Source organism: Anatilimnocola floriformis (genome assembly GCF_024256385.1).
GTDB lineage: Bacteria > Planctomycetota > Planctomycetia > Pirellulales > Pirellulaceae > Anatilimnocola > Anatilimnocola floriformis.
In genome coordinates, this window is sequence record NZ_JAMLFW010000001.1 from 5,874,410 (window position 1) to 5,989,752 (window position 115,343).

The following is a 115,343-nucleotide window of genomic DNA, read 5'->3' on the forward strand; positions in this document are numbered from 1 at the left end:
GCAGTAATGGCAATCGCGCCGAGCAACCCGGCGAGAAAACGAAACACGCCGCGCTGCCAATAAAAACTAATCCACAGCGGCAGCAAAAAGATCGGGTAATAAACAACGCCGACGCTGAGCCCGACGAAGATCCCCGCAATCGCAGGCCGCCGATAAAACACGACAGCCCAGAGCATGAGTGCGCTGGGCAACACGTGATCGACGTGGCCGGTCATTTGCGCGGTGTACGGCAGCATCAGATACATCGCCGCGGCGCCGATGCCGAGCTTGATGTTGTCGAAATGCCAGAGCCCGACAATCACCAGGGCAATCACCACCGCTAGATGCGAGATAATCGCCATCGTCTTTGCTGCCGGCGCAAACGCCAGACGCGGATCACTCTTGGCAATGCCGCCAGCGGGCAACGTGGGAATCGACGGTAGCAAATGCAGGAAATAGTAACCCGGGCCAAGATAGGTGTACTTGGTCGTGCCATCGTCGCGCTTCTGCATGAGCGCTGCGGCACCTTGCGGGCCACTTAAATCATCGGTGCTGACTTCTGAGGCGAGGACATTGGCCATCAGGAAGACCAACAGCGCACAGCCGATGAAGAGCAATCCGCCGTTGGAAAGATTCGGTTCCAAAAGCGGCCGGCGAACCATCGTGGGATCACACAGCAGGCGAATGAGGAGCAGCAGTGAAACGCTGAGCAACCAGACATAGCCGAAATTCATCACGCTGACGGCTTTCTCGGGCGAAAGCTTCGGCATGCTGGCAAGAAGTTCCTCGCGAGGTGGCTGCAGGTTGGTATTCGCGACGGGAATCGGTTTTACTTTAGGTTCTTCCGGCTTGGCTGGCTCGGTGATCGGCGCGCCATCAGGAGTGGCAGCCGTGGACGGATTGTCGGCTGGCACTTGCACATTGCCATCGGTGGCCGAACTGTCGTTGACCGGCGGCACAGGTTCGATGGCTGGTTCTGCCGGAGTAACCGCTGGTGCTGCCGCAGCCACTGCGGGTTTGCGTGACAGTTGCTCGCCGTAATAGACAAACAGCAGACCAGGCGCCAGCAGAATGACCAGGCAGAGATCCAAGTTCCGCACGCTCCAGAAGCGGTTGAACTTGAAGTACAGCCCGATGATCAGCAACGACGCCAGGTATGCCCAGGTCGTCGGCGCGACTTTCTGATATTGAAAGAGGATTTCACTCATTCCGGCTGATTGCAATTCAAGTGTGTGACGCCATCCGCCGGCTGCGCTGCAACCTTACCGAGGGCGTCTCGAACGTGCCAATGCCTGCGTGCTCGCGGTGCGATCTTCGCAGGCCGCCAGTAGAGAGGAGGTCTACTTAGCGGGAAATTGACGGCCGCTAACCTGCGCATTCCCGCGAAAGTAAATGTCTAGCGTAAGTATTTTCAGTTTCATTGCAAGGTCTAATCGGGCGATTGGCTGCGGATTGCCAGCCGCCAGTCGAAGTCGTAAGCTCTTATAGGCTTATTCTTTACATCGTCGATCGCGGTGATATCGACAGCCGCCCCACCGCCAGAAAGAGCGTTCCCGATGGCCGACTCCGTTTTTTCGCGAATTTGCACCCTGCTCGATGGCCGGCAGATCACTTACGGCGTGCTGCGACACGCTCCGGTATTCACCAGCGAAGAAGCTGCGGCCATCCGCGGCGTGCCGCTGGCCAGCGGCGCGAAGGCGCTGGTCTGCAAAATCGACGAGTGGTTTGTCCTCATCGTCCTTCCCGCCGACCGCAAACTGGCGAGCAAGGAAGCCAAGAAATCGCTCGGCGGAAAATCGCTACGCTTTGCGACCAAAGAAGAAGTGCTGGAAATAATCGGCCTCACGCCCGGCTCCATCCCACCGTTCGGCAGTTTGTTCAACCTGCCAACCTGCTGCGATCGCGGGCTGGCCGAGCAGCCGCAGATCAACTTCAACGCCGGCGATCATGGCATTTCGGTTTCGATGACCTTCGCCGCGTACGAGCAGGTAGAGCAGCCGACGCTAGGAAGTTTTGCGGAATAGCGGGCTGCGGATGCTATGCTTGAGTTACTTCAGGGGCTGCAGCTGGCATTGTGAATCGTCGTGAAACTACTCTTCTATTTTGCTGCCGCAATGCTCTTCTTATCTGCGGCTCGTTTATGGGCCGCCGACCCCAGCGAAGATTTGAATTCACTCGATCGCCACTTCGCTCGCGAGCTTGAGATTCTAGCGATCAGGTGCGATACGCTCGGCCTGACCGAACAAGCCAAGATCACGCGCGAATGGCAAACTCGACGGACGAAGGGGCGCACGCTGCTGTTTCTGCCGCCAGTGGTTCGCGGCAATGACCTGCCAAAGGAAGCTTCCGATCTCGTGCAGAAGTGGCACGTCAAGTTCCACGCACTCCGGCAGGAGCAAGCCAGTGGTTTGACGAAGCTCGCCGTCTCACTCGCCAGTGCCAAGGAGGCCGATCCCGCCACGGCCTATCGCTTGTTGCACGAAGCCCTCCGCGAAGATCCCGACAATCGCGCCGCGCGCAACGCGCTCGGTCATCGCCGCAACGCAACCGACAACGCCTGGGAAGCGTATTCACCGCCACCGACCATTTCGGCTGGCAAAACGCCGCATCCCAAGACGGGCTGGCAACAAGGGAAATACTGGCGCGTCGATTCGAAGCATTGGCGAATCGCGACCAATCAATCGGGCGCGGCGGGTGTGGAACTCGCGAAGAAGCTCGAGGACTTTCATTGGTTGTGGAAGCAAACCTTCTTCGAGTTCTGGTCGAGCCGGGCCGAACTCGAGCAAGGAATTACCAATCAACGCCCTCTGCCCGAACCGGGCATTCAACTGAATGTGCTCCTGTTTCGCACTCGCGACGAGTACGTGAAATATCTCAGCAGTCAGCCGAACATCGGCCTGACGCAGGGCTTTTATTCCGACGCGCAGCAGACGTCGATCTTCTTCGTCGGCGACGAAACGGTTCAGCCGACCTGGTTTCACGAAGCGGCTCATCAACTCTTTCAGCAATGGCGAGGCACGCCGCAGGGAGTCGGCGAAAAGCAAAACTTTTGGATGGTCGAGGGAGCGGCCATGCATGTGGAGTCGTTGCAGAACCACGGCAGCCACTGGACCGTCGGAGGTTGGCAAGCCGATCGTTTGCAGATCCCGCGTTACAGAGTGCTGAATGGTGACAAGGGCCTGCCGCTGCAACAACTCGTCGCGCTCGGCCGCGATCAGGTGCAAAGCAGCGCTGACATTCGCAAGATTTATTCGCAGTCAGCTGCAACGGCTCATTTTCTGTTCGATCACGAAAGCCCGATGTACCGCTCGGCCGGCGGCACGCTGCTGCGCGAGATCTATCGCCAGAACGACCAACGGACGTCGCTCGCGCAACTGACCGGCGCGAGTTTTGAAGAGCTCGATGCCGGCTACCTGAAGTCGCTGCAAGTCACCGACGACGATCTGCTCACCACGCCCGGCCTGGCCAGGTTGCGAAATCTCGCGCTCGGCCGCACGCAGGTCACTGCGAAAGGCCTCGCAGCACTCACCGTTTGCAGCGAACTTCGTTGGCTGGAACTGAGCGGCCTGCCAGTGGACGACGCAGCGTTCGCGAATTTCAAAAACTGCACGAAGCTCGATCAGCTATTTCTCGATGGCACGCAGCTTACCGACAAATCGTTGCCGCTGATTGCCACCTTCACCAATCTGGAAGAGCTTGATCTTTCGAACACTAAGCTCACTGACGAAGCCGTTCCGGCGCTCAGCAAACTTCGCAAATTGAAGACGCTGCACGTGACCGGCAGCGGCATAACCGCGGCTGGCGTGCAGAAATTGAAAGCCGCGATTCTCAAGCTAGAAATTCAGAACTGACTCATTGTCGACTTTCGCTCCGCGAAAGTTGCCGCCGAAAGAGCGCCGCGATTTTCGGCCGTTTGGCGAGCATTCGTGATTGCGGATATGATGCCTCCAGGCAATTCTCCAACGATATCTCATTTAGCAAAGACGCGTGCTGTCACGAAGTGAAAGCCGACAAACAATGCGCCACTACGTTCTCGCCGAAACCAACTACGCCTACACCAAAGCCAATCCATACGAAGTGGCCGTGCTGCCGCTCGGCGCGACCGAGCCACATAACTTGCACCTGCCGTATGGCACCGATCTGTTCGAAGGGACGATCGTCGGCGAACACATCTGCGCCGCGGCTCATGCCAAGGGAGCGAAGGTCGCGTTGCTGCCAACGATTCCGTATGGCACCGAGACGAACATGGCCAAGTTGCCACTGGCCATCAATGTCGATCCCTCGACGCTGTTTCGTTTCGTCACCGATATCGTCAAGTCGTGCATCGCCAGCGGCGTGCGAAAGGTCGTGCTCCTCAACAGCCACGGCGGCAACGAAATGAAGCCGCTCCTGCGCGAGCTAGCCGACAAAATCGACGGCCATCTGTTTCTCTGCAATTGGTATCACGCGCTGGGCGAGGAATATCAAAAGATTTTCGAGCACAAAGAAGACCACGCCGGCGAAATGGAAACGTCCTTCGGCCTCGCGTATTTCCCCACGCTCGTTGCTCGCACCGCCGACGGCAAACTAACCGGCGACGACGGCCAAACGCGAAAGAGCCGCTTCGAAGCTCTCAATCGCGGCTGGGTCAGCATCACCCGCCCGTGGCATCTCCTCACTACCAACACCGGCAGCGGCTATCCCCACGCAGCAACTGCCGAAAAAGGCCAGCAGATGATGCGCGTGCTCGAAGATCGCCTCGGCACGTTTTTGCTGGAACTGTCGAACGCCAAGCTGGATGAGAAATTTCCGTTTGCGGTGGAATAACCGTGCGGTAAGCCGTTGCGGCTGCGGTGCAAATTGCTCTGGGGCGAATTGCCGGTAACCAACTAAAATGGCCTGACTTATTCTTCGCCGCTGCAAGGAAGCCACAACATGACCACGCACGAAACCATCAACCGCCGCTACGCCGAAATTCAAACTTTGCTGCGAGACACCTTCGGCGCCGAAGGTCGCGGCGTGGGCGAGATGGTCCGCAGCGTCGAAAGCAGTTTGCCCACGACGCTCGCTTGGGAAATCCGAGCCATCGCTCACATCCGCAACAAGGTGGTTCACGAAGGCCTGTCGGAAATTCCGCGTTACTTCGAGCCATTGTGCATCGAAGCCGTCGCCGGCATGAAGCGACTCAAACCAAAGAAAGCCGCGAAGTCGAACCCGCAGCCACCAGCACAGCCCGCCAAGGCCCAAATGCCGCTGTTCGCCATCCCACAGCCACCCAAGGCGCCGGCGGCCGCCGCCACCACAGCTGCAAACAGGTTCCCGCCGCCCAAGCCACTCTTCTCGCTGCCGGCGAAACCGGCGGTCATTCCGCCCGCGCCAGTTGCCGTGACGACCGTCGCGCAGCCATCTGCAAAGGCCCCCGCCGCTCCAAAGAAGGTCAAAGCGGTAAAGCCCAAAGCCGCACCGAAGAAGGTAGCCAAGAAGACTTCGAAGCCAATCGCGCTGAAGCGATCGGCGAAGAAGAAATCGGGAAAGTGATTGTTCGTGAGAGTCTCCGACGGCAACAAAAGTGGCCTCGGCCGCTATGCGCGATCCAGGCTTACCTTGGGCTGCCTCTTGTCGCCGCTGTTGTTGTTGCTGATGGTCTTGCTGGTAGCGGCAATTGGCTGCTGGATGCACTTACGGCGTAGTCACAATGAACTCGTCCAAGAAATCGCGAGCGTGCGCGAAACAGGCCGCCCGCTGACAACGATTGATCTGGAACTGCTTTACAAGCCGGAGCCTGGGCTGCCCGATGTCACCGCTGAACTCGAGAGAGTTTTGCGAATTTTAGATGACAAAGAGGTTGAGGATTCTCTCGCGCGGGTGCGCAAATTGGGTGACGCGCTAAGGACGACGCCCAACCGCGAGCCTACGCCTGAACTGGCGGAGATCGAGCGCCTGCTGGCTCGCTTTGAGCAGCTACTCGCGTTCGCGCCGTCGCTGCTCGATCGTGAGTTCACCACGAGATTTTCTTACGATCTCACGCTCGGGTTCGCATCCTCCACACCGCATGCTTTTCGCATGCTGCAAGGGACGCAAGTTCTCGGTTTGCAACTGCGTGTCGACTTGTATTGCGGGCGAACCAGCGAGGCTGTGAATCGCCTACTACAGCAGCTGGCGATGGCTGACACGTTAGGCAATGATCCAAACGCCATTCCGCAAATTGTGCGGCTTGTGATAATTCGCACCGCGGTCACAAGTCTCGAACTTCTCCTCGGCCAGCAGGAAGTCGAGGAGCAAGATCTCACTCGCTTGCAGAGTGCCTTTCAAAAGCTAGACCTCCGGCGATCGCTCCAATTTACAATCCGGGCCGAGCGGGCGATGGAATACACCTGCTGCACGTGGCCAGTCGAGTCTTTGGCTGAGAGCGACGGCGATGAGAAGACGCGCAACCGCGATTTCATCGAGCAAAACTTAGCCCGCGGGCCACGCTACCCGTGGGACGCAGCCGTGGTGCTTAAGAGTTTTCGCCGCTTGGACGAAGCGGCAGAGTCATCGGTGCATGCCGTCGTGCGCGAGTGGAACGCCGTCTCAGACGAATGCAGAACTCGCATCAAGAGGGCAGGACGTACATATCCCTATTCCTCGGTCCTCCTGCCGCCGTTTTCTATAACTATCAAGCAGTTCGCGATGGCTGATGCCCAAGGTGGAGCAGCAATTGCCGCTATCGCGGCAGCGCGGTTCCGGAAAAGGACTCAGCGCTGGCCCGCAACCTGGCAGGAATTGGTTCCTGAGTATCTGCCGGTCATTCCGCTCGATCCTTTTTCGGGGCAAGAAATGCTTCTGCGACTGAGCTCCGAGTCGCTGAAGATCTATAGCGTTGGCGAGAACAAACAAGATGAAAGTGGCAGCTGGCAAGAAGGCGAGTTCGCTGATGTGGGTGTTGCGATTGAAGTCGGGAAGCCCGAATGAATACGGGTATTGTTTCGGACGTGCTTAAGCGGGTTGTCATTCGACTGTTGACAGTCTCTCCGCCCGAACGTACTGTTAGATAGTCGCTTGCTTCCCCGCTCTTTGATTCTCAATGTCGACCAATCGTTACAATCCGAACATCGCACTGCACAGCAATGGCTGGGGCACAGCTGGGATTATTACGGGTCGAATTATTGAGGGACGAGCATAGGGCGGCACGCGGCTAGATTGAACCTTTCAAGCCCTGACGCCCACTGGTGTCAGGGCTTTTTTTGTTGGTACGGGCGAACGAATACGTTTCTGAAAGAGTCTGCCATGCGAACGATCCAGATCTACGACACGACTTTGCGCGACGGGACGCAAGGCGAAGGGGTCAGCCTGTCGCTGGAGGATAAACTGCAGATTACGCAACGCCTCGATGAGTTGGGCGTCGACTTTATCGAGGGTGGCTTTCCGCTTTCGAACCCAAAGGACATCGAATACTTTCAGCGCGTGCGCGAGCTGCCGCTGAAGCATGCCAAGGTCTGCGCGTTTGGCATGACTCGGCGGCGCGGAGTGGCCGCGAAAGATGATCCCGGGATGCGAGCCCTCGTCGATTCGCAAGCGCCGGTAGTGACCGTCGTCGGTAAGACTTCGGACTTTCACGTGACGGAAATCTTGCGAATCTCGCTCGAGGAAAACCTCGACATGATCCGCGACTCGCTCTCGTATTTGAAGTCGGAAGGACGCACGGTGTTTTACGACGCCGAGCATTTTTTCGACGGCTTTGCGGCCAATCCGCAGTACGCGCTGTCGACCATTCGCACCGCGGCCGAAGCCGGCGCGAGCATGGTCATTCTGTGCGATACCAATGGCGGCACGATGCCGGAGCGAGTCGCTGAACGGGCAAAGCAAGCCCTCGAAGTTCTCACGCCGCTGGGCGTCGCGGTCGGCATCCACTGTCACAATGATTGTGAGCTGGCCGTCGCCAACTCGCTGGCTGCCGTCGATGCCGGCGCCTCGCAAGTGCAAGGGACGATGAACGGCTTTGGCGAGCGCTGCGGCAATGCCGACCTGATCTCGGTGATGGCCAATCTGGGTTTGAAGAAGGGCTATCGTGTACTGCAAGGCGAAGGGCTCGATCATCTGACCGAGCTTTCGCGGTTCGTCTACGAAACAGCGAATCAGAATCATCGCAACAATCAGCCCTTCGTCGGCCAGAGCGCGTTTGCTCACAAGGGCGGCATGCACGTGCATGCGATCGCTCGCGCGACGAGTTCTTATGAGCACATCGATCCCGCGCTCGTCGGCAACGAGCGGCGGATTCTCGTCAGCGAGCTTTCGGGCCGTTCAAACATTGCGGCCCTCACGGCGAAGCACAATTTGAACGACGATCGCAAACTGATGGACGCGATCCTGCAGCAAGTGTGCGATCTAGAAGCCAAGGGTTATCAGTTCGAAGCAGCCGAAGCGAGTTTTGATTTGCTCGTCCGCAAAGTGGCTGGCACGTTCAAGCCGCATTTCGAGCGCCTGAAGTATCACATCGCCGTGAGCGCGGGCGCCGATGGCAGCGAACCACAGACTGAAGCGACGGTGAAGATCCGCCTGAATAATCAGGATGGCGATCAGCCGCGGTTCGAAAGCGCCGAAGGCGACGGCCCGGTCAACGCGCTCGACGGCGCGCTGCGAAAGGCCCTCAACGGCACGTTCCCCGGCCTCGGCGACATGCGGCTGATCGACTACAAGGTCCGCGTCGTCAACGGCGAAGCGGGCACGGCGGCGAAAATTCGCGTCATCATTGAATCGACCGATGGTGAGGACACCTGGGGCACGATCGGTGTGAGCGAAAATATCATCGAAGCCAGCTGGCTGGCGCTCGTCGACGCGGTTGAGTACAAGCTGGTTAAGGATGAACAGCAGTAACGATTCAGTTGCTACCCCGCGTTCTGGGGTAACCGGGCGGGAGCTACATCCTCGCAGCCGATCGTTTCCAGTTATACTTGCAGCATGAAGCAACGCAGGAAGCCGCGTGGACCGGAGAAAAAGGAGCCGTCGCGCGCTGCTGACCAATCCGTCGACGAAAAGCCGACCGGCATTCTCGCCGGCGACGAAGCTCGTCCGGCAGAAATGCGGAACTTCGTCATTCTGGTCATCTACCAGGCACTGATGCGGACCGGTTGGATTTTCAAAACCGAAAGCGTCATCATGCCGGCAGTGCTCGAGTCGCTGGCCGCGTCGCCCTGGATGATGGGTTGCCTGCCGCTGCTCAATCGCTTCGGCCAGAGCATTCCGCCGTTGCTCGTCGCTCGCCGCATCAAGGTCACGCCGTTTAAGAGTCGAGCCTTCATCGGCACGACAACATCGATGACGCTGATGTTCGCCGGCATCACCAGTTTGTGGCTGTTGCATCTCGATAAGTTGCCGCACCTCGCGGCTTGGATTTATCTATTGCTGTACGGGCTGTTCTTCACCGCGATTGGCATCAATCAGCTGGCTTACAACACGCTGCAAGGCAAACTGATCCGACCGACGCGGCGCGGCCGGTTGCTGATGATTGCCGACGTGATCGGAGTAACTTCGGCCGTCGCTTGCGCGGTGATGCTCTTGCCGCGATGGTTGCACGAAGGGGCAGCCGATTTCGAATGGATCTTTGGATTTTCCACGGCGTTGTTCGGGGCAGCTTCGCTGATGGCGTGGCAGATTGTGGAATTGCCCGACAATCACGACGAACCTCCCAAGCCGCTGCGCCGACTGTTCGAAGGAGCCTGGCGAACGCTGAAGGAAGATGCCAACTTCCGTCGCCTGGCGATCGTCTCCGCGCTGTTCACAACTTCGCTGCTCCTCTTTCCCTTCTACCAATCGGTTGCACGCAACAAGCTGGGCTTGGGTTTTCCGATGCTGGTGTGGTGGGTCGTCGCGCAGAATTGCGGCACGGGACTGTTCAGCGTTCTCACCGGCCCGATCGCCGATCGATTTGGCAATCGCCGGGCACTGAGCATCGTCACGCTGCTGATCTGCGCGGCGCCACTCGTGGCGGCGATTTTGATTTCGCAAACAGAACTCGGCAAGAATTCGTTCTCGCTCGTCTTTGTACTGATTGGTTTGACGCCCGTCGCGCAGAAGACGTTCAACAACTACACGCTGGAGATCGCGCCGCCGAGCGAACATCCGCGCTACCTGAGCACGCAGAACTTGTGCATGGCAGCGCCGCTGTTCCTGTCGCCGCTCGCCGGTTACCTTGTCGGCGTTGTCGGCTTTTACACTGTCTCGCTGTGCATCACCGGCCTGCTCTTCCTCGGCTGGCTCCTAAGTTTCACCCTCGTCGAACCAAGACATCATCAGCCGGGTGCTTATGTGGCGCCGGGGGATGACAGTTTGTAGTAGTTTTGAGTTGGGGAGGCGAGGGACGAGAGGCGGGAGACGAGGGAGAATACAATACAATCCTGAATCGAACTTCTGTTCCCCCGCCTCCAGTCCCTCGCCTCCCGCATGTTCGAACACCTTCGCCACAAACCGCCGACTGCTCTGGAACGCCCGCGCGAGATGATCTTGGTTTGCGCGCCGCTGCGAAGCAATATCAACCTCTCGAACATGCTGCGGACGGCTGGTTGCTGCGGCATTGGCCGAGTGATTGCTTGTGGCAATCCGAGCATTCACAAGTCGATCGCGCGCGACGGCGGCGAACAGGTCGAACTGGAAGTTCATCGCACGCTGCTGCCGGTGCTAAAGCAGGTGAAGGAAGAGGGGTTCACGCTGATCGGCCTCGAGCAAACGACCGGCGCGCAGAACATGCATCACTATCAGTTCCCGCGCAAGACCGCGCTCGTGCTGGGCAACGAACGTCTTGGCTTGACCGAGGAGCAGCTCCGCTGGATGGATGTGTGCGTGGAGATTCCTGTGTACGGTTTGCCCTACAGCTACAACGTGGCAACCTCGGCAGCGCTCGCCATGTACGAGTATTGCCGGCAGTATCCGACGGGCTGATCTCCTATCTCGGGCTTGCTGCCCGCACAATCGTTATAGCCGTGCGCAGTTCTCGCGAAACGTCGGTGGTTGCGAGATTGCCTCACACGATTCCTGACCTAGGTTTTCCCGGACCGGTATCGAACGCACGGCTTACCGTGTTGTCGTGTTCAGTTTCGTCGGCACAGGTCGGCGAAACAGCATGATTGATACAGGAATAATGTTTTCGCAAACGGTCAAGAAAACTACAGAAACGATTGACGACTTGTCGCGAATTCGATCTAAAGAATTCCCGCCAGATCGCCGCACGATGGCTTGCCTCCTCAGAGAGCAGCCGACGTGAACGTCCGGGAGATTGCCGCCGATGACTGCACCTTTTAACCTGGCTCGCCTGATTCGCAACTTGTTGGCCGCGCTCACCGCGCTGGCTTGCGGAGCCGCTCCGGCCTTCGCTCAAAACGTCATTCGCGGCACCACGCCGGGCTGGCCGGGCAACTCGGCGTATTACGCACCGCAAACGGCTTATCAGTTTGCGTCGGCGCCTGTGGTGCAAGCGCAATATGCTCCGCAAGCGGGCAACACGGCTTACTACGCTCCGGCTTCCGCAGCCCGCATTGCTTACGCAGTGCCGGCGACCGGCGCCTATCAAATCACTTACGCCGGGGCCAATCAGCCCGGCCTGGCGACGGCTGCTTACTACGGCGGCTATGCCGCTCCGGTGCAGCGCGTCGTCTACATGCAGCCGCAACAGCAGCAAGTTTATTACGCACCGCAAGCTGTCTCGGCTCCGGTGACTTACTATCGCGTTTATCAACCGGGCGTGGTCGCTGCTCCGCAGACTTGCGGTTATGCAGCCACTTGCCAAGCAGCTCCGGTGCAACAGTCTTGCGGAAGTAGCTGTGGTAGCAGTTGCGGCAGCGGCTGCTCACTTTGGCGGCCGTTCGCTTGGATGTGGCGTGGCAGCAGCAGCAGTTGCTGCAGCAAACCGACAACTTGCAACTACGGCGGCTGTGGTTCGCCATGCGGGGCCGCTGCCCCTTATTATCAGGTTCCCGTTGCTCCTGTCGTTCCGGTCGTTCCCGCTCCCTCGGGCATCCGCCCTCCGCTCGGTGGCACGACCATTCCCTCGCCTGGCACGCGCGGTCCGGGCGTGATCAATTCCGCTCCAGCCGACATGCGTCCCTCGCTGCCGTTCGGCAGCAGTGCGCCGCCCGCCGGTGTGCCGCTCAATAACAATCCGAATTTCAACAACAACAATCCAAACTTCAACACGCCGCTGCCGGGCAACAATCCGGGTGGTGGCATTCCCGGTGGTGGTTTTCCGCCGGCTCCGGGTGCGTTCCGTCCAATTACCGAAGATCCTTACACACAGCCGCTCAACAGCGCTCCGGCTGGCAACGTGCCGCCGATGCTCGCTCCGCCAGCTCCGAGCGGTTCGCAATTCATGGGCAGCGGTTATTCGAGCGATCGCACGCAGTTGAATCAAGAAATTCGTTCGAACACGATCAGCGAACCGGGAATGCCGCCGGCCAGCGTGCAGCCGTTGCGTGATCCGCATGGCAACGACCGGATCGAACCGAACAACAATCGTGCCCCGCAGTTGATCACCCCGGGCGACCGGACGGCGAGCAACGGCAACCGTTGGGCTGTGATTCCGGCAGTGTGGCCGGTGAAGAATGCCGAAGTTCGGCCCGTGGCGAAGTTCGAACAACGGCCTATCGCGCCGGTTGTTGCTCCCACGCAAATCGACGATGGCGGTTGGAAGTCTGCTCGCTAAGCTTCGCGAACTGACAAACTAGAAGTGACGGGCCATTGGTAACAATGGCCCATTTTGCTGCGCACTTAGTGCATCGCCGCCGCGCGTGATGGCCAGAGTCCTGGCGACGACGGAGCCGGCGTCTTCTTGTGTGCTTCGCCCAGCGTGAGGAAGCTGAGGATCTGCGGAGCACTCTCCAAGCGAGAGTCAGCGCTCAATCGTTCTTGACAGCGTGGGCAGCAAGCACCGGCGGCGGGGGTTTCAACGGCCCGACAATGGGCATCGCAAGACCAACAGTAATAAACGCTTCCGTCAAACATCAGTCAAACTCACTCGGCCCTCGAACTGTCGATAAGAAAGATCTATCGGCAATCGGCGCAACCGGCATGAGGCGAAAAACACGGAAAATCACGACAATCGGGCATACTTGGTGTAGGCCGAACCTCACATCGCAGGCATCACTCAGCGGGTTGTGAGGGAGGGATCGAATATAAGCAACTCAAATGCCGAACTCCGCTTGATCTCTCAATTGAATCGCAGCGGACGGCTGATTAGGCTGAAATTCAGCCCAAATTACCGCGAAAAGTGCAGCTGGCAGAGTTGCGCATTCGCGAAGGTTACTTTTCTTCACTTCCAAGGTCGGCCTGCATGCAGCTTATTATTCTGGCTGCTTTGCTGGCCACCTTGGCACATTCTGAGGCAGCGCCCGCATCGGCCACGGCCCCGCTAGCGGCGCAGTTCTTTAGCGAACAAGGCCGGTTAATCGGTTTGTTGCTGACTATGCTCGCCGCACCGTTTGCTACGGCTTGCGACGGCGGCTGGTTCATCGCCCGCTTGCGTCGCAATCCCCTCACCACCTGCCAGCAGTGGAGTCAGGCCGCTCAGCGTTACGAGCGACTACAACTCGCCGCGGGTTGGCTGTGGTTGAGTGCGTCATTGGCGGTGATCTATCTGTGGGATTGGCCGGCGTTGGTGCGGATTACTTGGGGCTGGAACGCCTGGCCGCTTGTCGATGACCTGCTTGTCCTCGCGCCGGTAGTCGGTTCGCTCGTGCTAGTTTGGATTACGTTTTATTACGTCGAACAAACTGCCCAGAAAATGCGTGAAGCAACCGAGCCGCGACAGTCGCTCATCGCTTATCTCGCCTGGCAATGTCGCCACTACCTGGCCATGGCGCTCGTTCCCGCCCTCGTTGTGCTCGGCGTTCAAGACTTCGGCGCCTACTTCGGTCAGCAAGAGTTGCTCACTGCGACATCGGCCAAGTTGAGCTGGCTCGGCATTCCCGTTCTCGCCTCGCTGGTCATCGCGCTGCCGTTGTTGCTGCGGCGACTGTGGCCCACGAGCAGTCTTCCGACCAGCGATTTGCGCACCGAGCTAGAAGCGATCAGCCAGCGCGCAAAGACACCACTGACACAGATTCTGGTGTGGGAAACCAACGGCCGACTGTCGAATGCAGCCGTCGCGGGCTTGTCGCGCTATTGCCGCTATTTGTTTTTGACAGATGCTCTGCTCGCCCAACTCGCGCCCACCGAGATCGCCGCCGTGGTGCGTCATGAACTGGCTCACCTGCAACGGCGACATTTGATTTTGCGATTGCTGCTCCTCACGCTCCCTGGCCTCGCGTGGTTTGCGTTCAGGCCATTGCTGGGCGATGAGTTTGCCTGGCTCAAAGATGCTTCGCCAAATTCGCTGCTCGTCGCGGGAATTTATCTGGGCTACGCTGCCGTAGTCGTTGGTTATTATTCGAAGCTGCTTGAATACGACGCCGACCTGGCAGCTGTCTTTGATGACGACGGCAGCGTGAATGCCGATTGCGCTCGCGATTTGATTCATGCCCTCGCGGTGCTGCAAGGCCCGCATGGCGACAGCAGTTTCTCCTGGCTCCATCCGCCAACTTCGCGGCGAATCGCCTGGCTTCGCCGAGTGCTGATGAAGCCCAGCGAGGGAATCTCTTATCGGCGCAAGCTCGATCGCGTCGCACAAATCATCGTTGCAGTTACTGCCGGGCTGATTGGGATGATCGCGATCGCCAGCCTGCTCGTTTAATCGCTATTGATTCGCCAGCAGAGCAACAAGCGTTACTGCCAGAATAATGATCAGGATGATGGCCATGACCATCACCACAATCAGCGGTAGCAGCACTGCGAACACAGCGCGCCCCATCGGCACTTCGTGCGCGAGATGAACCGCATAGACGCGGACCGCGAGCGACCATACGCCAACCAGCAGCGCACCGCCGGGAATCCACATGAGCCACGTGAGCGACGAGTGGCCATAACAGGCAATGCGAATGCTCGTGCTGAACGGCTGCCGACTCCCGCCGCACAGGATGAGGCAGAAGTGCAAGACAGCGCCACCAATCACGCAACCGAGCGTGGCCATCAGAGGCACTTCGACAAACAGTCGCGCGAGGGCGATGAAACCCAGACTGACAACCTGTTGCTGCAGAAACGACCGCTCGAAGCCTAGCAACTGCCCGCCGAAGTACACCAGCAGCAGATGCCACAACTCCATTCCCGCCACGCCGATGAACTGACCGATCGCGGCATAGAGCATGGCTTCGCCGAGCCGGCCGCGTTGTTTCATCTGGCTGAAGGCGGTCTTCGGCGCAAAGGCCACCAGCCGCGCGGTGGCGATGAACTTCCCCAACGATTTACCCGATTGTTCCCACGGCAAACCGGGCCGGCGATCGGCAGTCGAAACTTCGCCGAGAGGAATTCGCAGCAGCGTCTGGCACTGTGGGCAGCGGGCGTTCTTGCCGGTGCTATCGGCCGGCACGCGCAAATGTTGCCGGCAAGTGGCGCAGCGAAATTCGATGGTCATGCAGCACGGGCGCGAAGGGGGATCCACAGAACGTTGTACCCGCAACGTTGTAACCCACGACTCGCTCACTCTTCAAGCATCGGGCCTCGTGTTCCAGCGAAGGTCGAGGCTCTACTACCTACGAAACGTCTGCCGCACATCCGGCCGATTTAAACAGATCAATGACCAGATCGCAGCGGGCATTCCCATCGGACTGGCGCAGGGAAACAGGGCAATCCACGCGCCGATTTGAGCCATTTGCAATCCCCGTCGCTGCAGTTGCTGGATCGAACCAAAAATAATCGCACCCTGCATCGCCAGAAACAGCAGCGTGATGACGCCCCAAATTAAATTGTGCGTCAGCGCAGCCATCACGATGTTGCGAAAGATTTGGGCCGTGGTGGCCAGCATCATCGCGGCCCGCAACCCGCTGTAAGCACACTGCAAAAAATAAAGCAAATAGAACAAGGCAAACGGGGCCGTCACAACCAATTGAATGATCGCAGGAATGTGGATGGCCGTGGTGACGCTCGTCGCATTGGCGCCGGCACTCGTTGCATGGGCAGGCTGCGAGAAACCTCCCTTCGATTCTCCGAACGGAGTTGGGCTGAAACCGCCGCCGCCAAACAAATCGCCACCACCAACGGCGCCGCCCAAGGGCGCCAAAGGTGCGAGCGGGGTCAGCGGAGTAAGACCCGCTGGCGCTGCCGCAGCGCTGGCAGGCACTGGCGTGTCGCCGAATAAATTACCACCTCCGACTGGCGCAGCTCCGAGCGGAGTGAGTGGCGTGAGCGGAGTAAGTGCTTGAATCGGCGCTAACTGCGCCAGTGGTGCGACTTCGTCGGGCATCACTTCACAAAGCACAGGCTCTTCGACCGCGGGCTGTGGCGCAACTACCGGAGCCGGTATCGGCTTTGGCTTTGGAATCGATTGCGGCATTGCCGCTGGCTGAGGCACCGCGGTTGGTTGTGGAGTTGTCGTTGGTTGTGGTGGCGCAGCCGGTTTCGGTTTCGGCTTCGGTGGCAGTAAATCGGCCGCCGTCGGCTTGGGCTTCTTAGGAGGAGTCGCGGTTGGCGCGACCGCCAACGATTCCATTCCCGGCGCTACACCTCGCTGCAAATCGCCGAACGGATCGCCACCGTCGCTGAAAAGCGCCGCCGCTGGTGCGACAGCCGGTTTCTCGGCAACCGACTTGAGCGGGTTTGCCAGCGGGATCAGCACGATCTCGGTGCAGTGCGGGCATCTCCCTTTCTTCCCTGCCGTCGCCCGGGGCGTGCGCACCACTTGGCCGCAGAAGTTGCAAAAGAACTCAATCGGCCCGGCATCACCCTCAGCCGCAACGGGTTTGGGCGCAACTGCTTTCGCCGCTGCGGACGGAGCGGTGGGGGCGGCCGGAATCACCACCACAGCCTGGCAGCTGGGACATTTTCCCTTTTTGCCAGCCGCAGCATCGGGGGTGCGAACCACTTGGCTGCACTGCGGGCACGGAAATTCGATCGTCATTTGCCGCCGCTACCGCCGTGATAATTCGTCAGGAAAAACGTACCACCATCCTAATTGCCAATCCCCCCGCCAGGTAGCGCTTTCAGAAGCCGGAGGACTGAATACCGATTCCTGACCGCGGCTCTTCCCGCTTCCTTCACTTCCCGCCGAACTACGCTAGAATGCAACCTGCGGATCACTGGTCTAAGCGGCCGGAGTAACGTCCGCAGCTTCGGGGGCGAACTGGATTCGACCGGGTCGCTAGAAGCGTCAGTGGCGTGTCGTGGTTGATCTGTTGGCCACGTTAAAAGCAGATCACACTTTACTTGCCGAGAGCAATCTCAGCCTTGCAGCCTAGTTAAATAGTCTGCACGGATTGCGGGTCTTCGCCGGAGAGACCCAAAAATCCGTTGCCAATTCCGGTTCGCCGCGGGTCATGCTCGAAACGCCCGCGGTTCAATAAGTCTCGAGCTGGTCAAACGGGTAGTGCGCAGTCAGACGCCCCGGGCGACGACAATTAAATTGATTGCTACACACGTAGAAGCTGCCGTGGAAAGATCGCGGGACGCGGGTTCAATTCCCGCCGCCTCCACTCAGGCACCTCTGTGACAGGGGGTGCCTTTTTTTGTTCCTGGGTGTCAGAAGGTGCAACGTGAGAAGGGTTTAGGTCCGGAGCATCATCAGCGTTTTTCGGTGTTTCCGTGACTGGCCCCGCCTCGGATTGACTCGACGGGACAACTGAACTGATGACTATTTGCTGACAGGGATTCGGCAGAACAGCTACCGCTCTCGCCTGATCCTCGATTCCAATGTGGGTGTATTTCATCGTCATCCGAACATCTGAATGACGAGCCAACTCGCGAGCTTCCGGCAGCGACGCTCCGTTGCGGAGCAACTCGGTGATATAGGTGTGGCGTCCTGCGGCGTGAAAATCGGCAACGCCTTCCGCAGTACGATACTCTATGCCGACACGCTCTAGGTCCTTTTTGACCATCAACCAGGTTTTTCGTCCTTTCAACTTTGGGAAAAGAGCGACACCCGGACCAAACTCCTTTAGCCAAATAATGAGCCGACTCACGAGAGCAGGATGTATCGGCAAGCGGTCGGTTTTGCGATGCTTCGAATCGGCGGCTTGGACCGTCACGAGCGGAGGGGAGGCCTCTAACTTGAAGCTCTCGGGCGTCAGGCTCGCGAGTTCGCCTCTCCGAAGACCGGTCATGTATGCGACCAGATAGAGACGGTAACGAGTCTCGCCATCGTAGCATTGGATGGTTTCTGAACTGGTCCTCGCTGATTCGAGCAATTTCACGATCTCCACCGAAGAAAGGGCTCGCCGTTTGTGCCGAACATCTACTTCGTTATTGAGTCGAGGGAGACGAATGACTGGATTCGAAGCGACACGTCCATTCTCGTAGAGCCATCTGCAGAATTGCTGAAATGCTTGTGCATAGTGGTTCGAAGTTCGATGTCCACACTTCGTTTCGTCCCGGTGATCGGCAAGGAACCGTTCGACCGCAGTTCTCGTGATGCTGCCGATCTGTTGGAACTTACAGCCTTGCACGATGCACCGCACTCTGGACATGACCAGCTTTACGTGCTTCGCACTCTTTTTGCGGCGAGTGAGACTCTGCTCAAACTCCACGAGGTGCGGCTCGACTGCTGACTGCCTTAGTTTGGCTAGTTCCTCTTGGTGCGAATCGATTTGGCCTGACCTCCGCAGACCCGCCTCTAGTTCCATCCTGTCCAAGAGTCGCTGGGTTTCGCCCTTGTCGGTGTAACCTTTCTTCATTCGACGCCTGCCCGTATGGTCTGTGTAGTTGAAGTAATACGGTGCGTGCTTATCGTTTTTGTTTTTCTTCCTCTTAAATGGCTTTGACATGACCTAGCTCCCTTCCTGCCCAAGAGTGCCAGGAAAACGACGCTTGACCCAAGCATTGACATCTGCTCGCAGCCACTTCGAACTCCTTCCTATATGTCCAGGCCCCGGAAACTCCCTTCTGCTTATGAGACGCCTGACCGTTCTACTAGAAATCCCGAGTATTAGAGCAACCTCCTGAATTGAAATCAGAAGTGATTCATCGCCATTGCGAGGCCCTTCGGCGGAAAAGTCAGTCATGGTACTGTAGAATCTCCTGTGAGTGAGAATTTGTGACGGCGGCGGAGCCAGTAGCAAACCAACACACCAAGTGGCGGGCTATCGCTACTGATCAGGATCGAGCATCCTGCATCGCTCAATGACAATTGAACGGCTCCAAACGTGACGTTGCCGCTGCTCACTCGAATTGATGCGACAATTCAAGGACTGCCTAGTGACAGCTTGTTGAACCGGTGTTGAACTCCCAGAATTAGGCCACGCGAGCAGCCAGTGGGAGTGCATAGCCCTGTGGCCCTTTTTCCAACAAGCCCCTCGCGATGAGTTTCGGAAGATAAAGTCGGACGGTCTGGTCTGGGTACCCCGACCGCTTCGCGATGTTCTTAGCGGAAGTTGGAATCCTCGTTACCGCGTCGAGGATTTCTCGTTGGGCTGTCGTCAGGTTGCGAAGACTTGCTTCCAAGGCTAAATCCAAGTTCTCGCAACTAAGGCTCCACTTTTGTTCGTAGTCTAATTCCCATATCTTTGCTCCGACTTTTGGGTTTACCGGAACAGCAACGGGAATGCTTGGCATAGATTGCAACTGCTTCAATTCCCTCTCGGCCAAACTCCGGAGTTCTACATACCCTACTGAGTCGAGGATGCCTGGTAATCCACACATAGCCTCGGGTGGGTTGAGGCAGAACATCAGAGCCTGGTGGGCATTAACTGCATGAAAAGGACCGCGACGTTCGGGCACTGCCGAGACAGCGTAGAACAAGCGTTCGTCGTAGACTGAGGCAAGAGAGGGGGCGATTGCATCGTAGGAATCCTCGAAGTCAAGGTCCCACAAATCTTCGTTCTGCAGAGAGAGATGGTATCTTTCGACAATGAATTTTTCAGTCCGTCGAACTTGGTCCCAATAACACCCAAAGTACTTGGCTTGGCTCGGAGTCATGCTACAATCCTGTTAACTCATAGTAGTGGTCCCGCTACAAATGTAGTAGGAAGCGGCCGACTGAGGCAGCTCATGGTGATTGTAGTAGCACTTTTAGATTCGGAGCCTTTTGGACTTTGACGCCATCTTGCGGAACGGGATTTATACAGACAGCCTGTGGGAGTTTTAATCCGAAATGGCCCCGAAAAACCTTCCTGCGGATGCCCGCTTGACAGGTTTTTTTCGGGCTGTTGTTTTTTCGGGATTTCAGGCATCCACTCAATCTGGTTTGTCAGGAGCAAGTCTCTGCAAGCTCTTCAGGAACTGCTTGAGAGATACCATGAGGGTCTCGCCATCTTTTAGCACCTGCGTTATCGCGGGCTGAGGTTTCGGCTGTTGTTGAGGTTTGGGTGGGACTGCCACTTGCTTTGAGATCTCAAATCCCGGGAACTTGAAACCATGGCGAACGCGGTAGGCTTGGCGTGATTCGTCGTAGTACCACGGAACTCCCGCCATCGAGAGCGTCTGGAGTAGGCGATGGACTGTTCGTCGCGAGCATTCGAGTTCGCCCGCCAAGGACTCGGCATCCCAACGACCTGGCCCCATGATGAGGTGGAGAACTCGCAGGAGCCGGCTCAACCGCTCGCATTGGCGTGCTCTTCGTTCGGCATCGGTCCGACTCTTGGTCATCGGCGGTTGTGGAAAATGAAGCGGTCAGGAGTGAAGGAATGTCTCTTCGTATGAAGGTTAAGAATTTGCCCGGCAACAGTGGGTCATCGCATTTTGAAAATGACCCACAGTTGGCATCGATAGCGGCGACGATTGGCAGCCATCTGAGGATTTGCCCGCTATTCGGTTGCTTTTCTATGAATCCGATTGATCCGAACTTAGGCCTTCATCAGTTGTGCAAGGCGTTCCAGAAGACGTATCAGCAGGCCCAGGCCGATGCCGTGTGTCTCAACCTGGACCGACTGATTGAAAATACGATCCGGCTCGCTCCAGTTCGGCGAGAGCCGTATCCGTTGCGAAGATCTCTAGGCCGAATCGTCCAGGGGCCTGAGTCGCTGATTGAAGAAGCAATGTGGCGACACTGGCATCCACGCGAGGGCTGCCAGTCGGTTCCGGGAGCGTGGCATCGCATCGTTTCGTATCAGGTCATGTTGCGAGACACGAACCTCGATCAATCATGGGGTGAGATTGACCTGCTCGGCGTATCACCCCAGGCCATGCCCGTGGTCATTGAAATCAAGCAGGGCAAAAACCCCGAGACACCGCTCCGCATGGTGGTCGAAGCGGCTGCATACGGAGTTGCGATGATGAAAGCCTGGAGCGTCTTTGGGCCTCAATGGGCAAAGGTCGTGCATGAAAAGTACGGACTAGACTTGGAACCATCGCCTCAACTTAAGTGCTGTCCGCTTGTTTGTGCCGCTCCCGAAACCTATTGGGCTGAATGGCTCGGAAATAATCCACGAGCGGCGACTGTCACACCTGGGGCCTGGGTCGCCGTCAGAAAACTAATCGCGGCCTTGGCAGAACGAGGGCTTCCGGCGACGTTCTGGGCACTGGAGTTGATTCCGTCAACTGACGAAGCGAGTAACCTGCCTCTGATCGGCCGCGTGCGAGGCCTTGATCCGCTCGGCCTGTGATTCATCCCTTCGCATTTAGTTGATGCCTTTCACCGTCCCGGAGAAGGGTCAGAGGATGCCCCAGTCTCGCGAAGTCATGGCCGGCGAAAGTGTGGATTGGCACAACAGACCTTGGGCGGAGTTCGTCCAAGAACGTCTGGATATCGTCGGCATAAATGTGCCCGCTGGTATGGGCCTGAACCAGTTCACCGCCTGACTTGTGCAGAACGTCTTGTACCAACTTCCACTCTTCCCTTTCCAAGTAGCCGTTCCAAGACGAGAAGATGCAACGCGTGCTCGGTGGCAAACTGCTGCTGAAGTCGCTCGCCAACATGCTGGGCCGGAAGAGCATGACATACTTCGCAGGGTTCGATCGGATTTCGTCCATCCTGATATTGGCCGGCGACAACAAAGTAAAAACAGTTTTCAGCCGTTTTCTCTCGTAGCTTTCCTCGAAATACTTCGGGAAGAAAACTTTGATCCACTCGGTTGATTCGGGGGCAGGGACAGGAATCTCGTTTCGCATTAAGTGCAAGATGTAGCCCGCATAGGCATCGACGACCAATGTTCGTCCGGTCTTCCGTGTGGAACGCAAGAACGCCACGAAGCGATCGATGTGCTGTGGGGAAAAAGAGGCCAGCACCAATCCCGGATTCGATTCGATGTGCCTGGTGATTTCAGCTTCGAGCTCGAATTCGTTTGGACCTCGATGTCCGGCGTGTTCGATGTGGGTTCCTTCCATGAGCAGGAGGTCGACTGGAACTCTTGCCACAGAATCGATCAATGCTCTCGCCATGCCTGGTTTTCGACCGTGCAATCGGAGATCCCCCGAGTAGAGAATTCGCGTCCCGTTCACCTCGATCAGGAACGCCAATGCCCCGTAGATGGAATGGTCCACGGAGAAACCTGTCACCGTGAACTCGCCGACTTCGAATGGAACCGTTGGCAGGACTTCATGAAATCGTTGTCGGGGTAGGTACGGCTGACCTGCAAACTTTGCTCCGGCAGCCATCATCTTGCTGGTGCCACGCGTCGTGTAAATCGGAATCTCGGGATGCGAATGATGGAGCAGCCCGGTATGGTCCTGATGGGCATGGGACAGGAGGATTGCCGTAGGCCGACCCCCGTCGCCGAATAACCCTGGAACCGTGGGGAGAATTCCGGCGGCTTCCAGTTCATCCTTGGACTTTCGCTGAAGTGCTCGCGAATCGTGGGGCTCTCGATCTGCCCTGAACAACGGCATGCCTGCATCCAAGATCAACCGCGATCGCTCTCCCTCAATTTCAATGCAGTTTCCACCGATCTCGTGAGCCCCTCGATGCACCGTCAGGTAGATCGGCATCCGCTAAAATCTCCAACCGCCGTATATCTTGCGGTTCCACAGGAAGGCCAGAAGGGCGAAGACGAAAATGCCGAAACTCCAGCCGATGTAAGCCGGATTCGTGGTTCCTCGTAGGAACCCGTCCCAAAGCTCGCCCAAACGGAAAGCCCAATACGCAGCAATGCTCCAGACGACATGGAACATCAGGTAGACGTAGAGCCTGACATCCTCTCGCAGTCCACTTTCAACCTGACGAACAAGCCGATCCGTCGGTCGCTCTTGGTCATCGTTCGATCTCATGGTTGATGCAGTCCTAGTTCAAGTAAAAGCGGCTCCGGAGAGTCGTGGTTTTCAACAGCTTCACGTCGGCCGTTATCCTTGCGAGGTTGGTCCAGCCCTGCTTAGCGAGTTCAATTAGGAACTGCGGCAGGTGGCCAACGGGATGGTACCGACTCGCCTCCCCTTCGCGGGGCCTGCGTCTCTCCGGAGACCGCGATCTCATGAGAACACGCGTCGCTGACAGGGGTGGGACAGCGATCGAGCCATTGCATTGGAATCGATTACTCAAATCGTTCAGCGATGTACCATTTCGCTTCCGCCGCATTCCAGGTGACTCGATAGGTGGAGATTTTCTCGACCGGAGTTCCGGCTTTAGACTTGAATTCAACGCCCACGTTCACTCGGTAGGCAGGCCAGTCTTTCCAGTCCGGAGGAAGGTCTTTGGCACTGTCGAACGCCAGCGGGTCGGGGGAGTCTTTCACGATGCTGCGAATGTTGTAGCTGATCGGAGCAAGTGCATTCTTCAGCCTCGATTCCATCGTGGAGACTTGATTTTTCTCACCGGCCATCCATTTCTGAAACTCGTCTTGAAAGTGCTGTCTGGCAGCTGCTTCGCTGCCCGCCGTGGTGGGCGGGGCGACGTTCGCCTGGCAGCCAAGGCAGGTGAGGACAAGGATCAGTCCGACAAGGCAGTTCAGTCGTGGCAGGTTCATTCAGTTGCTCCAAAAAGTGTGTCAGTCATCAAGTGTTCATTGCCAGCCCGGCTTGAAGCTGGGCGTTCACGCGATTACGAAGGTCCATTGGCTGCAGAATGCGGCAACGACCGGTCCAGGAGAGAACCCAGTTTGCAATCTCTTCCAGACCGTCCACCAGGAAAGAGAGAATCACGCTCCCGTCCCGCTGGAAATCTGCCTTCTGAGAGTGGTGCCACGTCGTCTCGGTGACAATTCGAGCGGTGGGATTGGGGAAGTGAAGTTTGACGTCGTATTTCACCTCGCCGCGATAAACTCCCCAGGCATTGCCCAGGTAGCTGCGAAGACTGAAGTCTTCAGGAACGACTGCAGCTTCACCGAGCGTTCGCAGGGTTTTGAAGCGGGCAACACGATAGGTCCGCGGACTGACTTCATCGTGCGGGCGGGCCACCAAATACCAGGCGTTTTTGATCAGGGTCAGGCGAAAGGGATGGAGCTTGAGTTTGAGGGGACGCGGCTCATAGGGAGTGTCGTAGGTACCCGATAGTTGTCTTCGTTCCAAAAGTGAAATCTGAACGGTCTTGATTGCCTCGTGGTGACGACTGTGATCGACAAGCTTGAGATCCAGTACCGAAACCAGGGCCTCGGCATCCGCCAGGATTTGCTTGGCTTGTGTCGAAGAGGCTGCAGCGATCTTCCTGGTTGTTGGTGCAGCTCCGGCGTTCACATCCAGTCCCGGTGAATTCGTGGCGGCGGTTGCTAAGGCCTGGCCAAGTAGTTCATCGTCGGTAAGACCAAGCACGGGAAACTTGTAGTCGGGACGCACTCGGTAACATTGGCCTTCGTCATCGAAGTACCAAGGAACTCCCGAGAATTCCAGAACCTCTAGGTCCCTGTAGATGGTCCGTTCCGAGCAATTCAGTTCCTCGGCAATGCTTTTTGCATTCCACCTTCCTCGACTTTGAATGAGGTTCAAAACTCCCAGGACTCTAGCCATTCTCGCATTCTGTCGAACTCGTCGGTCACGATCTGGCCGCGGGACTTTGTTTGCAGAAGGACGGTTGCCGGTGTTCGCATTCGACTTTGATTTGCTCATGCCTTACCTGCCTCTGCCGACTGTAGAGGTAGTAAGTCGGCGTGCCGATCCGAACGATGTAGGTCGAGATACGCTGATCGATAGGAGGTGATCGCGTTTGCCAAGTGATGAGCAAAGCACACTGAATAGCTGGAAGCTGCTTCTAGCTCCTCGGTGACTTCCAGGGCTTTGGTTTCGGAGAATCCCCGGACGCTCATTGCATTAATGGTCGCTTGGCGGATAACGGAATCGGTATTTCCTCGGGCTGCGGTTTGAACGAAGCGGTAAGTGTCCTCCCATAGGATTCCCGAATTTTTTCGCAATGCCGACATGACCTGCTCTTGAAACAGGATGGGACCGCGAGGGAGAAGGCGGCGTCGCGTTGATTCCACTTCCCGTCGCCTCGTCGAATTTTGCAGGTAGCCATCGACAATATCCTGGTGCGTGGTCGAAATCTCGGTCAGTGCGGTGATCGTGGCCAGGTCTCGCAGTCGTTGGGGCTGGATCTGGCGAGCAATTTCCCGTGAGTCTTCAGATTCAAAGCCAAAGATGGCATCCGTGGTCTTGCCGCAGAAGCTGCGATAGACGTCATGATCGCGGTAATGCGATGCCAGGAAGCGGGCATGATACTTCCACGCTGCAGCTTCAACCTGCGTCATAGTGTGAAGGTGTACGTGAACCGGCACGTCGGAGCCGGCATGTTCTGATCCAGCGGTCGAAAGCTGAAACGTCGGTACCTGCTGACTAGCAGTGACCCAAAATCGCTGCCAGTGAACGCGATACTTCACAGGATTAACGTCGGAGAGGCTTAGAAGGTAGTTGATGACTGAGGAGCAGCCGCTTCCGATCAGGCGGGACGGATTCCCTCGACCGCGAAGGCTCTTGGTAAGCTCCTCGACAGCAACGACCGCATGGTGCCATCCTCGCTGTGAGATGTAGGTCAACTCACTTTCGAGCAAGGGGCTCGCTTGATTCTTTTCACCGCCAGGATACTTAGCCGGGATCGCGTCTCGACAACGGTCAGCGAAGAGGTCGAATTCCGTTGTCATCGCGGGGCCTAGTTTGTGGAATGGTCAGAACACTTTGGCATTGTGCCGACATGGCCGACAACAGTGGGTCATAGTGGTAAAAAAACTACCCTGCCTGCTGAAAGATCCAGGTGTGAGCCAGGTCAACGACCTTGGCAAGTAACGGCAGATCGTCACGACCGAAGCTCTCCGTCTGCTTCCACTGCTCGCCGTCCTTATAGAGGCGGCAAACGGTTACGTTGTGCCGGGTGCCGACGTTCGTTTCGTTTTCCCAGATGGCTGCCTTGATCGCCCCGAGGCGAACTTCATGAACCGGTTGCTGCTTGGCCTTCGACATTGCATGTACTCCAGAAGAAAGAGGTGACATGCTCTCTACCCGAACAAGCACCGTTTCAAGAGTGACCGTGCCCGTTGGAGGCGGGAAGTTGTGCAAGCTTGAATTTCAGGTAATCGGTCAGTTGCTCCGCCAGTACCCGCTCCGCACGTTCCAGCCAACGACGGTTACTGGTCAGGATTGCGGTCAAGTCTCGATATCCGAGTTCGCCGATGAAAGGGAGACGAGGCAGGTCCCGAAGCTGGTCGCCTTGAGGAATCGATGCCCGCAGTTCATCGGAATCACGATACTTCGTGACGAGCGGATTACCGGTCGTTGGTGTGAAGAGAATCAAAACGAAGTCACGCGTGATGGCGTCAAAGAGTAGGTCTTCCTTGAACCAGCCATTCTCTCTTAGGCCCACGCGAGCATTACGGATCAGTTGATCGGCAGGATAACCTGCTGAGCCGTTGTTGTTGCTGGTTTTCGCAGAGAGAGGGGAGCCGTATTTCATTTCAATGAAGACAGTTGTTGACGGATTCTCCCAGGTGATCACTACGTCCACTTCAGTCTTGCCTTCGTCCCAAGGGAGGTGCTGCCGGGGATAGGCTCGTTGCTTCTGCCACGTTCCGATTCGAAGCTTCCGATACACTTGGCGGCGAAACCGCTCTGCCCCAAGTGCCAGGTTGAGCAAATCCGGCAGCCACCATCGTGGATTGATCGCCTTAAGCGTTCCGAAGATATGGCCGGTGACGACATCCTCACTTGTGGGTCGAACAATTAGCGGGCAACGGAGTTCTCCCTTTCGTGCCGGTTCGCAGAGACAGCCACCCTTCCCATTTAGTTCGGTGAGCATGCGAGTTCCTCGATTGCTGCTACTTCCTGCCGGACAGCCTCGACCTGTTCGACCGGCTTACCCCAGCCACGGCAATGTTCACGAAAGGAACACGATGCACAGTTCATGGGACTCTCAACCGGGTAGAAGATGCCAACGTCAATGGCCCGGTCGATGGCTTGAACAACGTCTCCCAGTCGGCCGAAGTCGCTGAGGTATCGAGTCGTCGTCAGCCGTTGGACCTTTGGCGTCTTTGTCTTAACAAGTATCACGTAGTCGACGATAGGTTCCTGGCCGAAGTGTTCATGCACCGCATGGGCATAGCAGGTCGGCTGCAGCGACGTTGACACGTCTGATTCAGAATAGGCTCGCCCGCTGGTTTTGAACTCATTCACCTTCAGGATGTCGTTCTCATCCTTCGTGATCAGGTCAGTCACTGCGATGAGCGGAGTTTCCAGGTACTCGCCTCGGCTGTTATAAAGCGGTACCAAAAACTCTCGTTCGATTTCCACGATTCGTTCCGGCGGGGGCTCTCTGAGGTATGTCTCAAGTAGATGCACGCCTTTGTTCAGGCAGTCGTCACGCGTGTCACCTTCCCGATAAACGACCACTTCGGACGCCTCGCGTTCTTTCCAAGCAGAACAGAACCGGTCGGTAATCGAAGAAGGTGAGTCGAACTCACTCGTCTGCAACGCCAGGTGATAGCTGGCTAGTGCTTCGTGGACGGCGGAACCCAGGATCAAGTCGCTGCTGGCCGACTTTGTGGGCAGACCCAGCACTCGCTGAAAATAGTACTGAAGCGGACATCGAAGGTATTGGCTGATGGAGCTGTAACTCCAGTGCGGGCGACTCCGCATATTACTCACCGTCTCTGTTGGAGGACGAATCGGACTTCGCAGTCTGTACCCGCTTCAGGCACATCAGGCAGCCGAACGTAGCCATGGCTTGATTCCAAGCCGCGTCGGACGGTCGCCCTGTGACGACTGGGGGAAATCCACCTCGACGCAACCAGTCAGACAAGTTTCGTGCGGTGACTTCGGCTTGCCCCCAGTTTTTGCTGCTGAGAGCATCGATCATTTCGTCCCAAGTAGTTTGAGGGTCCACAGGATTCCCTCACCGTCCAACCCGACTGCGAGAGTGGCCAGCACCATTGCCGGTGGGAGCCGCTTGGCTCAAGGCGTCGATCACATCCCCAGCTTCCCGCTTACTGAGTTCGTAGACGCCGACTTTCTTCCCGGTCAGTTGTTCGATTCGACTTTCCAGTTGCTTGGTCGTCAGGCCCTGACGCTTGCCGAGATTGAGCAGATACTGAACTTGCTTGTTCGTGGCGACCTCGCCGTTGTGACCGTTTGCTTGATGGCCGTTCGCCGCCGATCGCTCGGGTGGATGACCGTTGTCGTTCGTCTGCCGAGTAGTATTCGATGGAGGAGTGCCCTCGTCCCGGCTGGCAATCGCGGAATCGCTCCGATGCCGTTCGATTTCGCGGTCCAGTGCCTCTTCGGCGAGATCGTAGAGTTGTTTGACCTCTTCAATCACGGCTTCCGGATCGGAAACCGTGGACGTGATTTCGCCATCGAGATTGATGGAAAATCCCGTCGAGTTATAGTCCTTCGAGACTTTGCGGCTGAGACCTACGTTGACGCGAAGCATGGCAACCTCCCAAGTGATTCCAGAAAAGCCTTCTGACGATCTATACTCCGCTAAGATTTCGTAGACGCAGCTTCGATTTACCTGGAGTCCCGATGAGCGACATTCCCGAAGATGAAGAAGTGGCTAGACTCTTCGGCCGCGGCACTATTCATTCCGTGGTCGATCCATTTCTACGGCGTTATGGACGACGCTATCTGCCGCAGGATCTACCTACAAAGTACGCAGGCGGAAAATTTGGCGTGTGTTACGCGAATTCTTACCGACTGGCTTCCGAACATGCCGTTACTTATGTCGAGGGATATGCCATCAGCACTCGAACAGCGAGCCCTCATTTGCACGCTTGGTGCGTGGACGAGAAAGGACTTGTCCTCGATCCAACGTGGCGATCCGGTACCTTCTACTTTGGAATCCCGTTTCGGTTGGAGTTCCTAAAGAAGGCAATCGCCGAACGCACAGAACGCGGTGACTGCTACTACGGGTGGCTCGATGACTGGCGACCAGGGTGGCCACTCATCAATGAACTTGGGGAGCAGCCCGAACTGTGGTTGGAACCGAGTTATTTCAGCCGGAAGTTCGAGACGTAACGCTTTGCTGACAACGCCGCAGCTGCGTACTATCCGGCCATCGCGAGTGTCAGAGCTTCGTTCCAAGCCTTGGCTTTCACCTTGGCCCCACTCCCGAACCAAGACGAATCAAGTCGCCGACTTGCCCGGTCAAGTGCGTTCTTCGAACGGGTGGGGCGGTGGTGGTCAACCCATTCAGTGACTGCGTTGTAGGCTGCCCAAGTCGTTCCCCTGATGTCGGGCATGTCGAGCCCAATGCCCGATTCGAAAAGCCGTGTCAGATTCTCTCGAACTTTTCGAGCCCGTGAATTATCTGCATCAGCCGGGTCGGGATAGATGGATTCGAAGTAGGACTGCAATTGATCGGCCGTCGGACTATGTTCTGCGAGGATCTCGATTTTGGCCTGGGCGTCGTCGTAGAATCGTTCTGCCAGCCCCAGCACTCGTTGAGCTTCCTGAATCTTGGTGTGCAGGTCGCCCTTGTGCATGATCGCAATGCCTTGCCCAATTCCCCGCCCTTCAGCCAGGTTCAAGGTGTTCTGGCAGACGACACGAATCGGGGTGAAGTAGACGCGAAGAGCGGTCGTACCGTCGTGCGTGTTGCTGAGCAACAGGAACTTGTCCACGACATCATCGCCACCCTTCACTCGGATCTGGCTCGGCAGCTTGGCTAGAAGCCAGATTCGCTCACCCTTCCCCAGGGCTCCCGCCGTGTGATACCGTAGGCCGCACTCGGCAACCACAGCGTCAAGAAATCCAAATGCCTGGTAGTTCTGCACCGGCACGTAGCTATTGCCCACGACGCCAAGAACGTCGCCGGTATCAGCCCGAACCACACCCTTCCGTTGTGGAACTGAAGTGCCTTCGGTTGTTGCCAGGGGCTTCAGGTCAACACGGTAATTCAGTCCTGCTGCTTCGATCGCTTCCCGAGCTGTTGCAGGCTGGTCGAGTTTCGTTCCCAAGCGATGCCAGGGCACCTCGCCCGTATACATCATTGCCGAATTGCCGTTCGTGGTAGCGAGATTGTGGGCCATCGCGGGTCTCCTTGGGTTGCTGTTTATGAACAGCCCAAGTACCCGAACGAAGGCACTGATTCCATACTGCTGCGTTTCTCCAGCAATGCTGCTACTCAGTCTGCTAGGTCACCAAGGGCCGGATCCCCGCTTTCGTTCGTATACCTGATATCGCGGGCAAGTTTATTTAGCTTCGCCTGCACGCCGCCAAACTCAGTAGCGTGATAAGGCTCTTTACGACCGTCGACAAAAACGAAGTCAAAAATGGGAATCACACCGCCGGGCATACCTTCGCCCGCCTGAATCGCACTCAGTAGCTGCCAGCCATGGGGGGAAGTCATCTTAAATATACTGCGAAGATGGCCACACCTACCTTTAGCCTTGATCTGACGGGCCGGAAAGACAAAGTTACAAGGGGGAAGCGGAATACTGGTCACGGCGTCCACGTGGGTAGAAAAGTAACACACTCCATCAAACTCGTGTTCTTTGGTTATCCACTGCAGGATTGTCTGAGGAAAAATGTACTCTGGTTTGTAAGGGGAATCTCGATGCTTCACAACAAGAGAACACATTGCGAGCAATGGCCATAGAACTACATGGTTGGCGACTAGCCTCCGAATGTGGGCGTCGAGTGGGGGATTTCCATCGGGATCAAGGTAGAGCAGCACTCGGGCCGGCCGATTGCTGAGATTAAGAATTTTGACTTTGGCAGATTTTTTGAGCCAGTATGCAGCCGCGTGCAGTTCATGGAATGGTGGTCTGCCCATTTCCGCCCAACAGGTGTAGAGCGAGCCTGCCAAGTAGAGACACGGAAGTCCTGGAATGCTGTAACGCTGGGTTGCTACCAAATGTCGCTTCTCAAAAGGTATATGGAACATCTCCTCTCTTGTTAGCGATGGCGACGATTGCCTTCGCACGCGGTACAAGCAACCTAGATCCCCAGGAACCGCCGACAGAGTGTGTTCGTCAATGCAGTCCATAAGCGGTGTGACTGCTGTTATGAAATGGCTATAGGCATCATGGGGATGACCAGCAAGCGTGGCTTTAATCACTTCCTTCGCAGCGTTACAAAAGCCCTCAATATCCGTTAAACGGGCTTTGATCATCGCAGCAATATCGGCAGGATCACTCAGGCCCTTCACCAAAGCAAGGTATTGATCAAGCTTGGTCTCTACGAAAGCCTGAAAGTCATCCGAGTCTCGCGTGATCGGAAGCTTGATTTCGGCGTGAGAAAGAAAGTCCTTGAGTTTCATTGATGCGGTTCACTCGGTTATAGGCTTCGGGTGTAGTTTATGGAGAGTACTGGCGTCGTCGTGCAATACGCAACGTGAAAACTTAAAGCAGTTCGCCGATAGAGAGCCTTAGAATGCCGTGTTGACGGAGCGTCTCGTCCGCATTCGCATGCAGGTCTCCAGGTGGGAAACACGCATGCCGTTGTCCTTCCCTGGTTAGCCAGAATAGTGGCTGGGCAATTAACTTCCCCCGTTCATCAAAGATCGGCTCCTGCGTGATGCCGAACTCGTTCCACAGCGATAGGAGCCATTTGCGGTGTTCCGAACCAATTCGCTCCAAAAGTTCCAAAAAGTCATCCTGCTTACTACTTGTTAGATCGACTGCAGCAGGAGTGCTCAACGTCTCGACGCACGACTCGATTGCGTCATTGAGACGCGAAACGGCTGAATCATTGCTGTTCAATGAGTAGATCCCCAGCCAAGACCTCGCTCGGGTCATTGCGACATAGAGATTCGCGGCCAGGACTTGGCCATCTTGCGTCGTGTACTGGTCTGAACAGGGGATCAAAACGACCTCCGCGTCATAGCCTTTGTACGAGTGAGAAGTCGTGACAAGCAAGGTGTTCGGTTGACGCTCAAAAGGCCGGTTGGTCTGGACGGATAGCTCGATACCGATTTTCGATAATCTTGGAGCGAGCTTTGTTTCAAGTAGCCGAATCACGGACTTCCCGTTATAGATCAGGCAAATGTCCGCAGCAGCAACCCCTTCTTTGGTGACGAGGTGAGCAATGTGGTTCCCGAGTGCTGCCATTTCCAGGTCGCGGTTATCAAATCGTCTGAATATAGGCTTGGGACCGTGTACTTGGTTGAACCGAACTTGCAGCCATTCCTGACCGTTACGCTGTGTCCGTTCGATCAGACCAAGTGAGACAAGTTCGTTATGGTCGTGCAAATCAACGTCCGGAGTAAGTCGATGGAGGAGGTTTACTGCCAGTTCCGTAATCGGATTCGTTGAGCGGAAGCTCTCCTTCAGGATGGTCGAACGGCCACGCATGTCGAGCCCGAACTCGGACCATTTGGGTGTCTTCCTTCCATAGATATTCTGAGCATTGTCGAAAAAGATGTGAGCGGAGCGACTGTTCCTATCGTCTGCGTCCGTCTGCTCAACTAGCGACAACAAGAGGCGGAGTGTATTCGGCCCCATGTCTTGTGCTTCATCGATAAAGAGAGCTTGGCAACGGGGGAGCATCGTAGCCTCTTCCTGCCGGTTCAGGAATTCCTCGGCGGCTCGATCGTATTCAAACTCGAAGTTATCCATCGATAAGGAGACACTCGGAAGAATGCCGGCTAGTACGTCCTTCACGTGTAGCAGCGACACTTTTTCCCAGGGAAACATGACGTTATTTCCACTGCCTTGCCATGCCGCCTCAATGGACTCACGCAGCAATTTGTGGAGGGAACGATTGGCATAAACGGCCCAAATCCGAACATCCTGTTCCTTGGCCAGGCGTTTAGCCGTCTTCGCGAGCCAGTTCGAGAGGACCAGGGTTTTGCCGCTTCCGGCAACGCCTCTCACTAGTCGTGGCTTGCCATCAAGTTCGAGATTGCTGAGCCGCTGTTGTTCATGCGAAAGAACCGGCTGCATCGACTGGCGTTTGGCAATCTGTCCGCCCAGGTTGTTGGGAGAGTCCGGCGATGTAGTCGCCTTCGCCTTCGGACGAGCAGTACTTACCGTTTCCCATTGGTCTTGGCCCCCTCGTCTGGAAAGTACTCTTGGCGACATTGAGGCTAGCAGTGGCCGCAAATGGGGCTCTTCCATTTCATTGCGACTAGCGAGAAGGATGACCGCCTCTTTCGCTCGGCTCAAGCCAACATTGATGAGCCGCTTCCATTCATCAGGTGGCCAATTACAGCTACCGGCATTCACCGTATCGAAGACGACTATGTCTGCTTCCGATCCTTGTTGACTATGTACCGTCGAAGCTTCCCAAGAACTGATTCCTTCGGCAGCCAGCCACTTCGAAACTGCATTGGCCTGTGCTTTGTAGGGCGAGATGAACAGACCCTGCGACTGTCGCATCACCGGATCATGGAATAGCTTGGACAGGATGCCCAAGGTCACGCCGCGTACCCAGCTTCGATTTCCCGGCCCCCTCTCTGCACGGATGGATGCCAGGTCCGTATCTTCTTCATCGAGCACATACCAGATTGCCCGTGAATCCTTGGCCAACAGCCGGGGAAGCTTCGATTCGCGACGACTCGTTTCCAGTGCCGTAGTCAGCACTCCACCGTATTGAAAATCGGAGACCACTTTGCAGACGTCGGGGTGCATCCGATGCTGTTCTGAAAGTACATGAACGGCAGTGGGCGTGGCCTCGATATTGTTGAGATGGCTGACGCCGCTATTCGCTAACCATGTCTCCTGGCGAGTAGGCAGAATTCGTGAGATGCGGCTGATTGGGGCAAGTTGCTTTGAGTCTCCAACAAGGACAATGCGGCGGCTGGCGAGCAACGAGAGAGCAGCAACTGCAGCACGTGAAATCAGACCAGCTTCATCGATGAAGATGGTCGTGAAGGGAGCTTCACCCTCTTCGATCATCTTGCGAATCAGATCATGATCCAGGTAGCTCGTGGCTTTGAATGCAGTAGCTACAACCACCCGCACTGCTGGGTCAACGAAGATGCGTTTGCTTTGATCGTTACCGTTAGTTCTCAATTCTGTGATCTGTTTCCGCGTGAGAGCCTTGTCTTCCCAGGCATCGAAGAGAGGAAGTTGCTGGGCTAATCCGTCGATTTGCGAAAGGATTTCGGTTTCGGTGCCTCGTAGCATTGGCTCCAGCGAAGCATCGCGAAAGGCCTGGAATGATGCTCCCTTCCCAATCCGAAGAAGTTCGCCTGCTTCCAGAGCGGCGTTGGACTCCACACGAGCGGCCCTTCCAATTGACAACGCAACAGCGTCGGTTGCCCTATTCGTGGTCGATACCACGAGCACCCTCTCGTGTTTGTCGAGCAAGACGCCAGCGATCTGCTGACCTGTCGTATACGTCTTGCCAGTTCCCGGTGGACCCCAAAGAACACTCCAAGAGTGCTGCCACCAGTCTCGAAGCTTCGGTAGGCCTACCATTTCAGCCTGTGCTACAGGTGGGTGAATGCCTCCTGCTGTAGCTGCCAGTCTGCGTCGAAGCTCCTCATGAATCAGTTCAAAGCGTGGCTCGTGATAGATCGCGTCTAGGACGCCCAGAAAATCAAACGGGCGGACAAAGAAGGAACCCACGGTAGGCGGGTTCTCAGGATTGGTGAGGCTGATAAATAGACAGCCGCTCCGTTCATCAACTTCCAGGACTTCGCCTGACCACAATGATGATTCCTCTACCGGCGAATCCTCAAAGTCGGCCATGTCGACTCGACCATCGCCGTCATCGGGAACGGCTTGCGGCCGAAACGCCGTGGCTCCCTCCCAAGTCCAGTCGAACTCCACGGAACTGCCGACATGGAGGGCGTAGATGGTGCCTCGCCCCTTCTCGGCAATGATGCTTACCTTCCGGCACCGCAACCGCTTCCATTTCGAGCAGTCACGGAACTCCTGTCGAACCGCTGATTTGGCGTCAGAGAGGAGAGATTCTTCAGCTGGTGGAAGGCCAAGCTCAACGACGAATCGGGCTGGTTTGAAACCGGCGTCGATCCCCGATGGCCCTGCCGCTTGAGCAATAGAGACTTGATCATCAACCATCGTATCTCGACCCAGTCAAACTTCCTCTACCCCTAGACCCTTGTAGGGATAGGCGGACAATCCAGCCATTATACGACTGTAACGCTCGCCTGGGCTCCGATGTGAGAATATTGCTGCCAGCGGGATTAGGCTACCCCAGCAGATGCTGGTTACTGATTAGCACAATTGACCTTTAGCTGGGGAAGAAACCGGAGCGATGCTTGCCCGTCTTATCACCTGAAAAATGTGTGTAAGTAATCTTGGAGATCACGTCCTCCGGTGGATCTTCATTCTCAAAAATAATGACCTGCGTTTCTCGGACTGGCTTTGCTAACGACCGGTAGAAGTTCTCCTTGACATTCGCTGTCTTGACGGTTTTCTGCGAATCTGGCTCTCGGTAGGCCACAAGTGGTGAGTCCAGTACCACAATTCCCGAGTGACTACGTTTTTTCTTTCGACAGAATCGAAGTAGCCCAACCACAAATGCGGAATAGCTCAAGGCTCTGATCCCCTTGCCATGACTGGCTCGATCTTTGCCATTGATGACGATGTCCTGCTTTGTTTCGCTGAACGTAACTCGTCCGGTTTCGGGGAACTTCCACTCTCCGAGCAATTTCTCGACGACCTTGCAGAATTCATCTGTTTCGCTGGTACTCGCGGCGGTTTGTGATCCTTCCGTTGTCTCTCGTTTTCGACTCGCAGGCGGAGCGGCACTTCTGATCTCTTCAAGTTGTGCTTTGAGTCGACTCACCTGCTCAGCCAGTGCAGTCGCTTGTTCAAGCCGAACTTGCTTCTCCAGAAGTTGAGATATTTCCTCTTTAGTAACTTCTTCAGCGGGAAGCAATGTCTTCTCAATTTCTTGTGAAATTGTGTCATAGCTTCGCTTCGAGCGTACTATGCCTCGATTCAGAGTTTCGACCTGGCCCTCAATGTCAGATACAGTACTCTCTAGGTCACTCCGCAACATTTCGATCCGCTGGATTTCCGCGGCACATGCACGTTGCACTTGGCCAATATCTTCATTCTCGCCCCAAGCGTCCTCCGTGCCACATACCGGGCACTCAACAAGTGGAAGCTGCGACAAGTATTCGCCAGCTTCGGCCATGGCTTTTAGCCGTCGTGAGTCACTTTTGTAATGTTCGTCGAGCAGGGCAAACCGATTGACTAACCTATTGAGTAATTCAGTGCGTGCAGTGGATGCTTCAATATCAGCCCACAGATCCCGCCTTCGCACCTGCTCTTGTCTGAGGCGATCTCTGTCTACAGCGATCGACGTGGTTGTTTGATCGATAGTGACTCGAAGTTTTTCGAGTTGCGACGAGACTTCTGCTGGGGCGTCAACTAGCTCGTTAAGTGCATCTTCAGTGGACTCAATTATTTGCTGGATCGCTTCTGCTCGTGCCTGGCGATACGGTTCCGTCTCCTCCTCGTCCTTGCTGCTAATCACGCTGCTATCGTCGATCCCTGTGAGCAGATATCGAAAGAAAGATTCCTCGCGAGTTTTAGAGACGAACTGTCCAGTAGCTCGTACCGGAGAGCCTTCAGTGTAGATCCGCTCTTCGTTGATGATCGAGAGATGGGCGAAGTCACGAAAACTGCCCGAATGTACTTCGCCTTTTGCATTGATCCTAAGCCGAAGACCTTCGGCACCAATCAACTCCAGGAGAAATTGCGATATTGTTCGCTTCTTTCCAGTGGACCGAGACTCTTTGAGTTCCTCGACATCGGCCGCCGGATCGACCTCGTTGATTTTGCACTTGTGCAGTCGAAAGTCTTTGCCCCGAAGTGATCGCTCCAACGTAAAGGTCTCACCCGACCATGTTTCGATCTCAAGCCAAAGTGTCTCGTAACCACTGCTCTCAGGAATCGCCTTTGGTGGCTCCTTCGCACCCGTCATGAAATTCAGGCAGTGCACCAGGTACGACTTTCCTGTGTCCGAGGCCCCACTGATTACGTTGAGGCCTGTTCCGAAATCCAACGACGCCACCTTCACGTCACGGCCATGTGCCTCCAGCCGAACGAAGTGGAAACCTTTTGAAGGCATAGTTATTCCTCTCCACTCCAGTCGCCTAGAGACTCAAATTCAGCACCCCAGCGGTCCAGATGACGAGTAAAAAAGTCGTTCAGCTCGCCTTCTTCGGTGTCGCCGAAAGTCGCCACCACCCACTTTGCTCTCAGCTTCAACTGTTCGGTGTATTCTTCAGTTAGACATGCAACAAACGCCCCAGCAGACTCCGTAGCCAAAAAGCGAATTCCAGTGTCACTGAACTCTGGTGCGACGAGTCCTCGCTCCATTAGGAGGCGAAGCCCCTGATCAACAAGTCTCCTTCGCACAACCCACTCATTTGAACGGAACGGCGTCGCCGGGTGCAGGCTCTGAGGTCCTTCCTCGATGTCGCCAGAATGGACTGTCAGATAATCAAAGAAAACCATCCGCTGAGTGTCGAAGCCTTCAGGAAATGCTTCGTAGAGCAGGCACAAGGCTCTCAGGCCGCTCTCTACTGGTGAGTTAAATGGCCCTCGAGAAGCCGTTAATTGCCCTGCAGTCGTAGATGAACTGAAGTCGTTACTCATCTGAATTCACCCATTTCAGTTGCCCTGAATTAGCAAGTTGATGGCAGATGCCTCTGCGATCTGGCGGGGTTAGCACCGGAAGAAGGGCGTGGTCTGTGATCTGCATATCAATTGCCGCCTTCGTGACTGCTCGTACTTTCTGATATCCGTCGGCATGGCTGTCGAGGTAAGTCTCTTGAACTCCATTATGGATCTCGCCTTGCAAACGCTCGAATTCCTTCTCAGGAAGGTGATCGCGGGAAAAGGCCCTGAGCGACTCCGCAGAATAGAACGAAGCACGGCTCAGTTTGAAATGTGTTTCTAAAGTCGGCCACTTTGCGATCAATGCGTGTTCTACGGTCTCGCCAAGATTTTCGGAATACGCCAGCAGCAGGGCCGCTACGTATGGAATCTCCAGTGCGGTGCAGCTGTCAGGCGGCGTTTGTGGGGTGGGTCTCTGCGGAAGACCTCCTCCGAAGCGATAGACATACCAAGGCGTGGCACGGTGCTCTTCAATCAACTTCAACACTGGCACAAACGAGACTATTTCAAAGGGAAAGCGTTCAACGTATTGCTTCATTTTCCCAGTGAACTTTATTTCGGAGCCACAGATCCTAGTGCGGCAATGATTGTCCCAGTTCTCGATCACGCCTGCCTTTAGCTTGTCGGGGTTTTCTAGGAGTCGAGCCAGCGTGGTTCCGACGTCGTAAGGACAGACAAAGGAGTATTGGCGGGGAATGGTGAACTCGCCAATGAAGGTGTAGTAGATCAGCTTTCCAAGCTCGACCCAGACATCTCCGGGCTGTAGAGCATGGTCGTAGTGCTTGCACTGATAATTGTCCCAGGGCTTTTTGCCTGAAAGTTTGCCTGTGTGCCCGACAACATCACGCCCCATGTCACCGGCTCCGCTACATCGCATGACCGTGTGATACTTGGACTTCAGGGAGTGTGCCCATTCTTGAATGAACTGCTCCCACTCGGCGGGCGAAAACAATTTCACACGCTGTAAAGGCGGGATCGACAGCCCTGAAGACACCTGGTCAGCACGAACCGGGGTTGGCCGCGATGGTTCAAGCATTGGGACGAGCTTTGCCTTGCTCGATTGCGGCTCTTGCGATTTGGGAGATGACTTCTTTGCGGATTTCTTCTTCATGCCGCATCTCCGGTGAAGACCTGAGCAATGATCGTGGGCAACAGTGATTCACGTTCCTCGATCGCGTGAGTTTGAAGAGTCTTGACTTCCTGGACCTTGTCAAAAAGCTCTCCGAACCACACCTGTCTCGGGTACTTGGGTAACGGCACTGGAATCTCCAATAACCCCTTAGCACTCGTGGTTCGATTTCGATCTGCACTGCCGGGAGACACTTCACTCACCTGTTGTAGGCCATCGGCCGTGAGTAGATAAAAACACAGGAAGCGAGGCGTGACGATTCCGACCTGTGGAACATAGGTCAGGTATCGATGTGACCCAAAGCGACCGTCATCACCAGGTCCGGCAACGGCAATAGCCCCTTCCCATGCCTTGATATTGCTAATGAGCAAATCTCCCCGTCTCACAAGGTGCGGCTTCTCCCAGGTGATTTCGCTTCCTAGAACTGGTGCTGTGTGAAAGGTTCCCTTACCAAAAGAACGCACAGACACACCAGGATATTCTGCAAAAGGGTCAACGAGCATCGGTCTTCTGACGAGTGGAGCGATGTCCCCCAACCGGCTTCGCGGCATTCCTTCTGTAATCTGTAGGAATGCAGAAAGCAGTAGCTTGTTCGACTCATGCTGTACCACCGTCGTCTCGGCTTTCGCCTCCTCGCACTTGGCAGTCAGTGCGTCGAGATATTCAATCAGTCTTTGCTGCTCTTTCAGCGGCGGCAGCGGAATGGTCATCTTTAGTAGTTGTTCCGGCTGAATTCTTCGTCGGCGGTCTCCCATCCCAGTTGAAAGTTTCGCTGCCTGCTCCCAAGCCTTCTGCCATTTGAAGTAGGTAGCAAGGAATGCTGGAGTGATGCGTTTCGGGTCACTGTCGAAGTGCGGATATTCGTTCGAGATGAAACATCCATCGAACTCTTCACCAACCAAGCCGTAGGCTCCTTCAAAAGCGAAAAGACGGCTGTAAATGAACTGGCCTGCTCGAACTTGATACAGGTTGCTTGCACTCGTTGTCGTCCCGGAAATCGGCGACTTTGCAAACAGCCCTCGGCCGAAGGAGTAGATTCCAAAGTTGGCGTAATCTCTGTCTGCTTGGACCTTCGTCGCGGTCGTAACTTGCGTGAGGACTTCTCCCAGTGGGACCATTGGCCATTTCGTCATGGCTTCCTCCCCAAGAGTTCTTTGATTTCCCGCATGATGTCGGCGATCCGGAGTTCCTTCTTCAGGATGTCATCAGCCAATTGTTCCGGAGGCAGGTGTTCGAAGTCCGTCGTCGCAGTTGGGTTCTTAATGTCCAGGTTGCAGTTGTTTTCAAGTATGTCCTTCGCTGGGACTTTCCAAGCCCGCTCCGATTCCTTTCGTTTGCTCCACCACCTCAAACACTCGGTGAACTCTTCGTACTGGATGGGCAGCGTCTTCGTGTATTGGCGGCGTCCTTCCGGCAGGGGCTGTTCGTAGAACCAGACTTGCTTGGTGGGGCCAGTGCGATCAAAGAACAATAGGTTCGTCGGAATGTTGGTGTACGGTGCGAAGACGCCATTGGGCAAACGGATGATGGTGTGCAGGTTGAACTTCGTCAGTAGCTCCTGCTTGATCCGGCCACACACACCATCCCCAAAGAGAACTCCGTTCGGGACGACCACCGCAGCCCGACCTGGCTTCGGGGTGGCTCGCAGCTTCCGCATGATCAGCTGCATGAACAGCAGGGCGGTCTCAGCCGTCTGCTTATCCTCCGCGAAGTTCCCCTGAATGCCTCGTTCCTCCTCGCCGCCAAAGGGAGGATTGGTGAGGATCACATCCACGCGGTCGCGTTCAGTGATGTCCGTAAGTTTCTGCGAGAGGCTGTTTCCCTTGATAATCTGTGGTGATTCCAATCCGTGCAGCAACAGATTCATCTGGCACAGCATATACGGAAGTGTCTTGGCCTCATTCCCGAAGATGCTTCGTTCCTGAAGCGTTCTTCGGTCTTCGACCGTCAGGCATTGCTGCTCCAAGTGTCGGAATGCTTCGACCAGAAAGCCACCAGTCCCGCAGGCGGGATCTAGGACTGCCTCGCCCAGCTTCGGATTCATGAGCTCGACCATCAATCGAACTACGGAACGGGGAGTGTAGAACTCTCCGGAGTCGCCGGCTGCATCCCGCATCTCTTTGAGCATGCTCTCGTAGAGATGCCCCAAGGTGTGAATTTCCTCAGTCGAGTCAAAATGGATGGCCCCAATCTTGTTTATCACGTCCCTCAACAGGTAGCCGCTATCCATGCGGTTCGTGACCCCCGAGAAGACGGAAGCTACGACATCTCGACGGTCGTCACCTTTGCCCCCCTGCAGACCTCTGAGATATGCAATGAGCCCCGGTCCCTTGGTTCCATCAGGCCGCGTAGCTTCATCATTGTTGATGAACGATCGGAGAGCCTCACCACTGATGCCGTCTTCTTTTGCAGCCCAGTCTCGCCACCGATACGGTGATTCGATAACCGGCCGAAACTTCTGACGCTTCAGCTTGGCTCGTTCCTCCTCGATCTTCTCCTGGTCGTCGAGAAACTTGAGAAACATCACCCACGTCAACATGGGCAGTCGGTCCAAGTCGCCGTTGAGTCCCTTGTCCTTCCGCATGATGTCGCGGGCAGATTTGACGAGGCTCCCGAGCCGCTGGGCGGTTGTCAGGGGTTGAGCGACCTTCTTTGCAGCCGTCTTGGCCATTTCAAACAATTCCCTTCGCGTACTCCACGATGATCTCTTTCGCAACGACCGCAGCGTCCTCAATGGCATTTGGAGGGAGTGCCGCCACTGCAGTGGGGTCTTTAGGTGGATGCCTAAGGTCTAACTGGCCGTCATTTGCGATTTTCGTGATTTTCTCCAATTTTGAAGGCGTCATGTGTGCTTTCAGTGCTGCTTTGCCACCGGCCCATTGGTGTGCGATCGTTTCATAGACGGAATAGAACTCCGCCAATGCATACTGACGATTAACCACACCCTTCACGAAGTGCTCCACCGCAAGCAAGATCGCTGCGTTTCCTTGAAGCTTGGTGGCTTGTAACGCGTTACCAGTCGCCAAATGAGACTTGATCACGTGGTCTCGGATCTGCTGCAAGAGGTCAAAATGAGTGTAGGGTTCCAGTCCAACTCGCGGATTCTCCGGGTTGAACTCAATTCGATCTTCCAGATGGATCTCGACTACTTGCTGCCCTTGTTCATTGACTAATGTTCTGTTGCCTCCCAAAGCTGGTTCAAATAGAACGGCGACCTGCTGTTCCCACACTAGATCCCAGGCAAGCTGCTCAAGCTTTTCCATGAACACACTTGAACGGAACTCCTGCAATGCACTCGCTTCGCTAGAAGATGCTTCAACTGTCGCGTCATCAATTGAGGTCAAACTAAATTGACCTACAGTTCTGGATACAAGGCCTAAGGCAGTGTGAGGCAAGACTTGAATTTGACTGACAAACTTACCAACCGCATGAGTCATATATGGTCCGGAATCTTATATTAGCCAAGCTATGGACTTTCACTCCTGAAGCCGTCATCAATCGGCCGGCCGTATCAAGCTCCATGACGCTGGCGTGTTTTTAAGAAGTGGCGGCGGTTTACCAAAGTCGAGCCAAGGGGGATTAGTTGGCATCTCGGGTATCTGGATCCTTCCGTCCCTTTCAGCGTCTGGGTCGGCCTTCAGCATCTGGGTATATCTCTCGCTCGCCGTGATGTAATTATCCATTTGCGACTGATATGCGGCAATGGTGTCGATGTAATCCTTTAAGTCGTCGAGGTACCAAAACCATTCCTTGTTTGCTTGATACCTATAATGCCGGAAGTAGCTGTGATGCTGTGACTCATTACCGAAGGCCACCCCAGTCAAAACAGTCGCAAGACGCAAGGGTACAGGGCACACTCGACAGACCTGGCTGATGCGTTTGTTTACATTTGCCCAGACCTTGTTGCCCTTGCGATACCACAGATTAGTACCGCCAATCTTTACCAAGCAAAGTGCATCAGAAACAAGGAAGTACACGTAGCCACGACGCTTCCCGTTCATAAGTTGTGACATGTACTGGGGAAGCCCGGTTGTGTCATGCTTGTTTCTCATTCCTCTCATTACAATTCCGCCCCTTACTAGGTCTATGCTGCGTAAAGAAGTTGTTGTAGCAAATTGACTGCTTGAATCAGCCGGTCAGATCCACCGAACTTCCTCCCAATCTCGACTACGTTCCCGTGGGTGGAGATCGGGGGAACTTCCAGGACATCTGGAACTGAGAATTGGCTGGTTCCGTGTTCGGCGTACTTGTCCAGAAGTTCGTTCAGAATGGCCTTGGCTTCAGGTCCGAACTGATCGAAGAAATCGACCTTCTCCTTGCGGAGTTTCTCGGCCCTCTGTTTTCGGGTCAATAATGGGGCGTTGAAGGCCAGATGGCAGAGGAGGTCGAACGGGTCAGCGTCTGGGTGGCCAGTTTGGGCACAAAGTTCCCGGAAGTCGATCCCACGATCTTCCAGCTTCTCTACTGCAGCCGACCGTTGCTCGAAATCGGACCACTGTTTCCTCAGGTCTTCCGGGCTGGTGTAAAGCGTCTTAACCGTATCGGCGACGTACTGCGTGATCTGAACCGTCCGGAGTTTCGAACCATCAGCATCCAGGTCGAATGTTACTTCGGTGTCGATCCCTCCCGAGCCACCGTGAGCATAGTACTTTCGTGGTTCCGCGGTTTCATCGTCGAAGTTTGGTTTAGCTGGTCCTTCATCCTTGGGTGGTTTTTCTTCTTCCTCCACCACTTCAGAACCTTCAATCGTTTCCCCTTCGTCGTCGATCTTCTCAGTTGTCGCGAGGGAGGGTTCCCCATCGAAGTCCGGATCTGCGAAAAGCCGGGTTGCTGATCCGGTGTAATCCAGGATGTTGAAAAACAGTTTGCCTTTTTCTTCGCGGACCCGAGTTCCCCGCCCTATGATCTGCTTGAACTCGGTCATCGCTCCGATGGTTCGTACTAGGACGACGTTCTGGCAGGTGGGAGCATCGACACCCGTCGTCAGCATTTGCGACGTGGTGAGGATGACGGGGTAAGGTTCTTCGGGGTCTTGGAACTTGCTGAGGAAACCCCTGCCAATCGACCCTTCGTCCGAAGTGACTCGGGCCACATACTCTTCACCCGGAGATAGGTTCTGGACGATGTCGGCATTCAGGTTGTTCAGGATCCTTCGCATCTGGTCGGCATGCTCTTGGTCCACACAGAAAACAATGGTCTTGGATTTCCGGTCTGTCTTTTTTAGGAATTCCGTCAGATGACGAGCAATGGCCTCCGTACGGGCCTGAAGGGAGACGACTCGCTCGAAGTCCTTGGTCTGGTACTCGCCGTCAGGGATTGTCCGACCGTACTTGTCGAGTTGTCCTTTGTTGGGCCTCCAGCCGGTCGCATCGAACGTCGTCAGGACCCGATGAACTCGGTAGGGAGAGAGAAAGCCGTCTTCGATCCCTTGCTTCAAACTGTAGGTGTAGAGAGGATTGCCGAAGTAGTTGTAGGTATCACGGTTGTCTTCCCGAAGTGGAGTGGCAGTCATTCCGAGTTGATAGGCCGACTCGAAGTATTCCAGAATCTCCCGCCAGTTGCTTTCGTCCTTGGCACTTCCCCGGTGGCATTCATCCACCACGATCAGGTCGAAGAAATCGGGAGCATATTCTCGGTAGAGGCCTGGCCGTCGCTCATCCTTGGCAATGGCTTGGTAGATGGCGAAGTACATCTCCCGACTCTTAATCGCCTCCCCTTCGATCTTCATCCGGGCTTCCCCGAAGGGAGCGAAGTCCTTGTCTTTGGGGTCATCGACCAGAACATTCCGGTCAGCCAGAAATAGGATGCGGGGTTTCCTGGTGGTATCTTTTGAAGCGTTCCAGCCGGCCGACCATAGCTTCCAGCAGATTTGAAACGCGACCGTCGTTTTTCCGGTTCCGGTGGCCAGAGTCAGCAGGCACCGCTTTTGGCCTTTTAGGATGGCCTCGATGGATCGATCAATGGCAATTCGTTGGTAATACCGGGCGATCTTCTTTGGATTGTAGAAGTCCGGAACCAGCCGGGCGTTGGCGATTGCACCCGTAAGGCCCTGTCCCTGTTGGTAGCGAAACCAGAGTTCGTCAGGAGTGGGAAACCGTTCGACTTCTTTCTCCTCGGCAGTGAAGAAGTCGTATTCGAGGATGTCGATGCCATTCGTGGCATAGGCAAACTTCAGGCCCAGAATTGTGGCGTAGTCTTTTGCCTGCTGGAGACCGTCACCGGCGGGACGTTTGTCGGACTTGGCCTCCACCACTGCCAAAGTGATGTCGCGGGTATACCGGAGCAGGAAATCGGAGAACTTCTTCTTTAGCCTCCGTGGCTTTCCGCCAGGAACGACGATCCGACCATCTGTGAACGAAGTCTGTTCGTTGTAGAAATGCTTGTCGCCATCCCAACCAGAAGATTCCAGTTTGGGACGTACCAGCATTCGACAGGTATCGGCTTCGTTCATCGCCCTCGTCCGCTTACTTCGACCGGGGCAAACCTTCCTCGCTTTCGCCCTCAGGTGGGCCGACAGAATCTCGGTGCTTTCACTCGGCAGAAGTCCCTTGGTTGTATTGCTTTCACCCGCCAGTAGCAAGGCTGACTGGGCTTCAAAAAATGCCGGACGTTTAACCTGGTTCGCTCTCGCAGATTTGCATCACCGCCTTCCACTTGGCCTCGGCCATTTGTGAGGGGCCAGGTAGCGGCCATTGATGAAGAGCAGCCCAGTGAAGCAGGCTGCCCGATTGAAGAACCGGAATGTCTTGTTGCTGAATTCAGTTTCCGCTACCCAGTCACGAACATTACGAGTGGCACTTCGGCCGAAGGCGTATCGAGACTGATCGAACCAAGACGATTGGCACCTTCGCACCATTCGAAAAAAGTTGCCATCGGGACGATCGGCGAAGATCGATGCCTGGGGATTAAGGTAAACGCAGCCAGGCCTGAAGGCGTATTCGACGAGCCGAGCCGCGACGTCCTCCGCAAGCAACTGGAAATCGGGAGTATGTCTCACGATCATTACTGTGGAATTCAGTTGGGCGTCGTCTAAAGTAGAGGAGCTTGTAATCATGACTGTTAGTAAAGTGCGTTGTGGCACGGAGTTTTGCGGCGACGAAATGCCGGTTACGGCTGTTATTATCGTGGAGTTGCGTCATCGTTCTTAAAAGCTTGCCCCTCCTTGAGGAGTCGCACGATGTAATCGCTAAAACGAAGTCCGGACAGATGGGCCTGTGCCTTCGCCCAATTGAATGTCTGTTCCGGTACGTACACGTACAGGGCACGACATCCTGGGGGCAATCGGCCACGGCCTTTGTTTGCCTCGGTCTGGTGCGGTAGCACCGATGTTGTTTGGATTGACAATTGATCGCTCCTTGGACTGACTGTGGCCGGCTTCCATCGGAATACCGACCACAGTCAGAGCTTGCAAGTTCGTTGTGACTTCCACCTCGTTAATCAATAACTATTTACCTAGTATTCCTGTCCTGTCCTTTGTTCCTGCTCCAGATTTGAATCTGTTTCAGTTGTTCGTTCTTTTTCTCGTCCTGTGTTTTGTTTTTTTGCTTTTTCTTTTGCTTCTACTTTTGCTTCAGCTTTTTTCTTTGGCTTCTGCTTTTTGAAGTTTGTGGTCAGCTTGGATGGCCTGTCCGAACCGAACACGCACGGTATCTATTGATACCGGTACCCAGTTCATCGTGATGGGTTTCGCAATCCGTTGATGTCGTGATTACCGCGAAGTCACTTGATTCTCTGGTTCAGAACTCGGAAACTTCACTGCGGCAGGTGGCATGTCGTGAAGTTGGCGATCTTCGCCGGTGGCAAGCTCACAAACTCAGTCGTCCAGGTCGAATGTGTGTTCCTCGACCATTGCGAGCGTCAGCAGTTTGCTTCGCTTTTTGTGAGCCTTGTTAATAACTTGCAGGGCCATTCCCACTACTTGGTGAGATCGCTCGGCTAGGCGTTCAAGGGTCTTCTTTGGAGTTTCCACTTGAATCCCCCACTCATGGCATCGCTCGGCAAGCCAGACAATCAACTCTCCTAAGTCTGGCTTGGTGGTCGTGATCCGAAAACTGAAGCGGTTTTGAAACATCTTCTCTAATGACGCTGCCTCATGATTGTTCGATTCTCCGTCCCGGTCGTCCCGTTTGACGTAGGCGGAAGAGGCAATCCAAATTGCTGGAAAGTCTTCCAGCGGCTTGAGTAGTTTGTCATCCATTGACCGCCTAGCCAGCCAGTGAACTTCGTCCAGGTAGACAACCCGTAGATTTTCGTCTTTGACTCTGAGCTTAAGCAGGATCTGCTCCAATTCAGATTCGGAGAACCGCGAGCAGTCAAGAGGCAGGTAGTGATAGCGGACAGGAGTTGGAGCATCCCTCTCGTTTTCAAAATCAACGACATTCTCCCAACCCTCGTTACCGTAGAGATGATGGTTGAGCGTGCAGCACTTGCACTTGCCGCATGGGTTCATCGTCTCAAAGTCGAAGTTCAGACAGCCGAGACATTTGATTCCGAATGTGATCATGGACGTTTTTCCCGTCCGGGACGGTCCAGTCGTAAGGAGATTAAAACCACTCCGGTGTCCCTCCTTTCGGACGCACCAGATCAAGTCGTAGAAGTACACTTTAAGCTCCTGGTTCCCAAGGAATTGATCCCAGCGATCAGGAATCCAGCGTTCAATGTCTTTCATGACTGACCTCCGTTTATTGATGTTGATTCGAGTCGAGAAAACAGTTCAGTTTCATCGTCGGCATCGACGTGGTGACCTAATGGCTTGGGATGATGCGATTTGTCGACCGACGGTCCCTGTGGCGGTGTTTCGTGATCGTCGCCGTTGGCAGACGTCGTACGCGTGAGTTTCACAAACCGGACGCCGCTTCCGCGACGACCGATTTTGGTCGTGATGCCGGCGACCAAGAGCAGGTCCGCGAGATCGCTGATGCGGCGGCTAAGCTGAGGTACACCCTTCGGCCACAAGTGGTCTCGCATATCGAGGCCAATCGCCCTCGCCACTTTGTTCAGTGCGGCACGCAGTGCGGTGCATGACTTATCGAAAACTGCGTTCTGATGCATAAACACCAAGAGTGCATCAAGTAGCGGGTCCTGTTCTATCGCTTCTGCAAGTGCGATGTTTGTTCGCTGATCGCCGTAAGCTCGACCGATTAGCACCATGACGACCCGTTCAATTTCTCGCTCGGCGAGGACTACTTTTAGTCGGTCCCAAATGAACGCGGCAATCCATGAACTAACTCGCTCGGACCGAAGAGGCCACAGGCTTGTCTCCGAATTGCCCGAGGTCGGGAGGGCAATCATCGCCTGACCGGCCAGATTGACGAAAAGTTCCAGACGGCGGTCCAGAATCAACTGAAGAGCAGTCCCGACTCGGTCTGTCGCGATCGCGGAGTCTCCTCCAGTGCATTCATTGTTCATTGCCGAGCCCCTCGTCGGAGACTGAAGGAGCACGAACACATGAAACCAGCACCGTTCGAACCGCAAGCGGTAGGTGCGGCCAAGCGGCGACTATTTCAACGAGTTCCGTACTTCCGAGTGAAGGTGTCTCGGCGTTGAAATGGCAGTACGAAGGTTGGAGGCACAATGCCTCCACTAGTTTTCGAACATAAGGCGGCAGTCGATCCCAGACCCGACTGACGCGTTCGAGAGAAGAGCCAGGAGTTGTCAGCAAGTGCCCGTCTGTGCTGCTGATCTGCTGACCATTTGCTGACAGCGGAGGAGCCGGAGTCGTAAGTGGTTGATCCGACAACTCGTTACGAGAGGCGTCCCTCTCATTCAATTCCCGCCGCCTCCATCATGTCACCCTGTGCCACGGGGTGACTGGACACGACGCAACCCTCGTCTATGACGGGGGTTGTTTCGTTTTCAGATTGCGTCTTTGTGACAGGCGGTGACTCCGAAAGACTGCCAGGGACGGCTGAACTGCAGCGCATTTGCAGCGCGGGAAGATTGCCCACCGCCTTGGCTTGATCCTCCATCCCGATGTGCGTGTACTTCATCGTCATCTTGATGTCGGTGTGACGGGCGAGCTTCTGAGCCTCGGGAAGACTGGCACCAGAACGAACGAGCCCGGTGATATGTGAGTGACGGCCGGCAGCGTGGAAGTCAGCGATTCCGTCCTCGTTTTCGTACGGAATTCCCACCCGCTCCAGATCCTTCTTCACCATTAGCCAGGTCCGGCGTTTTGCCAGCTTAGGGAACAGTACGTCACTGGGTTTCAGTTCCGCAATCCAGCTGCGCACCAAAGTGACTAGCTCGGGGTGCATCGGGAGCACGTCAAGCCGACGGTGCTTCGAGCATGCAGCCTCCACGGTGACCGTGGGCGGGTAGGCGTTCAGGTCGAAGCTGCGGGGCTTCAGGCTTGCGATTTCCTTGCGGCGAAGCCCGGTCATGTAACTGAGAATGTACAGTCGAGCTCGGTGTTCACCTGAGAAACATTGGATGTCTTCACCACTGTCGCGAGCTGATTGCACGAGCCTTTCTAGATCGCCGGCGTTCAATGCTCGACGCTTGTGGCGAACATCAACAGCTGTGTTAAGTCTCTCCAAGCCACGGAGTGGACTAGCCAGAAGCCGATCATTCTCGACACACCAGTAGCAGAATGACTCGATGGCCTGGGCATAGTGGTTGTAGGTCTTGTGACCAATTTCCTCATCGTCGAGCATTTCGGTGAGACTACATTCGACAGCCAGTTTCGAGATATCGAACAACGTCTCAAAATTGCAATCTTTGACGATCCGCCGGACGCGGCTCATTGTGAGCTTCCAGTGCTTCTCCGAGTTCTTCTTGAGGCTTTTCTCGAATGCTTCAAGATGCTCGGTGAGCGCCGTGCGCCGTTGCCCGGCGATTTTTTCCTGTTCCGGGTCGATTAGCCCCAGGCGGCGAAGCCTGGCCTCTTCCTCCTTCTTCGCCGCGGCCTGCTCGGTTAGTCCTCGATCCGTGAATCCTTTCGATGTCCGCCGCTTACCCAGATGGTCGTACCATTGGAACCAATATGGCGATCCTTTCTTCTTGCTCCGCTTGAAAATTGATGCCATCAGATGTTCTCCGTGCTTAATAACTAAGTAAGCGTTACTCGCCTGACAGTGGAGGGCACCCCGCGGCCATCCAGCGAGTGATTTCCGCCTCGCGCCAACGTGTGGCCCCGCCCACTTTGATCGGCAACACGATCTTTCTTGCGCTCACTAGCCTCCAAACCGATCGTGTCGAGACGGCGAGTTTTCCGGCGACGTACTCGACTGTGACAAGCCGGTCGTTAGGGTGTGAATTATGCGACTCAAGTGCAACTGTCGACATTGTTGCGATTCCTTAAACTCGGTTGCTTCCGAGTATCGCCACGATGCAACGCGTACGGTCGCTCGGCGCCTCCGCTTGGATGCCTGCCTTGGTTTGCGACTCGCGTAGACTGAACTCGCGACGTAAGAAGTGAGGGAATGGCCTTGTAGCCGAGAAGATGTGGAACACACTACCTCCGCGGATTGGGAGCCTCATTCCGTCATGGACGAGGTCGATCCAGAAGTGCCGCCCGCCTCGTGGGACAGCGTGGACGCGATAGACAAGTGTAGTACACTCTTGTAGAATCGTATACGATTGAGATCTTACTTGCAAGCCAGGGAGGTGCGGGCATGGCGAAAAAGCGGCCTAAAAAGGAACCGATCGAGGCCATTCAGTTTCGGCCGGGTGGAAAGCTTGGAGAATTGATTAACGAGTTTGCGGGGATTTGGAGAATATCTCGTGGGGAGGCAGCGAAACGCTTAACCGCATTGGCGGCGCATAAACTCGACCTGGAGTTTGCTGCCTCTGTCCAGGATCTGGCGGGATGCCTCTATGGAGCCGAGAATTTTGTCGACGCTTGTCAAATGGTTTGCGTCATGTTGAACGAGGTTGAATCGACGCCTCAAAGTCAGCAGGTTCAAATCGTGCGTCGTAACGTCGATTTGTACAAGTCGCTAAAGGGCATCCAGAAAGAAGTCGCTGAGAACCGCGTTTCTGTGAAACTGTACCGCACTTGATAGGTTGTCAGTGAACATCCCCACGGTCAGAGTCAGCTTTAAAGTATCCATTGAGCCATGCAAATCATTTGACGGTTGTTGGTAACGATCATATCGGTAATTAAGAACCGAGTTGACTCGCAGCAAAGGTTAGAACATGTCTCGACGCGGTAGTCCTGCTGAACTTCGGCTCAATCGTAGCGGAAACACTTTGAGCGCTGACGCCGGAGTGCATCTATTCGCATCGCGCATGCAGACGGATCAGTTAGTTTTCAATCCTCGTTTGCAACAGGTCGTCTCGCAGACTGAGTCGTTGATTCCCGTTGACGGTCTCCAGAGAGCGAATGCGGGGCTTGAGATGGCGATTCGATTCATCGGGGTTCTGAGCGGCTTCGTGGTGAGCACGCAAGAATTCGGTGCTGGGCGTGCAACGCTTTCTGAACCGGCTTGTGAAATACGTCCCACCGTTCCTCCGATAGATCGTGCGCTAGTGGATTTCGTCTATCGAAATGAGCTCGGCCTCGTGAGGGTCGGAAATGGCGTGGATGCTGCATGCCTAGTCGCGCAGCTAGTTCGAGCAGTCAGCGAAGCGACGTTCGTGATCATAGTCGGGACTCACGCAGAGAAGCGAATGTGGAGAAGACGACTTCGTTCTCTCGAAATATCCTTCAAAGCTCAGGCAATCGACTGTTTGGGGCAATCCGTAAAGCAGGTCGTCGTGGCTACGCCGGCTGGTGCTGCGGAAGATGAAGTTAGTTTCCACTCTCGCCATATCGCGATCTTCCCGAATGCAATCGCTTCCGTTGGTGAACGATTTCAGGACATGCTTCTTTGTGCGGACGCAAGGGCCAGGCTTATCGGATTTGTACGCACCGATGTGAAAGAGTCGCCTCGCGAGGAAGACCTGCTCCGCGCGCAGTTTGGATTTGCCGAACTGACGATCCCAGCACATGGTCGAGTTCTCACCGACATTCGAACAGTACGTGTGCTCTTTAGAACGAAGCCGCTGCCTCACAACTGGAATGGACGGCAACTTCGCCAAAAAGGCATTTGGTGTCACCCCGTCCGCAATCGTTGGATTGCACGGCTTGCGAAGATCATCTGCCATCAAGACTGGTGCGCCTTCAGAGAATGGCAGCCGATCTTAGCCGAGCAACTGATTGACCAAATTTCACCAAATGTGATCGTCATGGCTGAATCGGTTCCACAGGCAATTGCGATCGCAAGGCGTATGGAGGAGGCACCTTTAGTTATTGACTCGCAGTTCAATCCCGATCTGCTCGAAGCATCGGATCGTGAGCTGATGCAGCGGCGTCCGATCGGTTGGAATATTGACGGACCGCTTATTGCTACGCCGGTCGGCCTAACGAGGATATCGCCGCGCCGAGCGCAGACCATCATCTGGGCAGGGTCGGGACCTTACGCACCTCCCCTCCCAGTTGAGTATCTGTCGGGACGAAACACTGATCAGCACCGAGTAACGCTAATTGACTTCGACGATCAACACCATGCCGTGCTGCGTAGACAAAGCCAACTGCGAGGAGCTGCGTATCGAAACGCTGGCTGGTGTGCGCCTGCAGCCGATCCTGAGGCTGCGAGAATTCGCCAGTTCTTAGCATCACGCCCAATGAGGAGCCGACGATGAGCGGGTACGGTAGGCGAAGTGCTCTTATTAATGCCAACGTACGTCGGGAGGAAGCGCGAATCAATTCGACTTCGTGTCCCCACGTTTTCGCATCGGGGCAAGAACTGCGTGTCCGCGATGCGCTGCGTCTTACGTTTGAGCATGTGCTAGAGCCAGAATACCTGCTCGGACTATTTCAGGAACTGAAACAAAATTCGGGACCCGCTCCCGGCGTCGATGGCTTCAGCTACGCGGACTATTCGATCACCGAGATCGCAGCTGTGTTAAGGGAAGTTTGTTGGCTTGCTCACGCTGGTAGATACGTTCCTTCACCGAGCCTAGTTGTCCCAATCCCAAGGCCAGATAGAGCACTTCGTGAACTTCGGCTTCGGACGATCGTAGACCGAATCATCTCGACTGCTGTTAATCGGATCCTTTCGAAAGCAGCGGAGCGCATACTTCAGTCGTGTTGCCTCGCGTACCGGCCAGGCATCAGCACTTGGGATATGCTGGTAGCAATTGAGTTCGCCGTGTTGCACCGGGAAAGCTATTTCTTCCAGCAGGACGATATCCGCAGGGCATTCGACAACGTGCCACTCGCGCTGGCGATTGCTGCCTGTCAGTCACTAATGTCTGATGTTCGGCTGCGTCAGTTGATCGAGGCGGTGCTGCGCGGTCACGACACTTGCCGAAATATCGGCATTGAGCAGGGCGATCCGTTGAGCCCACTCGCACTCAATCTTGTAATGCACTCTGTTCTGGACTTGCCGCTAACAGCGGCCGCCCAGAACGGTTTTCCACTGTACCTCAGATACGCCGACAACCTCGTCGTATTGGGGCGCAGTGCGCTCGACGTAGCCGAAAGCCTCGGCCTAGCCCGTCGAAGGTTGGCGGAGCACGGAATGACCTTGAAGGGAGAAGACGGGGGCCTAACGCATCTACGCAGACCAGGAGCGTCGGTAAAGGTCTTAGGTAGCAAAATCCACTACAGGCGGCGTTTTCAAGTAATTGCTCACTGGCAAATTTGCGATGAAAAGATCTTGGTTCAAGGTCGGAAACGCTTTGTACAGTTGCCTTTGCGATCCGACAGCAGTGGTGATGAGCACACTTTGAGTTGCTCACGCGTAAATAGACTGCGGCATAGAAATCCTCGGATGAGGGGGTGAGTACGGGCGGCGGCGTCGGCGCTGTCCGGTTGTTCCGTACGCGCGACGCTCGACCGTATGTGGACCGTGCGCGTGTAACAATACCGGCCATTCGTTTTAAACCGTGGTCCGGGACACCCGCAACCGTGGCCCTTGGAACAAGTGCTTCACCACTATTTGACTTCTCAGCTAGCGGAGGCGGATACTTAAAGAAAACACCCCGCCGCGCGCCCCATGGGAGCGGCGCGTAGAGGGTTTGATCCTGGGGGCGGTGGTCACTTGGAACTGCGGTGGGTCGGAGCGAAACTACCCCTCTCATTCAAATCGCGCTCCTCCGAACGGTTGAAAACACCAGCGTCAGATTCACAACAGCTGCCGCCTTTAAATAGGTGTGGCTCCTGATTAGCAAAACAGAGTGAGTCTCAACACCGACATCTCGGCGACTTTAGACGACGGTTGAAGTGGCAAGTCAGTCGCCGCCCGTTTCCCCAAACTCACACGTTGGACAGCGGCAGCTTTGCCATCGCATGGCTCCATTGGAAGCCCGCTTTCGGTATCGCCGCAGTCCCATTGACCCCCAGAAATCTCTCGCCTCGTGTTCAGGGAGCCCTGGGAGCCTCGAAAAGGATCCAGAGACCTATGTCGCCTCGTCGAATGGGGCTAGCGCTCAATAGAACGCTTCCTAGGAGTTCCTTGCCCTCGTGCCTCGCGGTGCCGTGTCGTCTCGTGGTAGTGGGGCTGTGTTCTCCTTACACAGCCGTCCCCAAATGCTGGAGCGCGAGCAGGCCCCGCGTAAGCGGGCCTGCTCGCATAGCGACAGTATACGTATAGTACATACGATAATTTTATCCTATGTAAAAACACATGCTGCAATTCTTATTCGTAGCGGTTAAGTCTTTTCTAGCACGCCACTTGCGACGCGACGCAAAACGCATCGCACTCTATTTATGCTTTCAGCAAATCCTTTGGCTGCAATAGCTTGCGGCAAAAGCCCCCCTTCTGTTTTTGAGGCTCATTTTTGGGGTAGGGGGGTGTATTTAGCCTATGTAACCAAATGCCAGTAGGAATGCGTCCCTAGAAAGAGTAGGTCTCCATGCAAGTCAGTTTGACGTTCGGTGCCCAGATGCGGGACGATAACGGCGAAGTCCGCACCCTTAGCGACAAAGAGCTGTACGGCGTCCTGATGCCGTTCTTCGCCCGCCTCGCCACGGTTTGTGCTCCAAGGGCAGAGCACAACAGGTCCAGCGGAAAATCTGGCTTAATCGACCCAAGGTAAGAACCATTTAGCACTTGCGTCCGGGTCTATGGTGACGCACTTGCCTGGGCTCCGTCGCAGAGGTGGGAGGGTTGCCAGGAAAGTGATAAACAGGGCAGCGGCAGAGAGAGAGAGGGATTGGGCGCCTCAGGCCTCCTAGCGCCACCCCTCTGCAAGTCCGCAATGGTGGCCGCCATCCGTCGGCCCGGCGGAAATCCGGCCTCTGCCGCGATACCGCCCGTGACCACCTGCGCCGACCACCTGCGCCGACCACCTGCGCCGACCACCTGCGCCGACCACCTGCGCTGACCACCTGCGCCGACCACCTGCGCCGACCACCTGCGACCGCGCTGACCACCTGCGCCGACCACCTGCGCCGACCACCTGCGCTGACCACCTGCGCCGACCACCTGCGCCGACCACCTGCGCCGACCACCTGCGCCGACCACCTGCGCCGACCACCTGCGCCGACCACCTGCGCTGACCACCTGCGCCGACCACCTGCGCTGACCACCTGCGCCGACCACCTGCGCCGACCACCTGCGCCGACCACCTGCGCCGACCACCTGCGCTGACCACCTGCGCCGACCACCTGCGCCGACCACCTGCGCCGACCACCTGCGCTGACCACCTGCGCCGACCACCTGCGCCGACCACCTGCGCCGACCACCTGCGCCGACCACCTGCGCCGACCACCTGCGCCGACCACCTGCGCCGACCACCCTTGCACGCAGGGTAGCGCCGCCCTGGTTCCTAAGCCGATTGGAGGGTCGGATAGCTAACAAAAATCACCCTGCCGCACCACTCCAACGGAGCAGTGCGGCAAGGCGTTTGAACACTCGTGCGCGAGGCGGCTACCAGGGCCGGCTGCGGATCACACCTCGGAAATCCCTCAGATCGCGCTCCTCCAACCGGTTAAAAAACACCAAGCTGAAGTACAGTACAACCGCCGCCGGCATCCACCCCGAGCACCCGAGGTACGGGGTGCAGATCAGGGCGGAACCAAGCACTACAAACGCGATGAATCCAAAGTGCCGCGCGCCGTCAAACGGCACCATGCGAGCCTCGGCGGCGGCGGTGGCCGCGCGACTGGTCGCGGCGGCGCTCACGCCACGTCGTGATCATGTGCCAGGCCTTGCGCATCAGCATGTGAAGGCCGTCTTCCAAAAATCTCAACTGCGCGCGGAATCTGTCTCGATTGCGATGAGAACAGTGCATTACAACTCCTTTCAGAAAGTGGATACGAGTCGACGACCGGACTACCCTCGCGACCAGCGAAACCACGTAGTCGACCAGTGTGTGGCCTCCAGCCCAAGCTGTTCCACCACTGCCGCCGACACGATCAAGCTCCAGGTTACGACGATCGCCATGAAAGCACTTTGCCACACAAGCAGCGTCGTACCAGCACATGAAGTGGAGTGTCTCAAGCTCTTTGCTCCTTAACAAACGGTAATTAAGAACCGATCACCCGGGCCATTTGCGGCACGGGTCACGATAGGGACATCCTGGGCAGTTCATTTGAGAGGGGGCAGGAAAGAAGTGTGCTGCCTTGATGGCTTGCCAGACGCGTTCTACAACTCGCTTAGTGCGGTCGAGTTGAGCTTGCTCAAACGTCACACGGTGGACCTCAACGCTGACCTCCTTCGTTTTGGTGAGCACGCCGAACTGCAACCGCAGGCGTTTGCTCGGCGCGAAGTCCTTCGCGAGTTCTCCGTACAAAAGAAGCTGAGCGGCCGACTCTTCGACCTGATCCTGCGTGTACTTCGACCGCGATGTTTTCCAATCGCTGACCAGTAACTCGGTCGGCGTTTCGAGGATCAGATCGACTTTGCCGAGCAGATCGGGAAGGCCCGGAACAAGCTGGCCTCGCAATGTCTCCTCGATCGCCAGAATCCGGCCGGCCGGCTTGGCTAGGTCGCTCTGTGCGAATGCGGTGATCATTCTTTTTGCAAGATCGTCGAACGAATCGGCTTGTTCATCCTTGCTAAACCGTATAGGCAACGACTGGGCCTGCCATTCCAGCTGGTATTCACGCTCCATTTCCTCCGGCGTCGCGGCCTTGCTGGATTCCAGCAATTTACGGAAGTGATGCTCGATTGCCCGATGGATGGCACTGCCGAAGACTAATGCCGCGGAGAGGGTTTCTTCGGGGATTCCAGCGATGTACCGGAAGAAGTAACGCAACGGGCACTGCTGATAGGTGCGGATTGCCGAGAAGGAGATGTAATCCCGCGGCGCCACCGGTGGGACAGGTTGCGGCGGGGCTCGTGCGCTGGGCGCTTCAACGCGGGCGTCAAAGAGTAAAGCAGTCATGGGTTAGTGATTGGCTCCGTTGCCAGAGGTGGTGGAATTCAGCTCGTCGATTGCGGCGCTGGCATCGGCGATCGACAGTTCCGATGCCAAGCGGATGCCGTACTTCTCATGCAACCACTGGTCGATGTTGAGCTGCAGGCGATTGCCGATGGCTTCGAGAGCACGAACTTGGCTGGCAGTTGCCTTGCGGCCGCTCGTCCGCCGCTGGCCGCTGGCCGGTGGATTCGCAGCTTGGCTGGTTCGGGTGTGACCGTTGGCAGTTCCATTGCCCCGATAGTGGCCACTGCTGTTCTGGCCTTGCGGATGCACATTGCTATTGTGCTCGCCCGCGGCCACTTGCGGCGCCTGTTCTGCGGTCTGGTTGCGGTGCAACTCGTCCTGCACGGCCTGTTTGCAGGCGCTGAATGCGTTCTTGACTTGGCGGTGAAAGCCTTCGAGATCGGTGTTTAGCAGTGACGCATCCGCCTCATATTCGACATGGCATGAGGCACCGAGACTGCCGTAATCGCGCAGGCCGACTTTCTTACTAAGGCCGACATTTACTTTGAGCGGCATGAAATGCTCCGTGGTTGTTTTGAGGATGAAGTGTCTGTGACCACGCAGACGACGAGCGATTTACAGGTTAGGCGACGGCCTGCAGCTGTTTGAGCGACGCCAAGGCCAGCTTTAACGACTTCTGGCCACGCTTCTCGGTCTTGATCGTTCTGATTAATTCCTTGCTGCTGGCCAGTGCGGCACGCAGCTGATCGCGGAGCGAGATCGCCACCTCCAACGATGTGGTTGCTTTGCCGTTGTTGCTGGCCCGTTTGCGGCGGCGCACAGTTGGCTCGGAGGCAGGTTGGGGCGACATCACCGTTGTCGAGGACTGTGATGAGGCGACGGGTACAGGTTGATTCGCAATGCGATTCACGGGTGTTGTCCTTTGAGGAATAGTTGGCAAATTAGTACGGTGGCCGTAATCGAGTGGGGACTCGATGCGAACGCAATCGTCGGTGGGCTTGATCGCGTCCTTGGGCGAAAGCAACATCCAGAGATACGTCCGCGAGTTATCTCGGGCGACTGCGGGCGACGCTTTGTCGGGCAGATGGATTTCGCTATAGCCCATCGCGGCGGCCCGGGCCAGGAACTGGCGATCTGTGCAGATGCGGATGTCATCTCCTTGCTTGATCGAATTGCTGAGGATCATCTCGGCCGGGCGCGGTGTGCTGATCGACGCGGCGCGCAACACGACGCTGCCGTTCAAATCCAGGGTCAATTCGCGGTGCGTGGCTCCGTTAGGGAGCCGATGCAAGTTCTCGGCCATGAACCGGGCATCCGCCAGCGACAGCCGCAGGGTTGACTTGCAGTAGTCAGTGGACGGGATGATGCTGTCCACGTCGGGGAATCGGCCCTCGCGCTCAGTGCCGAGCCAGTAGGTCCAGGGCCCGATCTCAAACACCACCGTGGCGACGCCCTTGTCATCCGGCAGGTTACCGATGCGCACTGGCTCCGCCGGCAGCTCTTTGCAGGTGAAGAACCGGCTGGGCTGGATGAGCACGGCCTGGTCGCAACCGAACTGAAACCCAGTTTGCCTGAGCATCTGCCGGCCATCGGTCGCGGCGAGGGCGCCGTCCTGACGCAGTTGCACGCAGCCGAGCGCGTACCGTTTGCTCTCCACGTCGGTTGTTTCATAGGCATCCCGCAGGGCGGTCAGCAGTCCCGGCCCGTTCTGGACGAACGTCGCCGGCAATGCCGGGAACGCAGGTGCAACGGGGAACGGCTCGGGAGCGTCGTATTCCAGGTCACGAAAGACGCCATTTTCCTGCCAGCTCGCACCCACAACACCGGTACGCCTGGTGTTGAGGAACACGGGCTCGGCTTTGGAACCCTGCACATCATCAAGCACCTGCAGCGGCAGTAGCAGGCTCTCGGCGTCCTGGGGATGCCGATCGTGATACCGGAGGGATTGGTTGGCACCTTGCACGTCGACAACCAAGCCGTTGTTGCCAGTGCGAACCGCGATCATGCCGATCTGGCGGCCGAAGGTACGCTTAATGACCAAACGCAGCAGCTTGGCAAGTTGACGAGTAATTTGGATCAAGTGTGTGGCTCCGCAGAGATAAGGGGATTGGGAAAACAATCGGGGCGGCAGCACGATTGCCACCGCCCATGAGTAGCAGCACGCAACAGCTACGCCGCATTACGACGTTGCTGCCGTTCCAGAGCGTCCCAATCGACGACGCTGGGCAGCGCATAGTCGTCGGCGTCATCCGGCTGAAACACGCTGAGCGGCGTGACCACGCTGAAGCCGCGGCGGCGGATGGTCTGGACAGATTCGCCGGTCGCCTCAGCTACCGCATGATTCAATTCTGTTTGGGTCATAGTGAAATACTCCTGGGATCAACCACGAAAAAAGGGCTCGCCCTGCGCCCAAGCGCATCGCGAGCCCCGACAAATTGACGAATAATTCGATTCGAGAGCCGCGGGATTACCCCGAGCGACTCAACCGGTCACAGAGAGCGTCGATTGCCGCATTGGCCAGCGGTGCCAGCCGAGGCTCCAGATTTAGATCGTTGGCGTCCTCCAGCAGCAGCTGAGCGGACCATCGCCAGCTGCGGATCGCAGCCGTTGCACCAGCTGCACTTTATTCCTCCTCGACGGGCTCCCACTCGATCGCGGCCCACGTCGAGGAGTGCACGCCGATCTCGATCGTATCGGTGGGAGTGGTGGATGCAGCAGTGGGCGTGCCATCTGGAGCAATCACAATGAATTGCATCGGCGTCTTGTCTCCTCGGTAAACCACCCAGGGTGTTTTCCAGCCGGCTGCGACGACACGCCCTGTGAGACGAACGCCGTGGAAATCGACGGTAAGCCGGCGATGAACGATTGCGTGTAAATCAATGGGTTTCTGGGATTTCACGCCGTGCACGACACCCCTAGGCGCCTTCTTAGCCATAAGCCTCTTCCTTTTCTCTACAAACATTCCCACAGCTGGCACGAACCGCTCATTGCCCACAGATTGGGAACGGCCGCGTCGGTCCGAGGACGATTCTGAAACGCGAACAGCTAAAAATCCGTCGAGGTTCCGACGGTCGGCACCAGCCAGTGCTCTGACAACCAGGCAACCTCGGCGGCGAGTGCTGTGCCGCGAGACTCAAATGGGCCAAGCACGGGCCCAGATACAGGCGACAAGTCACAAAGCCAGCACCCGCGCTCATCCGGTTCGACGTGCGAGCCGCGGCGGATGGTCAGCGTGCCAAGTTGGGCCAGGTCGATCTCTTCGGTGTAGATGCAGCGAGCCAGGCCGTTGGGTTCGATGAGAAGCTCCATAGAAGTAGTCAGACCTCACTTTCCCCGGCGGAGTATGTTCCGGCGGGGACGATCGACGAGCAGGCCATCCAGCACCGACTGCACGCCTGATAGTTGAGACGCCACTTGTTGCCGGAGTGCCTGGTTATCGCGGAGTTGCTGAGGCTCGACGCCGCGGACCACTCGCTGCGCTTGGACAACCAACTCATCGAGTTGCTGATCAGAGCGAATGTTGAGGTGACGGAACCGCTCGAAGAACTCGCGCAAGTTTTCAACGACAGAATCGCGAAACACCTTTGGCTTGCCATCTTCATTGCCGCTCAGCCGCTCCGTCAGATGCGAGACCAGCTTCGACAATTCCTCCGTGAATGCTTGCTCGGCGAGTTGCACCGCCTCGTCGAAGCGCGCGGCGATCCGCGACGCCTCCTGCTGGTAGAGTTGTGGACTGAGCTGCCGCAGGTATTCTGGCGGCTCCACGGACGGAAAGTCGTACGAAACATCGAACCAGCCACGGAGCGTCGCCGGATAGTCGCCACCGTTGTACAGCGATCCCAGCCGCCGCCTAGCCGCCGACTTGAGTTCGTCGTACCGTGCGTCGAGTTGAATCACCGCTTCGTCGAGTTCCGCTTTCAGCGACGTCATCTGTACCGTGAATGAACTGATGTCGTCCTGTCGGATCAGCCGAATGCCGCTCTCCGGATAGGGCAGCGAGATGCCTTTCCAGAAGGCAATCACGCGTGTGCGGACCGCGGTCACGGCCTTGAACGCCGGGTGCGACGTATCGAGCAGCTTCTTACCTGCTGAAAGGTATGCTCGCTCGGCACCGAATGCGTCGGCAGCCTGCGATTTCTGTTCCTGGGTCAAAGTCTTACGTGAGCCGAGCCAGGTAAACATCACCCGGACAGCGGCCATCGTCATCCGCATCCGTTGCGCTGGGGAGGCGGTGTTGCCCGTTCGCGGCTCGTCGAGAAGTGTTGCCATAGTAATAATGTCTCCGTGAAGTTGGAAAATGAGAGTCAGCACGCACATTTACTTGCACGCTGTGAATTTCAATCGCTCGCAGAGGTCGTCCATTCCATCCGCTGTGAGCGGGTGGTGATCCGAGAAGTATTCGCCGCTGCCGATCTCGTTCGTTAATTCGAGGCTTCGCTGCGAGTACCGCAGCGCCGCCAGCACGGTGGCCAGTTTCCGGCAGGTCAGAAGGTCAACTTAGTATGCTCGGATTCAATTCTGTGACGGATCGCGAGTCACTTTGCGCCGGGTGCCAGTCGTCGCGACCGTTGCCCCTTGGTAGATCCCCGGTTTGTCAGCGCTCAGGCACCGCCCACAGGCCCAGCTTCGCAGTTTCTCGACCGATTCCGCGGAAGTCCGAGAGACTGGCACGATGTTCTGGGCGGCGGCGATGAGTGGAACGTCAAGCAGTGCAGCGAGACGGCAACAGGCTTTGACTTCAGCGCCAGTCCAGCCCTCGTCCCTGGGCAGTGATTGAGACTGATCGAGACCGTACTTCGCCACGTAGATCTGCCAGATTGACTGACGCTGCTGCGAGTCTGGCAGGTCCAGGAAAAACACGCCATCGAATCTTTCCGCGCGCGAGAACTCCGGCGGGAGCTTGGAAATGTCATTCGCCGTCGCGACCACAAAGACGTCCGATTCGTGATCGTTGAGCCAAGACAGGAACGAACCGAAGAGCCGCGCCGATACACCGCTGTCGCCGCTGCCAGAGACGCCGCTGAACGCCTTTTCGCATTCGTCGAGAAACAGCACCGCCGGCGCCATCGCGTCGATGATCCGCAGCGCCTGGCGGATGTTGGCTTCCGACTGCCCGACAAGAGAACCGAGAAGGTTGCCGACGTCCAGCACGAGTGTCGGGCGGCCAGTTTCATTCCCGAGCGCTTTGCAAAACTGCGACTTTCCGCACCCTGGCGGAGACAAGAGCAAGATTCCGCGCGGCCGTACCGACGCCGTACGATTCGTCGGGCTCCGTAACGATCGCTTGCAGAATGCCTTCACCGCTTCCAAGCCGCCGAGATCGGCGAACGTCTCGCCGCCGCGATGGAGCGACAACAGGCCGCTTTTCTTGAGCATTTGAGTCTTCTGCTCCCACAACACATCCGAGCGCAGTTTGCTATGGCGGACGAGCGATAAGCTGAACGCCCCTTCGGCCTCGTATCGGGTCAGTCCGGCGGCCGCATCCAGGATTCGCTCAAACTCCACGCCGGCTTGCAGTTCCTCACCCTCCGTGGCGATTCCGCGGGCAATGTCAGCGAGCTGCTCGCGGCCGGGCAGATCATGCTCGATGACGACGAACTGCTTGTCGAGTTCCGTCGGCACCTGCACGATCGGCGACAGGATCACTACGAATGTGCGATTCTGCTTCCCGTTCGCAACTTGCTTCGCCAGTGCCTGCACAATCTCGGCACTTTGCAGGAACCGATGAAAGTTCGTGAGCACCAATACCACCTCGACCGTGCAATCGTTTTCTTCGCACCACTGCCGCAAGACAGCGACCGCGATAGCGTCAGGGAATTGTTCTTTCTTCCTCCCGGGGCCAAATGGCGCGACTGAATTGAAATAGGCGTTGACGAGCTTTGCCCCGTCAATCGAACCGGTGGGAATAACAGTCGTGTGAGTGGCGTGCAAGAAGTCGTTGAATTGCTTCTTCAGGATCGCGGCCTGGTCTTCGGCCTTCGCTTTGGAGAACAGGATCTCGTACCTGCCGCCAAGCTGGCGAAGGATTTTCGTGTCTCTTTCGTTGAGCCACTTCTTCAAGTTTTGCAGCGATTCCTGCACCTTTTCGGTGATTCGCGCTTCAATCTCGCCGCGGGTGACCTCGGTCGTGACGACGTTGATGCGTCCTGTGCTGGCAAACGATCGGAAATTCTCCAAAAGCGGAGAATCGAAGTCGTAGCAATTTGTGTCGAAAACGTGCGTATCGAGAAAGACGGTCTTTGGCATGGCTCCTCCTACCGCTTTTCGCTGCTGTGCCGAAGAACAAGCCCGCCGTCTTCGCCGGGCACAATGGATACGTCCAGTTCGTAGGCTGACATCAGGTGCTTGGCCAAGTCCTCCATGAAGTTGGGCTCGGTGAACTCAGCCAGCACACCGAACCGGGACTGGCCATTCGGACTGGTGCAATCGACGAGGACATCGGAGAGCATTGCGAGCGTCATCTGCTCGTTTCCGATGTTCTTGATCGTGCATCGGCCTTCGATGAAGTCCGACATGATGGCAGTCAGCTTCTGCGAGAGAACGTGTTTGAGCTGGACAGTGGCAGCGGGCACCACTTCGACGATTGTCCCGAAGCCATCGACTCCGGTATCAGCTTCCGCGTTGGCAACCAGCAATTTCCGCGACGGACGTGAACGACGAGCGGCCAGGAACGCGACTCCGCCGATGCGTCCGCTCGCCTTGAGTTCCTCGAAGACGGCTTCGGAGGTTGTCCGTTGGATTCCCCCTTCCTCGTGCTCGTGCACAAGTTCCCCGAAGTCGAGGTCGTTGTATTCAACGTCGTCGTACACGTCCTTCGGCAGGAAAATGGGTGATGCGCCGTCGGGGAGCGGTTTGCCTTCCGCATCCGCGAATTCCCCACTCTTGGTTCTCGACGGGACCATCGCTTGCCAACCGTCGTAGCGTGTCTTGCCAACGAAGTTGATCTCGCCCTTCGGACGGTAGGTGACTTCGATCTCGACGATCATCGGCTTCCCGTCGACGACCTGCTTGGATTGGCTGCTCACGCGCGTGACTGCGCACGAGCGAGGTTCTTTGCCCTTCCACTCGGCTCGGTTGAGGACGTACCGCCCGTTCGGGAAAAATCGGGTCCAAATGTCCTTCACGAGCCCAACTTCCTGCGGTTGATCTTCGGTCGGGACCGCAAGGTTGAAGCGAAGTATTTTGCTCATCTGTGTCCTTTCACCCCCCCCGAATGAAATGTCCCCGAATGGCACCTTTCGCGGCGCCCATCAGACACAATGCCGTCGCGTCGTGAGCACCTTGAAGCCTGCCGGGCGTATCGGGGTGATGGACCGAAAGGAACTTGCCGTTGCCCTTGTACTCGCGCACGAGCGCCGTCATTTGTTCCTCGAACTCTGTGGGCAAAGGATGGTCCGCGGGGTAGCTAAATCGCAGCGGGTCGTCCGGTTCACGGTAGAGCGCGGCTTGGAAGTTGAGGTACATCTTGTACTTCGATGGCAGCGTGTACTTGACGCGACTCGCCCGTTTCGTCATGCGCGATCAGTTTAGCACTAGGGCGATTTGTTCTCCCCGTCAGTCTCGGTGGCCGCAGGCTCGCGGCCAAGCTCCTCGTCGTTCGCTCCAAAACGGCCGAGAAGGAGCGGAGCCCCGACCGCGCGAACATGTGGGTTGCCGAGGCCTCCAATCGCAATTGGGAAGAGCGTGGCTCGCCTCTCTTCACTCAACATTCAGCAGTTCCTCGGTCTGTCCGCCGGCATCTTTGAAGAAGCCGCATCGGCTGAACTCCTTCGCAAGGCGACGGTACTTCGGATGGTGATTCTCTACGAAAAACCGATGCACTGTTGTTGAAGCGATTGGGCTTTGCCATTCTGCTTAGAAACGCCGATGCCACCGCCGACGCCCTGCCAACGACAGAATGGAAAGTTGAACGCGAGGAGTTCTACGAGTTTGCCCTACGTCACGTTATCGCCCCTGGAAAACTATTCGAGTTAGCGGACTTTCTCCCTCGATTGATTTCAATTGCCGTGTACTGCGGCGACCGGGATTACGCACATAGATTCGTAGCGACAGCGTTCACGCTACAATTCAGCGTCTTGTGAGCCGAGCTAAAGGTAGTCACTTGCTCGATATACTGGGCGTTGGATGCTCGTGTCGTGGCTCAACAGTTGCATGGAGGCCGGCAGCCCGGGCGGAGATGCTCCCTCTGGGCCGTGCAAAAACCGCGGAGGTACGCTGCCATGTTTGTTTTTCTACGTTTCGTACGGCTGGAGTATTCAGCGATCACCGTATGGTTCCTCTTCGTTCTGGTCACCACGTTGACCGCTGCTGAACCAGCTAAGCGGGAGCGGACATACGAATCTCCGGAGAAGGCATTCCTCGGTTACCAGCAGGCGGTGGAAGATAAGGCTGGGAAACTGGCCTATGAGGCTCTAACTACCGAGAGCCAGAGCGAACTCCTATTTAAGCAATGGTCTGATGAGCTGACCGGTGATGCGGCGCCGCTCGGTATTGGTGAACTCATTGATCCCGATCTGCGGAAGAACTTGACACGCGAGCACCTCCCCACAACCCGTCGCGACCTTCCGCCGTTGCTCGTGAAGTCGATCGCTAATCGCGAGGCCGCGTTTCAGAAGATTGTCACCGGCCTGAACCGGTATCGATCTAACAACCTGCGGAACTTGCGTGCTAAAGATGTGCAGATCAAGGGGGACACGGCGACGGCGAAGGTTGCCTTTAAAGACGAGGACAGTGGTCCCGATTCGGATCCACTCCATTTCGTGAAGGATGAGCAAGGCTGGATGGTAGATTTACGATCTTCCAAAGCTAGGCAGGGCGAGCCGGAACTCACGACAGAGGAAGTGTCATGGGAACGTCCGGTCGAGACGGCACACCACGATTCGCCAGCAGCAGTCTTCGAGGCATGGGAGCGAGCCAAACGCAAATGCGACGCGAGCCTGGCGAGTAGCGCGGTAACTCCCGAGTATTACAACGATTTTCTGTTCAACGGCCGAAGTCAACTTTTGGGAGAAAATGGCGAAACCCTAGTGCTGCATTGGTACGGCGATCAGCGCAAGTTCGTGACCGAAGACAACACCAATCCGCCACCGAGCGCTCAAGCCCAGAGAGCCCGCGCGTTTGTTGTCACGCGCTTTGACGAAGCCGCATATTTCAACGCGATCCTCAAGAAGCACAGAGAACTCGAAGAGTCCCGCGGCCGCCGCGTCCACGCCGAGCTGGGCGAAGTTAAGCAAGATGGCAGCCGAGCACGAGGCATCGTCAAGTATTTCTTCCAGCCGATCGCCAAAGGTGAAGCCAAGACTTCCGAGCCGGCGCGATCATTTGCTTATCAACTGCCGTGTTACTTCCAGCAAACGAAAGATCGAGGCTGGAGGTTCGATTTGCCAACGGGGGACGAGCGTCAGCGTGAGCAGCTTTTGCAACGGACCGCTCGCGAAGAACGAGCTGCAAGCGCCAGCCGGCGGGGACGGGCGTTCGCTTCGCCGGAGGAAGTGTATGCTTCGTTCGACAAAGCGCAGAAGGATTGGAATGCGGCAGCGGTCCGCGATTGCTTTCCAACCGACAACGTCGAGACCTTGATTTACATGGCGTGGGCGTATCAGTTTCATTTTCGGGACGACCCACCAACGCTTCAAGCGTTCATTGACGAAGACCGCCGCCGTCAGCTAACCCGCGAGCAGGTGCCAATCGAGGAATTCCGCCCACTGCTGATCGATTCGCTGACCGACGTAGCTGGCGCGTTTGCGGCCTCCATGCACCGCCTTAAGTTGGCTGGCGAACTCGAGGATCTGCAGATCGAAGGTAACACGGCGACTGGCAGGCTGCTTGACCGGGCCAAGCCGAAAAAGACGAAGGAAGATTATCGCGATCCGCAGGTCTCAGACATCGGCTTCAGTAAGGATAAGCAGGGTTGGGTCATCGATTTGAAGGTGCAACGCAAAGAGAAAGGCGAAGCGAAGATCGAGCGAGAGCCGCTGACCGCCGCGGAGAAGAAGGCAAATCAACTAGAAGCGGAACTTCCCAAACGCTGGACGCACAAAGCGCCGGTGAAATATGAACAACCGAAAGACGCATTGCTCGGCCGGCGCGAAGCATTCGCGGAAAATGACCCCGAAAAACTCTGGCACACATTCAGCCGACGGCAGCGGGACTGGTACATGCGAAACCAAATTCTGCAGATGGTCGAGAGCGGCGGCGGCGATCTGCTAATGGCCTGGTACCTCGACATGTCGAAGATGCCGGACAAGCAGGCCATGCACACGTCGTACAACCGCGGCGTGGCCGAGGGCTTTCCGCCACTGGTTGTGGATGAAAATAAACCCGAGACTTCACCTGGTTATGAGGCGCGCGAACGGCTGAGCCATGAACGCGAACGGCTCTGGGACAGCGTGGTGGTGTCGATGATCTACGACCAGGAAGCATATTTTTCGGCGATTGTGAAGCGGCGGAATCTGATTCTCCGCCAGCAGCAGACCCGCGATCCGGACCTGGACTATGACAAGCTGACGGATGTCAAGATCGACGGCAATCGCGCTGTCGGGACGATGCAGTCGCAACACTTCAGCTACGACGCTCAGTTCGCCCGCGAAGACGGTTCGTGGAAGATAGATGTCGCGAACCTGGAAGAGCACATGGCCAAATGGCGCAAGGACGAGCAGAAGAACTTTGAAAGCCGGCAGAAATATGCTGCCGAGAGAAAGGTTCGAGAGAAGGAGAAAGAAGAGTAGTTCAACGTGCACGGGGCGGCTGGGCTGATTAATCGCGACAGCGCACTTCGGTTCGCGATACCTGCCGAAGAGCTAATTCTGCAGTGGATCTCGCGAAATCTTCCGACGGGCTGTCGTTGCAGTTGTCGCACCTTGGTAGATCCCAGGTTTGTCAGCACTTACACAGCGACCCCTGGCCCAAGAGCGGAGTTTGTCGACTAACTCGCTAACCAGCAAGCTGTCGCTTCATGCGAGCATGCAGTCGATTCAGAGTATCGCCAAAGGGCGTAAACCTCTGTGAAACTGCGCAGACGGACACATTTACTAATGTCTTTACTAATGTCGCAAATACCATCAACCGGACTGGTTTGCGTTCGCGGCGCACGTGAGCACAATCTGAAGAACGTCGATGTCGACATTCCACGCCATCAGCTGGTTGTCTTCACGGGCATCTCAGGCTCGGGCAAGTCGTCGCTGGCATTCGGCACCCTCTACGCGGAGGCGCAGAGGCGGTACTTGGAATCCGTGGCACCCTACGCGCGGCGTTTGTTTCATCAGTTGGGTGTGCCGCAGTTTGATGAAATCGAGGGCATGCCGCCCGCCGTAGCGCTCCAGCAACAACGAGGGTCCCCGACGACGCGATCGTCCGTGGGCAGTATCACCACGTTGTCCAATCTGCTGCGAATGCTGTACTCGCGAGCTGGCGACTACCCGCGCAATCATCCGCATCTAGAAGCCGAAGCATTCTCGGCCAACACCCCAGCCGGCGCCTGCAATGCTTGTCACGGCCTGGGACGCGTGTATGACGCCACGGAAGCTTCGATGGTGCCGGACGACAGCTTGACGATACGTGAGCGCGCGATCGCTGCGTGGCCGCCGGCTTGGCATGGGCAGAATTTACGCGACATCGTCACCACGCTCGGCTTCGACATCGACCGGCCTTGGCGCGAGCTCTCGCGAAAGGATCGAAATTGGTTGCTGTTCACCGACGAACAGCCAACCGTGCCGGTGTATGCAGGCTTCGATTCGGACGAAGTTCGTCAGGCCATTAAGCGAAAGGAAGCGCCGAGCTACCAAGGGACATTCACGAGCGCGCGGAAATACGTGCTGCAAACTTTTGCCACCACCGAAAGCGCCGCCATGAAGAAGCGTGTGGCGCGCTATCTTTTGAGCAGCGAATGTCCGACCTGCCACGGGAAACGCCTACAGCCAGCAGCGCTGGCTGTGAAGTTTGCAGGCTACGACATCGCTGCGCTGTCCGAGCTTCCGCTAAAGCGATTGGCGGAGCTGCTGAAACCGTATTGTGATGGCGCTGTTTCCGGCTGGCGTAAATTCGCGGCCGAGCATCCGGAGAAAGCGGTGGTTGTCGAGCGTATCAACCGAGATTTGGAAGCCCGTTTGGCGGTGATGTTGGATTTAGGACTTGGCTACTTATCACTGGATCGCAGCACACCGACCCTATCGCCTGGTGAGTTGCAGCGGCTTCGCCTCGCAACGCAAGTTCGGTCCAATTTATTTGGCGTCGTCTACGTGCTGGACGAACCATCTGCGGGTCTGCACCCCGCGGATACCGAGGCTCTGCTGACCGCGCTCGATGGATTGAAAGCTGCTGGCAACTCCTTATTCGTTGTTGAACACGACCTTGACGTGATCAAGCGGGCCGACTGGATCGTCGACGTGGGGCCGGAAGCAGGAGAGCACGGCGGGCGCATTCTTTACAGCGGCCCGCCCGCTGGGTTAGCCACAGTGAAAGAGTCACACACGGCGAAGTATCTGTTTGACCGCTCACGAACTGCGACACGATTTGCCCGCACAGCACAGGGGCAACTGAGACTCGAAGGTATTCACCACAACAACGTCCATGGCCTTAATGTCGACGTTCCGCTGGGAGTGCTGACGTCAGTGACAGGAATCTCCGGCTCGGGAAAGTCGAGCCTAGTGAGCCAGGTCCTTGTGGAACTTGTTGCGAGTCATCTCGGGCATCATGCTCCTGCCGCAGACGAATACGATGAACTGGAAACAGCGAGCGAAGCGATCACTGGCCGGATCACGGCTGGATTGGATCACATCTCGCGACTCGTCACGGTTGATCAAAAGCCGATCGGCCGCACGCCGCGCTCGAACTTGGCGACGTACACCGGGCTGTTTGACGACGTCCGCAAACTCTTTGCTAACACGAAGGCCGCCCGCAGCCGGCACTACGACGCCGGCCGGTTTTCGTTCAATGTGGCGAAGGGCCGTTGTGAAACCTGCCAAGGCGAAGGGTTCGTGTTCGTCGAACTCCTATTCTTGCCGAGTGTTTACGCTCCTTGTCCCACTTGCCACGGTGCGCGGTACAACGCCAAGACGCTGGAGGTCAAACTCCGCGGGCAGTCGATTGCAGATGTTCTCGGAATGACGGTCGCCACTGCAGCCGAGTTTTTCGCGGAAGATCCACCCCTGCTTCGCGCGCTCCAGACGCTTTTGCAAGTTGGGCTGGCCTATTTGCGGCTCGGGCAGCCAGCGACCGAACTTTCCGGCGGGGAAGCTCAACGGATTAAGCTGGCGACAGAACTGCAGCGCGCTAGCAAAGGGAAGACGCTCTACGTGTTGGACGAACCTACGACTGGATTACATCCGGCTGATGTTGAGAAGTTAGTTACACAACTCCAAGGATTGGTGGATGCGGGCAACACTGTGGTTGTGGTGGAGCATGAAATGCAACTTGTAGCCAGCAGCGATTGGGTCATCGATATGGGACCTGGCGCTGGCGACGAAGGCGGACAAGTGGTCGCTGCTGGCAAGCCCGCCGACATCGCGAATGTTAAAGCGAGCCGAACGGCAACCTACCTCGCCAGGTATCTCAAGCACGAGCGGCTCTAAGGTGGAACAGGCGGAATGGCTGCCAAGTCCGCCGAGGCCACAGGCTGTTGCGGAAGGCACGACAATTGCTTTAGGCTGCCGTCGCTCGAAGGCACCTGGAGATTCCATCCATGAACGGCAGGCTATGGCTCGTTATCCGGACTTTTGCACCAGCAGCAATCGTTTGCGGTCTTTGTTGTTCGGCGTTGGCACAGTCAGCGAACAACCAGCGCGATACCGATCGCGAATACGTCCAGTGGCTTGAAGAACGCTCCATGCTGTTTCAGGCCAAGGAGCAAGCAGAATTAATCTCGGGCCAGGGTGCGCAGTGGCGACAACCTTACGGCGAACCAAAGCCGCGAGAGGCGGTCCGCTTGGCCTCTGTGTGGCTGCTTGATTATCCGGGCTCCGTCATTCCTCGGCCCGGTAAATCCGTCATCGCCACTTGGGGCGATGCTGAGTTGTGGCAATCGCTGGAGCAAATCGGAATCGACTTGCTGCACACCGGACCCGTCAAACGAGCCGGAAGCGTTGAAGATCGCCGGTTCAATCCCACCAGCGACGGTTGGTTCGATCCTATTTCGCTCCAGCTTGATCCCGCGCTCGGCACGGACGAAGAATACCGAGCCATGGTCCACACTGCGAAGAAACACGGTGGTTCGATCGCTGGCGATCTCGTGCCACTGCACACGGGGATCGGTGCCGACTTTCGCTTGGCTGAACGGGCCTACAAAGATTACCCCGGACTTTACACGATGGTTGAAATACGAAAGGAAGACTGGGAACTGCTGCCTGGCGTCGACAGTCCCTGGACGACTGAGCTTGTTTCCAAAGATGCCGCTAAAAAATTGCACGATAAAGGGTACATTCCGGGCCTGATCAACTCGAACGACGCTGCTCCCCAGGCACGGGAGTGGAGTGGTTGGAGCGCGACCGCCAAAGTAACTGGCGTGGATGGCAAACAACGGCGTTGGGTGTTTTTGCACTATTTTAAGAAGGAGCAACCGGCGCTGAACTGGCTTGATCCCTCGTTTGCTGCACAGCGAGCCGTATGTGGCGACCTTACCAAGACGATACACTCGCTCGGGGCCCGGGTAATGCGGCTCGACGCGGTTCCATTTTTGGGAATTGAACCACAGCCAGGCGACCACCTAACATTGCACTTCAAGCATCCACTCTCGGTCCAAGGAACTAACTCGATTGCATTTATGGCTCGCAAGCTCGGCGGTTTTAGCTTTCACGAGCTTAATGTTCCGCTTCAAGAGTTGAAGACGTACACCGAACACGGCCCCGACCTTTCGTACGATTTCTTCACGCGAGCCCAATGCCTGCATGCCTTGCTGATGGAAGACGCGACACTGTTGCGGCAGGCTTTTCAATTTTTGCTTGATGCCGATGTGCAGCCGATCGGTCTAGTCCATGATCTGCAAAACCACGACGAGATCACGTACCAGCTTGTGGAGCTCGATGCACGTGGTGACGAGATGTTCAAGCTGAACGGCAAAGAGGTCTCCGGTCGGCAGCTGCGAGAACAGATGCTTCGCGAAATGCGGCAGAAGGCTGCTGGCGACCGAGCGCCACACAACAGACTCTATCGACCTGAAAAGGATGGGCTGGCTACCACTTTTGCAGGGTTCATCGCAGCTGCACTCGAAATACGTGATCCTTATCACGCCTCGCGAGAGGAGCGGCAGCAAATCCAGCAAGCACATCTGCTTCTCGCCGCCGCCAACGCAATGCAACCTGGCGTGTTCAGTCTTTCAAGTTGGGATCTCGTCGGCGCCTTGCCGATTCCAGAGAAGTCGGTTGCCGAACGGATGAAAGAAGGTGATTACCGCTGGATCAATCGTGGTGGCGTCGACTTGATGGGCGCGAATCCCCGCCAAGAAACCTCGCATTTCGGCGTAGAACGCGCCATTTCAATCTACGGGGCACTTCCTGAACAGCTTGAAAATCCTGAATCGTTCGCGCGGCAGCTCGCTCGGATGCTCAAGGCTCGCAAAAAATACCGCCTCGCCGAAAGTGAACTCCTCGCTGTGCTTCAGGTTGCAAATCCGGCCGCCTGTGTCCTCGTGATGCGACCACCAGGAACTCCTGCACTGGTCGTCACGGCGCTGAACTTCTCCCAGCAGACGGTGAAGGAAGAAGTCGACCTCAGCGCTATCGAGGTGAAAGGTAAGATAAGAGTGAATGGGCAAATGCTAGAAATCATCGCCAACGAGCAGTTTGGCGAGTTCCCTGAAAATGGTCGTTTGAAGATCGAGCTGCCCCCGCTGACTTACAAGACGATTCGAATCGGGAACGCAAAGGAGCCATAGAGTTCCCGGCTCGAAGCGGGGAAAGAAATGCAGTCGACAAAGCGTTCACCTCAAGTTTCGCTCACTGCCGCTTTGCAACCGTTAACCGTCTCGGCCGGTCAAGCCGTGACCGGCGTCCAGTTAGATTGCGTCGAGCCATGAGGTGATGAAACAACGAATAACTGAGTGATCTTGAGGCCGACTAGTAAATAGAGAATGATCGACGTGAGCGGTACAATCGACGATATTTTGGGGCGAACCCCGCCGGGCTCACTTTTGCTCGGCGTTCACCACACCAGGGACGAAGCGGGACGAGCGTTTGCCAGCCTGATGGCTGAGGGAACTCCCGCAGGATTCCGCATGCTGGCCGACATTCTCGTCGCCATGGCGGATCACGTGGAGGCTGAGGAGAGTGGTTGGCACCTTGCCTTGTCCCCCGAGGACCGCCCGCAACTCCGGACTCTCGGCATTTCCGGTGTCTCACTCGGCTGCGCGGCCACCATAGTTCATCCGCCTGATGGAGAAGAAGCCCGGCAACAGGCGTTCGTGATCGGCGCTCGGGTTATGAAAAATGCCGCAGCCTGGCAGGTCAACGAGTTCGATGGCTGGGGCCGGGGAATCGGGGTCGGGGTGGTTGTCGCCCCACCGTTTGAACTTGACCCCGGGCAAGTCGACGTACGGTGGCCGTCGGGTCGCTGTTTTGAAGACACCAGCCAACTCCTCATCGCTCCCCGCACCGATTCTCCCGGTTCCGACGGACCACCCAACCCGGTTCACGTCTAGCTGTGCTGTGCTCCTGTCGTTCGCCGACGGCGGCGGCGCGCCGAATCAGCCGGTGCCCTGTCCGGGAAGCGCGACTTGAATCTGAGGCTCAGGAACCGCCTGCGGTGGCCCTAGCAGGTGAGCTGATCTGTTCGAAACACCACGTTTTTTTACTCAATGAAGGTTTCACCTATGGTTAGCCGCTTTCTCGCTTGGTAGTAGGCACCGGTTTCCGCCGAACACGGCCGCTCTCCTCGGCAAACGCGATGGGCAATCAAACGAGCTACCGCCGCTCGGCAGGAATGATCAGCACTGAGCACTTGTGTCAGAAAGACTCAGAGCGTTACCAACGGCGAATAGACGTCGTCGAGCAAGATCAGCACGACGTTCGGCGCGCCTTTGGGAGGCTGAACCGGTTTTGGGAACTGCGCTTTGTCGGAATCAAGGTACGTGCGACCGATTTCACCTGGAAAATGAAAATCAGGTCGGGGAAGGACGAGCGGAGTCGCGGGATTCTGAAGTGGCTTTCCGATCTCCGCATTCTTCCCTTGGGCGAATATCGCAGCCGGCTGAAGCGAATTAGTGAGTATCAATGAAGCGGCCGCTACGGCAACAATGAAACCCAAATTACGTTGTGTCCGCATCGCGTCGCCTCCTGAGAGATTGATCGGGTTCACAATAATTTTACTAGTGGCGGGCGCGGTCGTCATCTTCCCCAGGTCAATAAGGTCCGCCGGAACTGTACGAGAATGATCCAAGCCCTTGGATTTCTTCGCACGCTCGGCAGCTCCTGACTTGCCTGTATTAGGGGCACGCTAGAAGACACGGACTTGGCCCATAACGGAGTCAATGTTGCGGACGTCGCCGTGTCGAACACCGATAACGATGCGGCCGGAATCACCGTTACTCCAACTTCAGGTTTGACGACACGCGAAGCCGGCGGCAAAGTGAGGATGTCATCGTGGGAAGTAGCGATGACGATGTGATTTGGGGCGGATCTAGCACCGATGTTCTGAACGAAGGTGCTGTCTTCGATCTCATCCTCGGCTTTGGCGGAGACGATCTGATCATCGGAGGCAATCTCAGCGAAGCGAATAGCCTGGACGGGCTGCGCTCGATTCAGTTGAAATGACAGCGAACCTATCGTTCGACGCTCGCAGCAGCAGTCTTCTGTCGAGATCAACCCCGCGACCATGACGTCAAGGCCGAATGGATCTTCGGTAACGACGACCGCGACGGGATTGTCCACTACGCTCTCCTCGAAATGATCTGGGATTTCAATGGTAATTCCGCTAGCGGTGACCGTCACAGCTACGACCTGCATGCCACGTCAACCGCTTACGACCGCGGATGAATAATTTCGACTCCGGGGCATGTGGACCGGCCAAGTCCACTGTCAGGCGCGGCAAGCGACAACACTCGCAAACTAAAAGTGGCGTAGCCGGCTTACTTGCCAATTCGTGGGAGAATTATCGGCTCGGCTCAGTCGCCCGCCCCTAGAATGGAAGTATGGAAAGAGAGGTTACTATGACCCCCAGTAAAGTCAGCGACCGAAAAGTGTGCTCTGCAGGACCTGCGAATCACAGCAATTGTGGACATGCAGACGCCGAATTGGCTCCAGGAGTTGATTCCGAGTTGGCGCAAGTCATCGCCAACTGCCACGAAACGCCGGCGAGTCTGAATGAAAAGATTCACGATAGTTTGGAAGCAGCCGAAGCATTGCTCCCTGTGTGTGCAGCGCCGGAAGACAAGTGAGACGGCCGAACCGCTCTGGAACTACCGAGGAAACCAGATGGATCGAACCCGGAAAGCCACTCGTGAAGGGAATGAAATCACCCTTCAATATCAAACGGCTGCCGATTCGCAGCTGATCGAGGAATTGGTTGAAGAACAACTGCGGAGTCTGCAATCGGCGTTGGCAGCGCTGCAGCTAACTCCCGAAGGTCAGGCCTTGTTGCAGCGGCGGACCAAAGCATTTGGCGACTGTGAGCGAGCTGCGGAAGAGTCCTCGCGCAGTTATTACCAAAAGCTCTCGCGTTGGCTCTTTCAAGAATTGCCGATCTCGAAAGCACCTCTCCATCCGCCCCGCCAGGTCACTTAATCGATCTTCAGTTCACTGGCCTCATGGTCGTAAACAGTTCGAGCAGGGTCTCGACGCTAAGGGGCTTGATGTAGTAGTGATTGAAGCCCGTCTCTTCCTGTCGCTGGCGATCGGCATCGCTCGGCGTGAATCCGGTCACTGCACAAATCACGACCTCCGCAAAGTTCGGCAACGCGCGGAGACGTTTCGCCACCTGGTAACCATCCATTTGCGGCAGGCCGATATCGAGCAACACCACATCGGGCCGCCATGTCGCGGCTATCTCTACGGCCGAGGGCCCCGTGCGCGCGACCTGCACTTCGTGACCGTGCAGTCGCAACAACAGACTGAGACTATCCGCGGCATCGACGTTGTCTTCGACAACCAGCACGTGAAACGACTTTCCCATTTCATGCCCAGGCTTCAATCCGGTTTTAGTCTCCGGCACTTTATGGTTCTGGAGCAGCGGCAGTTTGACCGTGAACTCGCAGCCGGCACCGAGCCCTGCGCTGTGCGCTTGCAGGCGGCCGTCGTGCATCTCGACGAGATTGCGAGCAAGGGCCAGCCCGATACCCAAACCGCCATACGACCGGCCGAGCGAGCCGTCGACTTGCGTGAACAATTCGAAAATGTGCGGCAGCATTTCCGGCGCAATCCCCACGCCGTTGTCACGGACGCGAACAACTGCCTCTCCACCTTCTTGCACGACCGACAACCGAATCAAGCCGCCGGTATTGGTGTATTTCGCGGCATTATTGAGCAGATTGACGATGACCTGCTCCATTCGCGCGGGATCGGCGTCGACCCAGATGGGTACCGTGGGGAGCGACACGGAGAATTCGTGTTTGCGCGCGTCGATGAAACTCCGCGTACTTTCCGCAGCATGATTGACAACAGCTCGCAGTTCGACCGGCTCTTTGGTTAGTCGTAGCTTGCCCTTGGTAATGCGGCTGATGTCGAGCAGGTCGTCAACCAGTTTGACCATCACGCCCACCTGGCGGTCGATGATGTTGCCTGCTTGTTCGATCAGCGGATCGTTCGTCCGCATTTGCCGCAGAATGCTCAGCGCATTGCGAATTGGTGAGAGCGGGCTGCGCAGTTCGTGCGAGAGCAACGCCATGAACTCTTCTTTACTACGGTTAGCGGCCGCCAGGCCATCGGCCCGTTCGCGCTGCGACAGCGTGGCATCGCTTTCGGTCAAGTCGTGCATCACGCGAGCAAAAGAGCGCGTTTGCTTGTGTTCATCGAGCAGCGGTGTGACCGTCGAGTGACACCAGAACCTGGTTCCATCTTTCCGCAATTGCCAGCGATTGCTGACGGCGGTGCCGACCGACAACGCAGTCTGCAGTTCAAACTCGGGCTGACCCGTTAGCACGTCGTCGGGTGTGAAGAATCTCGAAAAGTGCTGGCCGATGATCTCCGGCGATTGATAGCCGAAGAAGTGCTCCGCGCCGATGTTCCAGCAGAGGATGCGCCCATCCGGCCCTAGGAGAAACAACGCATATTCGCGGGCATCGGAAGCCAACAGGTCGAAACGTTGACTGAGTTCTTGCGACGACAGTCGCTCATTGTCTGCATTCATGGCGCTACCTTTACCATCCAGAAACGACCACAGACAAACGCGTCTGCGGTACGGATGGGGCAGATTGATTAGGTGGTTGTCGCCCACAGGTTGTGCCGACAATCAGATAAGAAAAGAGGGCCATCCGGCCGACTTGCGAACTGCGATTGTATCACACCAATGTGATTTATAAGCTTCACAGGTGTTGCGGCGACGTTAAAGTTCGGTAACCAATCGAAGCCCCTTGTGCTTTCGGGACGATAGGCGGACGATGTAACCAGATCTCTTTGGCCTTCTCGGCGCTCGCTTCTTTGAGCCTCGCCCCGAACTCCAAGTCTTTGGATGGGAGCGGAATATGACGCAAGCCTCGACAGGTATTCATGCGCACACAGGTATGGTTCGAATGGATGATTTCGCGGCGCCGGCGACTTGGGACGGTGGCGGCAGCGAATCGGTCGTCATCAAATTCAATGCGGCAAAAATGTCGCCGGAGCAACTCGAGCAATTAGCCGGCTTTCAAGGGAGGAGCGAACCCGTGACGATGGAATTTCCCGGCTGCCACGCCAGACAGGCGATGATTGTAGGCTTTGGCAACAAAGACAACACCGTTTACATAACGTGGCTCTAAGGCTGCTAACGGCCACTTTTGCACAAGCGGTCGATTGGTCTTTTATCTCACAGGTGAACAATGAACATCGCAGCCATTTTCTTCGTCTTTGCCGCGTTGGGTGGAATCTTAATGCTGGTGATGCGACTACTCGGGCATGGGCGTCCACCGACCTGGTTGGCAGTGGGGCATGGCGCCATTGCAGGCACTGGACTCGCCACCCTCGGGTTTGCCTGCTCGCAATCGATGTTGCCCGTTTCCGCCATCTGGTCGCTCGGGCTGCTTATCCTGGCAGCTCTTGGCGGTGCCACGTTGTTCATCGGATTTCATCTGCGCGGTCGCCCATTTCCGCTCCTATTCGCGATTGGACATGGATTGACTGCTGTGGCCGGTCTCGGATTCCTTCTGAATGCCATCTTTGGATAAAACAATTTAGTTCGTGTTCAGGTTCATAGCGAAGCGCCTGTCACTTGAAAATGCCTGGACGCGCACCAACCAGATTAGTTGAATTCCTCGATGCGCATCGCAGTCATTTCTCAATGGCCCGTGGCGCCGTACTCGACTGCGCACCTGTCGATACGCCGGGAAAGGGCAGAGTGAGTTGGGTTTGCCGCGCCCAATGTGGTCGGTCATTCAGCCAGGAAGCGTCAAGCTGGCCGATCGCCTGATCCTGATTTAGCGTTTGGCAGAAAGACCTTGGCAATGGCGTTAATCGCCAGCCTCAATTGGCCTTCTCTGGCACTGAGGCCAACATGCGCTTACATGGGATTGGGAAAACGATCAAAAGCATTCTGCGGTATGGCTAGCTCAGTCGTGAACCGGATGCCCTCTATAAGGCCCTCTGCGGGGTCGTGACAAGCCCCAGGCACTGTCGAACTAAATGCAACTGGGGGTATGCGATTTGCTGATTTGCTTTGGTTTCGCAGCGTGGAATCGGCATCTGAAGGCGAATCTCGCATGCGCCGTTCAGAGTCGGTTTAATTGTTGACTGCTCTTAGACCAAGTGGTCTCTCTGCGAGCATAAACTGCATCGGATTCTCGAAGCATGGTTGAGCCCCCAAAACGAGACCCCGGTAATTGGAGCTTTGAGGAACGCTGGCAGATCTTGATGGAGAACGTCAAAGACTTTGCCATTTTCATGCTTGATCCGCAGGGAAAAATTGCCACCTGGCATGACGGTGCGGAGCGCATTCTCGGTTACCGCGAGGATGAAATTCTCGGTCACGACTTCTGTGAGATTTTCACTCCAGAAGACATCGGTCGTAAGCAACCGGAAGCAGAGTTGGAGGGAGCACGCATCCGCGGCCGCGCCGAGGACGAGCGCTGGCATTTGAGAAAAGATGGTTCGCGTTTTTGGGCATCGGGAATCGTGACGTCGCTTTGGGATGATGCTGGGAACCTCCGCGGATTCGCAAAAATCTTACGCGATATCACCGAACGTAAAAAAGCCCAAGAGAAGTTGCTTGAAGAGAATCGTCGGAAAGACGAGTTCCTGGCAATCCTTTCTCACGAACTCAGAAACCCGTTGGCAGGCATTAGCAACGCGGTCGAGGTGCTCCGTTTGGAGCCGACATCCTCCGAAGTTATCGAGATCATTGCTCGCCAGACAGCGGCGCTACGCCGCCTCGTCAACGACCTGCTCGATATAACGCGAATTACTACGGGAAAGGTGGCTCTCCAACGCGAGCGGGTGAGCATCCAGGAAGTGATTGAGCGCACAGTTGCGGATCTTAGTCATCTCGTTGAAGCGGGGAGGCATAGATTAAATGTCTTTGTGCCCGCTAATGCCATCGTGCTAGACGCAGATCCGATCCGACTGCGACAAGTGCTTGAGAACCTGCTCAGTAACGCCGTTAAATATTCGCCGCCGGGAAGCACTATCGAGCTTAGCGCAAACCGACTTGGCAGTGAGTTGTTTCTCACGGTGCGAGACAACGGGGTCGGAATTTCGTCAGAGTTTCTGCCGCGAATTTTCGAAATGTTCATCCAGGGTGAACGTATCTTGGATCGAGCCCAAGGCGGCCTAGGCGTCGGTCTCACGGTCGCACAACGAATCGTCCAAATGCACGGGGGAAGCATCGAAGCGAATAGTGCTGGGGTAGGGAGGGGAAGCGAATTCTCAATTCGATTGCCAGTGCTTATTGATGTTGGCTCGATTGGGGAAAAGACCCACACAAACGAAGCCCCACGAGCGAAGACGCTGAAAATCTTGATTGCCGAAGACGATGAAGACTCGGCTGCAACAATCGCAATCTTGCTGCGGCGCGCCGGTCATACGGTGGAGGCCAAGCCTAATGGCGTGGAAGTCTTGAAAACTGCCAACATTTTTCAGCCAGACGTGCTGCTACTCAATCTTGGTCTGCCAATTCTTAGCGGCTTTGATGTGGCGAAGCGTATTCAGCAACATCCAGTGCTTCACAAAACCTGCCTCATTGCCATTTCGGGCAATGGCAGTCCAGACGATAGAGCTCGTTGCACGGAGGCTGGGTTCGATTTCTTCCTCCTCAAGCCCATCGCGTTCGACGAGCTTGAAAAAGTTTTGGCATTGATGAGTGAGTCCACGTGAGTTGCTCCCACTCCAGATACCTGATTGAAATATAGCGGTCCTTCACCACCGCGAGGATGGGACGGCAGAGCCAGATCGATTCCTTCCCTATCACACACAACCTTAAGCGCCTGACGTATTTCGGACCAAGATTCTTGTCGCGTGGGGCGAGGCTGCCCCAGCTCGGACATTTCCGCCTTTAATGACTTGGCTTCGTCGGAGTTGGGGTCCAATGACTTCTACTTTTCAGCGAGCGTGTCGATTTCGTCGTCACGTTGCTTGATGGCTTCTTTGAACTCCGCCGTCTGCTTCTGTTCCGCTGTGGCCCTCTCTTTACCAAGCGGATGTGCTCGTCCACGGAGTTTTCGTCTCCGACCCTGATCAGAGTGGTGGGACTTTCTGGGTCATTGTGCCCAACGAAATGCCTGTCACACTGAGTGGCACAATCTATTCGCTGCGGGCCGCTGAACAGTTTGGCCCCTCCGCCCCGAGTTCTTTGCGGGAGCTGAGCAATTAAGCGATATCTTTGGCGAAAGCCGTTCAATTTGCCGAAACGCGTGGAATTGGTTGACACCATTACCAATCTCACCGTCGCGGAAATCGTCGTCGTGGGACGGGATTTTAAGTGGAAGCGCAAGACTAGCCCGCTGCTGCATGGCGCACCGCCAGCGGAAGGAGTCGCCAAAGGACTGGCGCAGGCCAAGGTAGATGTTTTTGACGGGTTGCCAAAATAGCCCGTCACATGCGCTCCGGTGACTCTGAATGGATTCTCTCGCCGGAAGCCTTGTGGCGGGTTTTTAATCGAGCGACCGCGCGGTCGAAATCGACCGTCGAACTCAGCGTTCCGCACAAATAATCAAGGGATTTGTCAGAAACCGTACAGAACTCAGTCGGGCATTTTCTTGCGCGAAATTATTTTGCCTGATTGAAATTTGATTCGCAGATAATAGATTTAGGCAAAACCTCTCTCTGCCTTCTTATGGGTAGACCTTGTGACCGCGCGCACTTTTCTGTGCCCGAATTGTGGGCATGCAGTTTTACCGGAAACAGAGCTCGTAAAGGGTGGTCCCGGCCAAAAGCTCCGGGCGGGCGTTTGGTGGTGGGCAAGCGGCAGTAGCCATTCACAGGGTGTGATGGCCGTCGAGGAAGGCCGACCGGCAACCCCGGGTTACACGTTTACACGACTAGCCGATTTGCCGAACGCTGACTCAGGACTCGTCGTGTGACAGCGACGAAGACAAGTCTCTGTAGGCATTGGCTTGCGCGTGTAATTGCTTCGCCTTCTCTTCAAATGTTCCGACAGCGTCGGCCCCAGCAGCCCAACGCAGCGGCGGCACCGTCTGGCTCGCGAGTTCGACAAGTGCCTTAGCAAGTTTCGCCGGGTCACCGCCCTGCAAGCCACTCATTCCCTTCCACGCAGTCACTGTCCGCTTTGTCTTGTCTGCGTAATCATCAATTGCGGGCTCAGGCCATTTTGTGGATTCATCCGTCAGAAGTTCGGTGCGAAAAAAGCCAGGCTCTACGAGCATCGTGCGGATGTTGAATGGCTCAATCTCGGGCGCAATTGATTCCATCCAGCCCTCGACGGCGAATTTAGATGCAGCGTAAGCGGAAACGAAACCCTGTCCCAATATACCTGCGGTCGATGAAACCGTCACGATGAGCCCGGACCGTTGATTACGCATGATGGGAAGTACGGCGCGCGTGACATTCACGGGACCAAAGAAATTTGTCTCGACTTGTGCGCGAAAATTCTCTGGCGTGATTTCCTCGAAGAACCCCGCGTAGAAGTTCCCTGCATTGTTGACAAGCACGTCGATGCGGCCAAATTCCTTCACAGTGGCGTCCGCCGCCGCCTTGGCATCTTCGGGGCTCGTGACATCGAGCTTTACGACTAACAGGTCATCCGTCGTGCCGATTGCTTCCCTTACGACCATGGTGTTTCTACCCGTGGCAACCACTATATTGCCTGCGGCGCGAGCCGCTTTTGCGATGTCTACGCCCATGCCACGACCGGCACCCGTTATCAACCACACTTTGCTCATCATCGTCTCCGTTCTGTGCGAAAGGTTGCATACAGGCTGTGCTGGGCTTTTTTCGTGCGCTCATCGTTCACCCAGCAGCGTAGCTCACACGACTCGGAGCAGGCTTGACGAAGTTTATCGGAAGCCAATCTAGCTTCTAGCAGAAGCCTTCGGCTTTCGGCAAAGAGGATTCGCGATGTCGCGATGAGTTCGTCGAGTTCACTTGTCACGGGGCTGCCCTCGGATGCCGCATTGTAGGCCCAGCCATAGGCCACCGGATAGCAACCGCTTTTTCATGCGCCAACGCAATAGCGAATGCCGATAAATCAACAAACGCCATTCAGTGACGCTGCGGGGCAGGCGCGTCGCTGGGTGGCGTTTTTCGCTGACTGTCGGCAACCGTACTGACAGGAATCGTCAGTCGCACGATCATGGCCAAATGAACGAAGTGCGTCGCTGCCTCGCTTGCGGATCGACCGTGGGCACCGTGACCGATTTGCCCGCGCGTCCGGGCGCAGTGTTCTTCGATCAGGTGTTCAAGTGCGAATGTGGCAGAGAGACCACGTATATAGTGGTGCCCAACGAAGATGACGATGATAATGGCACGACAAGTGCTGAATAATTCGGACATCATCACTTAACACCCAGCGGGCCGGGTGCAAGATGTCGTCAGAGCGGATAAGAGAAGCTGTGCAGCGGTGCATTGAGCACTGCTACTCATCGGAACACTGGTACTGCTGCTGGTCCGAATTTATGGAAGGTCTTTTTCAAGACCGTTCGTGGTCGGTCGCCGAGATCGAGAAAGTTCAATTGGCACTCTGTAAAGTACTTCCGGTTGTAAGGACTGGCCAGAATCCGTTGACCGGGCGAAAGCCAAGCGGCGCAGAAATCGAGCAGGCTGTACAGCGCGTGCTGTCCCGGTGACGCTACCCTTGGCGCCATACCGCCAAGGGCGTCAGGTCGCCCTCGATGTCGCAGATGCAGTATCGCAGCAAGTCGTCAGGGCCATCGAAATCAGTGGCATCGTCCCACACCGCAACGTATTCACCGTACCACCGCGCGCAGCGCTCCGTGCTGGGGCAATGCACCCACCGGCGATACGTTGCCTCATGCAGACTCAAACTATCGCGCCAGCCGGGGCAATTCCTGTCCAAGAAAGCATCGAGGCGCAGAACATCGCTACTGCTGATCGGCTGATTAACGTAATGGGCCGGAGTCAGTTTCTTCATGCGCGGTTGGGTGACCGCAGCAGGGCAGGCTACCGGGCAGATCGTTGGTGGCGGGTGACTGGCGGGACCGGAATCCTAACGAAGATCAACGCTTGGAGGAACCCCTCAGCGTTGCTGTCGGAAAATGGATTACAATTGAACGAGCAACTGAGCCCTAGAAGGTAGCGAACAACTGATGCGGCTGGCTGATTTCATCGAAGCAAACATCGAACTCATACTCGCAGAGTGGGAAGTCTTCGCGCGTAAAATCTGGCCCCATTCTTCGGCGGGTGCAGTCGTGGACCCGGCTACGTTGCGAGACGACGCTGAGGATATTCTCCTCGCGACGGTTTCGGACATGCGATCCGATCAAACAACGTCGCAGCAATCCGAAAAATCTAAGGGCGGCGGTCTCGCGGGAAAAAGCGGCGACCAAGTTAATAAAGCATCCGAGTTGCATGGTGCTGGCCGCGTCGGCTCCGGCTTTCAATTGTGGGCGGTCGTCGCTGAGTACCGGGCGCTTCGCGCGAGTGTACTTCGCCTTTGGCGGGAAAGTGGGCCGGAAACCGACCTTAACGACATTGACGACGTTACACGCTTCAACGAGTGCATCGACCAGTCTCTCACTGAGTCCGTTCGGGCGTATACGAAGCAAGTCGAGCGCGACCGCGTCGAGCTGTTAGTAAAGGAACAAGCGGCGCGCAAAGATGCTGAAAATGCCAACCGCGCCAAAGATTTGTTTCTGGCTACCCTTAGCCACGAACTGCGGACCCCACTTAACGCCATCGTCGGCTGGATAAACATCTTGCGTTTAAGCGGCGACAGTGAAGAAAACCTCGCAGAGGGACTCGATGTCATCGAGCGAAATACCAAGGCGCAGGTACAACTGATCGAAGATGTACTGGACGTCTCACGCATCGTTTCCGGCAAGCTGCGTCTCGACATCCGCGACTGTGACCTGATTGACATAATTAACGCGGGCATCGACGTAGTCCGCCCGACAGCGAACGCGAAAGAGATTTCCCTTGAAGTGCAGCTTGATCCCACAGCACGCCGCGCGTCTTGTGATGCAACTCGGATGCAACAAGTCGTCTGGAACTTGTTAACAAATGCCCTGAAATTTACGGGCAAGAGAGGCGTAGTTCGCGTTACGCTGGCCAGGGAAAGCTCCTGCTTGCGGCTGATGGTGAGCGACAATGGGCAAGGCATCAGTCCAGAACTGTTGCCTTACGTCTTTGAGCGTTTTCGTCAGGCCGACAGCTCTACGCGACGAACTTACGGCGGGCTCGGACTTGGGCTCTCGATTGTCAAGCATCTGGCCGAAATGCACGGTGGAACCGTCGAGGCACAGAGCGGGGGCGAGGGGCAGGGCGCAACCTTCATTGTTAGTTTGCCGATTAAAGCCGTGCAAATTGCAGAAGCAGCTTTTGCGGATTCCGACTCAGAAAGCGATGCTACATCGGCAATGCGCCCCCCCGAACCACCGCCGGTGAGTCTGGATGGGCTGCATGTTCTGATTGTCGATGATGAACCTGACGCACGCCGAATGCTTTCAAAGGTACTGGAAGGCGTTGGTGCCCGCGTCACAACGGCAGCGACAGCCGCCGAAGCGCTTGCTGTGATCGCTAATGCCACAGACAAGCTCGACGTCTTCGTTAGCGACGTAGGAATGCCCAATCAGAACGGCTATGACTTAATCCGCGAAGTGCGCCGACTAGGGCATCACGCTCAAGGACTCCCAGCGGTAGCGCTGACCGCATTCGCCCACAAGGATGACGCGAGTGAGGCAGCAATGGCCGGATTTCAGGTCCATCTTGCAAAGCCGGTGAATCTACATGAGCTGACAGCAGTCATTGCCCGACTCGCTGGCCGTGTGTGATGAATCGCGAGCACAAGAGCATGGGCCCACTTTCACCGTCGTCTTAGTGCCATTCGACTTTGGGTAGTGTTGGATTAAGTGGACCTAGCCGGGAAGGCGGAATTAAGGGGAAGTCGTTTCACTGGCACCGTTCTCAATTCCCACGCCCCCGGCCTCACCTTCCGGTCGATCTGCTCTAGGGGCCAAAAGAAAATTGCAGACCACTCATTTCCAAAGCGGTAGGGGTATTCGAATGTTATATAGACGGGGCTAAGCGTTTGAGGCTTAGGACCGATGTGATCCATTTCCACGCGTACTTCCCTCTCGGGAACCACCAGCGCGGAGTAACTCCCCACGTACAGCACCGGCAGAAGCAGCAGGACGATGGCGAGGATGAGAGGAACTCGGTTCATTTTTCAATTTCCAGCCGCTGATACGCGTATTGCCATTCACCCCAGGCGTCAACGATCTCGTTCATCTGACGTTCCATGTCTTTAGGCGGCTTGTGCTGCCTTCTGAGCGACCAAACTCCGCGGCAGTGTTGCGCTAGGTCATCGCGCCGAACAATGTCGTAGGCTTTTATGCAAAGGTCAAACAGTTCGTCCCGATAACTTCGCTGCTGCCAAAACGAGCAATTCGGGTGAGGCTCATCCGGAAACATGAACTCCAATTGCCTGTCGAAATCGGCAAGTATTTCGTCAGCGGTCATTCGCGAACCTTTCCCGCGCATCGCGCGACTGTTCATTAGCTGCCGCTGGCCGAAACCAGCGTGCAGCAGGACTGCGGCCCGTGTCTTGGTGGCACACTCGATTTATACCCGAGCGAAGGGACCGGCAACGGATGGGTTCGATTCCTCCGCATTCCGCTCACTTTGCCCACTTCGCAGGCCATGCAGCAAGCGCGAGGTCTGCAAGGCGCTCCTGCCTTGCGTCGATCTCTTGTTTCCGCCACAGCCGTTGCTTGTTGAATTTGTATTCGCCAATTTCACTCGTCAGAATCAGCGGGCAATCCTTGTACACTGGCGCCTTGATTTTGACAAAATCGCCCCCGCCAACATCGGCGTTTGGCTTTGCCGCAAGTAGCGCTAGATTGCCTAGCCGAGTTCGCAATGCCTTTGCTTCATCTTCTGGAATGCTCCAAAACGGCGAAGGCTTTTGCGGCAATACATGCTCAACCGAACTCTTGGACTGCTCCCGCCTCACCAGCCAAGGCTTTTCAGTATCCGGCGTTGCTGCCTGCTCTAGGGCTCGCAAGTAGTATCGCGCCAAAACTGAGTCAGAAACCATGGCTGTAGCAAAGCCGGCTCTGAACTTTGCGTCTGCAGGAACAACGTCTTTGCTAAGCATCTCCGCCGACAGGTCTTTCGCTGTGCGAATTCCGCTGGGCGAGATTAGCGGCGCCACTTTAGCGATATCCTGCTCAAGCGTTCCTGCGGGCGGCCCGGCGATGAGGATACGTACCGAAGCGCAAATCAGATACTGAAGCGCTTTGATGATCTCGTTCTTTGCAAAGTGCCTCACTACCGCAAGAGTTAGTGGCCGAATCCGCTCGATGCCGATCAAGTTGATGATCGAAAGATTGTGACGAGAATCCTCGCCGTACTCTCCCCAATTCTCGTGATCCGAGTTCAGGATTGATGCGTAATGAACCGCACTTTCTGCAAGCTTCTCAGCCCAGAAAACGGCCTGCGCCGGCTCTCGCACTTCCTCTTTTAGGAACTTATAGAGATGCTTTTCTCTAACATGGCCCTTTTCTGAAATCCAAAGGTACCGAATGTAATCGACCGTTATTTCGCGACGAGTGACTGTCTCAAGAGCAGCCGACATTGCTTGCCATTTCGCTTCAGCAGCCTTGATTTTCTTGGTGCCAGCCGTGCGATAGATATGGTTCTTTAGCAGGTCCGCTTTCGACAAATCTAGCCCCCGGTCGTTCAGTGTCTCAAATACCGTATAGGCACTATCGTGACTGTCCACGATGACCAGAATCAGCTTCACTTTCTCGCGAATGAACTTGGTAATCTGCTTTAATCTTGCAATCGCGTGATCAATCGGCAAGTCCTTAACCAAGGCATGAACCCTGATGCGAATCATCTCGGCAGCAGCCGCGATCTTGACGTGGGAAGGCTTGTACTTGTTCTTTTTGTTCTCTGCGATTGGGTTCGTTCGATGCCCTTTGTTCGCTGGCTTGATAACGTGCAAGTTGAAAAAGTCGTGATCCTCAGTGTTGAGTGCAAGGCGGGGGGTATCCTCCCCGGTATCCTCGTCTGTTTCGCTCAAGTACTTCATCAAGGTTGCGGCTTCTTCGGCGCGATCCATCTTCATGTACCAGTCGCGAATTGCGCCGTAAACGATCATGGTTGTCGCAAGTCGCTGCTGACCGTCAACCACTTCAAGTATTTGATCATCCTCGCGCCTGCTAAGGACAATCGACCCCACAAAGTAATCGTCTCGCTTCTCCGCACCAGCAGCACGCAGAATATCTAGCCAGAAGTCTGTCACGTTGTCTTCAAGCCATGCGTAGGATCGCTGGTTTGAAGGTACCGCTAAAAAGTGTCTCGCCAGAAATGTTCCAATCCCGATTACATCCAGACCGTCGGCCGAAATCCCCATTATTTGCTCCGCGGAATAAAATGTGCGCGCTCACCAGCGGTTTCAAGCTCTTCCTTTGCCAACCTGCGCAATCTCTCGCGCACCCAGCCAGATAGAGTTAGTCCAGACAACTCGGCAGCCCGCTCGAATGCCGCTTTTTCATTTGGATCAAGCCGCAGTTCTAGCCGATCAGATCGAACCTTTTCACTCATAAAATCCTCCTTTTCTAAATGTACGGAAAAAACCCGTACAAGGCAAGGCTGAGCTATTGACCGTACGGCAATTGTACGTACAATACTGGCATAAGAAAACCCCGGTCAAACTTGCAGGAATGACCGGGGCTGCAAAGAAATCAGGCTGTCGCCCGATTCCCAGCGTGGTAACTGGAATCATACGCGAGACAGCCGCAACTTAGAAGGCTGTCCCAATGATCGATTTCATCAAGCCCGAATGCACCCACTCCCGCCGCAAGAAGTCCGGCCTCACCAAGAGCGGCACCCAGCGCTACAAGTGCTTGGACTGTGGCAAGCGGTTCACTGAATCCACGGCCACTTTCGCCGGAATGCAGATCGGCATGGAAACCGCCGTCGCGATCATCTCGCAGCTGTGCGAAGGAACCAGCGTTCGCGCTACCGCTCGCCTAGTTGGCGTAGACGTTAAGACGGTTCTCGAATTGCTCCTGTTGGTTGGCCCGCGCTGCAAGGCGTTCCTTGAAAGCAAGATTCAGAACGTGGAAGTGAGCGACGTACAGTGCGATGAAATCTGGCAATTCGTTTACTGCAAGCGCCGCACTGCCCGCAAGCTGGAACCGGAAACCGGCCACGGTGGCCCCTGCGGTGATAGCTGGTGCTGGACGGCAGTTGAACGGCATACCAAGTTGATCCTCTGCTTTCACGTTGGCCGCCGCACCGATGCTGACGCCGATGCGTTCACGACGAAGCTTCGCTATGCGACTGCCCCGAAGAAATTCCAGATTTCGACTGACGGTCTGTCGAGCTACGTCTATCCCATCGCCCACAACCTTGGCGAGCGGGTGGATTACGGCCGCTTGATCAAGATATACAAGGGCGGGGACAACGCTGGCGGTCGCTACAGCCCGCCCCGGATAGCCGGTGCGAAGCGCGAGACGGTTCACGGCAATCCGGACGACAAGCGGATCTGCACCAGCCACGTCGAACGGACGAACGGTTCAATCCGCTGTTTCTCGAAGCGCTATGGACGGTTGACGTACTGCTTCTCCAAGAAGTGGGAAAACCATGAGTGCGCGGTTGCCCTGCAGTTCGCTCACTTCAATTTCTGCCGCAAGCACAAGACGTTGAAAGCCACCCCGGCGATGGCCAGCAAGTTGGCTGACCACGTTTGGACGGTTGAGGAGTTGCTGACCGCGATTGCTGCCTAGTTGGCTGGCGAATCTGAGCCCCGCGAACCTAGCGGGGCTTTTTCGTGCGCGGGTAGAATGGCAAGCATGAAATTCACACTGCGGGATTTGTTCTGGCTCGTTGTTGTCGCCGCGATTGCAATGGGATGGTACGTTCACCACCGAGAAACAATGCGCATGGTTAGGTCTCGTGCGCCAATGCTGTACGAAGCAATGACCGGCGAAGAAATAACTGCCGAAGAAATCAATACGAACAACGTAAAGAAATAAGTTTCCGGATTTTTTCCATCCCCACTTATGGCGGCGGTTTTTGCCGGGTCCACTTAATCCAACACTACCCGACTTTGCCCCCGCGAAGGAGCTATCGAGACGCGGAAGTCGACCAACGCCGATGGCGAGTTCTCAGTCGGTGCCATCTTCGCTGGGCAGATCGGCGGCAACACGCTCATTCAGAATTCAGATCGCCTTGAAATGTGCCTGACCTGTGCGGTTCTCCGGCGTGGTCATCGCCGCGACTGGTCGTGAGCTGTCGATCGACAAAGCTCCCGTGATGAAGCTGAACTCTTTCGGCAGATACGCGAGCGTTAGCATTCCGGAACCATTGATCGATAAACTAATAGTTCGCATTGGGGTCACTTTCTCACTTCGCACGGATTGGCACTCTGCCGCACCGCTGTGCAAGACACCGTTGTTTTCCGCGGTTTCTTTCACTATCTGCGAAACCATGCGATTGGCTGCCGTCGGCTGCTGCTTCGCATTTTGCTTCGGCACTGCTTCGGATTCTGCTTCACCTTGCAGTGCGGCCTGAAACGCCTCATTGGTCACTTGGGCATAGTGTTCCAAGGCCACCGCTCGCGAGTTCCCCAGCCAGCTGCAAACGTCCTGAATGGGGTGAATCTTGAATAACTCTGTTTGCCGGGTGGCCCGCATGTTGTGAAACAGCTTGGGCCACGGTTTGACCCCTGCCCGAAGCATGATGCGGAGCAACTGAGTTCGCAGATTGGCATTCGTTTGCCGGTAGCGATTTATGACAAATTCGGTTCCGGGTTCGGCGGCATCCCATGCTGCCTCTAGGTACGGTTTCAGTTCTGCAAAGATTGGGCAAACGCGAATCCCGCTTCCTTCGTAGTGTTCCGTTTTGGTGGCCCGAACCGTCATTTCGCCCGCGGGCAAATTCACGTCGGCCCAACGCAGCGTAAGCAATTCGGATGGAACGCGTAGCCCGCCATAGCGGCTGAGTGCGATAATGGCCTGCCAATCAACGTCTGGGGCAGCGTCGATGATCGCTTGGAATTCCTGGCGAGTGACGAAGTGCTGGCGGGCTCGATTGCCCCGCACTGCGGTTGCCAATTCAATGAAGGGATTGGCGTCAATCTGCTTGCGTTTCACGGCCACGCTAAAAAACTGTCGGGCTCGTCCGCAGTGCCGGCGAATAGTGTTCTCACTTAGGCCGATCGCCTTGCCGTTCCGTTTACTGGCCTGCGTTGCCAGCCATACACTACGCGCTGGGAAAATCACCAAGGTCGAAAGCCGATCGCGAACTCGATTGCACGGTCGGATGCGCATTTACGCGCCATGTTGGCCGTCAGTCTGCCATTGATCGACAACCGTCTGACCATAACGCTGCAACTGTCGCGGACGCACTGTGTAGCGTTCTCCCGGTAGTGGCGAAGAAGTCTCATCGTATGCGAAGGAACGACTGAGCTCCTCGTTTCCCCAAAACTTTTTTTCGCATAGCAGGCCACGATGGACCAGTTCAGCGTACCAGAGCTCAGTTCGGTTGAAGAAGCCCAGGCATTGCTTGCTGCGATCATCACATCGTCTGACGATGCAATCATCAGTAAATATCTAGATGGCACTGTTCGAAGCTGGAACCAATCAGCGGAGCGTATTTTCGGCTACAGGGCTGAGGAAATCATCGGCAGCTCAATAACCGTGTTGTTTCCACCGGACCGGCTCGACGAGGAATCGCAAATCCTGGCGCGCCTTCAGAAAGGCGAACGCGTCGATCATTTCCAGACGCTACGCCTGCGCAAGGATGGCACGCCTGTGGCGGTATCGGTGACTATTTCGCCGGTATACGATGCTCGTGGTAACATCGTTGGAGCTTCCAAGGTTGCCCGTGACGTAACCCGAACCGCCGAACTTGAGGGGAAATTTGAGGCGATCATTGCCTCGTCTGACGATGCGATCGTCAGCAAAGACCTCAACGGAATTGTGCAGAGTTGGAATAATGCCGCCGAGCGTATGTTTGGCTATACGGCCACCGAGATGATTGGCCAGTCGATTACTAAGCTTTTTCCGCCCGACCGACTTGATGAAGAGCCTAAGATCCTGGAACAACTGCGCCGCGGACAGCGTGTCGATCACTTTGAAACGGTCCGGACGCGTAAGGATGGGCGGCAATTGGATGTTTCTGTCTCCATATCTCCCATCAAGGACCCAACAGGCAGAGTTATCGGGGTTTCCAAGGTCGCACGGGACATTAGCAGTATCAAACGCGTTTTGCGGGATCGTGAAGAGCTCCTTGAACGCGAGTCAGCGGCACGTGCGGAGGCCGAACGAGTCAGCCGAATGAAGGACGAGTTTCTTGCGACTCTTTCCCATGAATTGCGTACGCCGCTCAATTCCATTCTGGGATGGGCGACCATACTTCGTTCCGGCGGCGCGACAACCCCAAACGAGATGGAGCAAGGAATCGAGATCATTGAGCGCAATGCGCGCGCACAAGCGCAACTGATCGAAGAACTGCTCGATATGTCGCGCGTTATCAATGGCAAACTGAGGCTCGACGTCCAACCCGTCGACCTGCAAGTTGTGATATCCGAAGCGATCGAGTCAGTCCGACCGGCTGCTGAAGGTAAGGAAATCCGACTTACTAAGGTTCTCGATCCCAAAGGCGGGCCGATCGCTGGCGACCCGAACCGACTCCAGCAAGTTCTCTGGAACCTGCTGACCAACGCCATTAAATTCACACCCAAAAAAGGCCGCGTCCAAGTGTTTCTGCGCCGCGTGAATTCGCACGTTGAAATAAGCGTGGTGGATTCTGGCGAGGGGATTTCCGCCGAGTTTTTGCCACATCTGTTTACTCGCTTCTCGCAGGCCGATACATCGATCTCTCGTCAATACGGCGGCTTAGGCCTTGGATTGGCCCTGGTTAAATCACTGGCAGAGTTGCATGGCGGCAGCGTGCAAGCTTTCAGCCCGGGTCGCGGACAGGGCTCGACTTTCACTGTATCGCTGCCGCTAAGTGCAGTTCATCGCGACGAATCTCAGCCCGTCCTCACGCCTGCCCCATCGCCCAAAGATCCCCAGTCGGGTGCTGACTTTGAAGGATTCCATGTGCTAGTGGTCGACGATGACCCGGATGCACGTAATCTCATCCAGCATATTCTGACAAAGTGCAACGCCACGGTTACCACAGCGGCAAGCGCGGCCGAGGGCCTTGCGGCCGTGAAGCAGCATCGTCCCGACATGGTCTTGAGTGACATTGGTATGCCCATCGAGGACGGCTACGAATTCCTTATCCAGCTGCGTCAGTTATCAGAGGCCGAAGGCGGCGATACGCCTGCTGTGGCTCTTACTGCATTTGCCAGATCGGAGGATCGCCGCCGGGCACTGCTGGCAGGCTTTCAGATGCACCTGCCGAAACCGGTTGAAGCCACGGAACTCCTCGCGGTGGCATCGAATCTCTGCGCCTCAAGCCGCCGCGCAAAATCTCGCAGGTAGTGGCAGGTTGCGCAGCACGGTCCCTTCATCCCTAACGCGGGCGAAGCGCTGGTTAGTATTCGTGGACATCAGGCGATGCTCGCTTGAGCGTAGGGCGCCCACGCTTACTCAGGAGAACTATATGTGCTGGACGCTTCGGTCACATCGACCGAGGTGTGTCGGACCGGAACATGTTGCCAGTCGTCGACCTCCGACATCAATTGTTAAATTCTTGATTCCGGGTCGCCGAATCAGGTTGGCGTTCCATCCTCCGGCCAAAGCCGGCAGCCGGCCCCACAGACGATGAGAACTCGCGCTCGGTGGGCGACTCGCACGATCGTTGCCGCGGCGATAGAATTTCCTCTCAGTTGCCCTGAAGATCTTCTCGTCGAATCTTTTCTGAAACTGACGCGGCCCGCAACTCTGTAGGCGCGTGAGTGCCGATGACCGAGCAACTAGCCCAGTAGAAGGGGGAGAATCTGCATGTTCCGAAGGCTCTATCTCGTCGCCATCGTGTTGATTATTGTCGTCGGGTTCTTCAGTTGGCTGACAACCAGCGGCAAACGGGGGACCGCGTTGGCCCAAGAGCAAAACTCCGCTCCGCAACCGAAGTCCAGCGAGAAAACTGAACCGTACAAGATTGACCGCACGGTGCTGCCGATTCCCGAACCGAAGATTCCGCATAGCACGGTCTTCGATGCGCGGAACGCGAAAGCGCCGCCACGGTTCCAGGTGAAGGCTCCTGAGAAAGCGCCGAATGTGCTCATCGTTCTCATTGACGATATGGGCTTCGGCATGTCGAGCGGCTTCGGCGGACCAATCGCCATGCCGACGCTGGAGCGTTTGGCAAACAACGGTTTGCGATACAACCACTTCCACACCACGGCACTTTGCTCACCGACGCGCGCGGCGTTGTTAACCGGCCGCAATCACCACATGTGCAACATGGGGTCGATCACCGAGACGGCGACTTCGTTTCCCGGCCAGACCGGACAACGTCCGAATAGCGTAGCTCCCGTCGCACAAACGCTAAGGCTTAACGGCTACAGCACGGGCGCGTTCGGTAAGAGTCACGAAACGGCTGCGTGGGAAGTGAGTCCTTCTGGTCCCACCGACCGTTGGCCCACGCGCAGCGGCTTTGACAAGTTCTATGGCTTCCTCGGCGGCGAGACTAACCAATGGGCACCGATGCTCTACGACGGGCTGAACCCAATTGAAGTGCCAAGAACGCCCGGCTATCACTTTATGACCGACATGACGGACAAGGCAATTGGCTGGATGCAATTTGAAAAGTCGCTCACGCCGGATAAGCCTTTCTTCATGTACTTCGCCCCTGGCGCGACACACGCGCCTCATCACGTGCCGAAGGATTGGATTGCAAAGTACAAAGGAAAATTCGATCAAGGCTGGGATAAAATGCGTGAGGAAACGCTGGCCCGGCAGATCAAGCTCGGCGTGGTTCCCGCCGGCACAAAGCTCGCCCCTAAGCCTAGCGCGATCAAGGATTGGGATAAACTCAATGCCGACGAGAAGAAGCTCTTTGCCCACCAGATGGAAATCTATGCGGGCTTCGGCGCGTATGCCGATAGCGAAATCACTCGCCTGGTCGATGCCGTAGATGACCTCGGCGAACTAGACAACACGCTGATTTTTTACATCGTCGGCGACAACGGTACCAGCGCCGAAGGAGGTATGAACGGGCTGTTTAATGAGTACAGCTATTTCAACGGTGCACCAGAATCGGTCGAGGACATTCTCAAGCATTACGACGAACTCGGCGGACCGCTGTCGTATCCGCACATGGCCGCCGGCTGGGCTGTTGCGGGCGACGCGCCGTTCGCTTGGACTAAGCAGATCGCTTCCGAATTTGGCGGCACCCGCAACGGCATGGTTGTGCATTGGCCCAAAGGCATCAAAGCGAAAGGGGAGCTGCGTACGCAGTTTCACCACGTGATTGACATCGCCCCAACGATTCTGGAAGCAGCCGGACTGCCCGAACCCAAGTCCGTTGATGGCACCGTGCAAACGCCGATCGAAGGCGTGTCGTTGAAATACACCTTCGACGATGCGGCCGCGAAGACCACACACACTACGCAGTATTTCGAGATCTTCGGCAATCGTTCGATCTATCACGCTGGATGGTTGGCCGGCACCGTCCATCGCCCGGCGTGGGATTTCCTGCCGAAGACTTCGCTCGAAAAGGACACGTGGGAGTTGTACGACACTCGCACCGACTTTAGCTGCGCGAACAACATCGCCGATAAGAATCCCGCGAAGCTCAAGGAGTTGCAGGAACTGTTTCTGAAGGAGGCGGTGAAGTATCAAGTGCTACCGCTCGACGACCGCGTGCTGGAACGGACCAACGCTGACCTCGTGGGCCGCCCAGAACTGATTGGCCACCGGACTTCGCTCACGCTGTATCCCGGTATGAAAGGCATGACAGAGAACGTCTTCATCAACCTTAAGAACAAGACGCACTCGATTACCGCAGAGTTGGAGATTCCTGAGAAGGGCGCGAACGGCGTCGTGCTGGCACAAGCGGGACGCTTCGGCGGTTGGAGCTTGTATGTGCAGGACGGCAAGCCGGTCTACACCTACAACTTCCTCGGACTGGAGCGTTTCTCGGTGAAGGGAGACTCGGCACTGCCTGTGGGGAAAGTGACGCTGCGCTTTGAGTTCGCCTACGACGGCGACGGTCTCGGCAAAGGAGGCACAGGGACGCTGTTGGTGAACGGGAAGAAAGCCGGCGAAGACAAGATCGGACGCACGCAGCCTAATATCTTCTCAGCCGATGAAACGGCTGATGTGGGGGTCGATGAAGCCACGCCGGTGACCGAAGATTACAAGGAAGGGGACAACGCGTTCACCGGCAAAATTCGGAAGGTGATTGTGGAGTTCACACCGACGAAAAAAGTGGCCGCGGACCAGGCTAAGGAAAAGGAAGCTGCTCAGGCGCGCAAGTTGGCAGAATGAACCTTCTAGTAAGTGATTAACCGAGCTGGCGCCAATTCCGAGTCCCGTGGCTGCTGGCAGCGGGGCTCGGCCTCTGTCTATCGCAGGGCCTTTATGAACACCGGACGCATCAGCCTTCTTGTGGCAACTGCCATTGTCGTCGTGGCCACGGCGGCGAACTCGCCAGCGCACGCTGCCGATCCGCTTCCTTCATGGAACGATGGCCCGACAAAGCAGGCCATGGTCGCTTTCGTCGAAAAGGTCACGAAGGAAGGATCGCCTGGCTTCGTCCCCGTCGCCGAACGCATCGCCACGTTCGACAACGATGGCACGCTCTGGTGCGAACACCCCGTGGTGCAACTCGTGTTCGCCATCGACCAGCTCAAGGTACTGGTCGACAAGCAACCGCAGTTGCGCGAAAAGCCGGCGGTCGCGGCGGCCCTAACGGGCAACATGGCGTACTTCGAGAAAGAGGGCGAACATGCCATCGCCGAAATCGTCTTCCTCACTCACGCAGGGATGACAGTGGACAAATTCCACGAGTTAGCTGTGAAATTCTTTAACACGGCCAAGCATCCGAAATACGGGGTGCTACTCAAGGAGGCCACCTACCTGCCAATGCGCGAACTGCTCGCCTATCTGCAGGCCAACGGATTCAAGACGTATATCTGCTCCGGCGGCGGGATCGAGTTCATGCGGGCCGTGTCCGAGGAGATCTATGGCATTCCGCCAGAGCAAGTCATTGGCAGCGCGGGTGTTCTGGAGTTCCAGGACAAAGATGCTAAGGCCGTGTTGCTCAAGACCCCGAAACTGCTGACGTACAACGACAAGCAGGACAAACCGGCGGGTATCGAGTTGCACATCGGCCGGGTGCCCATCTTCGCCGCGGGCAACGTCCGCACCGGCGGGGACATCGCGATGCTCCGGTACTCCCAGAGCAGTAAGCACCCGTCACTGCAACTGCTCGTGGACCACGACGACGGGGATCGCGAGTTCGCATACGCCGAGAAAGACGGCGCTTCGCTGAAGGCCGCGAAGGAACACGGATGGACCGTCGTGAATATCAAAGACGACTGGAAGGAAATCTTCTCCGTCAAGAGATAAGCGAACGACCTTCGGATTTCTAATGCCGACTGGCAGCGCCGGCGCAATCAAGCCGGCGAGCCTTTCTCGGTGCAAAGGCATTGACCGCCGCACCTCGCTTCGGTCACATCGGCCGAGCGGCTTGCGGGTAAGCGGCGTGTCGGACCGACGCGCGACTGCCGGTTCGTGATTTTGACGTTGCGCCCATGCAGAATGCTCCGGCTCGCCAGAAATCGGCCCAATTCGGTTATCGCTACTGACTTTGGTTAGCCGCGCAGATGGCCCGCCACGGTTCACACGGCGACGCTTGGCGGGTAAGGTCAGGTGATCCACTTATAAGATGGGTAGCACTTTCTCTGATGTTAACTGGAATGCTCCAAACACTACCCGCCGGAGAGCGTGTGAATACCGTCACTCACGCCGCCGGATGCGTTCTGAGCATCGTGGGCTCGGGCGTGCTCATGGCTCGCGCCGTCGAGACGGCCGGTCCTTGGCGAATTGCAGGGTGCGCCATCTTTTCGGCAGCCCTGGTGGCTGTTTACGCCGTCTCCACTCTTTCGCACGCCATTGCTCAGCCCCAACGACGGCGGCTCTTTAGAATTCTCGATCAGGGCTTGATCTACCTGCTAATTGTGGCGAGCTACACCCCGTGGTCGTTGGCATACCTGCGTACGCCTTTCTGGTGGGGATTCTTGGCAGTCATGTGGTCGCTGGCGATTGTGGGCACTGTGTCGAAGTTGGTGCTCGCCCACCGTATCGATTCAGCCACCCTCTGGTCGTACTTGCTGCTTGGCTGGTTAGCTCTGATACCGATGGCAGCCCTCCTTCCTTCTCTTCCCTTGGCCGCTGCGGGAACGGTTTTCGCCGGTGGAGTTTGCTATAGCGCGGGAACCATTTTTCATCACTGGGATAATCGTGAATACCACTGTCACGGCATCTGGCACGTCGCCGTAATCGGCGGAAGTCTCTGCCACTGGTACGGAGTCTTGGTGTACATCGCGGGGAGCCGAACGTAGCTCGCTAGCAGACAATCAGCCGCTTCGGTTACATCGTCCGATGGCTTCCCTACACGAGCTCCAATTCGGCGACTCGCCCATTCCTCTGCTCGCGCCGACGCCGCTTGATCTCGCGGGTATTCTTGCCGCTCCCATACTTCGCGCGCTGGTTGCTAGACCTTCCACACTTTGGACGAGTGTTCCATCTGTTCTAAAGCGAACTCTGCTTGGTAAACTCTCTGATAAAATTGCGGAGTTTGCCGACAAATTGTGAAGGTGAATTGAATCGAATCGGCTTGCTGTCTACGGGAATGACATGAACGAAAGTTTCAAGGCGACAGGAACTGTTGGCAAGACAGCGCACGCACCACTGCAGACCACGCATCGCATTAGCGAAAAATATCGGGCATTGACTGAGGCCACGGGACAGGCAGTCTGGTCGTGGTCCCCCGATGGCACAGTCAACGACTTCGAACGGTCACGTGAGTGGTGGCAAGAGCTGACCGGCCAATCCATTGAGCAGCAGAAAGCAAGCGACGATGCCTGGCTTGAGGTTGTCCACCCAGACGATCGAGCTGCCGCGGCTGCGGCTTGGTCCACTGCCATCACGACCAGTTCGAAATACGATGTCGAGTATCGCGTGCGCGGCCGACTGGGTGGCTGGCTCTATGTGCGGGCTCGCGGTGTGCCCGTGCAAAGTGTTGACGGGGTAACTCACGAGTGGGTCGGCACCCTGGAAGACGTCACTTTGCAACATCACGCTCAAATCGAGCGCGAGCGATTGCTGGCCGAAGTAGATGCCGAACGACGCAAGCTCGAAGAAGTATTTCAACACGCCCCTTCGTTTATCGCCGTGCTCCGCGGGCCCGATCATGTTTTTGAGCGAGTCAACGAACACTACACTAAATTGATCGGCGGCCGCGAGGTCGTCGGAAAGCCAGTTCGCGAAGCCCTTCCCGAAATTGCTGGGCAGGGTTATTTCGAACTTCTCGACCAGGTATTTCAAAGTGGTCAACCAAAGGTCGTTGTCGATGCGCGTGTCCGGTTGCAGAATCCAGGCGCGCCGACTGAGCGTGTGTTGCAGTTCGTCTATCAACCGATGTTGGATTTGAAGGGAAGTGTATCTGGAGTTATCGTCCAAGGGATCGATCTCACGGAGCAACGGTTGGCTGAAGCCGAACTCGCTCGTGTCACGGCCGCGTCGGAATGGCAGCGGCAAATGTACGAAACGGCCCTCTCGAACACGGCGGACTTTATCTATCTGTTCGATACCCGTGGTCGCTTTACTTATGTCAACAGAGCGCTGCTCGATCTGTGGGGAAAAAAGCTTTCGGAAGCGGTCGGCCGGAACTTTTTCGAGCTTGATTACCCGGCCGCTCTGGCAGAACGGCTACAACGACAAATTCAAGAAGTGATCGACACTGGGCGTCAACTGCGGGATGAAACTCCTTATACGAGTGCTCAAGGGACCGCGGCATACGAATACATTTTCATGCCGGTATTCGGCGCAAGTGGAGCTGTCGAGGCAGTCGCTGGTTCTACCCGTGAAATCACTGATCGAAAGCGTGCCGAAGAAGGCCTCCGTCAAAGTGAAAGGCGTTACCGGGCCTTGGTCAACGCGACCTCGGATGTGGTCTACCGCATGAGTGCCGATTGGGTGCACATGCAACCGCTCGATGGCCGCGGCTTTCTCGCTAGCACGGCTGAGCCGACTCAGGACTGGATGCCGCAAAATGTTCCCGAGTTCGAGCAAGCACGCGCCTGGGCGGCAATCAATCAAGCCATCGACGCCAAGACTACGTTTGAGTTGGAACATCAGGTGAACCGGGCCGACGGCACGTTGGGCTGGACCTTCTCTCGCGCGGTGCCGATTCTTGATGATGCCGGCAATATCGTCGAATGGTTTGGAACCGCCAGCGACATCACCCGCCAAAGACACGCCGAAGAGGAACTCCGCGACATTCGTTCGCGCATGGAGGCCGCCCTCGATGCGGGTGCAATTGGCACCTGGAGTTGGGATGTGCAGGCTGATCGATTCTATGGCGATACCAGTCTCGCAAAGATGTTTTCGGTTGCTCAGACGGATGTCGCGGGTGGAAACCTCTCCCGCGTCATGCGGTCGATTCACCCTGACGATCGACGCGAAGTGATCGAGTTAATCCAACAAGCTCTGGCCACGAGCGAGCGTTACGAAGCCGATTATCGTATTGCTCAGCCGGATGGTTCCTGGAAGTGGGTCACCGCGCGCGGAAAAATCGAACGAGATGCAGCAGGCCAGGCCGTTCGCTTTCCCGGTGTCGTCATTGATGTGACCGATTGGAAGCGTGCCAAAGAGCAGTTGGTAAAGGTCACCGAGGAATCGGAACGCCGCCGCCGCGTGTATGAGACGATTCTCTCGAACACGCCTGACCTCGCCTATGTATTCGATTTGAATTATCGCATCGCCTACGCCAATGAAATCTTATTGCGCATGTGGGGCCGAACCTCGAAGCAATCGATCGGCGCCACTTTGCTCGAACTCGGTTATGAGCCCTGGCACGCGGAAATGCACAATCGCGAGATCGATCAGGTGCGGGCCACGCGGGCATCGATCCGTGGCGAAGTCCCTTTCAACGGTACGTTCGGGCGACGAGTTTACGATTACATCTTTGTGCCGATTTTCGGTGCGAATGGAGAAGTCGAAGCAGTCGCCGGGACGACACGCGATGTCACGGAGCGCAAGGAAGCTGAAGAAGCCCTCCGCGATGCCGACCGCAAGAAGGATGATTTCCTGGCCCTTCTGGCCCATGAATTGCGTAATCCCCTCGCGCCGATTCGGAATGGCCTGCAGGTATTGCGGCTTGCCGAACATGATCCGCAGACGGTCGCCGAAGCACGCGACATGATGGACCGGCAGCTTTCGCACATGGTTCGGCTGATTGATGATTTGCTGGATATCTCTCGCATAACGCGGAACAAAATGGAATTGCGGCGAGCGCGCGTGTCGCTCGCGGAGATTGTCGGCGTCGCAGTTGAAGCGGCCGGCTCGGCAATTCAAAGCTCCGGGCTGCAATTGACGGTGAAGTTGCCGCCGCAGGCCATTAGCCTCGATGCCGATCTCACTCGATTGGCGCAAGTTTTCTCCAATCTGTTGACAAACAGCGCCAAATACACGCCCGCCGGCGGCAAGATCTGGTTGACGGCCGAACGCGTGGCGAACGAAGTCGTGGTCTCAGTGCGCGATACCGGCATCGGCATTCCCGTGAACGCGTTGCCAACGATCTTCGATATGTTCAGCCAAGTCGACCGAAGTATGGAGCGTAGCAAGGGTGGTCTGGGGATTGGCTTGGCGCTCGTAAAAGGACTGGTGGAGATGCATGGAGGATCTGTTGCCGCCGAAAGTGTTGAGGGTAGCGGCAGCACGTTCACTGTCCGCCTGCCCATTTGCAGTCAGGCGCATGCAGAGAATTCCACCAACGGAGGAGCGGAACCAATTCGCGACATTCGCCGCCGGATTCTGGTGGTGGATGACAATCACGACGGCGCACGTTCGATGGCGAAGATGCTGCAGTTGTTGGGAAATGAAGTCGCAACCGCTCACGACGGCCAGGAAGCGGTGGAAACCGCGGACGCGTTTCGCCCCGACGTCATTCTCATGGATCTGGGGCTGCCGCGACTCAACGGCCTGGAGGCCACTCGGCAGATTCGCGAAAGAAAATGGGGACGCGAAGTAACCATCATCGCGCTGACGGGCTGGGGACAGGAAAATGACCGCGAACAATCGCGCCAAGCCGGCTGTGACGGCCATCTTGTCAAACCGGTCAGTCTTTCCGATCTGGAAAAAGTCCTGACAGACATTGTCGGCCATTAGCACGCTACAGACTACCACGCCAACAACGAAATCCTCTGGCCATTCTCCATGTCTCCCGTATCCAGGCGTTCGAAAAAGGCAGGCCAATGTCGTTGTTTCGAAGAGGCGAGAGAATTCACGATCCGGCTCTGAGTTGATTTGGTCGGATCGACCGACCTAATTCGGCGTGCCGGGCCGGATTCCGCCCCACGGGTGGTGACAGACCAGCGGTTGGCTCGGCATCTCTCTTAACCTAGATGAGTAAGATGAGCTTTGATTCTCGACAAATGGTGCTCGCGCCAAGCGCGTTCGGTCTCAGGGATCAGGTCTTTTGGAACTCCGCGATGCGTCAGCACGAGTTCGGTGCCGCCATCAGTCGTTGGGGTTAGGACCACAGCCGCCACCGAAAAGATTGGTTTGGGGAACCGTCGATGGCGCCAGGCTTGAGCGATTCGTCGACCCGGAACTCGATCGACGTTGATCCTTCGTTTTCGCTGACTGAAAACGTCCCGCCAATCTTGCAACTAATCGTCGGATCCAGGCGGTACGTCGGCTGCTTGATGGTCTTACACATCGCTTCATAATTTTCCAAGCTACTTCGGCCACATCGACCTCAGCGTGTCGGACTGAAGTACATTTTCGGACCGCCGGCCTGCTCTAAGCGGAATCTTAGCAACTCAACTTGATGCGTTTCACGGCCTACTCGAACGGCAAAGCGCGACATCTAGCGGTCGACCGCATGATGCTGGAGCGCAACCCAACTTCGGCCGCCTTTCAGCCGGTTCGCCCCGGCACTGACGACCTGCTATTGCGTTCATCAAGGGGTGATAAGACCAGACCTGACTGATCAAGCCTGCCTTTCGCAAGATCGTCTTTAAGCACGGGGTGGTGCACAAAGATGGAATCATGCTCTCGTGGCGCGTAGGTTGCTTGGAACCAAGCTACCTGATCGCTTCAAATCGTTCTTAGGGCTCACCAAACGGACTGGCATGGTAATCCCCACGGCTGCAAATCGACTGCGGATTGGTTGCGCAGGATGGAATATTCCTCGTAACGCAACTGCCAGCTTTCCAAAGGCAGGAAGCCATCTGCAGAAGTATGCAACTAGCCTAACTGCAGTCGAGATCAACACTTCATTTTATCGCCCCCATCGCCCGTCCACCTACGCCCGTTGGGCGGCGACTGTGCCAGCAAATTTCCGATTCAGCGTGAAGGTGCCCAAGCAGATTACGCATGAGTTGCGACTGAGAGATGCTTCAGAACCTGTCGAGCAGTTTCTGACAGAGGTTTGCGAGTTAGGCGATCGGCTTGGCTGCTTATTGGTCCAGTTGCCTCCCAGTTTGCAGTTCGAGTCCGACGTGGCGAGGTCTTTCTTTTCTCATCTGCGCGACTCATTCGTAGCGGGTATCGCTTGCGAACCGCGACATGCAACTTGGTTTTCGAATGACGCTCATCAACTGCTTGGAAGTTACTCCGTGGCCCGCGTCGCCGCAGATCCCGAACTCCACCCCGGCGCTAAAGAGGCAGGTGGAACTTCCGCGTTGCAATATTTCCGGCTGCATGGTTCACCTCAGACATATCACTCACCGTACTCAGGCGAGTACCTAGAAGCGCTGGCGAATAGACTCACTACTGCGGGGAATGCTGCCCAGGAAATCTGGTGCATTTTTGATAACACAGCAGCAGGACATGCTCCTGAAAATGCGTTACAGCTTAAAGCACTAACAGAGCAAGGGGTCGTCTCGTCGCCTTAAAACTTTACGCTTTCCTGAGTCCGCAGATCTTCCCAACTTCGTCACAGATCAGGTCATGCACTACGCTTCGCTCGCCGTTTGCGAGTCGTCTTTTTTCGCTTTCCGGTCTGGGTCTCGACACTCCGCTTCAAAGCCTCCATAAGATTGATCACGTCTGGCTCCGGCTCGGGATCCTTAGGAGCAACGACATCTTTTCCTGCCACCTTCGATTTGATCAATCGGGAGACACGCTTCATATACTCATCGTCGTACTTGGTAAAATCAAACTCCTGTTTGAACCAGTTACGAATCAATGCACGCGCCAGACTAACTTGCCGCTCGGCAGGACGGCTCTTTTGCAGTTCGGCTTTCATTTGCTGCGGCGCTCGAATCTCCTCGTCGAAATTCAGCATGACCAGATGCAGCACACCTTCTACTGCCCGCACCATAGCCAATTGTTCCTTGCCAAACATCACGACGCTACCAACGCCGTAGCGGTTCTCTTTCGTCATCGCTTGCACCATGACGGCATACGGTTCGGAAGCCGATGCTGCGGCCGGCATTAAGTAATACATTCGGCCATCGAAGTAGACCGGGTCGACGGTCGATGGCTCCACAAAAGTGTCGATCGACAGTGCGCGATCGCGACGCGTCTTAATCGCTTCCAGTTCTTCGGCTGCAATCTCGACGTATTTTCCTTTGCGATATTCGTAACCAGAAACGATGTCCTCGTTAGAGACCTCTCCATGCATCGGACAAACTTTCTGGTATTGAATGCGGCGATGACACTCTGCATGAAGCTGATGAAAGTGAATATCCCCCTGCTCGCGGTTGATGGCGTTGAATGCCTCTACGGCGAACGAGACCAAACCAAAGGATAAATTCCCCTTCCAACTGGCGCGGTGGCGGTGCTTTGCACTTTGCGATGTCTTGCTCTTCTTGGCCATGCGAGGTGCGCGCTGCACTCGGTGCGCCAAAGACGCGAACGGTTTTGAAGGCCAAACTTTGCCGCAGAAAGTTTGCGGCAGATGCTTGTGCCTTGGGTTGACTGACGAAGAAGCGATCACTTTGGCTGCGTGCAGTACGGCTCGGGGCTTATGACTTGACGGGAAAGAGGCTGCCGTTGCTGCAGGGCGAAGTTGAAAAATCCCAACGATGTACCCCAGATCAGGTGGGCCACAATCATCGCCTGGATTGATTCGTGGCCCGCGTTGCGCTACCCAGCGTCGGCAACAAGGCCTGCATCCCGAAGAATCACTCGCTGCCATCGCTCCCCGCGCGCGAACAAAAGTGATTCGCGAGATGCGAGCGTATTGCTTTCGCTTTTACGAATGGAAAAAAGGCTTTCGTGCTCAGAAAGAATTGGAATATTTACCGGAAACGCAAATGCCCAGTTTTCGCTGGTGCAGTTGAAATGAAGAAAACCGGCACACTTTCACGGCTAAGCTTCTTTTGTCCGAAGTGCCAAATACTGAAATAGCGAGTCGCTCAGAAAAGAAACGTCAGCTCGGCAACTTATCGCGTCAGCGATGCCGGGATCCGAAGTCAGCCGCTTCCGCCCGAACGAAAGTGAACGCGCGTTGCCCCTATTCCAGCGTCGAGGTCGAAAGGAAGTTAATCAGCAATTGGTTCACCGCCTCCGGTCGGTCATTTTGTACCCAGTGACTCGTAGTCGCCAGACGAACGATTTGTAAATCCTTTATCCACCCTGCATCCATGGCCAAGAAGAATTCGAAGCACATTGCGACCAAGCGGGAATTGATCGATACCGGTCGTGACAAGCGTTACGTTCGGCGGGACGTTGAGGGGCAGTTCAAGGAGAGCGATGATGTAGGTCGATCCCTAGCGCAAGATCGGCGGCGAAAGGCGAAAGCAGTCGCGAAGCCCGGGCAGGGCGATAGAGGCGACCAAGCGCCTCAGCGCAAGATCGCGAAAACGGCCAAATCAAAGAAGTAAAACGGTGTTGTGTAAGTTGCCAAGTCTGTTTCTTTGGAACGTCGTAAGTACGGTCGCTGACCTAGCAGCTTTCTCCGTTCAAAGGCAGCCATTCCTGGCGTAGTTTCGATCAACGTAGCGACGATTCGCACGCGTCCTGCGGGTCACGTCGCTCCGAAACGCGGCACGAATTCCAGGCAAGTGAGTCGCAATTTAGCGAAGTTTTCCTGCTATACAGCTGCAATTTCATCTAACGCGGGACTTAACGACGCCGTGTTCGTTTGGATAGCGATCCTTGGAACGAAACAGGCACATCGTTTGCTTCTGAAACGCCATTTCACGGAAGCGAAACCAACGACACTCAGCAAAGGCGTGAGCTACCGCTGTGTATTGACCGCAAAGGTATGGCGAACGGCTCTCTCCCGCCGCCTACAACCGAACTGTTGCGATGCGAATTGGTCAAACGCATCCGTACAGGTTCACCTCTGAGTTTTCATCGTCTCCGTCACCACCAAGCGGCAATCGCCGCGTACTTTTCAGGAATAGTTTCATGCGTGTCTGGCCAGGAAAACATTATCCACTGGGTGCCACCTGGGATGGCAACGGAGTGAACTTCGCGCTGTTTTCCGAGTGCGCTACGGCGGTTGAATTGTGCCTGTTCAATTCGGCCGACGACGAGAAGGAGTTTATTCGCATTCCTGTGACCGAACGTCGCGACCTGGTGTGGCATTGTTATTTGCCGGACGTTCGGCCGGGCCAGATTTACGGCTATCGCGTTGATGGACCCTATGAACCGGGAAACGGGCATCGCTTCAATCGAAATAAAATCGTGCTTGATCCGTACGCGAAGGGCATTGGTCGCAACGTACGTTGGTGTGATGACTTGTGGGGATACCGGATCGGCGATGAGCAAGCCGACTTATCGTTCGACGAGCGTGACAGCGCCCATGCGGCGCCGTTGGCCGTGGTGATTGATCCCGCATTTACTTGGGGAGACGATCGTCCGCCACGGCGCCCGTGGCACGAAACGATCATTTATGAAGTACACGTGAAGGGCTTCACGAAGCTGCACCCGGAGGTGCCGGAAGAACTTCGCGGTACTTACGCGGGGTTAACTTCGCCTGCCGCGATTGCTCACTTGAAGAGCATCGGGGTGACGGCCGTCGAACTGCTGCCCGTATTTCAGCGTTGCGACGACCGGCACTTGGTCGACAAGGGACTGTGCAATTATTGGGGCTACAACACGTTGGGATTTTTTGCGCCCGACCTGAATTATTCGTTCGCGAGAACGGCCGACGAAACGGTGAAGGAATTCAAGACGATGGTGCGCGGCCTGCATGCGGCAGGTATCGAAGTGCTCTTGGATGTGGTTTACAACCACACCGCCGAAGGGAACCAATGCGGGCCGACATTGACTTTTCGCGGCGTCGACAATGCTTCTTATTATCGCCTGTCGCCGGAAGATCCGCGGTATTACATGGACTTCACAGGCTGCGGGAACGGCTTCAACATGCGCTCGCCTCGCGTGCTGCAGTTGATCATGGACAGCTTGCGTTACTGGGTAACGGAAATGCACGTCGATGGCTTTCGCTTCGACCTGGCAAGTGCGCTCGCGCGTGAACTCTACGAGGTGGACAAACTCGGTGCTTTTTTCGACATCTTGCATCAAGACCCGATCCTCGCCCAAGTCAAACTAATCGCCGAACCGTGGGACCTTGGTTCGGGCGGTTATCAGGTGGGCAATTTTCCTTCGCAGTGGTCCGAATGGAACGGCCGCTACCGAGACAATATTCGCCGGTTTTGGAGAGCGGAAGGCGACACCCTTTCGGAATTTGCCACACGACTTTGCGGATCGGCAGACCTTTACGAATGGAGCGGCCGGCGCCCGTCGGCGAGCGTCAACTTTGTGACGTGCCACGATGGCTTCAATCTGCATGACCTCGTGAGCTACAACGAGAAACACAATTTGGCCAACGGCGAGAACAACCGCGACGGCGCTAACGACAACGAAAGCTGGAACTGTGGCGCCGAGGGACCAACCGACAACGCCGAAATCAATGCGTTGCGGGAACGCCAGAAGAGAAACATGCTCGCGACGCTGTTTCTGAGCCAAGGCGTACCGATGTTGCTCGCGGGTGATGAACTCGGCAAAACGCAGCAAGGCAACAACAACTGTTATTGCCAGGACAGCGAGATTAGCTGGCTGCAGTGGGACCTCAGCGAATCTCAGCAGCAGATGCTGCAATTCGTACGCGGTATTGTGGCGTTGCGCAAAACGCAACCTGTCTTCTGCCGACAAAAGTACTTTCAAGGCCGTTCCATTCGCCGTGCGGAAGGGGAAATCTCCGACGTGGGCTGGATTGGCACCGATGGCAACGAAGTGTCCGACGAGGTGTGGAACGCGGGTTTCGTCAAGTGCTTGGGCCTGCGCATGAACGGCAAGCTGATTGGCGAGGTGGACGACCAGGGAGTTCCTATTGAAGGCGATACCGTTCTCCTGCTGCTAAACGCTCATCACGATCCTGTGCCCTTCATGCTCCCTGTTCCAGTCGACAATGCGTATTGGGAACCGCTGATGGATACAGCCCAGTTTCCAGGCCAACTCTCAGAAACCAAGGGCGGATCGCAGTACGAAATCCTGGGGCGCTCGATGGCATTGTTGCGCCTGACGACTCCCGCGAAAGAAGAAAAACAGAAAGAAGGGTTCGTTTCAGCGGAAGTTCTCAATGAGGCAGGTATGAGCGAACCAAGCGTCGTGGTCGAGAGCACATAGCCACTCACGGCACTTGCAAAATCCAATCGATTACAGAGTTGAGAACAATGCCCATTCAACACCCTATTCTCAGAAACGTCGTTTACACCCTGCTTTTTCTGAGCAGTTACACGCAGGCAGTTGCGGTCGAAAATCAGGAATCTGCGAAGTCGGTTGCAATCTCGCAACCGACCAGCAAAGGCCACGCTGCGGTAGGAGAAACTGCGAAGCCTCTTTCGGCAGCCGAGCGGATCGCCGGCCTACGCAAATTGCTCGATGCTGATCGTTCGAGGCGCGACGCACTGAACGCCGAAGTCGAACGACTGGAAAGGTCTTTTCGAGAAGCATCCGACCAGTTCACCGAACTCGACGCGCAACTCAAAGCCGCGAAGGGGGCCACAGAAACGAAAAGTGCCGAAGCGATTGCCAAAGTCCAGCAGATCGAGATGAAATGGACTCCGGCGCGAGACCACTTCGAGCGGATCATCGAACGTCGGAAGGTCGTTCAGCAGCAGATCAAGATTCTGGACGAGAAACTCGAACTAGAACACGAGACGCTTGGTCGTCTGGAAAGCGCTGATGCCGACGTCGCCAAAAATGCCGCAAGCAAGGCTGCAATTAGCGCAGCAAAGACCGATTCGGAATTGCCGGCAAAATCTGCTGCGACTCCCGAGAACAAACGAGATGCGAATGTTCCAGTCGCCAAAACCGCAATGCCGGTTGCTGCGGCCGATGACCGCGAGGTACATGCGGAACGCGAATTGGAAACGAAGCAAGCCGATCGCGCGACGCTGGGAGAGCACGCTCAGCTCCTGGATCGCAGCATTGACGTGTTTGAACGAGACCTGATGGTAGGAAACAAGTTGCTCAAAAATGCTGAGGCCGAAGTTGCTGCAGCACAAGCTGCCCACGATCACGTAGCAAACATCCTCAGCAGAATGAGCGAGAGTGATAACAGGCGCCCGGAATACCAGCGACAACTGCAGGCGGATTTGGAACGCGTCGCCGCGGCCCGTAAGGATGTCGAACAGCAAAAGCAGTTCATTACCGAATCCGAAGCCTTGCTGCAGCGGATGCGGCAAGGGCGGCTCAACACGCACGGCAAGATCGAACAAGCGGAATCGTCGGTTGCGGCCGCACGTAGCCGAGTCTGGTTCTTGAAGAGTCCATTCGCGCCGCATCGGGCGGTGCAATGGTTGGCAACCAACGGCCCAAGGGTCCTTGCGGTTATTGTTTTTGTGTTTTTAGCAAGGTGGATTTCACGCTTGGTGGGACGAAAGGTCGTGGCCGCGATCGTGCGGAGACGCGGTTCACTGCAGGGGGCTGACCGCGACGCACGCGCGGAAACACTCGGACGCGTGTTTCAAAATGCGACTGGAACAGCGATTCTCGTACTCGGCACGCTAGCCATTTTGGATCAAGTGGGCGTGAACGTCACAGTGCTCTTGGGTGGGGCTGCCGTGATCGGCGCCGCGGTGGCATTCGGGTCTCAAAACCTGATCCGTGACTTCGTCGCTGGCTTTATGATTCTCGTCGAGAATCAGTACAGCGTCGGTAGTGTTGTGAAGATCGGTGACGTTTCTGGCGTCGTCGAAGATATTTCGCTCCGCACCACCGTGCTTCGCGATGAGGAGGGCGTGGTTCACTTCATCCCGCATGGGCAGATAAACACTGTCAGCAATATGACCTACAGTTGGTCTCGGGCAGTGCTCACGATCGCAGTCTCCTACAAAGAAGACGTCGATCGCGTGATGCAGATATTGCTCGAAGTGGCCCAGCAGCTCAGCCACGATCCAGGATTTTCCCACTCGATTATTGATGAACCCGAGATGCTCGGCGTCGATGCCTTGGGTGATTCTAGCGTTTCGATCAAGTTCCTCATCAAAACCCGCCCCATGCGCCAATGGGCAGTCAAACGCGAAGTGTTGCGACGAATCAAAAAGAAGTTCGACGAGTTGGGCATCGCAATTCCGTTCTCGCAGCGAGTTGTGCAACTCGTGCACGTCGAGACTTAATGCTCAGAATTGAAGGATGACAGCCAGGGGGCGGTTTGAGCGGTGGAATCTTCACTAGTCGGAAATACTTGACTTCGGGATTGAATGCGACTTAATCAAACTGGGGCCCGTTGTGGTCACCCAGCGCTCTGACTGAGTGAAATTCGCCCATCTCAAGTCACTCACGACCGGAACCTTGTGCGACCGCGTTAGCGTTTGCGTGGCGCAAAACGTCGATCGGCGACCTGGTCGAACTCCGTGAAATAGCAAACTCACAGCGGCACGAACATTGCCTTAATTATACGACCCCTTCGCACTAGACCCTTCGCATCCAGACAATTCGCTTTAAGGAAACTTCCATGGCAGATCGACCACCGCTTGAACCCTCCCGCCGTCAATTCATGGCAGCGGCTGGCGCGCTTGGCGCAGGACTGGCAGCAGTGAATGCCGACGCTCAGCCGATCGCTGATCAGATCGATCTCAAGCCGGGGCCGATCAAAACCACTGTCGGCGATGCCGGCGAGACGCATCAAACGAATGGCGACACTTCTGTGCTGACAACCCAACAAGGGGTGCCGGTCGCCGATGACCAGAATACGCTGCGGGCCAACGCGCGAGGCCCTGCCCTCATGGAAGACTTCCACTTCCGTGAGAAGATGTTTCATTTCGATCACGAACGGATTCCCGAACGAGTCGTCCACGCCCGCGGCTTCGGAGTTCATGGTCACTTCGAGAGTAATGGGGCACTGGCGCGATACAGCCGAGCAGCCGTCTTCGCCAGCGGCGAGAAGACCCCCGTGTTCGTACGCTTCTCTACCGTCGCCGGCAGCAAGGGTTCGGCTGACTTGGCTCGGGACGTGCGGGGGTTCGCAACCAAATTCTATACCAAAGAAGGAAATTGGGATCTCGTCGGCAACAACATGCCGGTCTTCTTCATTCAGGACCCGATCAAGTTCCCGGACATGGTTCATGCTTTTAAGGAGGAGCCGGATCGCGGCTTTCCCCAGGCTGCGACTGCCCACGACAACGCCTGGGACTTTATCACCCTGACACCCGAATCGATGCACATGGTCATGTGGGTGATGTCGGACCGGGGCCTGCCTCGGTCGTTTCGCTTTATGGAGGGCTTCGGGGTTCACACCTTCCGGCTCATCACGACCGACGGCAAGAGCACGTTCGTCAAGTTCCACTGGAAGCCGAAGTTGGGGCTGCAGTCGGTCGTTTGGAATGAAGCGGTAAAGATCAACGGCGCCGACCCTGACTTCCACCGCCGCGACCTCTGGGATGCCATCCAAATGGGGCAGCCGGCAGAATGGGAGCTGGGTGTGCAACTGTTTGACGAGGCGTTCGCAGACAAATTCCAGTTCGATGTTCTCGATCCCACGAAGCTCATCCCTGAAGAAGAAATCCCCGTGAAGATCGTTGGCCGGATGGTGCTCGACCGCGTCGTCGACAACTTCTTCGCCGAGACGGAACAGGTAGCGTTCTGCACTCAGAACGTGGTGCCTGGCATCGATTTCAGCGATGACCCGCTGCTGCAGGGTCGCAACTTCTCGTACCTCGATACGCAACTTAAGCGGCTCGGTGGTCCGAACTTCACGCATATTCCAATCAATGCTCCAAAGGTTCCAGTGCGGAACTTTCAGCAAGACGGTCACATGGCAATGCGAAACCCCGTGGGACGGGTTAACTACGAGCCAAACACCTGGGGCGATCAGGCGGGACCTCGCGAGTCGCCCACTCAGGGCTTTCAAACCTTCGCCGAGTCTTTGGGAGGCAAGAAGACCCGCGCCAGGCCGAAGTCGTTCGCCGATCATTACAGTCAAGCGAGACAGTTTTACGTCAGCCAGACCGCCGTCGAGCAAGCGCACATTGCCGACGCGCTTATCTTTGAATTGAGCAAAGTGCAGCGCGCTGACATTCGTACGCGCATGGTTTCGCACTTGCTGAACATCGATCAAGAGCTTGCACAAAAAGTGGGGAGCGGGTTGCGGCTCAGCGAGATGCCTAAAGCAATTGCCGCTGCGGAACCAACAAAGCGCGATTTGAAGCGCTCGTCGGCCCTGAGCATCTTGGACAACGGTCCCAAATCGTTTGCTGGTCGCAAAGTTGGCGTGTTGGCCGCGGATGGGGCCGATGGCGACATTTTGAAAGGGCTTGCCGCAGCGCTCAAGGCGGAAGGCGCAACGATGAAACTGATCGCGCCGGAAATTGGCGGCGTCAAAGACAGCAATGCAAAGCTGCACGCCGCGGATGAGAAGCTCGAAGGAGCTCCCTCCGTGCTCTTCGACGCCGTGGTGCTGCTCTTTCCTGAAGAACAAGCCCAGAAGTTGACCGCTCGACCTGCTGCTCGTGATTTCGTCGCGGACGCCTTGGCCCATGCAAAGTTCATCGCCTACACGAAAGGAGCCGTTCCGCTGTTGGAGAAAGCCGGAGCGCAAGATATTCCCGATGGCGGCATGACCTTGCTCCGATCCGCCGATGACTGCAAGCAGTTCGTTGCCCGCTGCCGACAGCTTCGTTTCTGGCAGCGGAAGTAAATTTAGGGTATCGAATTCATCAAGGGCTTCGTCGGTGCTCACACTCGGCGAAGCCTACTCGTTCGCGTTTGACCGAGAAAGTGGAATCACCTTTAAATGGGCATCTTGCCAGGTTGCTAAAGTAAAGCCGGGCGGCCGAGCATACCTTTGTTGCCAGGCCTGCTGCAGTCACGAAGTCGGTTGATCTGTTTGGGACAGTGATGGATAAAACATTTCGAGTCGCAATCGTTGGCGGCGGGCCAAGTGCACTGTTCCTGCTGCAAGAGGTGATTCAAACTGCGTCGTCGCAATTGGAAGTCGACATTTTTGAGGCGGGCGATGAGATCGGCGCCGGAATGCCTTACAGCCCAGCGGGTGCCAGCGATGAACACGTCACCAATGTTTCAGGCAACGAGCTATCGAGCCCGAACTCCTTGCGGAGCCATGTCGCGGAGTTGTGCCGAAGCTGGTGCGGATGCCAGCGAGGAACCTTGGCCTTATCGCACCCAGTGATGATCGCCCGGCCGTAGGCTTGCGTCTTGTAAACTTCGCCCGGCAACTTCTTCGGCCTCGCCTCGACGTTGTTTCCTGGGCGATGGCCGCATGAGAGCGGTGTCTTGCGAGCTAGCTAGGTGCCGCAGTGCCCGCATCGCTTTCATTACGTCCTTCGGCTGAAACAGATACGCCTCCGTTTCCGTTCGCAGCCAGGGCCGCAGCACTTCCTGTGCTCGTGGTCCGAGGTAGACGTGGCGGCTGTGGCCGTGGAATTCGGTCTTGTGATGCGAAGGTGTGTAAACCCACACTCTTCCAGTCGTATCGAGATCGCAGGTCCGCATGATGGTGACTTCGCCTGGTCGCATCCCAGTCAGCCGCTGTAACTCGATCATTGCCCAGATCTGAGGCGGCACGTGCGGCTTAATCGCATCCACGAAAGCCTCTGGCACGGGCCGAACCGGTTTTGATTCGCGAGCATCCGTTCTCCCGCGAACCAAACCTCTGACCGACTGCAAGCCGTGAAATACCGCGGGTGGAAGCAGCTCAGTCTCCGTCGCCCAGCGAAAGATACACTTGATTCGCCAACCCTTGCGGGCCCCCCTGGACTCGCCACGGGGAGACATCTGCAGCACGCCGGCAGCGAAACATCCGACAGCAAGCGTATAAGCGAGACGCCCGAGTTACTCACTGTTCAACACCCGAAACTAGCGCTCGCAAACGTTTGTGGCTATCCAGCACGAAAAGCGTCCGCTCAGCTCAGCCGCCCGTTCTCGCAGGGTAGGAAATCAATTTGGGCGGCTTCGACCGTGCCCAAATTTCTCGCGATACGGGTTGGAGGCAAGCAACCTACACTATTCTGTGAGTGTCATTCGAGTCTATGGCCCTGTCGCCGCAGACTGGAAGGCGCTGCCTCAACACGGGTAGTACCGTGTGGTGTGCATGGCGGATCCAAGTCGGCGTGTCGGACCGAAGCGTCGCCAGTGTACTGATTCCTCTTGGCCCAGCACGATCGCTAGGTGACTCCTCCTGAGGATCAACAATCGAATGCTGGCAGAGCAACTAAGTAGGAAAGATGACGTGCGGCCGGCAAGATGCGATTACGAATTCTCAGCGTTTGTTCGGCTGATGCTCAAATCGACCTTTTGAACAGTCGATACAAATGATAAGGGTTAGGCGGAAGATGTGCCTGTAGTCTCGGAATGGAGTCGAAACGCGTGAATAGTTTGGCTGGAGTTTGGCTGCGAGGCTTCGTCTGGATGGTGGCTATCATGCTGCCAGTCCAGCCGCTGGCTGCTAGCCATTGCTCCTGCTGTCATTCCGCGGATGCTGCGAAGTCTCATGGAACCTCCAAAGAGACTTGTGAATCCGGACGTGGCTGTCGGAAATCTCGTTGCTCTTGTTCGTCAACGCACAAAAACGAACACGGCAAACGGATGAAAGTCCCGTTCGCCCCTTGCGATTGTCCTGAGAGCTGCCCTTGTCACTTGCAGCATGTACCGAAGCCAGCTGCGAAGGCGCAGGACGTTCAAATCGAGCATTGCGATGCCCAGAGTCTATTCGTAACTCCTGTGCAGCTGCCGGCCGGCGGGCATGATTTACCGCGGACTGTTTGCT

95 protein-coding genes, 1 other RNA gene and 1 pseudogene (1 of these 97 cut by a window edge) are annotated in these 115,343 nt (G+C 56.2%); 42 read left to right on the top strand and 55 right to left on the bottom strand.

Features of this window, described 5'->3' with window-relative positions; all coding sequences use genetic code 11:
* Positions 1–1,187 carry the 5' portion of a hypothetical protein gene (locus M9Q49_RS23320; protein WP_254511354.1) on the bottom strand. It extends 427 nt beyond the left edge of the window, so the window shows 1,187 of its 1,614 coding nt (coding positions 1–1,187); its start codon is at positions 1,185–1,187; its stop codon lies off the left edge, out of view.
* 348 nt (positions 1,188–1,535) lie between these two features.
* On the opposite strand from M9Q49_RS23320, the gene M9Q49_RS23325 reads away from it, so the two are divergent.
* The 10 genes from M9Q49_RS23325 (at position 1,536) to M9Q49_RS23370 (ending at position 14,656) form a co-directional block, all read left to right on the top strand.
* Positions 1,536–2,003 carry a YbaK/EbsC family protein gene (locus tag M9Q49_RS23325; RefSeq protein ID WP_254511355.1) on the top strand — a complete coding sequence of 156 codons (468 nt, stop codon included), beginning with the start codon at positions 1,536–1,538 and terminating at the stop codon, positions 2,001–2,003.
* Positions 2,004–2,093: 90 nt separating this feature from the next.
* On the top strand, positions 2,094–3,830 hold the full coding sequence (locus M9Q49_RS23330; RefSeq protein WP_254511356.1) for a leucine-rich repeat domain-containing protein: 1,737 nt from the start codon (positions 2,094–2,096) through the stop codon (positions 3,828–3,830).
* Between the two features lie 166 nt (positions 3,831–3,996).
* Positions 3,997–4,785, top strand: a complete 789-nt coding sequence (locus tag M9Q49_RS23335; protein WP_254511358.1) for a creatininase family protein — start codon at positions 3,997–3,999, stop codon at positions 4,783–4,785.
* A gap of 108 nt (positions 4,786–4,893) precedes the next feature.
* Complete coding sequence (locus M9Q49_RS23340; protein WP_254511359.1) at positions 4,894–5,496, top strand: hypothetical protein; 603 nt, start codon at positions 4,894–4,896, stop codon at positions 5,494–5,496.
* 6 nt (positions 5,497–5,502) lie between these two features.
* Positions 5,503–6,912, top strand: a complete 1,410-nt coding sequence (locus tag M9Q49_RS23345; RefSeq protein ID WP_254511360.1) for a hypothetical protein — start codon at positions 5,503–5,505, stop codon at positions 6,910–6,912.
* A gap of 315 nt (positions 6,913–7,227) precedes the next feature.
* On the top strand, positions 7,228–8,814 hold the full coding sequence (gene cimA, locus M9Q49_RS23350) for a citramalate synthase (RefSeq protein ID WP_254511361.1): 1,587 nt from the start codon (positions 7,228–7,230) through the stop codon (positions 8,812–8,814).
* An 84-nt stretch (positions 8,815–8,898) separates the two neighbouring features.
* The gene (locus M9Q49_RS23355; RefSeq protein ID WP_254511362.1) at positions 8,899–10,272 is read left to right on the top strand and encodes an MFS transporter; all 1,374 of its coding nucleotides are present in this window, start codon (positions 8,899–8,901) and stop codon (positions 10,270–10,272) included.
* Positions 10,273–10,380: 108 nt separating this feature from the next.
* Positions 10,381–10,875: a TrmH family RNA methyltransferase gene (locus M9Q49_RS23360; RefSeq protein WP_254511364.1), complete on the top strand. Its 495-nt coding sequence runs from the start codon at positions 10,381–10,383 to the stop codon at positions 10,873–10,875.
* A gap of 343 nt (positions 10,876–11,218) precedes the next feature.
* The gene (locus M9Q49_RS23365) at positions 11,219–12,631 is read left to right on the top strand and encodes a hypothetical protein (protein WP_254511366.1); all 1,413 of its coding nucleotides are present in this window, start codon (positions 11,219–11,221) and stop codon (positions 12,629–12,631) included.
* Positions 12,632–13,258: 627 nt separating this feature from the next.
* A complete protein-coding gene (locus tag M9Q49_RS23370) occupies positions 13,259–14,656 on the top strand; it encodes a M48 family metalloprotease (protein ID WP_254511367.1) in 1,398 nt (465 codons plus the stop codon).
* 3 nt (positions 14,657–14,659) lie between these two features.
* Here the strand turns inward: M9Q49_RS23370 and M9Q49_RS23375 are convergent, their stop codons facing one another.
* Both M9Q49_RS23375 and M9Q49_RS23380 read right to left on the bottom strand, forming a co-directional pair.
* Positions 14,660–15,433 carry a YIP1 family protein gene (locus M9Q49_RS23375; protein ID WP_254511368.1) on the bottom strand — a complete coding sequence of 258 codons (774 nt, stop codon included), beginning with the start codon at positions 15,431–15,433 and terminating at the stop codon, positions 14,660–14,662.
* Positions 15,434–15,547: 114 nt separating this feature from the next.
* Positions 15,548–16,915: a hypothetical protein gene (locus M9Q49_RS23380; protein ID WP_254511369.1), complete on the bottom strand. Its 1,368-nt coding sequence runs from the start codon at positions 16,913–16,915 to the stop codon at positions 15,548–15,550.
* A 213-nt stretch (positions 16,916–17,128) separates the two neighbouring features.
* Between M9Q49_RS23380 and ssrA the strand changes: the two genes are divergently transcribed.
* Positions 17,129–17,489, top strand: a transfer-messenger RNA (tmRNA) gene (gene ssrA / locus M9Q49_RS23385).
* Between the two features lie 225 nt (positions 17,490–17,714).
* Here the strand turns inward: ssrA and M9Q49_RS36165 are convergent.
* Positions 17,715–18,455: pseudogene (locus M9Q49_RS36165) on the bottom strand (tyrosine-type recombinase/integrase); the annotation flags it as partial.
* On the opposite strand from M9Q49_RS36165, the gene M9Q49_RS23390 reads away from it, so the two are divergent.
* A complete protein-coding gene (locus tag M9Q49_RS23390) occupies positions 18,360–18,557 on the top strand; it encodes a hypothetical protein (protein WP_254511370.1) in 198 nt (65 codons plus the stop codon). The pseudogene M9Q49_RS36165 and the gene M9Q49_RS23390 overlap by 96 nt on opposite strands.
* Positions 18,558–18,776: 219 nt before the next feature.
* Here the strand turns inward: M9Q49_RS23390 and M9Q49_RS36170 are convergent, their stop codons facing one another.
* The 3 genes from M9Q49_RS36170 to M9Q49_RS36175 all read right to left on the bottom strand — a co-directional run bounded on the left by M9Q49_RS36170 (position 18,777) and on the right by M9Q49_RS36175 (position 20,592).
* Entirely contained in the window at positions 18,777–19,010 is a 234-nt protein-coding gene (locus M9Q49_RS36170) for a helix-turn-helix transcriptional regulator (RefSeq protein WP_390844684.1), read from the bottom strand.
* A gap of 229 nt (positions 19,011–19,239) precedes the next feature.
* Positions 19,240–19,923, bottom strand: coding sequence for a hypothetical protein (locus M9Q49_RS23395; RefSeq protein WP_254511371.1), 684 nt, complete (start codon positions 19,921–19,923; stop codon positions 19,240–19,242).
* Positions 19,924–20,181: 258 nt separating this feature from the next.
* The gene (locus M9Q49_RS36175) at positions 20,182–20,592 is read right to left on the bottom strand and encodes an HTH domain-containing protein (protein WP_390844686.1); all 411 of its coding nucleotides are present in this window, start codon (positions 20,590–20,592) and stop codon (positions 20,182–20,184) included.
* Between the two features lie 38 nt (positions 20,593–20,630).
* Here M9Q49_RS36175 and M9Q49_RS23400 point away from each other — a divergent pair, with 38 nt between their 5' ends.
* Positions 20,631–21,548: a hypothetical protein gene (locus M9Q49_RS23400; RefSeq protein WP_254511372.1), complete on the top strand. Its 918-nt coding sequence runs from the start codon at positions 20,631–20,633 to the stop codon at positions 21,546–21,548.
* Position 21,549: 1 nt separating this feature from the next.
* Here M9Q49_RS23400 and M9Q49_RS23405 read toward each other — a convergent pair whose 3' ends face one another.
* From M9Q49_RS23405 to M9Q49_RS23445, 9 genes are all read right to left on the bottom strand, one after another.
* Positions 21,550–22,869 (bottom strand): MBL fold metallo-hydrolase, encoded by a 1,320-nt coding sequence (locus M9Q49_RS23405; protein ID WP_254511374.1) that lies wholly within the window; start codon positions 22,867–22,869, stop codon positions 21,550–21,552.
* A 3-nt stretch (positions 22,870–22,872) separates the two neighbouring features.
* Positions 22,873–23,148 (bottom strand): hypothetical protein, encoded by a 276-nt coding sequence (locus M9Q49_RS23410; RefSeq protein WP_254511376.1) that lies wholly within the window; start codon positions 23,146–23,148, stop codon positions 22,873–22,875.
* Between the two features lie 260 nt (positions 23,149–23,408).
* Entirely contained in the window at positions 23,409–23,840 is a 432-nt protein-coding gene (locus M9Q49_RS23415; RefSeq protein WP_254511378.1) for a hypothetical protein, read from the bottom strand.
* Positions 23,841–23,868: 28 nt separating this feature from the next.
* Positions 23,869–24,795, bottom strand: coding sequence for a helix-turn-helix transcriptional regulator (locus tag M9Q49_RS23420; RefSeq protein ID WP_254511379.1), 927 nt, complete (start codon positions 24,793–24,795; stop codon positions 23,869–23,871).
* Between the two features lie 116 nt (positions 24,796–24,911).
* Entirely contained in the window at positions 24,912–25,943 is a 1,032-nt protein-coding gene (locus M9Q49_RS23425; protein WP_254511381.1) for a hypothetical protein, read from the bottom strand.
* Between the two features lie 85 nt (positions 25,944–26,028).
* Complete coding sequence (locus tag M9Q49_RS23430; protein WP_254511382.1) at positions 26,029–26,259, bottom strand: hypothetical protein; 231 nt, start codon at positions 26,257–26,259, stop codon at positions 26,029–26,031.
* A gap of 55 nt (positions 26,260–26,314) precedes the next feature.
* Complete coding sequence (locus M9Q49_RS23435; protein ID WP_254511383.1) at positions 26,315–27,091, bottom strand: hypothetical protein; 777 nt, start codon at positions 27,089–27,091, stop codon at positions 26,315–26,317.
* Positions 27,076–27,927, bottom strand: coding sequence for a PD-(D/E)XK nuclease family protein (locus M9Q49_RS23440; protein WP_254511384.1), 852 nt, complete (start codon positions 27,925–27,927; stop codon positions 27,076–27,078). The genes M9Q49_RS23435 and M9Q49_RS23440 overlap by 16 nt, the downstream gene beginning before the upstream one ends.
* A gap of 256 nt (positions 27,928–28,183) precedes the next feature.
* Positions 28,184–28,720, bottom strand: coding sequence for a hypothetical protein (locus tag M9Q49_RS23445; protein ID WP_254511385.1), 537 nt, complete (start codon positions 28,718–28,720; stop codon positions 28,184–28,186).
* A gap of 92 nt (positions 28,721–28,812) precedes the next feature.
* Here M9Q49_RS23445 and M9Q49_RS23450 point away from each other — a divergent pair, with 92 nt between their 5' ends.
* Positions 28,813–29,304 (top strand): hypothetical protein, encoded by a 492-nt coding sequence (locus tag M9Q49_RS23450; protein ID WP_254511386.1) that lies wholly within the window; start codon positions 28,813–28,815, stop codon positions 29,302–29,304.
* A 29-nt stretch (positions 29,305–29,333) separates the two neighbouring features.
* Here the strand turns inward: M9Q49_RS23450 and M9Q49_RS23455 are convergent, their stop codons facing one another.
* From M9Q49_RS23455 to M9Q49_RS36180, 16 genes are all read right to left on the bottom strand, one after another.
* Entirely contained in the window at positions 29,334–30,317 is a 984-nt protein-coding gene (locus tag M9Q49_RS23455) for a DUF932 domain-containing protein (protein WP_254511387.1), read from the bottom strand.
* Positions 30,318–30,412: 95 nt separating this feature from the next.
* Positions 30,413–31,549 (bottom strand): RES domain-containing protein, encoded by a 1,137-nt coding sequence (locus M9Q49_RS23460; RefSeq protein WP_254511388.1) that lies wholly within the window; start codon positions 31,547–31,549, stop codon positions 30,413–30,415.
* An 82-nt stretch (positions 31,550–31,631) separates the two neighbouring features.
* The gene (locus tag M9Q49_RS23465; protein WP_254511389.1) at positions 31,632–35,258 is read right to left on the bottom strand and encodes an AAA domain-containing protein; all 3,627 of its coding nucleotides are present in this window, start codon (positions 35,256–35,258) and stop codon (positions 31,632–31,634) included.
* A 172-nt stretch (positions 35,259–35,430) separates the two neighbouring features.
* Complete coding sequence (locus M9Q49_RS23470) at positions 35,431–37,281, bottom strand: AAA family ATPase (protein ID WP_254511390.1); 1,851 nt, start codon at positions 37,279–37,281, stop codon at positions 35,431–35,433.
* 2 nt (positions 37,282–37,283) lie between these two features.
* Positions 37,284–37,811 (bottom strand): ABC-three component system middle component 2, encoded by a 528-nt coding sequence (locus M9Q49_RS23475; RefSeq protein WP_254511391.1) that lies wholly within the window; start codon positions 37,809–37,811, stop codon positions 37,284–37,286.
* Positions 37,804–38,943 (bottom strand): ABC-three component system protein, encoded by a 1,140-nt coding sequence (locus tag M9Q49_RS23480; RefSeq protein WP_254511392.1) that lies wholly within the window; start codon positions 38,941–38,943, stop codon positions 37,804–37,806. The genes M9Q49_RS23475 and M9Q49_RS23480 overlap by 8 nt, the downstream gene beginning before the upstream one ends.
* Positions 38,940–40,094 carry a restriction endonuclease subunit S gene (locus tag M9Q49_RS23485; RefSeq protein ID WP_254511393.1) on the bottom strand — a complete coding sequence of 385 codons (1,155 nt, stop codon included), beginning with the start codon at positions 40,092–40,094 and terminating at the stop codon, positions 38,940–38,942. The genes M9Q49_RS23480 and M9Q49_RS23485 overlap by 4 nt, the downstream gene beginning before the upstream one ends.
* Positions 40,091–41,632 (bottom strand): class I SAM-dependent DNA methyltransferase, encoded by a 1,542-nt coding sequence (locus tag M9Q49_RS23490; RefSeq protein WP_254511394.1) that lies wholly within the window; start codon positions 41,630–41,632, stop codon positions 40,091–40,093. Before M9Q49_RS23490 ends, M9Q49_RS23485 begins: the two co-directional genes overlap by 4 nt.
* 1 nt (position 41,633) lies before the next feature.
* Positions 41,634–42,398, bottom strand: coding sequence for a hypothetical protein (locus tag M9Q49_RS23495; protein ID WP_254511395.1), 765 nt, complete (start codon positions 42,396–42,398; stop codon positions 41,634–41,636).
* A 57-nt stretch (positions 42,399–42,455) separates the two neighbouring features.
* Positions 42,456–42,974, bottom strand: coding sequence for a hypothetical protein (locus tag M9Q49_RS23500; protein WP_254511396.1), 519 nt, complete (start codon positions 42,972–42,974; stop codon positions 42,456–42,458).
* Between the two features lie 71 nt (positions 42,975–43,045).
* Complete coding sequence (gene hsdR / locus M9Q49_RS23505) at positions 43,046–45,412, bottom strand: EcoAI/FtnUII family type I restriction enzme subunit R (RefSeq protein WP_254511397.1); 2,367 nt, start codon at positions 45,410–45,412, stop codon at positions 43,046–43,048.
* Between the two features lie 1,001 nt (positions 45,413–46,413).
* On the bottom strand, positions 46,414–46,602 hold the full coding sequence (locus M9Q49_RS23510; RefSeq protein WP_254511398.1) for a hypothetical protein: 189 nt from the start codon (positions 46,600–46,602) through the stop codon (positions 46,414–46,416).
* Positions 46,603–46,774: 172 nt separating this feature from the next.
* Positions 46,775–47,629: a hypothetical protein gene (locus M9Q49_RS23515; protein WP_254511399.1), complete on the bottom strand. Its 855-nt coding sequence runs from the start codon at positions 47,627–47,629 to the stop codon at positions 46,775–46,777.
* The gene (locus M9Q49_RS23520; protein WP_254511400.1) at positions 47,626–48,369 is read right to left on the bottom strand and encodes a hypothetical protein; all 744 of its coding nucleotides are present in this window, start codon (positions 48,367–48,369) and stop codon (positions 47,626–47,628) included. The genes M9Q49_RS23515 and M9Q49_RS23520 overlap by 4 nt, the downstream gene beginning before the upstream one ends.
* A gap of 353 nt (positions 48,370–48,722) precedes the next feature.
* On the bottom strand, positions 48,723–49,988 hold the full coding sequence (locus M9Q49_RS23525) for a tyrosine-type recombinase/integrase (RefSeq protein ID WP_254511401.1): 1,266 nt from the start codon (positions 49,986–49,988) through the stop codon (positions 48,723–48,725).
* A gap of 34 nt (positions 49,989–50,022) precedes the next feature.
* Entirely contained in the window at positions 50,023–50,247 is a 225-nt protein-coding gene (locus tag M9Q49_RS36180; protein WP_390844697.1) for a helix-turn-helix transcriptional regulator, read from the bottom strand.
* 329 nt (positions 50,248–50,576) lie between these two features.
* Here M9Q49_RS36180 and M9Q49_RS23530 point away from each other — a divergent pair, with 329 nt between their 5' ends.
* From M9Q49_RS23530 to M9Q49_RS23550, 5 genes are all read left to right on the top strand, one after another.
* Positions 50,577–50,963: a hypothetical protein gene (locus M9Q49_RS23530; RefSeq protein WP_254511402.1), complete on the top strand. Its 387-nt coding sequence runs from the start codon at positions 50,577–50,579 to the stop codon at positions 50,961–50,963.
* 136 nt (positions 50,964–51,099) lie between these two features.
* Positions 51,100–52,587, top strand: coding sequence for a hypothetical protein (locus tag M9Q49_RS23535; RefSeq protein WP_254511403.1), 1,488 nt, complete (start codon positions 51,100–51,102; stop codon positions 52,585–52,587).
* On the top strand, positions 52,584–53,732 hold the full coding sequence (locus M9Q49_RS23540; protein WP_254511404.1) for a reverse transcriptase domain-containing protein: 1,149 nt from the start codon (positions 52,584–52,586) through the stop codon (positions 53,730–53,732). The genes M9Q49_RS23535 and M9Q49_RS23540 overlap by 4 nt, the downstream gene beginning before the upstream one ends.
* Before the next feature lie 1,072 nt (positions 53,733–54,804).
* A complete protein-coding gene (locus M9Q49_RS23545) occupies positions 54,805–54,987 on the top strand; it encodes a hypothetical protein (protein ID WP_254511405.1) in 183 nt (60 codons plus the stop codon).
* 999 nt (positions 54,988–55,986) lie between these two features.
* Positions 55,987–56,409, top strand: coding sequence for a hypothetical protein (locus M9Q49_RS23550; protein ID WP_254511407.1), 423 nt, complete (start codon positions 55,987–55,989; stop codon positions 56,407–56,409).
* Between the two features lie 21 nt (positions 56,410–56,430).
* Here the strand turns inward: M9Q49_RS23550 and M9Q49_RS23555 are convergent, their stop codons facing one another.
* From M9Q49_RS23555 to M9Q49_RS23600, 10 genes are all read right to left on the bottom strand, one after another.
* Positions 56,431–57,279: a RecB family exonuclease gene (locus tag M9Q49_RS23555; RefSeq protein ID WP_254511409.1), complete on the bottom strand. Its 849-nt coding sequence runs from the start codon at positions 57,277–57,279 to the stop codon at positions 56,431–56,433.
* A gap of 3 nt (positions 57,280–57,282) precedes the next feature.
* A complete protein-coding gene (locus M9Q49_RS23560; protein WP_254511411.1) occupies positions 57,283–57,834 on the bottom strand; it encodes a hypothetical protein in 552 nt (183 codons plus the stop codon).
* Between the two features lie 67 nt (positions 57,835–57,901).
* The gene (locus M9Q49_RS23565) at positions 57,902–59,359 is read right to left on the bottom strand and encodes a hypothetical protein (protein WP_254511413.1); all 1,458 of its coding nucleotides are present in this window, start codon (positions 59,357–59,359) and stop codon (positions 57,902–57,904) included.
* 89 nt (positions 59,360–59,448) lie between these two features.
* The gene (locus M9Q49_RS23570) at positions 59,449–59,640 is read right to left on the bottom strand and encodes a hypothetical protein (RefSeq protein ID WP_254511414.1); all 192 of its coding nucleotides are present in this window, start codon (positions 59,638–59,640) and stop codon (positions 59,449–59,451) included.
* A 262-nt stretch (positions 59,641–59,902) separates the two neighbouring features.
* Positions 59,903–60,214, bottom strand: coding sequence for a hypothetical protein (locus M9Q49_RS23575; protein WP_254511416.1), 312 nt, complete (start codon positions 60,212–60,214; stop codon positions 59,903–59,905).
* A gap of 110 nt (positions 60,215–60,324) precedes the next feature.
* Complete coding sequence (locus M9Q49_RS23580; RefSeq protein ID WP_254511418.1) at positions 60,325–60,588, bottom strand: hypothetical protein; 264 nt, start codon at positions 60,586–60,588, stop codon at positions 60,325–60,327.
* 15 nt (positions 60,589–60,603) lie between these two features.
* A complete protein-coding gene (locus tag M9Q49_RS23585; protein ID WP_254511419.1) occupies positions 60,604–61,548 on the bottom strand; it encodes a hypothetical protein in 945 nt (314 codons plus the stop codon).
* Positions 61,549–61,791: 243 nt separating this feature from the next.
* Positions 61,792–63,525 (bottom strand): PIN domain-containing protein, encoded by a 1,734-nt coding sequence (locus tag M9Q49_RS23590; RefSeq protein ID WP_254511421.1) that lies wholly within the window; start codon positions 63,523–63,525, stop codon positions 61,792–61,794.
* Between the two features lie 8 nt (positions 63,526–63,533).
* The gene (locus M9Q49_RS23595) at positions 63,534–64,403 is read right to left on the bottom strand and encodes a hypothetical protein (RefSeq protein ID WP_254511423.1); all 870 of its coding nucleotides are present in this window, start codon (positions 64,401–64,403) and stop codon (positions 63,534–63,536) included.
* A gap of 76 nt (positions 64,404–64,479) precedes the next feature.
* Positions 64,480–64,794, bottom strand: a complete 315-nt coding sequence (locus M9Q49_RS23600; protein WP_254511425.1) for a hypothetical protein — start codon at positions 64,792–64,794, stop codon at positions 64,480–64,482.
* A 168-nt stretch (positions 64,795–64,962) separates the two neighbouring features.
* On the opposite strand from M9Q49_RS23600, the gene M9Q49_RS23605 reads away from it, so the two are divergent.
* The 5 genes from M9Q49_RS23605 to M9Q49_RS23625 all read left to right on the top strand — a co-directional run bounded on the left by M9Q49_RS23605 (position 64,963) and on the right by M9Q49_RS23625 (position 73,906).
* Positions 64,963–65,109, top strand: a complete 147-nt coding sequence (locus M9Q49_RS23605; RefSeq protein WP_254511426.1) for a hypothetical protein — start codon at positions 64,963–64,965, stop codon at positions 65,107–65,109.
* Between the two features lie 389 nt (positions 65,110–65,498).
* Positions 65,499–68,006 (top strand): hypothetical protein, encoded by a 2,508-nt coding sequence (locus M9Q49_RS23610; RefSeq protein WP_254511427.1) that lies wholly within the window; start codon positions 65,499–65,501, stop codon positions 68,004–68,006.
* A gap of 318 nt (positions 68,007–68,324) precedes the next feature.
* Entirely contained in the window at positions 68,325–70,847 is a 2,523-nt protein-coding gene (gene uvrA / locus M9Q49_RS23615; protein WP_254511429.1) for an excinuclease ABC subunit UvrA, read from the top strand.
* Between the two features lie 608 nt (positions 70,848–71,455).
* Complete coding sequence (locus M9Q49_RS23620) at positions 71,456–73,144, top strand: hypothetical protein (RefSeq protein ID WP_254511431.1); 1,689 nt, start codon at positions 71,456–71,458, stop codon at positions 73,142–73,144.
* Positions 73,145–73,339: 195 nt separating this feature from the next.
* The gene (locus tag M9Q49_RS23625) at positions 73,340–73,906 is read left to right on the top strand and encodes a hypothetical protein (RefSeq protein WP_254511433.1); all 567 of its coding nucleotides are present in this window, start codon (positions 73,340–73,342) and stop codon (positions 73,904–73,906) included.
* A gap of 314 nt (positions 73,907–74,220) precedes the next feature.
* On the opposite strand, the gene M9Q49_RS23630 is transcribed toward M9Q49_RS23625, so the two are convergent.
* Together M9Q49_RS23630 and M9Q49_RS36300 are read right to left on the bottom strand one after the other, a co-directional pair.
* Positions 74,221–74,595, bottom strand: coding sequence for a hypothetical protein (locus M9Q49_RS23630; RefSeq protein ID WP_254511435.1), 375 nt, complete (start codon positions 74,593–74,595; stop codon positions 74,221–74,223).
* A complete protein-coding gene (locus tag M9Q49_RS36300; protein ID WP_254511437.1) occupies positions 74,592–75,209 on the bottom strand; it encodes a hypothetical protein in 618 nt (205 codons plus the stop codon). Before M9Q49_RS36300 ends, M9Q49_RS23630 begins: the two co-directional genes overlap by 4 nt.
* 468 nt (positions 75,210–75,677) lie before the next feature.
* Between M9Q49_RS36300 and M9Q49_RS23640 the strand changes: the two genes are divergently transcribed.
* Positions 75,678–75,986 (top strand): hypothetical protein, encoded by a 309-nt coding sequence (locus M9Q49_RS23640; RefSeq protein ID WP_254511439.1) that lies wholly within the window; start codon positions 75,678–75,680, stop codon positions 75,984–75,986.
* A gap of 7 nt (positions 75,987–75,993) precedes the next feature.
* Here the strand turns inward: M9Q49_RS23640 and M9Q49_RS23645 are convergent, their stop codons facing one another.
* Positions 75,994–77,547, bottom strand: a complete 1,554-nt coding sequence (locus tag M9Q49_RS23645; RefSeq protein WP_254511441.1) for a hybrid sensor histidine kinase/response regulator — start codon at positions 77,545–77,547, stop codon at positions 75,994–75,996.
* 382 nt (positions 77,548–77,929) lie between these two features.
* Between M9Q49_RS23645 and M9Q49_RS23650 the strand changes: the two genes are divergently transcribed.
* The 4 genes from M9Q49_RS23650 (at position 77,930) to M9Q49_RS23665 (ending at position 81,412) form a co-directional block, all read left to right on the top strand.
* Entirely contained in the window at positions 77,930–78,154 is a 225-nt protein-coding gene (locus M9Q49_RS23650) for a hypothetical protein (RefSeq protein WP_254511443.1), read from the top strand.
* 60 nt (positions 78,155–78,214) lie between these two features.
* Positions 78,215–78,559 (top strand): hypothetical protein, encoded by a 345-nt coding sequence (locus M9Q49_RS23655; RefSeq protein ID WP_254511444.1) that lies wholly within the window; start codon positions 78,215–78,217, stop codon positions 78,557–78,559.
* Positions 78,560–79,178: 619 nt separating this feature from the next.
* Positions 79,179–80,699, top strand: coding sequence for a PAS domain-containing hybrid sensor histidine kinase/response regulator (locus M9Q49_RS23660; protein WP_254511446.1), 1,521 nt, complete (start codon positions 79,179–79,181; stop codon positions 80,697–80,699).
* Positions 80,700–81,241: 542 nt separating this feature from the next.
* Positions 81,242–81,412, top strand: coding sequence for a hypothetical protein (locus tag M9Q49_RS23665; protein WP_254511448.1), 171 nt, complete (start codon positions 81,242–81,244; stop codon positions 81,410–81,412).
* Between the two features lie 474 nt (positions 81,413–81,886).
* Here M9Q49_RS23665 and M9Q49_RS23670 read toward each other — a convergent pair whose 3' ends face one another.
* The gene (locus M9Q49_RS23670) at positions 81,887–82,723 is read right to left on the bottom strand and encodes an SDR family oxidoreductase (RefSeq protein ID WP_254511450.1); all 837 of its coding nucleotides are present in this window, start codon (positions 82,721–82,723) and stop codon (positions 81,887–81,889) included.
* Between the two features lie 905 nt (positions 82,724–83,628).
* Complete coding sequence (locus tag M9Q49_RS23675) at positions 83,629–83,931, bottom strand: hypothetical protein (RefSeq protein WP_254511452.1); 303 nt, start codon at positions 83,929–83,931, stop codon at positions 83,629–83,631.
* A 175-nt stretch (positions 83,932–84,106) separates the two neighbouring features.
* Between M9Q49_RS23675 and M9Q49_RS23680 the strand changes: the two genes are divergently transcribed.
* Positions 84,107–85,789, top strand: a complete 1,683-nt coding sequence (locus M9Q49_RS23680; RefSeq protein WP_254511453.1) for a hybrid sensor histidine kinase/response regulator — start codon at positions 84,107–84,109, stop codon at positions 85,787–85,789.
* A gap of 388 nt (positions 85,790–86,177) precedes the next feature.
* Here M9Q49_RS23680 and M9Q49_RS23685 read toward each other — a convergent pair whose 3' ends face one another.
* From M9Q49_RS23685 to M9Q49_RS23695, 3 genes are all read right to left on the bottom strand, one after another.
* The gene (locus M9Q49_RS23685; RefSeq protein WP_254511454.1) at positions 86,178–86,477 is read right to left on the bottom strand and encodes a hypothetical protein; all 300 of its coding nucleotides are present in this window, start codon (positions 86,475–86,477) and stop codon (positions 86,178–86,180) included.
* Positions 86,478–86,634: 157 nt separating this feature from the next.
* A complete protein-coding gene (locus M9Q49_RS23690; protein WP_254511455.1) occupies positions 86,635–88,377 on the bottom strand; it encodes a DUF262 domain-containing protein in 1,743 nt (580 codons plus the stop codon).
* Positions 88,377–88,568: a type II toxin -antitoxin system TacA 1-like antitoxin gene (locus M9Q49_RS23695; RefSeq protein ID WP_254511456.1), complete on the bottom strand. Its 192-nt coding sequence runs from the start codon at positions 88,566–88,568 to the stop codon at positions 88,377–88,379. The genes M9Q49_RS23690 and M9Q49_RS23695 overlap by 1 nt, the downstream gene beginning before the upstream one ends.
* Positions 88,569–88,783: 215 nt before the next feature.
* On the opposite strand from M9Q49_RS23695, the gene M9Q49_RS23700 reads away from it, so the two are divergent.
* Together M9Q49_RS23700 and M9Q49_RS23705 are read left to right on the top strand one after the other, a co-directional pair.
* On the top strand, positions 88,784–89,755 hold the full coding sequence (locus tag M9Q49_RS23700; RefSeq protein ID WP_254511457.1) for an IS1/IS1595 family N-terminal zinc-binding domain-containing protein: 972 nt from the start codon (positions 88,784–88,786) through the stop codon (positions 89,753–89,755).
* Between the two features lie 66 nt (positions 89,756–89,821).
* On the top strand, positions 89,822–90,004 hold the full coding sequence (locus M9Q49_RS23705; RefSeq protein WP_254511458.1) for a hypothetical protein: 183 nt from the start codon (positions 89,822–89,824) through the stop codon (positions 90,002–90,004).
* Positions 90,005–90,190: 186 nt separating this feature from the next.
* On the opposite strand, the gene M9Q49_RS23710 is transcribed toward M9Q49_RS23705, so the two are convergent.
* On the bottom strand, positions 90,191–91,129 hold the full coding sequence (locus M9Q49_RS23710; protein WP_254511459.1) for a tyrosine-type recombinase/integrase: 939 nt from the start codon (positions 91,127–91,129) through the stop codon (positions 90,191–90,193).
* A gap of 351 nt (positions 91,130–91,480) precedes the next feature.
* Between M9Q49_RS23710 and M9Q49_RS23715 the strand changes: the two genes are divergently transcribed.
* From M9Q49_RS23715 to M9Q49_RS23735, 5 genes are all read left to right on the top strand, one after another.
* Positions 91,481–93,463: a PAS domain S-box protein gene (locus M9Q49_RS23715; protein WP_254511460.1), complete on the top strand. Its 1,983-nt coding sequence runs from the start codon at positions 91,481–91,483 to the stop codon at positions 93,461–93,463.
* A gap of 462 nt (positions 93,464–93,925) precedes the next feature.
* The gene (locus tag M9Q49_RS23720; RefSeq protein WP_254511461.1) at positions 93,926–96,415 is read left to right on the top strand and encodes an arylsulfatase; all 2,490 of its coding nucleotides are present in this window, start codon (positions 93,926–93,928) and stop codon (positions 96,413–96,415) included.
* Between the two features lie 93 nt (positions 96,416–96,508).
* Positions 96,509–97,498: an HAD family hydrolase gene (locus M9Q49_RS23725; protein ID WP_254511463.1), complete on the top strand. Its 990-nt coding sequence runs from the start codon at positions 96,509–96,511 to the stop codon at positions 97,496–97,498.
* 350 nt (positions 97,499–97,848) lie between these two features.
* On the top strand, positions 97,849–98,493 hold the full coding sequence (gene trhA / locus M9Q49_RS23730) for a PAQR family membrane homeostasis protein TrhA (RefSeq protein ID WP_254511464.1): 645 nt from the start codon (positions 97,849–97,851) through the stop codon (positions 98,491–98,493).
* Between the two features lie 295 nt (positions 98,494–98,788).
* A complete protein-coding gene (locus M9Q49_RS23735; protein ID WP_254511465.1) occupies positions 98,789–102,322 on the top strand; it encodes a PAS domain-containing hybrid sensor histidine kinase/response regulator in 3,534 nt (1,177 codons plus the stop codon).
* Positions 102,323–102,549: 227 nt separating this feature from the next.
* On the opposite strand, the gene M9Q49_RS36190 is transcribed toward M9Q49_RS23735, so the two are convergent.
* Positions 102,550–102,825 carry an SRPBCC domain-containing protein gene (locus tag M9Q49_RS36190; RefSeq protein ID WP_390844713.1) on the bottom strand — a complete coding sequence of 92 codons (276 nt, stop codon included), beginning with the start codon at positions 102,823–102,825 and terminating at the stop codon, positions 102,550–102,552.
* 465 nt (positions 102,826–103,290) lie between these two features.
* On the opposite strand from M9Q49_RS36190, the gene M9Q49_RS23740 reads away from it, so the two are divergent.
* Positions 103,291–104,055 carry a DUF72 domain-containing protein gene (locus M9Q49_RS23740; protein ID WP_254511466.1) on the top strand — a complete coding sequence of 255 codons (765 nt, stop codon included), beginning with the start codon at positions 103,291–103,293 and terminating at the stop codon, positions 104,053–104,055.
* A gap of 53 nt (positions 104,056–104,108) precedes the next feature.
* On the opposite strand, the gene ku is transcribed toward M9Q49_RS23740, so the two are convergent.
* Positions 104,109–104,981: a non-homologous end joining protein Ku gene (ku, locus tag M9Q49_RS23745; protein ID WP_254511467.1), complete on the bottom strand. Its 873-nt coding sequence runs from the start codon at positions 104,979–104,981 to the stop codon at positions 104,109–104,111.
* Between the two features lie 1,538 nt (positions 104,982–106,519).
* Between ku and glgX the strand changes: the two genes are divergently transcribed.
* The gene (gene glgX, locus M9Q49_RS23750; RefSeq protein ID WP_254511468.1) at positions 106,520–108,742 is read left to right on the top strand and encodes a glycogen debranching protein GlgX; all 2,223 of its coding nucleotides are present in this window, start codon (positions 106,520–106,522) and stop codon (positions 108,740–108,742) included.
* A 521-nt stretch (positions 108,743–109,263) separates the two neighbouring features.
* Here glgX and M9Q49_RS23755 read toward each other — a convergent pair.
* The gene (locus tag M9Q49_RS23755) at positions 109,264–109,836 is read right to left on the bottom strand and encodes a hypothetical protein (protein ID WP_254511469.1); all 573 of its coding nucleotides are present in this window, start codon (positions 109,834–109,836) and stop codon (positions 109,264–109,266) included.
* Between the two features lie 72 nt (positions 109,837–109,908).
* On the opposite strand from M9Q49_RS23755, the gene M9Q49_RS23760 reads away from it, so the two are divergent.
* The 3 genes from M9Q49_RS23760 to M9Q49_RS36195 all read left to right on the top strand — a co-directional run bounded on the left by M9Q49_RS23760 (position 109,909) and on the right by M9Q49_RS36195 (position 113,764).
* A complete protein-coding gene (locus tag M9Q49_RS23760; protein WP_254511470.1) occupies positions 109,909–110,736 on the top strand; it encodes a mechanosensitive ion channel family protein in 828 nt (275 codons plus the stop codon).
* Positions 110,737–111,074: 338 nt separating this feature from the next.
* Positions 111,075–113,255, top strand: a complete 2,181-nt coding sequence (locus tag M9Q49_RS23765) for a catalase (RefSeq protein WP_315861192.1) — start codon at positions 111,075–111,077, stop codon at positions 113,253–113,255.
* Between the two features lie 200 nt (positions 113,256–113,455).
* Positions 113,456–113,764, top strand: coding sequence for an FAD/NAD(P)-binding protein (locus M9Q49_RS36195; protein ID WP_390844717.1), 309 nt, complete (start codon positions 113,456–113,458; stop codon positions 113,762–113,764).
* On the opposite strand, the gene M9Q49_RS23770 is transcribed toward M9Q49_RS36195, so the two are convergent.
* The gene (locus M9Q49_RS23770) at positions 113,732–114,163 is read right to left on the bottom strand and encodes a hypothetical protein (protein WP_254511472.1); all 432 of its coding nucleotides are present in this window, start codon (positions 114,161–114,163) and stop codon (positions 113,732–113,734) included. The two genes, M9Q49_RS36195 and M9Q49_RS23770, sit on opposite strands and share 33 nt — an antisense overlap.
* Between the last annotated feature and the right edge of the window lie 1,180 nt (positions 114,164–115,343).

What these genes read in the sequence shown, in the direction of transcription:
- M9Q49_RS23645 (WP_254511441.1), bottom strand. Translation starts at nt 77,547, where the DNA reads ATGAATGCAGACAATGAGCGACTGTCGTCGCAAGAACTCAGTCAACGT.
- M9Q49_RS23560 (WP_254511411.1), bottom strand. Translation starts at nt 57,834, where the DNA reads ATGCCGCTCAAAGTAAATGTCGGCCTTAGTAAGAAAGTCGGCCTGCGC.
- M9Q49_RS23530 (WP_254511402.1), top strand. Translation starts at nt 50,577, where the DNA reads ATGGCGAAAAAGCGGCCTAAAAAGGAACCGATCGAGGCCATTCAGTTT.
- M9Q49_RS23370 (WP_254511367.1), top strand. Translation starts at nt 13,259, where the DNA reads ATGCAGCTTATTATTCTGGCTGCTTTGCTGGCCACCTTGGCACATTCT.
- trhA (WP_254511464.1), top strand. Translation starts at nt 97,849, where the DNA reads ATGCTCCAAACACTACCCGCCGGAGAGCGTGTGAATACCGTCACTCAC.
- M9Q49_RS36180 (WP_390844697.1), bottom strand. Translation starts at nt 50,247, where the DNA reads ATGTCGACAGTTGCACTTGAGTCGCATAATTCACACCCTAACGACCGG.
- M9Q49_RS23600 (WP_254511425.1), bottom strand. Translation starts at nt 64,794, where the DNA reads ATGACGAAACGGGCGAGTCGCGTCAAGTACACGCTGCCATCGAAGTAC.
- M9Q49_RS23535 (WP_254511403.1), top strand. Translation starts at nt 51,100, where the DNA reads ATGTCTCGACGCGGTAGTCCTGCTGAACTTCGGCTCAATCGTAGCGGA.
- M9Q49_RS23515 (WP_254511399.1), bottom strand. Translation starts at nt 47,629, where the DNA reads ATGAAAGACATTGAACGCTGGATTCCTGATCGCTGGGATCAATTCCTT.
- M9Q49_RS23360 (WP_254511364.1), top strand. Translation starts at nt 10,381, where the DNA reads ATGTTCGAACACCTTCGCCACAAACCGCCGACTGCTCTGGAACGCCCG.
- M9Q49_RS23765 (WP_315861192.1), top strand. Translation starts at nt 111,075, where the DNA reads ATGGCAGATCGACCACCGCTTGAACCCTCCCGCCGTCAATTCATGGCA.
- M9Q49_RS23410 (WP_254511376.1), bottom strand. Translation starts at nt 23,148, where the DNA reads ATGAGATCGAACGATGACCAAGAGCGACCGACGGATCGGCTTGTTCGT.
- M9Q49_RS23555 (WP_254511409.1), bottom strand. Translation starts at nt 57,279, where the DNA reads ATGACTGCTTTACTCTTTGACGCCCGCGTTGAAGCGCCCAGCGCACGA.
- M9Q49_RS23570 (WP_254511414.1), bottom strand. Translation starts at nt 59,640, where the DNA reads ATGACCCAAACAGAATTGAATCATGCGGTAGCTGAGGCGACCGGCGAA.
- M9Q49_RS36300 (WP_254511437.1), bottom strand. Translation starts at nt 75,209, where the DNA reads ATGCAGGTCGTAGCTGTGACGGTCACCGCTAGCGGAATTACCATTGAA.
- M9Q49_RS23470 (WP_254511390.1), bottom strand. Translation starts at nt 37,281, where the DNA reads ATGCCTTCAAAAGGTTTCCACTTCGTTCGGCTGGAGGCACATGGCCGT.
- M9Q49_RS23440 (WP_254511384.1), bottom strand. Translation starts at nt 27,927, where the DNA reads ATGCGGAGTCGCCCGCACTGGAGTTACAGCTCCATCAGCCAATACCTT.
- M9Q49_RS23550 (WP_254511407.1), top strand. Translation starts at nt 55,987, where the DNA reads ATGAATCCAAAGTGCCGCGCGCCGTCAAACGGCACCATGCGAGCCTCG.
- M9Q49_RS23705 (WP_254511458.1), top strand. Translation starts at nt 89,822, where the DNA reads ATGAAATTCACACTGCGGGATTTGTTCTGGCTCGTTGTTGTCGCCGCG.
- M9Q49_RS23545 (WP_254511405.1), top strand. Translation starts at nt 54,805, where the DNA reads ATGCAAGTCAGTTTGACGTTCGGTGCCCAGATGCGGGACGATAACGGC.
- M9Q49_RS23625 (WP_254511433.1), top strand. Translation starts at nt 73,340, where the DNA reads ATGATCGACGTGAGCGGTACAATCGACGATATTTTGGGGCGAACCCCG.
- M9Q49_RS23485 (WP_254511393.1), bottom strand. Translation starts at nt 40,094, where the DNA reads ATGACGAAATGGCCAATGGTCCCACTGGGAGAAGTCCTCACGCAAGTT.
- M9Q49_RS23590 (WP_254511421.1), bottom strand. Translation starts at nt 63,525, where the DNA reads ATGCCAAAGACCGTCTTTCTCGATACGCACGTTTTCGACACAAATTGC.
- M9Q49_RS23725 (WP_254511463.1), top strand. Translation starts at nt 96,509, where the DNA reads ATGAACACCGGACGCATCAGCCTTCTTGTGGCAACTGCCATTGTCGTC.
- M9Q49_RS23670 (WP_254511450.1), bottom strand. Translation starts at nt 82,723, where the DNA reads ATGAGCAAAGTGTGGTTGATAACGGGTGCCGGTCGTGGCATGGGCGTA.
- M9Q49_RS23660 (WP_254511446.1), top strand. Translation starts at nt 79,179, where the DNA reads ATGGTTGAGCCCCCAAAACGAGACCCCGGTAATTGGAGCTTTGAGGAA.
- M9Q49_RS23435 (WP_254511383.1), bottom strand. Translation starts at nt 27,091, where the DNA reads ATGCTCACCGAACTAAATGGGAAGGGTGGCTGTCTCTGCGAACCGGCA.
- M9Q49_RS23395 (WP_254511371.1), bottom strand. Translation starts at nt 19,923, where the DNA reads ATGACTCCGAGCCAAGCCAAGTACTTTGGGTGTTATTGGGACCAAGTT.
- M9Q49_RS23325 (WP_254511355.1), top strand. Translation starts at nt 1,536, where the DNA reads ATGGCCGACTCCGTTTTTTCGCGAATTTGCACCCTGCTCGATGGCCGG.
- M9Q49_RS23520 (WP_254511400.1), bottom strand. Translation starts at nt 48,369, where the DNA reads ATGAACAATGAATGCACTGGAGGAGACTCCGCGATCGCGACAGACCGA.
- M9Q49_RS23425 (WP_254511381.1), bottom strand. Translation starts at nt 25,943, where the DNA reads ATGACAACGGAATTCGACCTCTTCGCTGACCGTTGTCGAGACGCGATC.
- M9Q49_RS23390 (WP_254511370.1), top strand. Translation starts at nt 18,360, where the DNA reads ATGTCCACACTTCGTTTCGTCCCGGTGATCGGCAAGGAACCGTTCGAC.
- M9Q49_RS23685 (WP_254511454.1), bottom strand. Translation starts at nt 86,477, where the DNA reads ATGACCGCTGACGAAATACTTGCCGATTTCGACAGGCAATTGGAGTTC.
- M9Q49_RS23655 (WP_254511444.1), top strand. Translation starts at nt 78,215, where the DNA reads ATGAACATCGCAGCCATTTTCTTCGTCTTTGCCGCGTTGGGTGGAATC.
- M9Q49_RS23610 (WP_254511427.1), top strand. Translation starts at nt 65,499, where the DNA reads ATGTTTGTTTTTCTACGTTTCGTACGGCTGGAGTATTCAGCGATCACC.
- M9Q49_RS23340 (WP_254511359.1), top strand. Translation starts at nt 4,894, where the DNA reads ATGACCACGCACGAAACCATCAACCGCCGCTACGCCGAAATTCAAACT.
- M9Q49_RS23575 (WP_254511416.1), bottom strand. Translation starts at nt 60,214, where the DNA reads ATGGCTAAGAAGGCGCCTAGGGGTGTCGTGCACGGCGTGAAATCCCAG.
- M9Q49_RS23680 (WP_254511453.1), top strand. Translation starts at nt 84,107, where the DNA reads ATGCGGCTGGCTGATTTCATCGAAGCAAACATCGAACTCATACTCGCA.
- M9Q49_RS23585 (WP_254511419.1), bottom strand. Translation starts at nt 61,548, where the DNA reads ATGGCAACACTTCTCGACGAGCCGCGAACGGGCAACACCGCCTCCCCA.
- M9Q49_RS36195 (WP_390844717.1), top strand. Translation starts at nt 113,456, where the DNA reads ATGGATAAAACATTTCGAGTCGCAATCGTTGGCGGCGGGCCAAGTGCA.
- M9Q49_RS23375 (WP_254511368.1), bottom strand. Translation starts at nt 15,433, where the DNA reads ATGACCATCGAATTTCGCTGCGCCACTTGCCGGCAACATTTGCGCGTG.
- M9Q49_RS23405 (WP_254511374.1), bottom strand. Translation starts at nt 22,869, where the DNA reads ATGCCGATCTACCTGACGGTGCATCGAGGGGCTCACGAGATCGGTGGA.
- M9Q49_RS23675 (WP_254511452.1), bottom strand. Translation starts at nt 83,931, where the DNA reads ATGAAGAAACTGACTCCGGCCCATTACGTTAATCAGCCGATCAGCAGT.
- M9Q49_RS36170 (WP_390844684.1), bottom strand. Translation starts at nt 19,010, where the DNA reads ATGACTGACTTTTCCGCCGAAGGGCCTCGCAATGGCGATGAATCACTT.
- glgX (WP_254511468.1), top strand. Translation starts at nt 106,520, where the DNA reads ATGCGTGTCTGGCCAGGAAAACATTATCCACTGGGTGCCACCTGGGAT.
- M9Q49_RS23620 (WP_254511431.1), top strand. Translation starts at nt 71,456, where the DNA reads ATGGTCCACACTGCGAAGAAACACGGTGGTTCGATCGCTGGCGATCTC.
- M9Q49_RS23460 (WP_254511388.1), bottom strand. Translation starts at nt 31,549, where the DNA reads ATGAAACTCAAGGACTTTCTTTCTCACGCCGAAATCAAGCTTCCGATC.
- M9Q49_RS23495 (WP_254511395.1), bottom strand. Translation starts at nt 42,398, where the DNA reads ATGACTCATGCGGTTGGTAAGTTTGTCAGTCAAATTCAAGTCTTGCCT.
- M9Q49_RS23630 (WP_254511435.1), bottom strand. Translation starts at nt 74,595, where the DNA reads ATGACGACCGCGCCCGCCACTAGTAAAATTATTGTGAACCCGATCAAT.
- M9Q49_RS36175 (WP_390844686.1), bottom strand. Translation starts at nt 20,592, where the DNA reads ATGACCAAGAGTCGGACCGATGCCGAACGAAGAGCACGCCAATGCGAG.
- uvrA (WP_254511429.1), top strand. Translation starts at nt 68,325, where the DNA reads ATGTCGCAAATACCATCAACCGGACTGGTTTGCGTTCGCGGCGCACGT.
- M9Q49_RS23735 (WP_254511465.1), top strand. Translation starts at nt 98,789, where the DNA reads ATGAACGAAAGTTTCAAGGCGACAGGAACTGTTGGCAAGACAGCGCAC.
- cimA (WP_254511361.1), top strand. Translation starts at nt 7,228, where the DNA reads ATGCGAACGATCCAGATCTACGACACGACTTTGCGCGACGGGACGCAA.
- M9Q49_RS23715 (WP_254511460.1), top strand. Translation starts at nt 91,481, where the DNA reads ATGGACCAGTTCAGCGTACCAGAGCTCAGTTCGGTTGAAGAAGCCCAG.
- M9Q49_RS23415 (WP_254511378.1), bottom strand. Translation starts at nt 23,840, where the DNA reads ATGAACCTGCCACGACTGAACTGCCTTGTCGGACTGATCCTTGTCCTC.
- M9Q49_RS23365 (WP_254511366.1), top strand. Translation starts at nt 11,219, where the DNA reads ATGACTGCACCTTTTAACCTGGCTCGCCTGATTCGCAACTTGTTGGCC.
- M9Q49_RS23465 (WP_254511389.1), bottom strand. Translation starts at nt 35,258, where the DNA reads ATGGTTGATGATCAAGTCTCTATTGCTCAAGCGGCAGGGCCATCGGGG.
- M9Q49_RS23475 (WP_254511391.1), bottom strand. Translation starts at nt 37,811, where the DNA reads ATGAGTAACGACTTCAGTTCATCTACGACTGCAGGGCAATTAACGGCT.
- M9Q49_RS23500 (WP_254511396.1), bottom strand. Translation starts at nt 42,974, where the DNA reads ATGTCACAACTTATGAACGGGAAGCGTCGTGGCTACGTGTACTTCCTT.
- M9Q49_RS23690 (WP_254511455.1), bottom strand. Translation starts at nt 88,377, where the DNA reads ATGGGGATTTCGGCCGACGGTCTGGATGTAATCGGGATTGGAACATTT.
- M9Q49_RS23330 (WP_254511356.1), top strand. Translation starts at nt 2,094, where the DNA reads ATGCTCTTCTTATCTGCGGCTCGTTTATGGGCCGCCGACCCCAGCGAA.
- M9Q49_RS23700 (WP_254511457.1), top strand. Translation starts at nt 88,784, where the DNA reads ATGATCGATTTCATCAAGCCCGAATGCACCCACTCCCGCCGCAAGAAG.
- M9Q49_RS23445 (WP_254511385.1), bottom strand. Translation starts at nt 28,720, where the DNA reads ATGCTTCGCGTCAACGTAGGTCTCAGCCGCAAAGTCTCGAAGGACTAT.
- M9Q49_RS23355 (WP_254511362.1), top strand. Translation starts at nt 8,899, where the DNA reads ATGAAGCAACGCAGGAAGCCGCGTGGACCGGAGAAAAAGGAGCCGTCG.
- M9Q49_RS23450 (WP_254511386.1), top strand. Translation starts at nt 28,813, where the DNA reads ATGAGCGACATTCCCGAAGATGAAGAAGTGGCTAGACTCTTCGGCCGC.
- M9Q49_RS23430 (WP_254511382.1), bottom strand. Translation starts at nt 26,259, where the DNA reads ATGTCGAAGGCCAAGCAGCAACCGGTTCATGAAGTTCGCCTCGGGGCG.
- M9Q49_RS23380 (WP_254511369.1), bottom strand. Translation starts at nt 16,915, where the DNA reads ATGACGATCGAATTTCCGTGCCCGCAGTGCAGCCAAGTGGTTCGCACC.
- M9Q49_RS23695 (WP_254511456.1), bottom strand. Translation starts at nt 88,568, where the DNA reads ATGAGTGAAAAGGTTCGATCTGATCGGCTAGAACTGCGGCTTGATCCA.
- hsdR (WP_254511397.1), bottom strand. Translation starts at nt 45,412, where the DNA reads ATGAACGAAGCCGATACCTGTCGAATGCTGGTACGTCCCAAACTGGAA.
- M9Q49_RS23720 (WP_254511461.1), top strand. Translation starts at nt 93,926, where the DNA reads ATGTTCCGAAGGCTCTATCTCGTCGCCATCGTGTTGATTATTGTCGTC.
- M9Q49_RS23640 (WP_254511439.1), top strand. Translation starts at nt 75,678, where the DNA reads ATGGATCGAACCCGGAAAGCCACTCGTGAAGGGAATGAAATCACCCTT.
- M9Q49_RS23740 (WP_254511466.1), top strand. Translation starts at nt 103,291, where the DNA reads ATGGTAATCCCCACGGCTGCAAATCGACTGCGGATTGGTTGCGCAGGA.
- M9Q49_RS23400 (WP_254511372.1), top strand. Translation starts at nt 20,631, where the DNA reads ATGTCTCTTCGTATGAAGGTTAAGAATTTGCCCGGCAACAGTGGGTCA.
- M9Q49_RS23335 (WP_254511358.1), top strand. Translation starts at nt 3,997, where the DNA reads ATGCGCCACTACGTTCTCGCCGAAACCAACTACGCCTACACCAAAGCC.
- ku (WP_254511467.1), bottom strand. Translation starts at nt 104,981, where the DNA reads ATGGCCAAGAAGAGCAAGACATCGCAAAGTGCAAAGCACCGCCACCGC.
- M9Q49_RS23540 (WP_254511404.1), top strand. Translation starts at nt 52,584, where the DNA reads ATGAGCGGGTACGGTAGGCGAAGTGCTCTTATTAATGCCAACGTACGT.
- M9Q49_RS23580 (WP_254511418.1), bottom strand. Translation starts at nt 60,588, where the DNA reads ATGGAGCTTCTCATCGAACCCAACGGCCTGGCTCGCTGCATCTACACC.
- M9Q49_RS23455 (WP_254511387.1), bottom strand. Translation starts at nt 30,317, where the DNA reads ATGGCCCACAATCTCGCTACCACGAACGGCAATTCGGCAATGATGTAT.
- M9Q49_RS23525 (WP_254511401.1), bottom strand. Translation starts at nt 49,988, where the DNA reads ATGGCATCAATTTTCAAGCGGAGCAAGAAGAAAGGATCGCCATATTGG.
- M9Q49_RS23490 (WP_254511394.1), bottom strand. Translation starts at nt 41,632, where the DNA reads ATGGCCAAGACGGCTGCAAAGAAGGTCGCTCAACCCCTGACAACCGCC.
- M9Q49_RS23650 (WP_254511443.1), top strand. Translation starts at nt 77,930, where the DNA reads ATGGATGATTTCGCGGCGCCGGCGACTTGGGACGGTGGCGGCAGCGAA.
- M9Q49_RS23480 (WP_254511392.1), bottom strand. Translation starts at nt 38,943, where the DNA reads ATGAAGAAGAAATCCGCAAAGAAGTCATCTCCCAAATCGCAAGAGCCG.